105 protein-coding genes, 1 pseudogene and 1 riboswitch (2 of these 107 running past the window's edge) are annotated in these 112,313 nt (G+C 72.9%); of the genes and pseudogenes, 51 read left to right on the top strand and 55 right to left on the bottom strand.

The annotated features are described in order from the left end of the window. The 5 genes from SVTN_RS29915 to SVTN_RS29895 all read right to left on the bottom strand — a co-directional run. Positions 1-713, bottom strand: the 5' portion of a protein-coding gene (locus SVTN_RS29915) for an ABC transporter ATP-binding protein (protein WP_052499370.1). 127 nt of this gene lie to the left of the window's left edge; only the first 713 of its 840 coding nucleotides appear in the window; the start codon lies at positions 711-713; its stop codon lies off the left edge, out of view. Beyond that, positions 710-1,747, bottom strand: coding sequence for a FecCD family ABC transporter permease (locus tag SVTN_RS29910; RefSeq protein ID WP_425429061.1), 1,038 nt, complete (start codon positions 1,745-1,747; stop codon positions 710-712). The genes SVTN_RS29915 and SVTN_RS29910 overlap by 4 nt, the downstream gene beginning before the upstream one ends. Before the next feature lie 11 nt (positions 1,748-1,758). Then, positions 1,759-2,805, bottom strand: a complete 1,047-nt coding sequence (locus SVTN_RS29905; protein WP_041131892.1) for an ABC transporter substrate-binding protein — start codon at positions 2,803-2,805, stop codon at positions 1,759-1,761. An 80-nt stretch (positions 2,806-2,885) separates the two neighbouring features. Further along, positions 2,886-3,063, bottom strand: a riboswitch (cobalamin riboswitch). A gap of 146 nt (positions 3,064-3,209) precedes the next feature. Further along, positions 3,210-3,416, bottom strand: coding sequence for a cold-shock protein (locus SVTN_RS29900; RefSeq protein ID WP_052499368.1), 207 nt, complete (start codon positions 3,414-3,416; stop codon positions 3,210-3,212). A 189-nt stretch (positions 3,417-3,605) separates the two neighbouring features. Further along, positions 3,606-4,226 (bottom strand): TetR/AcrR family transcriptional regulator, encoded by a 621-nt coding sequence (locus SVTN_RS29895; protein ID WP_041131891.1) that lies wholly within the window; start codon positions 4,224-4,226, stop codon positions 3,606-3,608. 88 nt (positions 4,227-4,314) lie between these two features. Between SVTN_RS29895 and SVTN_RS29890 the strand changes: the two genes are divergently transcribed. Beyond that, entirely contained in the window at positions 4,315-5,526 is a 1,212-nt protein-coding gene (locus SVTN_RS29890; protein ID WP_245727684.1) for an alkane 1-monooxygenase, read from the top strand. 116 nt (positions 5,527-5,642) lie between these two features. Continuing rightward, positions 5,643-6,266 (top strand): ScbR family autoregulator-binding transcription factor, encoded by a 624-nt coding sequence (locus SVTN_RS29885; RefSeq protein WP_041131890.1) that lies wholly within the window; start codon positions 5,643-5,645, stop codon positions 6,264-6,266. Here SVTN_RS29885 and SVTN_RS29880 read toward each other — a convergent pair. The 3 genes from SVTN_RS29880 to SVTN_RS29870 form a co-directional block, all read right to left on the bottom strand. Further along, the gene (locus tag SVTN_RS29880; RefSeq protein WP_041131889.1) at positions 6,254-7,018 is read right to left on the bottom strand and encodes an SDR family NAD(P)-dependent oxidoreductase; all 765 of its coding nucleotides are present in this window, start codon (positions 7,016-7,018) and stop codon (positions 6,254-6,256) included. The two genes, SVTN_RS29885 and SVTN_RS29880, sit on opposite strands and share 13 nt — an antisense overlap. Positions 7,019-7,094: 76 nt before the next feature. Further along, positions 7,095-8,033 carry an NAD-dependent epimerase/dehydratase family protein gene (locus tag SVTN_RS29875; protein WP_041131888.1) on the bottom strand — a complete coding sequence of 313 codons (939 nt, stop codon included), beginning with the start codon at positions 8,031-8,033 and terminating at the stop codon, positions 7,095-7,097. 19 nt (positions 8,034-8,052) lie between these two features. Beyond that, positions 8,053-9,003: a ScbA/BarX family gamma-butyrolactone biosynthesis protein gene (locus tag SVTN_RS29870; protein ID WP_041131887.1), complete on the bottom strand. Its 951-nt coding sequence runs from the start codon at positions 9,001-9,003 to the stop codon at positions 8,053-8,055. Positions 9,004-9,131: 128 nt separating this feature from the next. Between SVTN_RS29870 and SVTN_RS29865 the strand changes: the two genes are divergently transcribed. The 4 genes from SVTN_RS29865 to SVTN_RS29850 all read left to right on the top strand — a co-directional run bounded on the left by SVTN_RS29865 (position 9,132) and on the right by SVTN_RS29850 (position 12,894). Further along, positions 9,132-9,812, top strand: a complete 681-nt coding sequence (locus SVTN_RS29865; RefSeq protein ID WP_041131886.1) for a ScbR family autoregulator-binding transcription factor — start codon at positions 9,132-9,134, stop codon at positions 9,810-9,812. Positions 9,813-9,938: 126 nt separating this feature from the next. Continuing rightward, positions 9,939-11,090 (top strand): acyl-CoA dehydrogenase family protein, encoded by a 1,152-nt coding sequence (locus SVTN_RS29860; RefSeq protein ID WP_041131885.1) that lies wholly within the window; start codon positions 9,939-9,941, stop codon positions 11,088-11,090. Between the two features lie 28 nt (positions 11,091-11,118). Beyond that, positions 11,119-11,904: an electron transfer flavoprotein subunit beta/FixA family protein gene (locus SVTN_RS29855; RefSeq protein WP_041131884.1), complete on the top strand. Its 786-nt coding sequence runs from the start codon at positions 11,119-11,121 to the stop codon at positions 11,902-11,904. Positions 11,905-11,937: 33 nt separating this feature from the next. Further along, complete coding sequence (locus SVTN_RS29850) at positions 11,938-12,894, top strand: electron transfer flavoprotein subunit alpha/FixB family protein (RefSeq protein ID WP_041131883.1); 957 nt, start codon at positions 11,938-11,940, stop codon at positions 12,892-12,894. Between the two features lie 63 nt (positions 12,895-12,957). Here the strand turns inward: SVTN_RS29850 and SVTN_RS29845 are convergent, their stop codons facing one another. From SVTN_RS29845 to SVTN_RS29835, 3 genes are all read right to left on the bottom strand, one after another. Beyond that, complete coding sequence (locus SVTN_RS29845) at positions 12,958-13,341, bottom strand: zinc ribbon domain-containing protein (RefSeq protein ID WP_041131882.1); 384 nt, start codon at positions 13,339-13,341, stop codon at positions 12,958-12,960. Positions 13,342-13,472: 131 nt separating this feature from the next. Next, entirely contained in the window at positions 13,473-14,180 is a 708-nt protein-coding gene (locus tag SVTN_RS29840) for a TetR/AcrR family transcriptional regulator (protein ID WP_041131881.1), read from the bottom strand. Positions 14,181-14,268: 88 nt separating this feature from the next. Continuing rightward, positions 14,269-15,030, bottom strand: coding sequence for an SDR family NAD(P)-dependent oxidoreductase (locus SVTN_RS29835; RefSeq protein WP_041131880.1), 762 nt, complete (start codon positions 15,028-15,030; stop codon positions 14,269-14,271). A gap of 205 nt (positions 15,031-15,235) precedes the next feature. Between SVTN_RS29835 and SVTN_RS29830 the strand changes: the two genes are divergently transcribed. Then, complete coding sequence (locus SVTN_RS29830; RefSeq protein ID WP_041131879.1) at positions 15,236-15,847, top strand: TetR/AcrR family transcriptional regulator; 612 nt, start codon at positions 15,236-15,238, stop codon at positions 15,845-15,847. A gap of 7 nt (positions 15,848-15,854) precedes the next feature. Here SVTN_RS29830 and cynS read toward each other — a convergent pair whose 3' ends face one another. Together cynS and SVTN_RS29820 are read right to left on the bottom strand one after the other, a co-directional pair. Then, a complete protein-coding gene (gene cynS / locus SVTN_RS29825) occupies positions 15,855-16,325 on the bottom strand; it encodes a cyanase (RefSeq protein ID WP_041131878.1) in 471 nt (156 codons plus the stop codon). 37 nt (positions 16,326-16,362) lie between these two features. Continuing rightward, complete coding sequence (locus SVTN_RS29820) at positions 16,363-16,962, bottom strand: carbonic anhydrase (RefSeq protein WP_041131877.1); 600 nt, start codon at positions 16,960-16,962, stop codon at positions 16,363-16,365. An 83-nt stretch (positions 16,963-17,045) separates the two neighbouring features. On the opposite strand from SVTN_RS29820, the gene cynR reads away from it, so the two are divergent. The 3 genes from cynR (at position 17,046) to SVTN_RS29805 (ending at position 19,333) form a co-directional block, all read left to right on the top strand. After that, positions 17,046-17,954, top strand: a complete 909-nt coding sequence (gene cynR / locus SVTN_RS29815) for a transcriptional regulator CynR (RefSeq protein WP_041131876.1) — start codon at positions 17,046-17,048, stop codon at positions 17,952-17,954. 152 nt (positions 17,955-18,106) lie between these two features. Beyond that, positions 18,107-18,673 carry a GlcG/HbpS family heme-binding protein gene (locus tag SVTN_RS29810; protein ID WP_041134370.1) on the top strand — a complete coding sequence of 189 codons (567 nt, stop codon included), beginning with the start codon at positions 18,107-18,109 and terminating at the stop codon, positions 18,671-18,673. A 36-nt stretch (positions 18,674-18,709) separates the two neighbouring features. Beyond that, a complete protein-coding gene (locus tag SVTN_RS29805) occupies positions 18,710-19,333 on the top strand; it encodes an ankyrin repeat domain-containing protein (protein WP_041131875.1) in 624 nt (207 codons plus the stop codon). Here the strand turns inward: SVTN_RS29805 and SVTN_RS29800 are convergent. Next, positions 19,304-19,906 (bottom strand): CGNR zinc finger domain-containing protein, encoded by a 603-nt coding sequence (locus SVTN_RS29800; protein WP_041131874.1) that lies wholly within the window; start codon positions 19,904-19,906, stop codon positions 19,304-19,306. The two genes, SVTN_RS29805 and SVTN_RS29800, sit on opposite strands and share 30 nt — an antisense overlap. 38 nt (positions 19,907-19,944) lie before the next feature. Here SVTN_RS29800 and SVTN_RS29795 point away from each other — a divergent pair, with 38 nt between their 5' ends. Further along, positions 19,945-21,228 carry an MFS transporter gene (locus SVTN_RS29795; protein ID WP_052499367.1) on the top strand — a complete coding sequence of 428 codons (1,284 nt, stop codon included), beginning with the start codon at positions 19,945-19,947 and terminating at the stop codon, positions 21,226-21,228. A 44-nt stretch (positions 21,229-21,272) separates the two neighbouring features. On the opposite strand, the gene SVTN_RS29790 is transcribed toward SVTN_RS29795, so the two are convergent. Continuing rightward, on the bottom strand, positions 21,273-22,424 hold the full coding sequence (locus SVTN_RS29790; protein WP_041131873.1) for an acyl-CoA dehydrogenase family protein: 1,152 nt from the start codon (positions 22,422-22,424) through the stop codon (positions 21,273-21,275). A gap of 115 nt (positions 22,425-22,539) precedes the next feature. On the opposite strand from SVTN_RS29790, the gene SVTN_RS29785 reads away from it, so the two are divergent. The 3 genes from SVTN_RS29785 (at position 22,540) to SVTN_RS29775 (ending at position 24,239) form a co-directional block, all read left to right on the top strand. After that, complete coding sequence (locus SVTN_RS29785) at positions 22,540-23,142, top strand: TetR/AcrR family transcriptional regulator (protein WP_078908550.1); 603 nt, start codon at positions 22,540-22,542, stop codon at positions 23,140-23,142. Positions 23,143-23,370: 228 nt separating this feature from the next. After that, positions 23,371-24,006 (top strand): TNT domain-containing protein, encoded by a 636-nt coding sequence (locus SVTN_RS29780; protein WP_041134367.1) that lies wholly within the window; start codon positions 23,371-23,373, stop codon positions 24,004-24,006. Then, positions 24,003-24,239, top strand: a complete 237-nt coding sequence (locus SVTN_RS29775; RefSeq protein ID WP_041131872.1) for a hypothetical protein — start codon at positions 24,003-24,005, stop codon at positions 24,237-24,239. The genes SVTN_RS29780 and SVTN_RS29775 overlap by 4 nt, the downstream gene beginning before the upstream one ends. Here the strand turns inward: SVTN_RS29775 and SVTN_RS41170 are convergent. From SVTN_RS41170 to SVTN_RS29745, 6 genes are all read right to left on the bottom strand, one after another. Continuing rightward, a complete protein-coding gene (locus SVTN_RS41170; protein ID WP_052499366.1) occupies positions 24,236-26,578 on the bottom strand; it encodes a bifunctional serine/threonine protein kinase/MFS transporter in 2,343 nt (780 codons plus the stop codon). The genes SVTN_RS29775 and SVTN_RS41170 overlap by 4 nt on opposite strands. A 45-nt stretch (positions 26,579-26,623) precedes the next feature. Beyond that, positions 26,624-27,760, bottom strand: a complete 1,137-nt coding sequence (locus tag SVTN_RS29765) for an XdhC family protein (RefSeq protein ID WP_041131871.1) — start codon at positions 27,758-27,760, stop codon at positions 26,624-26,626. Positions 27,761-27,801: 41 nt separating this feature from the next. Next, positions 27,802-29,274, bottom strand: a complete 1,473-nt coding sequence (locus tag SVTN_RS29760) for an NCS2 family permease (RefSeq protein WP_041131870.1) — start codon at positions 29,272-29,274, stop codon at positions 27,802-27,804. A gap of 232 nt (positions 29,275-29,506) precedes the next feature. Next, positions 29,507-31,900 (bottom strand): xanthine dehydrogenase family protein molybdopterin-binding subunit, encoded by a 2,394-nt coding sequence (locus SVTN_RS29755; protein WP_041131869.1) that lies wholly within the window; start codon positions 31,898-31,900, stop codon positions 29,507-29,509. 2 nt (positions 31,901-31,902) lie between these two features. Continuing rightward, entirely contained in the window at positions 31,903-32,496 is a 594-nt protein-coding gene (locus SVTN_RS29750; RefSeq protein WP_041131868.1) for a (2Fe-2S)-binding protein, read from the bottom strand. A gap of 2 nt (positions 32,497-32,498) precedes the next feature. Then, the gene (locus tag SVTN_RS29745; protein WP_041131867.1) at positions 32,499-33,389 is read right to left on the bottom strand and encodes an FAD binding domain-containing protein; all 891 of its coding nucleotides are present in this window, start codon (positions 33,387-33,389) and stop codon (positions 32,499-32,501) included. A 307-nt stretch (positions 33,390-33,696) separates the two neighbouring features. Here SVTN_RS29745 and SVTN_RS29740 point away from each other — a divergent pair, with 307 nt between their 5' ends. Further along, entirely contained in the window at positions 33,697-35,391 is a 1,695-nt protein-coding gene (locus tag SVTN_RS29740) for a PucR family transcriptional regulator (RefSeq protein WP_041131866.1), read from the top strand. A 339-nt stretch (positions 35,392-35,730) separates the two neighbouring features. Then, entirely contained in the window at positions 35,731-36,519 is a 789-nt protein-coding gene (locus tag SVTN_RS29735) for a hypothetical protein (RefSeq protein WP_041131865.1), read from the top strand. Positions 36,520-36,534: 15 nt separating this feature from the next. Here the strand turns inward: SVTN_RS29735 and SVTN_RS29730 are convergent, their stop codons facing one another. Together SVTN_RS29730 and SVTN_RS29725 are read right to left on the bottom strand one after the other, a co-directional pair. Then, entirely contained in the window at positions 36,535-38,187 is a 1,653-nt protein-coding gene (locus tag SVTN_RS29730) for a hypothetical protein (RefSeq protein ID WP_041131864.1), read from the bottom strand. A 124-nt stretch (positions 38,188-38,311) separates the two neighbouring features. Then, positions 38,312-39,103 carry a GntR family transcriptional regulator gene (locus SVTN_RS29725; protein WP_041131863.1) on the bottom strand — a complete coding sequence of 264 codons (792 nt, stop codon included), beginning with the start codon at positions 39,101-39,103 and terminating at the stop codon, positions 38,312-38,314. A 193-nt stretch (positions 39,104-39,296) separates the two neighbouring features. On the opposite strand from SVTN_RS29725, the gene SVTN_RS29720 reads away from it, so the two are divergent. Continuing rightward, the gene (locus tag SVTN_RS29720; protein WP_041131862.1) at positions 39,297-40,163 is read left to right on the top strand and encodes a (2Fe-2S)-binding protein; all 867 of its coding nucleotides are present in this window, start codon (positions 39,297-39,299) and stop codon (positions 40,161-40,163) included. A 204-nt stretch (positions 40,164-40,367) separates the two neighbouring features. Then, the gene (locus SVTN_RS29715) at positions 40,368-41,480 is read left to right on the top strand and encodes a DUF2637 domain-containing protein (RefSeq protein ID WP_041131861.1); all 1,113 of its coding nucleotides are present in this window, start codon (positions 40,368-40,370) and stop codon (positions 41,478-41,480) included. Positions 41,481-41,539: 59 nt separating this feature from the next. Here the strand turns inward: SVTN_RS29715 and SVTN_RS29710 are convergent, their stop codons facing one another. From SVTN_RS29710 to SVTN_RS46640, 3 genes are read right to left on the bottom strand one after another with little or no spacing between them, the layout of a single operon-like run. Then, positions 41,540-41,989 (bottom strand): ATP-binding protein, encoded by a 450-nt coding sequence (locus tag SVTN_RS29710; RefSeq protein ID WP_063782290.1) that lies wholly within the window; start codon positions 41,987-41,989, stop codon positions 41,540-41,542. A gap of 42 nt (positions 41,990-42,031) precedes the next feature. Beyond that, positions 42,032-43,774 (bottom strand): pyruvate dehydrogenase, encoded by a 1,743-nt coding sequence (locus SVTN_RS29705; protein ID WP_041131860.1) that lies wholly within the window; start codon positions 43,772-43,774, stop codon positions 42,032-42,034. Positions 43,775-43,801: 27 nt separating this feature from the next. Further along, on the bottom strand, positions 43,802-44,845 hold the full coding sequence (locus tag SVTN_RS46640) for a protein phosphatase 2C domain-containing protein (RefSeq protein ID WP_425429021.1): 1,044 nt from the start codon (positions 44,843-44,845) through the stop codon (positions 43,802-43,804). A gap of 124 nt (positions 44,846-44,969) precedes the next feature. Here SVTN_RS46640 and SVTN_RS46635 point away from each other — a divergent pair, with 124 nt between their 5' ends. Next, entirely contained in the window at positions 44,970-45,623 is a 654-nt protein-coding gene (locus SVTN_RS46635) for a hypothetical protein (protein ID WP_041131858.1), read from the top strand. 158 nt (positions 45,624-45,781) lie between these two features. Here the strand turns inward: SVTN_RS46635 and SVTN_RS29690 are convergent, their stop codons facing one another. Continuing rightward, a complete protein-coding gene (locus SVTN_RS29690; RefSeq protein WP_041131857.1) occupies positions 45,782-49,543 on the bottom strand; it encodes a S8 family peptidase in 3,762 nt (1,253 codons plus the stop codon). 232 nt (positions 49,544-49,775) lie between these two features. On the opposite strand from SVTN_RS29690, the gene SVTN_RS29685 reads away from it, so the two are divergent. The 4 genes from SVTN_RS29685 (at position 49,776) to SVTN_RS29670 (ending at position 52,357) form a co-directional block, all read left to right on the top strand. Continuing rightward, positions 49,776-50,759, top strand: a complete 984-nt coding sequence (locus SVTN_RS29685; RefSeq protein WP_041131856.1) for a helix-turn-helix transcriptional regulator — start codon at positions 49,776-49,778, stop codon at positions 50,757-50,759. Between the two features lie 74 nt (positions 50,760-50,833). Next, on the top strand, positions 50,834-51,268 hold the full coding sequence (locus SVTN_RS29680; RefSeq protein WP_041131855.1) for a hypothetical protein: 435 nt from the start codon (positions 50,834-50,836) through the stop codon (positions 51,266-51,268). Between the two features lie 72 nt (positions 51,269-51,340). Beyond that, positions 51,341-51,823, top strand: coding sequence for a DUF456 domain-containing protein (locus tag SVTN_RS29675; RefSeq protein ID WP_041131854.1), 483 nt, complete (start codon positions 51,341-51,343; stop codon positions 51,821-51,823). Positions 51,824-51,949: 126 nt separating this feature from the next. After that, entirely contained in the window at positions 51,950-52,357 is a 408-nt protein-coding gene (locus SVTN_RS29670) for a PPOX class F420-dependent oxidoreductase (protein ID WP_041131853.1), read from the top strand. Here the strand turns inward: SVTN_RS29670 and SVTN_RS29665 are convergent. After that, on the bottom strand, positions 52,327-53,799 hold the full coding sequence (locus SVTN_RS29665) for a DNA-3-methyladenine glycosylase 2 family protein (RefSeq protein ID WP_245727682.1): 1,473 nt from the start codon (positions 53,797-53,799) through the stop codon (positions 52,327-52,329). The two genes, SVTN_RS29670 and SVTN_RS29665, sit on opposite strands and share 31 nt — an antisense overlap. A 77-nt stretch (positions 53,800-53,876) precedes the next feature. Then, on the bottom strand, positions 53,877-54,992 hold the full coding sequence (rsgA, locus tag SVTN_RS29660; protein ID WP_041131852.1) for a ribosome small subunit-dependent GTPase A: 1,116 nt from the start codon (positions 54,990-54,992) through the stop codon (positions 53,877-53,879). 383 nt (positions 54,993-55,375) lie between these two features. On the opposite strand from rsgA, the pseudogene SVTN_RS46425 reads away from it, so the two are divergent. Continuing rightward, positions 55,376-55,540 (top strand): annotated as a pseudogene (locus SVTN_RS46425) (hypothetical protein); the annotation flags it as partial. A 49-nt stretch (positions 55,541-55,589) separates the two neighbouring features. On the opposite strand, the gene SVTN_RS29650 reads toward SVTN_RS46425, so the two are convergent. Next, positions 55,590-56,807, bottom strand: a complete 1,218-nt coding sequence (locus SVTN_RS29650) for an MFS transporter (RefSeq protein ID WP_078908548.1) — start codon at positions 56,805-56,807, stop codon at positions 55,590-55,592. A gap of 131 nt (positions 56,808-56,938) precedes the next feature. Between SVTN_RS29650 and SVTN_RS29645 the strand changes: the two genes are divergently transcribed. Together SVTN_RS29645 and SVTN_RS43335 are read left to right on the top strand one after the other, a co-directional pair. Continuing rightward, a complete protein-coding gene (locus SVTN_RS29645; protein ID WP_052499364.1) occupies positions 56,939-57,298 on the top strand; it encodes an ArsR/SmtB family transcription factor in 360 nt (119 codons plus the stop codon). 11 nt (positions 57,299-57,309) lie between these two features. Then, the gene (locus tag SVTN_RS43335; protein WP_245727680.1) at positions 57,310-57,510 is read left to right on the top strand and encodes a hypothetical protein; all 201 of its coding nucleotides are present in this window, start codon (positions 57,310-57,312) and stop codon (positions 57,508-57,510) included. On the opposite strand, the gene SVTN_RS29640 is transcribed toward SVTN_RS43335, so the two are convergent. Then, entirely contained in the window at positions 57,497-58,540 is a 1,044-nt protein-coding gene (locus SVTN_RS29640) for a hypothetical protein (protein ID WP_063782289.1), read from the bottom strand. The genes SVTN_RS43335 and SVTN_RS29640 overlap by 14 nt on opposite strands. 148 nt (positions 58,541-58,688) lie before the next feature. On the opposite strand from SVTN_RS29640, the gene SVTN_RS29635 reads away from it, so the two are divergent. Beyond that, positions 58,689-62,459 (top strand): S8 family peptidase, encoded by a 3,771-nt coding sequence (locus tag SVTN_RS29635; protein WP_041131850.1) that lies wholly within the window; start codon positions 58,689-58,691, stop codon positions 62,457-62,459. 122 nt (positions 62,460-62,581) lie between these two features. Next, on the top strand, positions 62,582-63,028 hold the full coding sequence (locus SVTN_RS29630) for a VOC family protein (RefSeq protein WP_041131849.1): 447 nt from the start codon (positions 62,582-62,584) through the stop codon (positions 63,026-63,028). On the opposite strand, the gene SVTN_RS29625 is transcribed toward SVTN_RS29630, so the two are convergent. Together SVTN_RS29625 and SVTN_RS29620 are read right to left on the bottom strand one after the other, a co-directional pair. Continuing rightward, positions 62,956-63,702: a helix-turn-helix domain-containing protein gene (locus SVTN_RS29625; protein WP_041131848.1), complete on the bottom strand. Its 747-nt coding sequence runs from the start codon at positions 63,700-63,702 to the stop codon at positions 62,956-62,958. The genes SVTN_RS29630 and SVTN_RS29625 overlap by 73 nt on opposite strands. A gap of 28 nt (positions 63,703-63,730) precedes the next feature. Next, entirely contained in the window at positions 63,731-64,855 is a 1,125-nt protein-coding gene (locus tag SVTN_RS29620; RefSeq protein WP_078908547.1) for a YihY/virulence factor BrkB family protein, read from the bottom strand. A gap of 17 nt (positions 64,856-64,872) precedes the next feature. Between SVTN_RS29620 and SVTN_RS29615 the strand changes: the two genes are divergently transcribed. Both SVTN_RS29615 and SVTN_RS29610 read left to right on the top strand, forming a co-directional pair. Beyond that, entirely contained in the window at positions 64,873-66,510 is a 1,638-nt protein-coding gene (locus SVTN_RS29615) for an acyl-CoA dehydrogenase family protein (protein WP_041131847.1), read from the top strand. Positions 66,511-66,794: 284 nt separating this feature from the next. Next, on the top strand, positions 66,795-68,087 hold the full coding sequence (locus tag SVTN_RS29610) for a helix-turn-helix domain-containing protein (protein WP_041131846.1): 1,293 nt from the start codon (positions 66,795-66,797) through the stop codon (positions 68,085-68,087). A gap of 10 nt (positions 68,088-68,097) precedes the next feature. Here the strand turns inward: SVTN_RS29610 and SVTN_RS29605 are convergent, their stop codons facing one another. Then, positions 68,098-69,195: a hypothetical protein gene (locus tag SVTN_RS29605; protein WP_041131845.1), complete on the bottom strand. Its 1,098-nt coding sequence runs from the start codon at positions 69,193-69,195 to the stop codon at positions 68,098-68,100. Positions 69,196-69,418: 223 nt separating this feature from the next. Between SVTN_RS29605 and SVTN_RS29600 the strand changes: the two genes are divergently transcribed. The 12 genes from SVTN_RS29600 to SVTN_RS29545 all read left to right on the top strand — a co-directional run bounded on the left by SVTN_RS29600 (position 69,419) and on the right by SVTN_RS29545 (position 79,548). Further along, positions 69,419-69,988: a GNAT family N-acetyltransferase gene (locus tag SVTN_RS29600; protein ID WP_041131844.1), complete on the top strand. Its 570-nt coding sequence runs from the start codon at positions 69,419-69,421 to the stop codon at positions 69,986-69,988. Between the two features lie 143 nt (positions 69,989-70,131). Next, on the top strand, positions 70,132-70,215 hold the full coding sequence (locus SVTN_RS46420; protein ID WP_342669711.1) for a putative leader peptide: 84 nt from the start codon (positions 70,132-70,134) through the stop codon (positions 70,213-70,215). Between the two features lie 136 nt (positions 70,216-70,351). Next, positions 70,352-72,049 carry a nitrite/sulfite reductase gene (locus SVTN_RS29595; protein WP_041131843.1) on the top strand — a complete coding sequence of 566 codons (1,698 nt, stop codon included), beginning with the start codon at positions 70,352-70,354 and terminating at the stop codon, positions 72,047-72,049. After that, complete coding sequence (locus SVTN_RS29590; protein WP_041131842.1) at positions 72,046-72,225, top strand: hypothetical protein; 180 nt, start codon at positions 72,046-72,048, stop codon at positions 72,223-72,225. Before SVTN_RS29595 ends, SVTN_RS29590 begins: the two co-directional genes overlap by 4 nt. Further along, complete coding sequence (locus SVTN_RS29585; RefSeq protein ID WP_041131841.1) at positions 72,222-72,929, top strand: phosphoadenylyl-sulfate reductase; 708 nt, start codon at positions 72,222-72,224, stop codon at positions 72,927-72,929. The genes SVTN_RS29590 and SVTN_RS29585 overlap by 4 nt, the downstream gene beginning before the upstream one ends. Then, positions 72,911-73,492, top strand: a complete 582-nt coding sequence (cysC, locus tag SVTN_RS29580; RefSeq protein ID WP_373412843.1) for an adenylyl-sulfate kinase — start codon at positions 72,911-72,913, stop codon at positions 73,490-73,492. Before SVTN_RS29585 ends, cysC begins: the two co-directional genes overlap by 19 nt. Further along, positions 73,489-74,424: a sulfate adenylyltransferase subunit CysD gene (gene cysD / locus SVTN_RS29575; RefSeq protein ID WP_041131839.1), complete on the top strand. Its 936-nt coding sequence runs from the start codon at positions 73,489-73,491 to the stop codon at positions 74,422-74,424. Before cysC ends, cysD begins: the two co-directional genes overlap by 4 nt. After that, the gene (locus tag SVTN_RS29570; protein WP_041131838.1) at positions 74,425-75,768 is read left to right on the top strand and encodes a sulfate adenylyltransferase subunit 1; all 1,344 of its coding nucleotides are present in this window, start codon (positions 74,425-74,427) and stop codon (positions 75,766-75,768) included. Positions 75,769-75,984: 216 nt separating this feature from the next. Then, complete coding sequence (locus SVTN_RS29560; protein ID WP_041131836.1) at positions 75,985-77,103, top strand: aliphatic sulfonate ABC transporter substrate-binding protein; 1,119 nt, start codon at positions 75,985-75,987, stop codon at positions 77,101-77,103. Between the two features lie 33 nt (positions 77,104-77,136). Continuing rightward, entirely contained in the window at positions 77,137-77,931 is a 795-nt protein-coding gene (locus SVTN_RS29555) for an ABC transporter ATP-binding protein (RefSeq protein ID WP_041131835.1), read from the top strand. After that, entirely contained in the window at positions 77,918-78,802 is an 885-nt protein-coding gene (locus SVTN_RS29550) for an ABC transporter permease (RefSeq protein ID WP_041131834.1), read from the top strand. The genes SVTN_RS29555 and SVTN_RS29550 overlap by 14 nt, the downstream gene beginning before the upstream one ends. Positions 78,803-78,804: 2 nt before the next feature. Beyond that, a complete protein-coding gene (locus tag SVTN_RS29545) occupies positions 78,805-79,548 on the top strand; it encodes a sirohydrochlorin chelatase (RefSeq protein ID WP_041131833.1) in 744 nt (247 codons plus the stop codon). Here the strand turns inward: SVTN_RS29545 and SVTN_RS29540 are convergent. The 6 genes from SVTN_RS29540 to SVTN_RS29515 all read right to left on the bottom strand — a co-directional run bounded on the left by SVTN_RS29540 (position 79,545) and on the right by SVTN_RS29515 (position 84,682). Next, entirely contained in the window at positions 79,545-80,117 is a 573-nt protein-coding gene (locus tag SVTN_RS29540; protein ID WP_041131832.1) for a TIGR03086 family metal-binding protein, read from the bottom strand. The genes SVTN_RS29545 and SVTN_RS29540 overlap by 4 nt on opposite strands. Before the next feature lie 96 nt (positions 80,118-80,213). Further along, on the bottom strand, positions 80,214-80,840 hold the full coding sequence (locus SVTN_RS29535; RefSeq protein WP_041131831.1) for a mycothiol-dependent nitroreductase Rv2466c family protein: 627 nt from the start codon (positions 80,838-80,840) through the stop codon (positions 80,214-80,216). A gap of 74 nt (positions 80,841-80,914) precedes the next feature. Beyond that, positions 80,915-81,469 (bottom strand): DUF1697 domain-containing protein, encoded by a 555-nt coding sequence (locus SVTN_RS29530; RefSeq protein ID WP_041131830.1) that lies wholly within the window; start codon positions 81,467-81,469, stop codon positions 80,915-80,917. A gap of 140 nt (positions 81,470-81,609) precedes the next feature. Then, complete coding sequence (locus SVTN_RS29525) at positions 81,610-82,902, bottom strand: ABC transporter substrate-binding protein (RefSeq protein WP_041131829.1); 1,293 nt, start codon at positions 82,900-82,902, stop codon at positions 81,610-81,612. Next, positions 82,899-83,741: a carbohydrate ABC transporter permease gene (locus tag SVTN_RS29520; protein WP_041131828.1), complete on the bottom strand. Its 843-nt coding sequence runs from the start codon at positions 83,739-83,741 to the stop codon at positions 82,899-82,901. Before SVTN_RS29520 ends, SVTN_RS29525 begins: the two co-directional genes overlap by 4 nt. Next, positions 83,738-84,682, bottom strand: a complete 945-nt coding sequence (locus SVTN_RS29515; RefSeq protein WP_041131827.1) for a carbohydrate ABC transporter permease — start codon at positions 84,680-84,682, stop codon at positions 83,738-83,740. Before SVTN_RS29515 ends, SVTN_RS29520 begins: the two co-directional genes overlap by 4 nt. A gap of 228 nt (positions 84,683-84,910) precedes the next feature. Between SVTN_RS29515 and SVTN_RS29510 the strand changes: the two genes are divergently transcribed. From SVTN_RS29510 to SVTN_RS29500, 3 genes are all read left to right on the top strand, one after another. After that, positions 84,911-85,768: a phosphotransferase enzyme family protein gene (locus SVTN_RS29510; protein WP_041131826.1), complete on the top strand. Its 858-nt coding sequence runs from the start codon at positions 84,911-84,913 to the stop codon at positions 85,766-85,768. Between the two features lie 46 nt (positions 85,769-85,814). Next, a complete protein-coding gene (locus SVTN_RS29505) occupies positions 85,815-86,645 on the top strand; it encodes an alpha/beta fold hydrolase (protein WP_041131825.1) in 831 nt (276 codons plus the stop codon). Positions 86,646-86,941: 296 nt separating this feature from the next. Next, positions 86,942-88,786 carry a CocE/NonD family hydrolase C-terminal non-catalytic domain-containing protein gene (locus SVTN_RS29500; RefSeq protein ID WP_041134359.1) on the top strand — a complete coding sequence of 615 codons (1,845 nt, stop codon included), beginning with the start codon at positions 86,942-86,944 and terminating at the stop codon, positions 88,784-88,786. Between the two features lie 15 nt (positions 88,787-88,801). Here the strand turns inward: SVTN_RS29500 and SVTN_RS29495 are convergent, their stop codons facing one another. The 4 genes from SVTN_RS29495 to SVTN_RS29480 form a co-directional block, all read right to left on the bottom strand. Then, positions 88,802-89,527, bottom strand: a complete 726-nt coding sequence (locus SVTN_RS29495; RefSeq protein WP_041131824.1) for a 3'-5' exonuclease — start codon at positions 89,525-89,527, stop codon at positions 88,802-88,804. Positions 89,528-89,614: 87 nt separating this feature from the next. Continuing rightward, positions 89,615-90,937 carry an SAV2148 family HEPN domain-containing protein gene (locus SVTN_RS29490; protein WP_041131823.1) on the bottom strand — a complete coding sequence of 441 codons (1,323 nt, stop codon included), beginning with the start codon at positions 90,935-90,937 and terminating at the stop codon, positions 89,615-89,617. Between the two features lie 121 nt (positions 90,938-91,058). Next, positions 91,059-92,390 carry a copper amine oxidase gene (locus tag SVTN_RS29485; RefSeq protein ID WP_041131822.1) on the bottom strand — a complete coding sequence of 444 codons (1,332 nt, stop codon included), beginning with the start codon at positions 92,388-92,390 and terminating at the stop codon, positions 91,059-91,061. A gap of 55 nt (positions 92,391-92,445) precedes the next feature. Continuing rightward, the gene (locus SVTN_RS29480) at positions 92,446-93,306 is read right to left on the bottom strand and encodes a hypothetical protein (RefSeq protein ID WP_041131821.1); all 861 of its coding nucleotides are present in this window, start codon (positions 93,304-93,306) and stop codon (positions 92,446-92,448) included. Between the two features lie 138 nt (positions 93,307-93,444). Between SVTN_RS29480 and glgX the strand changes: the two genes are divergently transcribed. Then, entirely contained in the window at positions 93,445-95,565 is a 2,121-nt protein-coding gene (gene glgX, locus SVTN_RS29475) for a glycogen debranching protein GlgX (RefSeq protein WP_041131820.1), read from the top strand. Here glgX and SVTN_RS29470 read toward each other — a convergent pair. Beyond that, entirely contained in the window at positions 95,534-96,784 is a 1,251-nt protein-coding gene (locus tag SVTN_RS29470; protein WP_041134358.1) for an MFS transporter, read from the bottom strand. The genes glgX and SVTN_RS29470 overlap by 32 nt on opposite strands. Before the next feature lie 99 nt (positions 96,785-96,883). On the opposite strand from SVTN_RS29470, the gene treY reads away from it, so the two are divergent. Together treY and SVTN_RS29460 are read left to right on the top strand one after the other, a co-directional pair. Further along, positions 96,884-99,202 carry a malto-oligosyltrehalose synthase gene (gene treY / locus SVTN_RS29465; protein WP_041134357.1) on the top strand — a complete coding sequence of 773 codons (2,319 nt, stop codon included), beginning with the start codon at positions 96,884-96,886 and terminating at the stop codon, positions 99,200-99,202. A 57-nt stretch (positions 99,203-99,259) separates the two neighbouring features. Beyond that, the gene (locus SVTN_RS29460) at positions 99,260-99,823 is read left to right on the top strand and encodes a hypothetical protein (RefSeq protein ID WP_052499361.1); all 564 of its coding nucleotides are present in this window, start codon (positions 99,260-99,262) and stop codon (positions 99,821-99,823) included. Here SVTN_RS29460 and SVTN_RS29455 read toward each other — a convergent pair. From SVTN_RS29455 to SVTN_RS29445, 3 genes are all read right to left on the bottom strand, one after another. Then, on the bottom strand, positions 99,801-100,289 hold the full coding sequence (locus SVTN_RS29455; protein ID WP_245727678.1) for a hypothetical protein: 489 nt from the start codon (positions 100,287-100,289) through the stop codon (positions 99,801-99,803). The two genes, SVTN_RS29460 and SVTN_RS29455, sit on opposite strands and share 23 nt — an antisense overlap. 87 nt (positions 100,290-100,376) lie before the next feature. Further along, on the bottom strand, positions 100,377-101,393 hold the full coding sequence (locus SVTN_RS29450; RefSeq protein WP_052499360.1) for a cytochrome P450: 1,017 nt from the start codon (positions 101,391-101,393) through the stop codon (positions 100,377-100,379). 292 nt (positions 101,394-101,685) lie between these two features. Beyond that, complete coding sequence (locus tag SVTN_RS29445) at positions 101,686-102,234, bottom strand: FHA domain-containing protein (RefSeq protein ID WP_041131818.1); 549 nt, start codon at positions 102,232-102,234, stop codon at positions 101,686-101,688. Positions 102,235-102,370: 136 nt separating this feature from the next. Here SVTN_RS29445 and SVTN_RS29440 point away from each other — a divergent pair, with 136 nt between their 5' ends. Both SVTN_RS29440 and treZ read left to right on the top strand, forming a co-directional pair. Beyond that, entirely contained in the window at positions 102,371-103,372 is a 1,002-nt protein-coding gene (locus tag SVTN_RS29440; RefSeq protein ID WP_052499359.1) for a GNAT family N-acetyltransferase, read from the top strand. A 52-nt stretch (positions 103,373-103,424) separates the two neighbouring features. Beyond that, positions 103,425-105,176 (top strand): malto-oligosyltrehalose trehalohydrolase, encoded by a 1,752-nt coding sequence (treZ, locus tag SVTN_RS29435; RefSeq protein WP_041131817.1) that lies wholly within the window; start codon positions 103,425-103,427, stop codon positions 105,174-105,176. Between the two features lie 12 nt (positions 105,177-105,188). On the opposite strand, the gene SVTN_RS29430 is transcribed toward treZ, so the two are convergent. From SVTN_RS29430 to SVTN_RS29415, 4 genes are all read right to left on the bottom strand, one after another. Continuing rightward, on the bottom strand, positions 105,189-106,316 hold the full coding sequence (locus SVTN_RS29430) for an aminopeptidase P family protein (protein WP_041131816.1): 1,128 nt from the start codon (positions 106,314-106,316) through the stop codon (positions 105,189-105,191). Between the two features lie 103 nt (positions 106,317-106,419). Further along, the gene (locus tag SVTN_RS29425) at positions 106,420-107,379 is read right to left on the bottom strand and encodes a DUF1444 domain-containing protein (RefSeq protein WP_041131815.1); all 960 of its coding nucleotides are present in this window, start codon (positions 107,377-107,379) and stop codon (positions 106,420-106,422) included. Positions 107,380-107,428: 49 nt separating this feature from the next. Then, complete coding sequence (locus tag SVTN_RS29420; RefSeq protein WP_041131814.1) at positions 107,429-108,310, bottom strand: LysR family transcriptional regulator; 882 nt, start codon at positions 108,308-108,310, stop codon at positions 107,429-107,431. Positions 108,311-108,317: 7 nt separating this feature from the next. Beyond that, on the bottom strand, positions 108,318-108,842 hold the full coding sequence (locus tag SVTN_RS29415) for a tetratricopeptide repeat protein (protein WP_041131813.1): 525 nt from the start codon (positions 108,840-108,842) through the stop codon (positions 108,318-108,320). 96 nt (positions 108,843-108,938) lie between these two features. On the opposite strand from SVTN_RS29415, the gene SVTN_RS29410 reads away from it, so the two are divergent. Then, positions 108,939-109,703, top strand: coding sequence for a CTP synthase C-terminal region-related (seleno)protein (locus SVTN_RS29410; protein WP_167352216.1), 765 nt, complete (start codon positions 108,939-108,941; stop codon positions 109,701-109,703). A 67-nt stretch (positions 109,704-109,770) separates the two neighbouring features. Here SVTN_RS29410 and SVTN_RS29405 read toward each other — a convergent pair whose 3' ends face one another. From SVTN_RS29405 to SVTN_RS41160, 3 genes are all read right to left on the bottom strand, one after another. After that, positions 109,771-110,049 carry a hypothetical protein gene (locus SVTN_RS29405; protein ID WP_041131811.1) on the bottom strand — a complete coding sequence of 93 codons (279 nt, stop codon included), beginning with the start codon at positions 110,047-110,049 and terminating at the stop codon, positions 109,771-109,773. 159 nt (positions 110,050-110,208) lie between these two features. Continuing rightward, a complete protein-coding gene (locus SVTN_RS29400; protein ID WP_245727676.1) occupies positions 110,209-110,727 on the bottom strand; it encodes a YcxB family protein in 519 nt (172 codons plus the stop codon). A gap of 73 nt (positions 110,728-110,800) precedes the next feature. Continuing rightward, positions 110,801-112,313: the 3' portion of a phospholipase D-like domain-containing protein gene (locus SVTN_RS41160; protein ID WP_159026507.1), read on the bottom strand. Its footprint extends 851 nt past the window's final position; 1,513 of the gene's 2,364 nt are visible here — the last part of the coding sequence; its start codon lies off the right edge, out of view — the gene reads right to left on this strand; the stop codon is at positions 110,801-110,803.

Raw genomic sequence — 112,313 nt, 5'->3', positions numbered from 1 at the left:
ACCTCGCCCGGTGGGCCGCTCGCCACCACCCGGCCCCGGGCGAGGACCACGAGCCGGTCGCAGTACATCGCCGCGAGGTTGAGGTCGTGCAGGGCGACGACGGCGGTGAGGCGGAGGTCGGCGACGAGGGCGAGGAGGTCGAGCTGGTGCTGGATGTCGAGGTGGTTGGTGGGTTCGTCGAGGAGGAGTTCGCGCGGTTCCTGGGCGAGGGCGCGGGCGATCTGGACGCGCTGGCGTTCGCCGCCGGAGAGGGTGCGCCAGGGCTGTCGGGCGCGGTCGGTGAGCCCGGTCCGTTCGAGGGCGGTGCGGACGGCGGTCTCGTCCGCCGCCGTGGGCGGCGTCCAGGCCCTGCGGTGCGGGATGCGGCCGAGGCGTACGACGTCGGCGACGGTCAGGTCGGTCTGCGTGTCGGTCTGCTGCTCGACCGTGGCGAGGCGCCGGGCGACGGAGCGGCGGCCCAGCTCGGCGAGCGGGTCGCCGTCGAGGGTGACGACGCCGGAGTCGGGGGCGAGGACGCCGGCGAGGAGGCGCAGGAGGGTGGACTTGCCCGAGCCGTTGGGTCCGAGCAGCCCGGTGACGGTGCCGGGGGCGAGGGCGATGCTGACCCCGTCGAGGACGAGGGTGCCGCCGGCCGTGCGCGAGACCCGCTCGGCACGGAGTCCGGCGCCGCGCTCGGCACGGGGCCCGGCGTCGGCGGAGGCGGTCTCGGTCATCGCGTGCTCCTGGTGCGGTACAGGACGAGGACGAAGGCCGGTACGCCGATCAGCGAGGTCACCACTCCCACCGGCACCTCCTGCGGGTCGAGGACCGTGCGGGCGAGCGTGTCGGCCCAGACGAGGAACACCGCTCCGGCCAGGGCGGTGACCGGCAGCAGGCGGGCGTGCCCGGGGCCGGCGAGGGCGCGGGCGGCGTGCGGCAGGACGAGGCCGACGAAGCCGATCGCGCCGGCGGCGGAGACCAGGGCGGCCGTCAGGAGGGCGGTGACGCACAGCAGGACGAGCCGGGTCCGCGCGACGGCGACGCCGAGCGAGGCGGCGGCCTCCTCGCCGAAGGCGAAGGCGTCCAGGGTCCGCGCGTGCCCGCCGCAGATCAGCAGGGCCACCGCGAGGACGGCGAGGCACACCCACACATCGTTCCAGCCGGCCCCGGCGAGCGAGCCGAGCAGCCAGAAGAGCACGCCCCGGGTGGTCTCGGCGTCGGCGGCGGTCATCACGACGAAGGAGGTGAGCGCGGAGAAGAGCTGCATCGCGGCGACGCCCGCGAGCACGACCCGGTCCGTCGAGCCGCCGAGGGTGTGGCTGAGCAGCAGGACGAGCGCGAAGGAGACCACCGCCCCCAGGAACGCCCCGCCGGTGACGGAGAGGAGGCCGCCGCCGACGCCGAGGACGACGACGGCGACCGCGCCGGTCGAGGCGCCGGAGGAGACGCCGAGGACGAAGGGGTCGGCGAGCGGGTTGCGCAGGAGGGACTGCATCACCGCCCCGCAGAGGGCGAGTCCGGCGCCGCAGACGGCGGCGAGGAGGGTACGGGGCAGCCGCAGGTCCCAGACGATCCCGTCGCGGATCGGCGAGAGTTCCGAGGCGCCGCCGCCGAGGTGCGCGGCGACGACGGATCCGACCTCGCCGACTCCGATGTCGGCCGGGCCGATGGTGATGGCCACGGCCACGGACAGGGCGAGCAGGACGAGTCCGGCCGCCGCCCACAGGAGCGCCGTGGCGCGTACCGGCCGGGCCGGCCGGATTGTCAGGAGGGGCGTGCTCACTTCGCGAGACCGTACGTGCGGAGCGCCGCCGCCACCTTCTCGATGCCCTCGACGGTGCGGATCGTGGGGTTCAGCGCCTGGCCGCTGAGCAGGACGTACCGCTTGTGCTTCACGGCCGTCATGTTCCGGGTGACGGGGTCGGACTCCAGGAACTCGATCTTCTTGGCGGCGCTCTCGGCGGACTGCGCGCGGCGGGTCAGATCGCCGAGCACGAGGACGTCGGGATCGCGGTCGGCGACGGTCTCCCAGTTGATCTGGGGCCATTCCTCGCGGGTGTCGTCGAAGACGTTCTTCGCGCCGAGCGCGTTCGTGACGATCCCCGGCGCTCCGCAACAGCCCGCCATGTAGGGCGATTTGGCGTCGGAGTACCAGTAGAGGACGGTGGCGTCGGTGAAGTCGGCCGCCGCCGTGGCCTTCGCCACCCGGGCCTTGAGCCCGGCGACGAGCTTCTCGCCCCGCTCGGGGACCGCGAACACCCGGGCCAGGTCGCGGATCTCGCCGTAGACCGTCTCCATGGTGAGGGGGCGGGTGCGGACGCCGTCGCCGTCGCCGCTGTTGTCCTTGCCGACGCAGTCGCTCGGCGAGAGGTACGTGGGGACGCCGAGCTGCTCGAAGCGCTCGCGGGGCGCCACCCCGCCCTTGCCGAGGGTGTACGCGAACGAGGCGGCCGCGAAGTCGGGTTCGGCGTCGAGGACCTTCTCGAAGGAGGGGTAGCGGTCGGCGAGGCGCGGGACCTTCGCGTTCTCCTTCTCAAGTCCCTTGAGCACCGGGTCCGTCCAGGTGGCGGTGCCCACCATGCGGTCGGCGAGGCCGAGGGAGAGCATGATCTCCGCCGCCCCCTGGTCGAGGGCGACGGCCCGGCGCGGGGCGCGGTCGACGCGGACCGGCCGTCCGCAGTCGTCGGCGAGGGTGACGGGGTAGCCGCGCTCCGGGGCGTCCTTCGCCGAAGCTCCGGAGGGCCCGCAGCCGGTCACCGCCGCGGTGAGGAGCAGGACGCCGGCCAGGGCGGGCACGGCGGAGCGGACGGGGTGTGCGAGCGGCACGGGGACTTCCTCTGCGTCCACGGCTCATGCGCGGAGCCTGTCGTACGGTGCTCCCCGGACGGCAGCGTGCCGCCGGGGCCGCCAGCAGGTCTTCGGACTCGGGGTCAGCCGGACGGAGCGCCTTCCCGGGCCCGTCGTGCCGCCCAGTGGCCGATGCTCCGCCCGTCGCCCTCACCGCTGCGCGTCAGTTCCGGTCTCGCACCGGATTCCCTGACCCGTGCACGTACCCGTTCAGGTGCGTACAAAGGTGCGACTGGCCTCGGCACAGTACCACCGGCCGGCGGTCGCACCCCGGGAGCCCGGCCGGTCCCCACCCGCAGGCCGCCGGTCCGTATCCGCGGGCCGTCGGCCCTTGCCCGCGGGCCGCCGGGCCGCGCCCCCGCGCCCCCGCGCCCCGGACGGTGTCAGAAGCGCAGCTCCTTGGCCTCGAAGCGGCCCTCGCCGAGGACCAGGACGAAGGAGACCTGCTGCCCCTCGGAGACCGTCCGCCCCTTGCCCTCGATGTCCTCGGCGCTGAAGTACACCTGCTCCTCGGAGCCCACGGGGACGACGAAGCCGTACCCGCCGAGACGGTTGAAGGACTGCACGAACCCGATGCTTCTGCCTTCCACGGCGGCCTCCTCGTCGGCTCGGGCGACGCGGTCGAGGGTGTCCGCGCCTCAGGGGACATGTACCCCGCCCGCTCGCCCTTCGCCACCGCCGTCGTCCGGGAGAACCACCGCCGTCGTCCGGGAGAACCACCCCGGATGATCTCGTACAATATTCAACAGAGGCCCGCTGCCGGAGATCCCCCGTGTCCGTCAGCGGGCCTCACCGCGTCCGTCGGGCCGGACGCCGCCCGGGTACGCGATCCGCGCCGTGATCCTGGCGATGCGCCGCGCCGACTCCTCCGGCGAGGCCACCGGCTGGACGATGTGGCTGACGGTGAGCCGCACGATCGTCTCGACGGCGAGCCCCCGGGACTCCTCGTCGACGTCGGGCCAGGCCTCGATCGCGTACGCGTCGAGCATCGCCATCGCCGTGCCGAAGACCGGCTCCGGGCGGGTGGTGAGGTAGGCGAGGAGGTCGTCCTCGCCGCCGCGCGCCGCGAGCAGGACGCTCTTGATGAGGGGGTTGTCCACGGCCTGCTGGAGCGTGTAGCCGACGCCCGCGACGGCCGCCGCCTCCAACTCGCCCCGGTGGGCGTCGAGTTCACGCTGTATTCCGAGCAGGAAGCCCTCCAGCTCGCGCTGGATCAGGGCGTTGCCGATGGCCTCCTTCGAGCCGAACTCGTTGTAGAGCGTCTGGCGGCTGATGCCGGCGGCCCGCGCGATGGCGGCCATGCGCAGCACGCCCCAGCCGTCGGCGGCGACGAGCCGGTAGGCGGCGTCGAGCACCTGCTCGCGCAGGAGGGACCGAACACTCTCGCGGAAACGTGTCATCGTGCCCCCACTTTATCCACGGGGCACTGTCCAAAGCATTGACGCTCCCCTGGGAATCCGTCTATGAACTGGACAGTAGGCATGCAAAGTGTCCACCCGCCGTGTCCACCTCCCCGAGGAGCCGGTCTTGGCCCTGCACAGCGACTCCCCCGACGCCCCCGCCACCTGGCGCGACCCCAAGCGCTGGCTCTGGCTGTTCGGCCTGCTCATCCCGGCCTTCCCCTTCCTCTCCTGGGGACTGGTGAACGCCACCGGGCTCCGCCTCTTCTGGTGGACCGGGATCCTCGTCCTGTACGTGATCTTCCCGGTCGTCGACCACCTCATAGGCAAGGACTCCGCCAACCCGCCGGACAGCGCCATCGCGCACCTGGAGCAGGACCGCTACTACCGGTGGTGCACCTACCTCTACCTCCCCGTCCAGTACGCCGGTCTCGTCCTCGGCTGCTGGCTGATCACCCGGGGCGACCTCGCCCTCGTCGACCGGATCGGGCTGACGTTCACCCTCGGCGGGGTCGCCGGCATCGCCATCAACACCGCCCACGAGCTGGGGCACAAGACGGAGGCCCTGGAGCGCAGGCTCTCCCGGATCGCGCTCGCCCAGACCTGGTACGGCCACTTCTACGTCGAGCACAACCACGGCCACCACATCCGCGTCGCCACCCCCGAGGACCCGGCGAGCGCCCGGCTCGGCGAGAGCTTCTGGCGCTTCCTGCCCCGGACCGTCCTCGGCAGCCTCACCTCGGCCTGGCGCCTGGAGAAGCGCAGGCTGGGCCGCCGGGGCCGGTCGGTGTGGAGCCCGCGCAACACGGTCCTCGGCTCCTGGGCGCTGTCGTTCGTGCTCTTCGCGGGGCTCGCGCTCGCCTTCGGCCCGGGGGTCCTGCCGTACCTCGCGATCCAGGCGGTCTTCGGCTTCTGCCTGCTCGAAGTCATCAACTACACCGAGCACTACGGCCTCAAGCGGGAGCGCACCGCGAGCGGCCGGTACGAGCGCTGCGCCCCGCGCCACAGCTGGAACAGCGACAACGTCGCCTCGAACGTCTTCCTCTACCACCTCCAGCGGCACAGCGACCACCACGCGAACCCCACCCGGCGCTACCAGTCGCTGCGCCACTTCGACGAGGCCCCCGAGATGCCGACGGGGTACGCGGGGATGATCGTCCTCGCGTACGTGCCCCCGCTCTGGCGCCGCGTCATGGATCCCCGGGTCGTCGCCCACTACGACGGGGACGTGACCCGCGCGAACCTCCAGCCGTCCCGCCGGACCCGCCTGCTCGCCCGGTACGGGACGACGACCGGCTGACCGTTTCCCCCCAAGGGATGGTTTACCCCTCGAAGCGCCCTGGAGCCCCACCAAAAGCTCGTACAATACCGATCAGTCGGTTTGATGTCGTCGAGTGGGTGCTGCTGGAGCCATTGGTGACCAAACAAGAGCGGGCCGCGCGGACCCGCGACGCGCTGATCAGGTCGGCGGCCAGGGAGTTCGAGCAGCACGGATACGCCCTGGCCACGCTGTCCGCGATCAGCGCGGGAGCGGGCGTGAGCCCCGGCGCGCTCCACTTCCACTTCGAGAACAAGGAGGCGGTCGCCGACGCCGTCGAGTGCGAGGCCTCCACCGTCCTGCGCCGCACCGCCCGGATCGTGTACGCACACCGGTCGAACGCCCTGCAGAACCTCGCCGACACCTCGCACGCGCTCGCCCGCCTGCTCCGCGACGACGTCGTCGTCCGCGCCGGTTTCCGTCTCAGCTGCGCCAACGACACCGGTACGGAGCTCAATCTGCGCCAGGAGTGGCAGAGCTGTGTGCAGCAGCGGCTCGCGGAAGCCGCCGACGAGGGCCTGCTCGCCGCCGGCACCGGGCGCCAACAGGACCTCGCCCGTACGATCGTGGCCGCGACGATCGGCCTGGAGGCCCTCTGCCGGGACAACGGCGAATGGCTGTCCCCCAAGACCGTCACGGGACTGTGGCGCACGCTGCTGCCGATGCTGGCGGGCCCCGAGTCGCTCGCCGGACTCGAACCCGCGGGAAGTCAGAGCTTGTAGCCGCCCGACACGTCCACGCAGTGACCCGTGATCCAGCGCGCGTCCTCGGAGACGAGGAAGGCGACCACGTCCGCGACGTCGGCCGGCGTCCCGAGCCGGTTGAGGGCCGAGTGGGCCGCGAGGGCGGCGGCCTCCTCCGGCGTCGTGCGGCGATGCGCGTTCATGTCCGTCGCGACATAGCCGGGGGCCACGGCGTTCACCGTGATCCCCCGGGGCGCCAGCTCCTTGGCGAGGGTCGGGGTCATCGTGTCGACGGCCCCCTTGGTCATCACGTAGGTGACGGACTCGGGGAAGGCGCGCTTCGTCGCCGCCGAGGAGACGTTGACGATCCTGCCTCCGTCGCGCAGGCGGTCCAGACCCCGCTGGATGAGGAAGAGCGGGGCCCTGACGTTGATCGCGAAGAGCCGGTCGAAGGTCTCGGTGGTCAGCTCGTGGAGCCGGCCCGAGCCGCTCGCCGCCGCGTTGTTGACGAGGATGTCGAAATCCGGACCGGCGCCCTGCTCGGCGAGACCCGCGTCCAGGGCGGCGTAGAACGTGTCCACGGCGTCCGGCGCCTCCAGGTCCGCGCGGAACGCGAAGGCCCTTCCGCCCGCCTCCTCGATGGTCTTCACCGTCTCGCGGGCGGCCGCCTCTCCGGTGCCGTGGTGCACGGCCACCAGGGCGCCGTCCCCGGCCAGCCGCTCGGCGATGCCTCTTCCGATGCCGCGGCTCGCCCCGGTGACGATCGCGGTCCTTCCGGCCAGCGCGGACATGTCGGCCGTGCCTTCTTTCTGTCTGTACGGGGACGGTCCTCGCTGTACCGAGACCGTTCTCGGGGACGGTTCTTCGTCAGGAGTGGTCGAGGAGGCCCCGGTACCAGGGCATGTGGTCCGCGATCGTCGCGGCGAAACCCCGCCCCGGGTCGCAGCCCCACTCCCGCCACGGGCGGTCGTCCTCGAACCAGTGGTCGCTGGCGAGCATCGCCAGGTGGTGCTGGGCGAACGGGACGTCCGCGAGCAGTGCGCGGGCCTCGGCGATGTCCACCGCGGGTCCCCGGACCCCGGACCGGTCGGCGAGGAGCGCCTCGCCGGCCGCGAGCAGCTCCGCCACCGGCACCGGCTCCGGGTGGTTGACGTAGCAGGGGCCCGCCTGCGTCTTCGGGGAGAGCGCCGCGCCGAGCAGGGCCCGCGCCAGGCTGTCCACGTCGATCAGCGAATGCAGCGAGGAGCCCCCGTCGAGCGGTCCCGGCAGGGCCGCGAGCAGCCGGACGAAGCCCGGTATCAACTGCCGGTCGCCCGTGCCGTACACGAGGTGGGGCCGCAGGACGGTCCCGCCCGCGTCGAGGACGTACCGCTCCCCCGCCGCCCGGGTGCGGCTGGTCACCGAGCCCGGGGCGAGCGGCAGGGTGCCGGGGGCCGCCGCCCGGAAGGGGCCGCGGCCGTGGACGGAGGCGGTGCTCAGGGAGACGATCCGGGTCACTCCGGCGCGTACGGCCGCGTCGACGAGGGCCCGGGCGCCCTCGTCGTTGACCGCGTGCGCCACGTCCTCGTCCGCGCCGATCGCCGAGGCGCAGTGGACGAGTACGTCCATGCCCTCGCAGGCGCGGCGCAGCGAGTCGGGGTCGCGGAGGTCGCCCGGGGCGACCTCGACGCCCGGGCCCGCCGGCGGGGCGAGCGGGCGGCGGGCGAGGAGCCGTACGTGCGCCGGCTCCGGCGCGGCCGCGGCGGTCGCCGCCACCCGGCCGCCGATGAATCCGGTCGCGCCGGTGATGAGGATGCGTGGGCCCATGGTTCCGTTCCGGTCCGGTTCAGCCCGTCAGGCGGGTGCCGAGGCCGGCTCCGGCCACCGCCAGGGCCCGGGACGGGGAGGTGAGCGTGCTGAGGAAGACGGGCTCGCCGTCCTGCAGGCCGGTGACCCGGACGGTGGTCGCCTCGGGGTCGTGGCCGGGCAGGATCTCGGTCTCGATCCAGCAGGGGCTGTCGAGTTCGACGTACCGCGAGAAGGAGATGGCCATGTCGGTGGGCAGGTAGGCCCTGCCTCCGAGGGCCGCCGTCACCGCCTGCCGGGCGGCTTCGAGGAGCACCATGCCGGGCACGTGGTCGTTCGGGCGCCGGAAGAGGGTGGGGTGGGCGGTGTTGACGCGCAGCCGCCACTGGCCGGGACGGGTCCCCGGGGCGAGGACGACGTCCTTGCTGTGCTCGCGGCCGACGAGTTCCGGTGCCACGCCCGGTATCAGCGGGACGGGCCGGTCGAGTGCGGCCATCCGCTCGCCCCGGATCCTGCGGTAGGCGAGGGCGGAGGTGCAGCGGGCCAGGGTGCCGCCGGTGGCGAGGTGCCGGCCGTCGCGGGTGAGCACCATGGTCGTGCGCAGGTTCCGCAGGCTGCCGCGGCGGCTGTCGAGATCGGAGCAGATGACGTCGACGGTGACGTCGGAGGAGAGGCCGCTGACGGCGAGCGCCTCGGCGTCGGCCGTGTAGTGGAGGCCCCACATGACGAACTGATCCTCGACGGGTACCCCGAATTCGGCGTGAGCGACGAGCATGGTGGTCTGGCGTATCGTCTCGGCCACCAGTACGGGGTCGTGGCGGTCCCCTGCCACCGGAGAGAAGAAGGGATGTGCGGCAGGCCAGTGCGCGGAGACGGAGAACCGGTTCTCCGTCAGCTGGGTCCAGCCCGTGGGGATGATGTCCGCGGGATCCGCTCGGTGCACGAACTCCCCGGGGACGCACGCCGTCGCTCCTCGAAGGTTCTGATCCATGGATCCCCCTAGCATCCCCGCGCCCCTGGGCGGCGTGTCCGCCCGACTTAGAATACGTACAGCGCGGTTTTCTTTTCAATGCTTCACGTCACACGACGGGCACAGACAGCGACACAGCGGGAGGCGCCTTGGCGCAGCAAGCGCGTGCAATCAAGACCCGGCAGGCGATCCTGCAATCGGCCGCGGCCGTCTTCGCCGAGCGGGGCTACGAGCGCACGACCATCGGAGAGATCCTGGTGCGCGCCGGGGTGACCAAGGGGGCTCTGTACTTCCACTTTGCTTCCAAGGAAGACCTCGCCCTCGGCGTGCTCGACGCGCAGATGCTCGACGTGCCGCTGACACCGCAGGCGATCAAGCTCCAGGAGCTCGCGGACCAGGCCTTCCTGCTCGCCCACCGGCTGCAGCGCGACGCCCTCGTGCGGGCGAGCGTCGCCCTGGCCCTGGACAGCGGTGCCACCGGCGTCGACCGGGTCGCCCCGTTCCAGGCCTGGATCGACCAGGTCTCGGAGATCCTGATGGTCGCGAAGGCGCAGGGCGAGCTGCTCGTCCACGTCAATGTGACGGACACGGCCTCGCTCTTCTCGGGCGCCTTCTCCGGAGTCCAGGCGATGTCCCAGATCCTGTGCGACCGCAACGATCTGATCCATCGCGTCGCGGTCCTTCTCCAGCACTTCATGCCGAGCATCTGTGCGCCGGCCCTGCTGACCGGACTCCACCTGACCGAGGATTACGCGAAGGAGCTCGGCGCGGAATACGAGGCGAACCGGCGCCGCAGGGACGAGATGAACTCCGCGGAAACTCCCCATTAAGAAAACCGACCGCACGGTACTCGGAGCGCCCCGACGCAGAACAGCGTCGGGGCGCTCTGGCGTCATGGCACTGAGTGTGTTTTGCTGAGGGTACTCAGTGCCACAAGCGTCTAGGGGAGCTCCATCATGGGTAAGGACTTCGACCTGTATCGGCCCTCGGAGGAGCACGACATGCTCCGGGAGTCGGTGCGTGCCCTCGCGGAGGCGAAGATCGCCCCGTTCGCGACGGCGGTGGACGAGGAGGCCAGGTTCCCCCAGGAGGCCCTGGACGCGCTGGTCGCCAACGACCTGCACGCCGTGCACGTCCCCGAGAGCTACGGCGGCGCCGGCGCCGACGCCCTGGCCACCGTCATCGTCATCGAGGAGGTCGCCCGCGTCTGCGTCAGCTCCTCGCTGATCCCGGCCGTCAACAAGCTCGGCTCCCTCCCGGTGATCCTGTCCGGCTCCGAGGAACTGAAGAAGAAGTACCTCGGCCCGCTGGCCAAGGGCGACGCGATGTTCTCCTACTGCCTCTCCGAGCCCGACGCGGGCTCGGACGCGGCCGGCATGAAGACCCGCGCGGTCCGCGACGGCGACTCCTGGGTCCTCAACGGCGTCAAGCGCTGGATCACCAACGCCGGCGTCTCGGAGTACTACACGGTGATGGCCGTCACCGACCCCGACAAGCGCTCCAAGGGCATCAGCGCCTTCGTGGTGGAGAAGTCCGATGCGGGCGTGTCGTTCGGCGCCCCGGAGAAGAAGCTGGGCATCAAGGGCTCCCCGACCCGCGAGGTCTACCTCGACAACGTCCGCATCCCCGCCGACCGCATGATCGGCGCAGAGGGCACCGGCTTCGCCACCGCCATGAAGACCCTCGACCACACCCGCATCACCATCGCCGCCCAGGCCCTGGGCGTGGCCCAGGGCGCCCTGGACTACGCCAAGGGCTACGTGAAGGAGCGCAAGCAGTTCGGCAAGCCGATCGCCGACTTCCAGGGCGTGCAGTTCATGCTCGCCGACATGGCCATGAAGCTGGAGGCCGCCCGCCAGCTCACCTACGCGGCCGCGGCGAAGTCCGAGCGGGTCGACGGCGATCTGACCTTCTTCGGTGCGGCGGCCAAGTGCTTCGCCTCCGACGTGGCGATGGAGGTCACCACCGACGCCGTGCAGCTGCTGGGCGGCTACGGCTACACCCGTGACTACCCGCTCGAGCGCATGATGCGCGACGCCAAGATCACCCAGATCTACGAGGGCACCAACCAGGTCCAGCGCATCGTCATGGCCCGCAACCTCCCGTAACCACCAGCCTCTCGAAAGGAGACAGGCCGTGACCCTGAAGATCGCTGTCTGTGTGAAGTACGTCCCCGACGCGACCGGCGACCGCGGTTTCGCCGACGACCTGACGACCGACCGCGAGGCCGTCGACGGGCTGCTCTCGGAGCTCGACGAGTACGCGGTGGAGCAGGCCCTGCGCATCTCGGAGGAGTCCGACGACGCCGAGGTCACCGTCGTGACCGTCGGCCCGGACGACGCCAAGGACGCGCTGCGCAAGGCGCTGTCGATGGGCGCCGACAAGGCCGTCCACGTCAACGACGAGGACATCCACGGCTCCGACGTCATCGCCACCTCCGCGATCCTGGCCAAGGCCCTGGAGAAGACCGGCTTCGACCTGGTCGTCTGCGGCATGGCCTCGACCGACGGCACGATGGGCGTCCTGCCCGCGCTGCTCGCCGAGCGCCTGAGCCTCCCGCAGGTCACCCTGCTGTCGGAGCTCTCCGTCGAGGACGGTCTCGTGAAGGGCCGCCGCGACGGCGACGCCGCGACCGAGCACCTGGAGGCCCCGCTGCCGGCCGTCGTCTCGGTCACCGACCAGTCCGGCGAGGCCCGTTACCCCTCCTTCAAGGGGATCATGGCCGCCAAGAAGAAGCCGGTCCAGGAGCTGGACCTGGACGACCTGGACATCGACGCCGACGAGGTCGGCCTCGCCGGCTCCTGGACCCTGGTCGACTCGGCGGCCGCCCGCCCGGCCCGTACGCAGGGCACGATCGTCACGGACGAGGGCGACGGCGGCAAGCAGCTCGCCGCGTTCCTCGCCACCCAGAAGTTCATCTGACCCACCGTCACCCCACCTCAGGAGCAAGGAATCATGGCTGAGATCCTGGTTCTCGTGGACCACGCCGACGGTGCGGTCCGCAAGCCGGCCCTCGAACTGCTGACCCTGGCCCGCCGCATCGGCGAGCCCACGGCGGTCGTCCTCGGCGCCGGCGAAGCCGCCGCCTCGATCGCCGCCACGGCCGGCGAGTACGGCGCGGCCACCGTGTACGTCGCGGACGGCGCCGAGTTCGCCGAGCAGCTCGTCGTCCCGAAGGTCGACGCGCTCACCCAGATCGCGAAGGACAAGGGGGTGGCCGCCGTCCTGGTGACCTCCTCCGGCGAGGGCAAGGAGATCGCGGCCCGCGTCGCGCTCCGCCTCGGCTCCGGTCTGATCACCGACGCGGTGGAGCTGGAGGCCGGCGAGAACGGCCCGGTCGCCACCCAGTCCGTCTTCGCCGCCTCGTACCAGGTGAAGTCGACGGTCTCGCACGGCGTCCCGGTCATCACCGTCAAGCCGAACTCCGCCGCCCCGGAGGCCGCCCCGGCCGCCGGCGCGGTCGAGAACGTCACGGTCGCCTTCACCGGCAACGCCGCCAAGGTCGTCTCGCGCACCCCGCGCGTCTCCACCGGCCGCCCCGAGCTGACCGAGTCCGCGATCGTGGTCTCCGGCGGCCGTGGTGTCGGCGCGGCCGAGGGCTTCGCGGTCGTCGAGAAGCTGGCCGACTCGCTCGGCGCGGCCGTCGGCGCCTCCCGCGCCGCCGTGGACGCCGGCTGGTACCCGCACTCCAACCAGGTCGGCCAGACCGGCAAGCAGGTCTCGCCGCAGCTGTACGTGGCGGCGGGCATCTCCGGCGCGATCCAGCACCGGGCCGGCATGCAGACCTCGAAGACGATCGTCGCGGTCAACAAGGACCCCGAGGCCCCGATCTTCGACCTCGTCGACTACGGCGTCGTCGGCGACCTCTTCGAGGTGCTGCCGCAGCTGACGGACGAGATCGGCGCGCGCTGACCTCACACGACAGAAGGGGGCGGGTGGCACTCTGTGCCACCCGCCCCCTTCTCGTGCTCGCGCTCAGTACCAGCCGTCGAGCGGGACCTCCTCGCAGAGCCGGACGACCGGCCTGCGCCCGGAGACCGCGGTCCCGGAGACCTTGACCCGGACCCCGGGACGCACCGCGTGCGGCGGTCCGTCGACGCGGCAGCGGACCACGAAGCCCTCCGTCATGTGGACCGGCCAGAGGTCGGCATCGGCGGCGGCGACCCCGCGACGTACGGATATCACGCCCTCGCCGTCGCTGAGTTCGGGCGCCAGGTCGGTCGACCCGCAGGTCGGACAGAGCAGGCGCTGGAACGTGGTGGTGTGGCACCAGCGGCAGCGCTGGAAGTACAGCTCGGAGTCGGGGGCCGAATCCTCGGCCTGGACGGCGGTCCCGCTCCTCAGTCCCGTGTGGAACACGATGCCTTCTCCTTGCACTCGGCGGCTCGACCGTGCATGGAGCAAAGATATGGCACTGAGTGCCATCAAATAAAGACCTCAGTTCCCCCAATTCGAGATACTGAGAACCCTGTGACCTTTCGGTGATCCCCTCAGCCCTCGCCGAGGCTCGACTCCACCTCGCGCACCACGCGCCACATGGGGGTGGACCGCTTGGTGATCACCACGACGACGTCCTCGTTCTCCTCGGCCGGCGCCTCCGCGGCCTGCCCGCCGCCCCAGGTGGTGCGCACGAACTCCAGGGCCCCGTCGACCTCGGCCAGCGGGTCGCCCTCGCCGCCCGAGCGCAGCCAGTGCCGCAGGGCGTGGTTGTGGGCGGCGACCACGGCCGCCGCGACGACGTTGGCGCGCAGGGTGCCGTCCCTGCGGTCGGCCCAGCGGGTGCGCAGATAGTCGCCGAGGGTCTTCTCGTACCGCCAGACCACCGACAGCTCGTACGTGCGCAGCCCGGTCACCTCGCGGGTGAGCCGGTAGCGCTGCACGGAGAAGGTGGGGTTCTCGGCGTACATCCGCATGACGAGGCGGGCCGCGTCGCAGACCCGGACGACCGGGTCGTCGGAGTCGGCGCTCGCGGCGAGGAAGCGGGTCATGTCGGCGAGGCACTGCTCGTGGTCGGGGAAGACCACGTCCTCCTTCGACGGGAAGTACCGGAAGAAGGACCGCCGGCCGACGCCCGCGAGCGTGACGATGTCGTCGACGGTGGTCTGCTCGTAGCCCCGCTCCAGGAAGAGCTGGAAGGCCGCGGCGATGAGGGAGTCCCGCATCGCGGGCTTCGTGGAGTTCGTCGACGCTGTTCCCATGGCCCGAACCTAACACCCGTACGAGCCCCGCGTGGAACTCGGTGCCGGAAGATTCCGGCACCGAGTGCTCTCACGGGGGTACGGAGGTTCAGCGAGCCGCCATCCGCAGGGCGCCGTCCATGCGGATCGTCTCGCCGTTGAGGTAGTCGTGCTCGGCGATCATCGTCACGAGCCGGGCGTACTCCTCCGGGCGCGCGAGGCGCTGCGGGAAGGTGACGCTCGCGGCGAGACCGGCCCGGACGTCCTCACCGAACCCGGCCATCATCGGGGTGTCGACGATGCCGGGGGCGATGGTGACGACCCGGATGCCGAACTGCGCCAGGTCGCGCGCGGCGGTGACGGTCATCCCGGCGACGCCCGCCTTGGAGGCGGCGTACGCGATCTGGCCGACCTGGCCCTCGAAGGCGGCGATGGAGGCGGTGTTGACGACGAGGCCGCGCTGTCCGTGCTCGTCGGGCTCGTGGCGGGCGATGGCCTCGGCGGCGAGCCGCATCACGTTGAAGGTGCCGAGCAGGTTGACGTTGAGCACCGTACGGAACAGGTCGAGGTCGTGCGGTCCCTTGCGACCCAGGATGCGGGCGGAGGGGGCGATGCCGGCGCAGTTCACGGCGAGCCGCAGCTCGGCGCCGTCGGCGTCGATCACGGCGAGCGCCTCGCGGACCTGGTCCTCGTCGGTGACGTCGGCGGCGAGCAGCCGGACGCCCTCGGGCAGCGGCCCGGCGGCGGCCACGGCCTTGTCCAGGTCCAGGCCGTAGACGGTGGCGCCACGGGCGGCGAGCGCGGCGGCGGTGGCGGCGCCGAGGCCGGAAGCGGCGCCGGTGACGAGAGCGGCGGAGCCGGCGATGTCCATGGAACTCCTCGTTCGTGTCGTGCGGGTGCGACCCTGCCGCCGGGTTGGCCGCCGGATCGGGCGCGTGCCCGCGTCAGGACCGCGCGGTCCGCGCGATCTGCGCCGCCCACCATAGAACCGCGTGCGGCGCCGCCGGAAGCGGAGGCCGAGCGCGGACGTGGGGAGCAGAGGGAGGAAGTAGTCGACCGGTCGTACACTCTCGGCCATGGGGCGAACGAGTGACGCGCGCGAGCGCATCCTGACCGCCGCGAGGACGCTGATGCTGTCGCGCGGCTACTCCGCCCTGGGCGTGGCCGAGATCTGCGCGGCGGCTGGTGTGCCGAAGGGCAGCTTCTACTACTTCTTCGCGTCGAAGGAGGAGCTCGCCCTCGCCGTCGTCGAGGAGCACTGGGCCGGGCAGCGCGCCGAGTGGACGCGCGCGCTCGCCGGGGACGTGCCTCCCCTCCGGCGGCTGCGACGCCTGTACGAGTCCACGGAGGCCGAGCTGCGGGCCGGCCGGGAGAGCTGCGGCACGGTCACGGGCTGTCTCCTGGGGAACCTGGCCCTGGAGCTGAGCACCCGTACGGAGAGCGTCCGCGAGCGGCTGCGGGAGATCTTCGACGAGCAGGTGGCCCTGGTCGCGGAGACCGTCGCCGAGGCCCGCGCGCGCGGCGAGGTCACGGTCGCCGACACCGGCGCGGCCGCGCGGGCCCTGGTCGCCCAGCTGGAGGGCCGGGTCCTCTTCGCCAAGCTGTACGACGACCCGGGCCGCCTCGACGCGCTGTGGGCCGATTCCCTGGCCCTCCTCGGTGCCGAGGAGAGTCAGGGAGCCGTCTGAGCTTCCGTCAGAAGGGCTTGGTCGGCAGGTACTTGCCGTCCAGGGTGATGACGGCGCGCTCGCCGCCCTCGGGGTCGGCGACCTTCTTCACGTCCAGCTTGAAGTTGATCGCGGAGATGATCCCGTCGCCGAACTGCTCGTGGACGAGCTCCTTGAGCGTGGTGCCGTACACCTGGAGCATCTCATAGAAGCGGTAGATGGTCGGGTCGGTGGGGACGGCGCCGTCGAGGGAGCCGCGGGTGGGGATCGTCTGCAGCAGGCGGACCGCGTCCTCGTCGAGGCCGAGGAGCTCGGCGACGGCGCGGGCGGACTCCGCCGGCAGGGCGTGCTGGCCGAGGACGGCGGCGGTGGTGAAGGCGACGGAGAGGCCGACGGCGTCCGCGATCTGCTGCCAGCTCAGGTCCTCGCGGATCTTGGCGTCGACGGCGGCGATCGCGAGGGCGCGGCGGGCGGTGGGGTCGAACTGGGCGTGCACCATGAGAGGTACGTCCTTTCTGAAGGAAATTCGGGGGGGATCAGGCGGCGAGTACGGGGCTCGCCGTGGCGGGGAGCTCCTCGACGGTGCCGTCGGCGATGTCGAAGACCCAGCCGTGCAGCCGTACTTCGCCCGCGGCCAGGGCGCGGGCCGCCGAGGGGTGGGTGGCCAGGTTGGCCAGCTGCGCGGCGACGTTCTCCCGGACCAGGGCGGCCACGTCGACCGTCCCGCCGCCGATGGCGGCGCGGGCGAGGGAGGCGTCGGCGTGCCGCAGCCAGGCGGCGACGGCGGGCGCGGTGCTCAGGTCGTGGCCCTCGGCGAGCGCGGTCATCGCGCCGCAGGCGGAGTGCCCGCAGACGACGATGTCCCGTACTCCCAGGACGGTGACGGCGTACTCGACGGCGGCGGTGACTCCGTCGGTGCCCGGGGTGTGGGCGGGAACGAGGTTCCCGGCGGTACGGATGACGAAGAGCTCACCCGGATCGGTCTGGGTGATCAGCTCCGGTACGACGCGGGCGTCCGAGCAGCCGATGAACAGCGTGCCGGGCCGGTGGGCGGTGGCCAGGCGGGCGAAGAGGCCGGCCTTGGCAGGGAAGACCTCCCGCTGGAAGCGGGCGATTCCCTCGGCGAAGTGAGGCATGTCCCCACCGTGCACGACCCACACCTATAGCGTCCAAGACTTGCTGTCGATCCCAGTTATAGATGCGATCTATAGTCAGCCGTATGCAGCCGGAACTCCGCCATCTCCGCTATCTGCTCGCCGTCGCCGAGCACGCCAACTTCACCCGCGCGGCCGAAGAGCTCCGGATCGCCCAGCCCACGCTGTCCCAGCAGGTCAAACAACTGGAGAAGGCCCTCGGAGCGCAGCTCCTGGACCGCTCCGGCCGCACCGTGCGCCTCACCGACGCCGGGGAGACGTACGCGCGCTATGCCCGGCGCGCCCTGCGGGACCTGGCGGCGGGCGAGCGGGCGGTGCTCGACGTGCACGACCTGTCCCGCGGCCACCTCCGGCTCGCGGTCACCCCCACCTTCACCGCGTACCTCACCGGCCCCCTGGTCGCCGGCTTCCACTCCCGCCATCCGGGCATCAGCGTGGAGGTGCGGGAGCTGCCGCAGGACCGCATCGAGGCCGAACTCCTCGCCGACCGGCTCGACCTCGGCATCGCCTTCCACGGCGAGCACCTCCCGGGCGTCGAGGCGACGGAGCTGTTCACCGAGACCCTCGGCCTCGTCGTGGGCCCCGACCATCCCTTCGCGGACCGGACGGAGCCGGTACGGGCCGAGGAGCTGAACGACCATCAGCTGGCCCTCCTCAGCCGGGACTTCGCCACCCGCCTGCACATCGACGCGTACGTCACCGAGCACCGCGTCCGGCCGGTGATCGCGGTGGAGGCCAACTCGGTGACGGCGCTCACCGAGATCGTCCGGCGCACCGCGCTGGCCACCGTCCTGCCCGACGCCGTCACCCGGGACCATCCCCGGCTGAGCCCGGTGCCGCTCTCCCCCGCGCTGCCGTCCCGTGCCGTCGCCCTGCTGCGGCGCGCGGCCGGCTACCGGAGCGCGGCGGCGGGGGCGTTCACCGAACTCGCGGCGTCGTGGGAGAGGGAGGAACGGGGTCAACCGATCGGATGACCCCGGGGTCCACCGCCCGGGGAGCCGGGTGCAGCCGGGACGACGACGGGCGGCGGCAGGGTACGGCACCAGGATGGGAAGCAGAACGGGCCACGGCTTCCCGACGGCCCCCGCGGTTCCCCGAGTTCACTGGAGCAGATCCCATGAAGCACGTGAAGAAGGCCTCCTCGCGCACCCGTGTCGTGACCGGTGGCGCGATCGTCGCCGCCCTCGCCCTCGGCGGCTTCGGGGCCTACTCCGCGAGCGCCACCGGCGAGGACACGGCGGCCGCGCCGACCGCCGCCACCGCCAAAGCGGACGCCAAGAACAAGAACACGACCCGTTCCACGCACCTGACGATCGAGACCGCGTCGAAGGCCGCCCGGGCGACCCTCGACGCCGCCGAGAAGGAGAACCAGCGGGTGTCCGTCGCGGTCGTCGACCGCAACGGCAACACCATCGTCACCCTGCGCGGCGACGGCGCCGGCCCGCAGTCCTACGAGTCCGCCGAGCGCAAGGCCTTCACGGCCGTCTCCTGGAACGCCCCGACCTCCGTCCTCGCCGGCCGCCTGGCCAACGCGCCGACCCTGAAGGACATCCCCGGCACCCTGTTCCTCGCCGGTGGTGCCCCCGTCACCGCCAAGGGCGCCCCGATCGCGGGCATCGGCGTCGCCGGCGCCCCCTCGGGCGACCTCGACGAGAAGTTCGCCCAGGCCGGCGTGGCCGCCCTCGGCAGGTAAGCCCCAGGGCAGGCGCCCGCGTACGAGGAACCCGCCATGAACGCGCTCGACCACACCCTCCTGGCGGCCGCCGCGCACGGTGACGCCGTCGCCGTCCGCGCGGCCCTCGACGCGGGCGCCCGCGTCGACGTCCGCGACCGGCACCGCCGCACCCCGCTGCTGCGGGCCGCGCTCCGCGACCACGTCCCCGCCGCGCGGGAGCTCCTCGCCGCGGGCGCCGACCCGAACGCGCAGGACGACCGGTCCGACAGCCCCTGGCTGGTCACCGGCGTCACGGGCAGCGTCGCCATGATGCGGACCCTGCTCCCGGCGGGCCCGGACCTGCAGCTGACCAACCGCTACGGCGGCACCGCGCTGATCCCCGCCGCCGAGCGCGGCCACGTGCCGTACGTCCGGGCCGTGCTCCACGAGACCGCGATCGACGTCGACCACGTCAACCGGCTCGGCTGGACCGCGCTCCTGGAGGCCGTGATCCTCGGCGACGGAGGCAGCGCCCACCAGAAGGTCGTCGCCCTGCTCCTCGCATCGGGCGCCGATCCCGAACTCCCCGACCCCTACGGCCGCACGGCCCTCCACCACGCCGAACGCCACGGCCTCACGGAGATCGCCGCCCTGCTCGGAGCGGCGGCCTCACGCAGGCCCCTGCGCGGCGTCGCCTGAGCCCCCGGCGGAGTGCCGGCCCCGGTGCGCCGCGACCCGCTCGCGGGTGGCGCAGCGCCGGGAGCAGTAACGGCGCTCCGGCCCGCTGCCCTGCGCGACGAAGACGTTCCGGCAGCTGCCCGAGGCGCAGGTCCTGCCGGGCGGGCGCTGGAGGTCCCAGAGGAGGACGGCGAGCGCCATGCAGGAGGAGGCGAGCAGCCACTCGGCCCAGGGCGCGTCGTCGTCCCGGTCGATGTGCGCGTGCCAGGGCGTGGTGCCGCCGTGCGAGGTCAGCCGAAGCGGGCCGGTGTGCTCCCGCAGGAGCCGGTTGAGGACGAGGGCGGCCTCGTCGGCGGTCGCGGCGGCGAAGACCTGCCGCAGGAGGGCGGCGGCGACGCGCATCTCGTCGACCTCGTCGGGCCCGAGCTCGATGGGTCCTGCTTCCCCGTACTCCAGGAGCACGGAGGCCACGTGGCCCGGGTCGGGCCGGTCGTCGGCGAGCACGTTGAGGAGGGCGGCGGTGCGGCGGGCTGTGGTCAGGACGGAGTGACGGGTGGACCAGTCGGCATCGGACACCTCCGGAATGTAACGCATCTTGCGAAGTTTTGAGTTACCTCCGTACGGTCCTGCGGATGCGGACCCACACGTATCTGACCGGGGCGCTGCTGGCCCGTATCGGGGACGAGGCGGCCGGACCGGCGCTGCTCCTGGCCGGTTTCGCGCTCGCCGGGTCAACGGCGGAGGCGTCGGCACTGCTCGCGGCCGTCAGCGTCTCCGCCGCGCTCGGCGGACCGGTGCTCGGCGCGTTCCTCGACGGGGTGGCGCGCCCAGGCCGTCTGCTCGCCGCAGCGCTCGTCCTGTACGCGACGGGCCTGACGCTCGTACTGATCGGGCTCGGCCGCCTGCCGTTCGCCGTCACGGTGGCGACGGCGTTCCTCACGGGCCTCGTGGGTCCGGCCCTCTCGGGAGGCTGGTCGGCCCAGCTGCCCCGGGTGGCGGGCCCGGAGCGCCTCCCCCGGGCGAACGCGCTCGACTCGCTGACCTTCACCGCGGCGGCCCTGGCGGGCCCGGCGCTGGCGGGCGGGGCGGCGGAGGGCCTGGGCGCACCGACGGCGGTGGTACTGGCGGCGGCCTTCGTCGCCGCGGCGGCCCCGGCGGCGTGGGCCGTCCCGCGTCGGGCCGCCCGACCGGATGAGCCACACGCCCCGCAGGCCCGGAAGGCACGTGCCGGCCGAGCCCAGGAGCCACGGGCCTCGCGCGCCCGGGCCCCTCAGGCCGCGCGCGTGCCGTTCACGACCGCCCCGTCCCGTCGTGTCCCGGGGCCCTCGCGCGTCGGCCGCGTGCTCGTCGCCGGCACCCGGGCCGTCCTCCGGAACCGGAGCCTGGCCCGGGCGACCCGTACCTCCGTCGTCTCCTGCACCGCCCAGGGCATGCTGACCGCCTGCGTCCCGCTCCTCGGCACCCAGGTCCTCGGCGGAGCCGGTCGAGGCGCGGTCCTGCTCTCCTGCGCGGCGGTCTCCGCCCTCGCGGCCAACGCCCTGCTCGCCCGCTTCCCGCTCCCCCTCTCCCCCGACGCGCTCGTACGGGCCGGGGCCCTGGCCCAGTCCGTCGCCCCCGCGCTCGCCCTGACGGGCAGCCCGGCAGCCCTCGTGACCGGCTTCCTCGTCTCAGGACTCGGTGAAGGACCCCAGCTGACCGCCCTGTTCGCGGTGCGGCACCGGGAGTCCCCCGACCATCTGCGCGGTCAGATCTTCACCACCGGCGCGAGCCTCAAGATCACCGGCTTCGCCCTGGGCGCCGCGGCCGCAGGTCCCCTGGCGGCCTGGTCGCTCCCGGCCGCCCTGACGGCGGCGACGGCCACGGCGCTGCTCGCCGCGGCACCACCACGACACGCGTCCGCCCCCGGCGCTCCGTAGCTGCCGGGGGCGGAGGGAACCTCGGGTCAGGAGGGAACCTCGGGTCAGGCGGGCCGGGCGAGCCCCCGGCTGATGACGAGCCGCTGGATCTGGTTCGTGCCTTCGAAGATCTGCATGATCTTCGCCTCGCGCATGTACCGCTCGACCGGGAAGTCCCGCGTGTAGCCGTAGCCGCCGAAGACCTGGACGGCGTCCGTGGTGACCCTCATGGCCGTGTCCGTGGCGATGAGCTTCGCCGCGCTGGCCTGGCGGCTGAAGGGGCGGCCGAGGTCGCGGCGGCGGGCCGCGTCCAGATAGGTGGCGCGGGCCGCGTCGACGGCGGCGGCCATGTCGGCGAGGAGGAAGCCGAGGCCCTGGTGGTCGACGATCCTGCGGCCGAAGGTGGTGCGCTCGTTGGCGTACACGACGGCGGCGTCGAGCGCGGCCTGGGCGAGGCCCGTCGCGCAGGCGGCGATGCCGAGGCGGCCGCTGTCGAGGGCGCTGAAGGCGATCTGGAGGCCCTGGCCCTCGTCCCCGATGCGCCGGTCCTCCTCGATGAGGGCGCCGTCCCAGTACGCGGCCGTCGTCGGGACGGCCTGGAGGCCCATCTTGCGCTCGGGCGCGCCGAACGAGAGCCCTTCGGTGGCGCCGGGGGCGAGGAAGCAGGAGATGCCGTGGCCGCCGGGTGCGGTGCGGGCGAAGAGGGCGTAGAAGTCGGCCTTGCCGCCGTGGGTGATCCAGGCCTTGGTGCCGGTGACGCGGTAGCCGCTGCCGTCGTCCTGGCGCTCGGCCTTGCAGGTGAGGGCGGCGGCGTCGGAGCCGGCCTGCGGCTCGGAGAGGCTGTAGCCGCCGATGGCCCGGCCCTCCAGCATCGCGGGCAGCCAGCGTTCCTTCTGCCCGTCGGTGCCGAAGGTGTGGAGGGGGTGGCAGGCGAGGGTGTGGACGCTGGTGGCGACGGCGACGGCGGCCCAGCGCGCGGCGAGCTCCTCCAGGACCTGGAGGTAGACCTCGTAGGGCTGGCCTCCGCCGCCGTACTCCTCGGGGTACGGGAGGCCGAGGAGTCCGGCCTCGCCGAGGGTGGCGAAGAGCCCTTCGGGATAGGCCTCGGCGGCCTCGTGCTCGTCCACCCGCGGAGAGAGTTCCTTGTCGGCGATCTCCCGGGTGAGGGCGATGAGGTCCGCTGCCTCGGGGGTGGGAAGCAGGCGGTCGACATCCATGGCGACTCCAGCGGCGCGCAAAGTGGTACTGGGGGAGGTACTGCAGTACCGGTTAGCGTAGCGCAGAAGGGTGCTGCCGTAACCCCCCGAAACGGCGGCCTGGAATACTGGCGGAGTGATCGAGACCTCCGCCGACGCCCCCAAGCTGACGGGCCGCGGAGCGGCACGCCGCTCCGCCCTGTTCGAGGAGCTCGTCGCCCTGCTCGTCGGCGAGGGCTTCGCCCGGCTGACGCTCGACGACCTCGCCGCGCGGCTGCGCTGCTCGAAGCGGACCCTGTACGGCCTGGCCGGCAGCAAGGAGCAGCTGGTCCGGGCGGCGGTCGTGCACTTCTTCCGGCGCGCCACGGCCCGGGTCGAGGCGGTCCTCGCCGCCGCGACGGATCCGGCCGAGCGGCTCGCCGCCTATCTGCGGGCGGTTTCGGCCGAGCTGGCCCCCGTCTCGCCGCAGTTCTTCGACGACGTGGCGGCCTTCGAGCCGGCGGCGGAGGTGTACGAGCGCAACACGCGCGCGGCGGCGGGCCGGGTGCAGCAGCTCATCGAGGAGGGCGTGCGGGCCGGGGTGTTCCGCGAGGTGCACGTGACCTTCGCGGCCGACGTCATCTCCTCGGTGATGGTCCGCATCCAGCGGCGCCAGGTGGCCGCGGCGACCGGTCTGGCCGACGCCGAGGCGTACGACCAGCTGGCCGAACTGCTGCTCAGCGGCCTCCGAAAGGCCTGACCGGAAGGCCTGACCGGAAGCCCTGGCGGAAGGCCCGACCGAAAGGCCCGCCCGAAAGGTCCGACCGGACCCGACGAACACACATGGCCGGTTTCCGCCCGCGTTCGATCACTCTGAGCACGTGATCCACTACCGTGTGCGGCGCCACTGACCACCCACCCCACCTCAGGGAGCCTCCGCGTGGAGCGCAGCCGTACCGTCCTCAGGATCCGTGCAGTCCTCGCCGCCATGGGCGTCACCGCCGCCCTCGCCGCGGCCCCCGCGGCGCAGGCCGCCCCCGCCGAGAAGCCCGTCGCCGCTCCCCCGGCGCCCTGCACCGGGGAGTTCGAGGGCGACAAGCGGCTCGGCCCGAAGTTCCTGCCGAAGAAGTGGCAGGAGCCGGTGGGCCCGCTCCTCAACCACTACCACCGGACCGGGCAGCTCTCGTCCGCCGACTTCCTCAAGAAGTACTGGGAGGGCCCGGCGGACACCGGCAGCTGGAAGTACCCGCCGAACGACGGCTTCGGCGAGGTCAACGGCACCGTCGACAAGGCGCCCGAGCTCCTGGAGGAGGGCGAGCGCCTGGACCGCTTCGGCTCGGAGTACGGCTCCTACCTGGCCCCGGCCGGCGACGCCTACGCCAAGCGGGCGCTTCCCCCGCAGAACCTCAACACCCGTGACGCGGCCTTCCCCTGCGACTACCACCTGTACGAGGTGACGAAGAGCTTCGTCGTCTGGGAGGGCTCCATCGCGCCCTGGTTCGAGCAGCCGGGCGGCGGCCGCCAGATCAAGCTGGACCCGGCGTTCCTGAACCCGGGCGACGGCCAGCGCCTCAACGTGAAGTGGCTGCTCGACAACGGCTACCTGGTGCGCGTCCCCGCGTGACCGACCGTCAATCGCTGGAACGGGCACTCCGGGAGGCCGGGGTGCCCGCCGCGTACTACTGGATCGAGGGCGTCCACGAACCGGCGCCCACCCCGCCGGACTTCGTCTATCTGCGGAGGGGTGCCGACGGCTGGGAGACCGGGGTGTACGAGCGGGGCGCGTACGAGCCGGTCGCCACGCACGACACGGAGGCGGCGGCCTGCGCCCACCTCCGGGGCCTGCTGGGCGTCTAGGCCGTCGCCCTGGTCGTCACCATCAGGCCCGCGACGAGCCCCGCGAGCAGCAGGACGACGATCGCCCACCAGGGCGGCCCGCCGTAGCCGATGGCGGCTGCCGCGCCGAAGTCCGTGCCCAGCGTCTGGGCCGTGACGACCGCGGCGGCCGCCGCTCCCGTGTGCCGGCCGAGGCCGGCGGCAACCACCGTGGCGAAGAGCGGCATGAAGGCCAGGCCGGCCCCGAGACCCGCGAGGACCGTGGCCGGGAGCAGCACCGCGTATCCGGCGCCGTTCTCGATCCCGACGATGGTCAGGGCCACGCCGAGCGGGGTGAGTACCAGGCCCGCCACGACGAGGACGCGGGGCGCGACGCCCCGGCGCAGCAGGCGCGGGGCGACCTGGACGGCGGCGACGGCGAGTGCGGCGACCATGGGCAGCAGGGCGAGACCGGCCTGGGACGGGGAGTACCCGAGGTCCCACGTCAGGATCGACGCCAGGGGCGGCAGCAGGGCGAGGATGCCGACGCCGGCGAGGAGCATGGCGAGGAGGCCGCCGAGCCTGTTGCGGTCCTTGAGGACGTACGGGGGCAGCAGCGGGTTCGTCGCGGCGCTCTGCCGTCCCAGGAAGGCCCCGAGCAGGGCCGTGCCTCCGATGAGCAGGCCCATGGCCAGGGGGGTGCCCCAGCCGTGCGTCGCCTTGGTGGAGCCGTACAGGAGCAGGGCGATCGCGAAGGTGCCGAGCAGGACTCCGGGCAGGTCGAAGCGGGTGCCGGTGCGGTCCGGGCGGTCGTGCGGCAGGGCGCGCGTCCCAGCCAGGGCGATCAGGGCGAGGAGGGCGGCGACGCCCAGGACCGGGCCCCAGTTCAACCCCGCGAGCTGGAGCGCGACGACGGGCGCGCCGATGCCGGCCGTGGTGTAGACGCCGAAGGCCCTGGCCCGTGCCTTCGGTTCGGGGAAGGCGGTGGCCACCAGGGTCAGCGCCGCCGCCGTCACCAGGGCGCCGAAGCCGCCCTGGAGGACGCGGGCCGTGATCAGCGCGGCGGGGGTGGGGGCGATCGCGGAGGCCGAGCCTCCCAGCACACAGGCCGCCGCGAGGCCCGACAGGCCGACGACCAGCGTCCGCCTGCCACCCAGCCGGTCGGCGAGGTGCCCGCCGAGCAGCAGGAAGGCCGCGAAGGGGACGGCGAAGGAGTACAGCTCCGGGCTCTCCCGGTCGAGGCCGAAGGGGTCCTGCGTCACCGCCCCGAGCAGCACCGCCAGTTGAGCGAACACGATCACCGCCAGGCCCCGGCCGCGGCCGGTCGACGGGGCGGGGACCTCGTGGGCCGGAGCCGTCGGGGTGTAGGCGGGTGCCGGTACGTGCGTGGGTGCCGAGTCGCGGGGCGCCGTCTCCGTCACGGGCTGAGCGGCCGGTCGCACCACGGGCCGATCAGCCGGCGCCTCCGCGCGCGCCGCCGGTACGTAGTCCAGCAACTGCGCCGCGTGTCGCCCCAGTTGGACCAGGACCTCACCCGGCAGCCAGACCCCGCCGGCGTCCCCCTCGGTGAGGGCGGCGATCCGCTCGGGCGTGGGCCGCGCGGCCGGGTCCTTCTCCAGGCAGGCGCGGACGAGGCCGAGCAGTGATTCCGGTACGCCCGTGAGGTCGGGTTCCTCCTCGGCGACCCGGAAGAGGTGGGCGTTCAGACCGGTGTCGGTGGCGCCGAAGAGGAGGCGGCCGGTGGCGGCGTACACGAGGACGGCACCCAGGCAGAACACATCGCTGGCCGGGGTGAGTTCGAGGCCGCGGACCTGCTCCGGGGACATGAAGCCGGGCGAGCCGATCAGCATGCCGGTGCGGGTGTGCAGGCTGTCCCCGGCCAGGCTGTCCATGGCGCGGGCGATGCCGAAGTCGATGACGCGGGGCCCGTCCACCGTGACCAGGACGTTGGACGGTTTGAGGTCGCGGTGGATCAGGCCGGCGTCGTGCACGACCCGCAGCGCGAGGGCGAGGCGGTTGGCGAGGACGCGGACGGAGTGCTCGGGCAGCGGGCCGAAGTCCCGGGCGACGACGGTGGTCAGGTCGGGCCCGGCGATGTACTGGGTGGCGACCCAGGGCACCGCGACGCCGGTGTCGGTGTCCGCGTCGAGGACGTCCGCGGTCCAGCTGCCGCCCACTCTTCGGGCGGCCGCCACCTCGCGGGCGAAGCGTCTGCGGAACTCCGGCTGGGAGGCGTACTCGGACTGGACGACCTTGACGGCGACCGTACGGCCGACGTCGTCGCGACCGAGGTAGACGAGGCCCATGCCGCCCGCCCCGAGTCGGGCGATGAGACGGTACGGGCCCACGTGTGTCGGGTCTTCGGCGGTGAGCTGGTCCACGTCGAGAATCTATCCGCCGGCGCGGGTGCGGTCCGGGGAACGGAGCTATGCGACCGAACCTATGCGTCCGTCCGGTTCGCGCGGTCCGTCGTGGTGGATCGGGGTGTGGGCGCCGGTGAGGGAGACGCCGCTGCCGCCGCGGCGGTTGGCGACGATCTCCGCGCCGATCGACAGGGCGGTCTCCTCGGGGGTGCGCGCGCCGAGGTCGAGGCCTATCGGGGAGCGCAGGCGGGCGAGTTCGAGTTCGGTGACGCCGACCTCGCGGAGGCGCTCGTTGCGGTCCTCGTGGGTGCGGCGGGAGCCCATCGCGCCGATGTAGGCGACGGGAAGCTTCAGGGCGGCCCGGAGGAGGGGGACGTCGAACTTGGCGTCGTGCGTGAGGACGCAGAGCACGGTCCGGCCGTCGACCTCCGTCGACGCCAGGTAGCGGTGGGGCCAGTCGACGACGATCTCGTCGGCCTCGGGGAAGCGGGCCGGCGTCGCGAAGATCGGCCGGGCGTCGCAGACGGTGACGTGGTAGCCGAGGAACTTGCCGACCCGGACGAGGGCGGAGGCGAAGTCTATGGCGCCGAAGACGATCATGCGGGGGGCGGGGACGGAGGACTCGACGATGAGGGTCAGCGGCTGTCCGCAGCGGCTGCCGTCCTCGCCGATCTCCACGGTGCCGGTGCGGCCCGCGTCGAGCATCGCGAGGGCTTCGGCGGCCGCGGTGCGGTCCAGCTCGGGGTGGCCGCCGAGCTTCCCCTCGTACGAGCCGTCGGGGCGGACGAGGAGGGCCTGGCCCATCAGCTCGTCGGGGCCCGAGACGATCCGGGCCAGGGCTGCCGCCTCCCCGGTGGCGGCGGCCGCGAGCGCGGCGGGGAAGACCCCGCCGCGCACCGGGGTGACGAGGATGTCGATGATGCCGCCGCAGGTCAGGCCGACCGCGAAGGCGTCCTCGTCGCTGTAGCCGAAGCGCTCGACGACGGTCCTGCCGTCTTCGAGGGCCTGGACGCACAGGTCGTAGACCGCGCCCTCCACACACCCGCCGGAGACCGATCCGATCGCCGTGCCGTCGCTGTCGACGGCGAGTGCGGCTCCCGGCTGCCGGGGCGCGCTGCCGCCGACCGCCACCACGGTGGCGACGGCGAACGTGCGTCCCTGCTCGACCCACCGGTGCAGCTCTTCGGCGATGTCCAGCATGTCGGTCTCCTTGGGTGTGTACGGAGGGTGATTGTCGGGTGTCAGCTGACGCCCAGCCAACCCTCGATCGGGTGGAGGGCGAAGAACACGACGAAGATCGCGGTCAGGGCCCACATGAACGCACCGACCTCGCGCGCCTTGCCCTGCGCCACCTTGATGACGGTGTAGGCGATGACGCCGGCCGCGACACCCGGGGTGATGCTGTAGGTGAAGGGCATCAGGACGACGGTCAGGAAGACCGGGATCGCGACGGAGCTGTCGCCCCAGTTCACGTGCTTGGCGTTCATCATCATCATCGCGCCGATGACGACCAGGGCGGCGGAGCCGACCTCACGGGGCACGATCTGGGTGATCGGCGTGAAGAAGAGGCAGGCCGCGAAGAAGAGGCCGGTGACGGTCGAGGAGAGGCCGGTACGGGCGCCCTCACCGACGCCGGTGGCGGACTCGACGAACACGGTCTGGCCGGAGGCGCCGGAGACGCCGCCGATCGCGCCGCCCGCGCCGTCGATGAACAGCGCCTTGGAGAGGCCGGGCATGCGGCCCTTGTCGTCGGCGAGGTTGGCCTCGGTGCCGACGCCGATGATGGTGGCCATCGCGTCGAAGAAGCCGGCGAGGACCAGGGTGAAGACGATGACGCCGATGGTGATGAAGCCGACGTCGCCCCAGCCGCCGAAGGAGACGTCGCCGAAGAGCGAGAAGTCCGGGCTGGAGACCGCGCTGCCCTTGAGCTCGGGAGCGCCGTTCGCCCAGGAGCCCGGGCCCTTGGCCGGGATGTCCGCGACCGCGTTGACGATCAGGGAGACGATGGTGCCGGCGACGATGCCGATGAGGATCGCGCCCGGAACCTTGCGGGCCTGGAGGGCGAAGATCGCGAGCAGGGTGACCGCGAAGATCAGGACCGGCCAGCCGACGAGCTCGCCGCCGGCGCCGAGGGTGATGGGCGGGCCGAACTGCGGTCCCGCGCCCACGAAGCCGGCCTTGTTGAAGCCGATCAGCGCGATGAAGAGGCCGATGCCGATGGTGATGCCGTGCTTGAGCGGCAGCGGGATCGCGTTCATGATCATCTCGCGGAGACCGGTGACCACCAGGAGGCAGATCACCAGACCGTAGACGACGCACATGCCCATGGCCTGGGGCCAGGTCATCTTGGGCACGACCTGGGTCGCGAGCACACCGGAGACGCTGAGACCGGCCGCGAGGACGAGCGGGACCTTGCCGACGAAGCCCATCAGCAGGGTGGTCACCGCCGCCGCGAAGGCGGTCGCCGTGATGACGGCGGAGGTGGCGAGGACGTGCTTGTCGACGTCCGGGCCGCCGAGGAGGATCGGGTTGAGCAGGAGAATGTACGCCATCGCCATGAAGGTGGTGACGCCGCCGCGGATCTCCGTCGCGACGGTGGATCCTCTCTCCGAGATGTGAAAGTACCGGTCGAGCCAAGAACGTCCGGCGGGGGTGCGCGAGCCGGAGCCCGCGTCTTCCGCGGTGGTCTTGGGCTCCACAGACGACTGGGTCATGGGGCCTACTCCCAAGGTTCAAAGGGGCACCCGCATCAGACTTCGAAGCTCTGACGTGAAGCTGCGGGATTTGGGATATTGCGTTGGCTGCACGACCCGGGGGACGGCCCGAGACGAACGGGTTACTGCGGTACTACGGGGGTGGTGCGGGTACTCCGTCGAGGGAGTGCTCCGGGCGGTGCGGGCGGTGGAAGTGTGACGTTCCTGGGAGGCACGCACCGCCCGGAGAGTCCTACAGGGTGCCGGTGAGCGCCTCGGGGCGGACCGGCGTCTTGTTGAGCTCCAGGCCCGTCGCCGCCCGGATCGCCGCGAGGACGGCCGGGGTGGACGACAGGGTCGGGGCCTCGCCGATGCCCCGGACGCCGTACGGCGCGTTGGGGTCGGCCAGCTCGAGGTAGTCGACCGGGATGGTCGGCGTGTCGAGGATCGTCGGGATCAGGTAGTCCGTGAAGGAGGGGTTGCGCACCTTCGCGGTCTTCGGGTCGACGATGATCTCCTCCATCACCGCGACGCCCAGGCCCTGGGTGGTGCCACCCTGGATCTGGCCGACCACGGAGAGCGGGTTGACCGCCTTGCCGACGTCCTGCGCGCAGGCCAGCTCGATGACCTTGACGAGGCCGAGCTCGGTGTCCACCTCGACGACCGCGCGGTGCGCGGCGAAGGCGTACTGGACGTGGCCGTCGCCCTGGCCGGTGACGAGGTCGAAGGCCTGGGTGGGGCGGTGCCGCCACTCCTCCTCGATCTCGACGACCTGGTCCTCCAGGACGTCCGCGATGGAGGCGAGGGCCTCGCCGCCGTCGGTGACGACCTTGCCGCCCTCCAGGAGGAGTTCGGCGTTGGCCCAGGCCGGGTGGTACGAGCCGAACTTGCGCCGGCCGATCTCCAGGACCTTCTCGCGGACGAGCTCGCAGGAGTTCTTGATGGCGCCGCCGGTCATGTACGTCTGGCGGCCCGCGGAGGTCGAACCGGCCGAGCCAACCTGCGTGTCCGCGGGGTGGATGGTGACCTGCTGGACACCGAGCTCGGTGCGGGCGATCTGCGCGTGGATCGTGACGCCGCCCTGGCCGACCTCCGCCGCGGCGGTGTGGACCGTGGCGACGGCCTCGCCGTTGATGACCTCGATGCGGATCTTGGCGGTCGAGTAGTCGTCGAAGCCCTCGGAGAAGCCGACGTTCTTGATGCCGACGGCGTAGCCGACGCCCCGGACGACGCCCTCGCCGTGCGAGGTGTTGGACAGGCCGCCCGGCAGCGCGCGGACGTCCGCGCCCTCGCCGGCGGTCTCCCACTGGCGCTCCGGCGGCAGCGGGCGGGCCTTGACCCGGCGAAGCAGCTCGGCGACCGGGGCCGGCGAGTCCACGACCTGGCCGGTCGGCATGATCGTGCCCTGCTCCATGGCGTTGAGCTGGCGCAGCTCCACCGGGTCCATGCCCAGCTTGGCCGCGAGCTTGTCCATCTGGGCCTCGTAGGCGAAGCAGGCCTGGACCGCGCCGAAGCCGCGCATGGCGCCGCAGGGCGGGTTGTTGGTGTAGAGGCCGATCGCCTCGATCTCCACGTCCTCGACGACGTAGGGGCCGATCGAGAGGGAGGAGGCGTTGCCGACGACCGAGGCCGTGGACGAGGCGTACGCGCCGCCGTCGAGCACGATCTTGCACTTCACGTGCGTGAGCTTGCCGTCCTTGGTGGCGCCGTGCTCGTAGTAGAGCTTCGCCGGGTGCCGGTGGACGTGCCCGAAGAAGGACTCGTACCGGTTGTAGACCATCTTGACCGGCTTGCCGGTGCGCAGGGCGAGGACGGAGGCGAGGATCTGCATGGAGATGTCCTCGCGGCCGCCGAAGGCGCCGCCGACACCGGCCATGGTCATCCGGACCTTCTCCTCGGGCAGGCCGAGGCAGGGGGCGATCTGCTTGAGGTCCGAGTGCAGCCACTGGGTGGCGACGTACAGGTCGACGCCGCCGTCCTCGGCCGGGACCGCGAGGCCGGACTCGGGGCCGAGGAAGGCCTGGTCCTGCATGCCGAAGGTGTACTCGCCCTTGACGATCACGTCGGCGCGCTTGGCGGCCTCGGCGGCGTTGCCGCGGATGATCGGCTGGCGGTGCACGATGTTGGGGTGCGGGACGTGACCGGAGTGGTGGTCGTCGCGGTTCTCGTGGACCAGGATCGCGTCCGGGGCGAGGGCGGAGGCCTCGTCCGTGATGAGCGGGAGCTCCCGGTACTCGATCTTGATCTTGGCGGCGGCGCGGCGGGCGGTCTCCGGGTGGTCGGCGGCCACGAGGGCGACCGGCTCACCGTGGTGACGGACCTTGCCGTAGGCGAGGACCGGGGTGTCCTGGAACTCCATGCCGTAGTTCTTCGCGGCCGGCAGGTCCTCGTGGGTCAGCACGGCGTAGACGCCGTCCATCGTGAGGGCCTCGGAGGTGTCGATGGACACGATCTCGGCGTGCGCGACGGTGGAGCGCAGGATCTGGCCCCACAGCATGTCCTCGTGCCACATGTCCGAGGAGTAGGCGAACTCGCCGGTGACCTTGAGGGTGCCGTCGGGGCGGAGCGTGGACTCGCCGATGCCGCCCTTGACGTGGTTCTGGGTGACGTCGGTGGGCGTGCCCACCGGAAGTGTGTTCTGAGCCATCGTCAGACCGCCTCTCCCTGACGCTCCTGGCGAGCGGCCGCGAGGCGGACCGCGTCGAGGATCTTCTCGTAACCGGTGCAGCGGCAGAGGTTGCCGGAGAGCGCCTCGCGGATGTCCGCGTCCGTCGGGGACGGGTTGCGCTCCAGCATCTCGTCGGCCGCGACGAGCAGACCGGGGGTGCAGAAACCGCACTGGACGGCGCCGGCGTCGATGAACGCCTGCTGGATCGGGGAGAGTTCGACACCCTCGCCGGTCTGCGAGTCCTGGGGCTTGGCCTCCCAGCGCTTGGCCTCGTCGATCGAGGTGCCGCAGGCGCCGCTCGCGCAGCCGCCGTGCTCCTCGCGCTGCTTGGCGTACTCCGCCAGGCCCTCGACGGTGACGACCTCGCGGCCCTCGACCTGACCGGCGGCGACCAGACACGAACAGACCGGCACGCCGTCGAGACGGACGGTGCAGGAACCGCACTCGCCCTGCTCGCACGCGTTCTTGGAGCCGGGCAGACCCAGGCGCTCACGCAGAACGTAGAGGAGGGACTCGCCCTCCCAGACGTCGTCGGCTTCCTGCGGACGACCGTTGACCGTGAAATTCACGCGCATGGTTATGCAGCTCCCTCAAGCGTGCGGCCGGCGCCGCGGTACTGCTCCCAGGTCCAGCCGAGCTGGCGGCGAGCCATGATGCCGACGGCGTGGCGCCGGTACTTGGCGGTGCCTCGGACGTCGTCGATCGGGTTGGCGGCGGCCGAGCACAGGTCGGCGAACTGCTTCGCGATCGAGGGGGTGATGATCTTGCCGTTGTCCCAGAAGCCGCCCTCTTCCAGAGCCGCGTTCAGGAAGGCCTCGGCCTCCTTGGCGCGGATCGGGGTCGGCGCGGCGGAGCCGATGCCGGTGCGTACGGTCCGGGTCTCCGGGTGCAGGGCCAGGCCGAAGGCGCAGACGGCGATGACCATCGCGTTGCGGGTGCCGACCTTGGAGTACTGCTGGGGGCCGTCCGCCTTCTTGATGTGGACGGTCTTGATGAGCTCGTCGGGCTGGAGCGCGTTGCGCTTCACGCCGGTGTAGAACTCGTCGATCGGGATGAAGCGGTTGCCGCGCACCGACTCGACCTCGACCTCGGCGCCCGCGGCGAGCAGGGCCGGGTGGGCGTCGCCGGCGGGCGACGCGGTGCCGAGGTTGCCGCCGACGCCGCCGCGGTTGCGGATCTGCGGGGAGGCGACCGTGTGCGATGCCAGTGCCAGACCCGGGAGCTCTGCGCGCAGGTTCTCCATGATCTGCGTGTACGGAACGGAGGCGCCGAGGCGGACGTTCTCCTCGCCGACCTCCCACTCGCGCAGCAGCTCGATACGGTTCAGGTCCAGGAGGTACTCGGGGCGTCGGTGGTCGAAGTTGATCTCGACCATGACGTCGGTACCACCGGCGATGGGCACGGCCGTGGGGTGCTCGGCCTTGGCGGCGAGCGCCTCCTCCCAGCTGGCGGGGCGAAGGAAGTCCATGGTGGCTCTCTTCTAGTGATTCTGGTGATCGGGGGTCGAGCTAGTGGGTCCGGGGGGACGGCCGGCCCTCGACATCGTGTTCATGTGCTGTTCACGCGGTGTGTGGCCTAGTACACAAGCCACGATCGCCCGGGTGCAGTCACCGAAAACATGAAGGAGTTGGCTGGTGCCCGTCGTCGTCTTGTAGATTCGAACGAAAGGCGGGGAACGGAAACCTCGCTGTTTTCCCCTGGAAACGGTGGCACCACCCCACCGTCGACAACGCGACACTTCCACCATCACCGAACGAAGGAACGGCGGCGACACGATGCGGCTGCGCGCACTGCTGGAGAACGACGCGCTCGGGCTGCGCCTGCTCGGCGGCGAGGACGAGCTGGACCGGACCGTCCGAGGCGTGATGACGACGGACCTCAAGGACCCCAGCCGGTACCTGTCCGGCGGCGAGCTGGTGCTGACCGGCCTCGCCTGGCGGACGGAGCCGGCCGACTCCGAGCCCTTCGTCCGCATCCTGGCCTCGGCCGGCGTGGCCGCCCTGGCCGCGGGCGAGGCCGAGCTCGGCCCCGTCCCCGACGATCTCGTAGAGGCGTGTTTGCGCCACCGGCTCCCGCTGTTCGCAGTGAACGAGTCCGTTGCGTTCGCGACGATCACCGAGCACGTTGTTCGACAGGTCTCCGGCGAGCGGGCCGGCGACCTGGCCGCCGTCGTCGACCGGCACCGGCGGCTCATGACCTCGGGACCGGCGGGCGGCGGCCCCGAGGTCGTCCTCGACCTCCTCGGCTCCGACCTGGACCTGCGGGCCTGGGTCCTCTCCCCCACCGGCCGCCAGATCGCGGGCGCGGGAGAGCCCCTGGACGCCGGGCTCGCCGCCACGCTGGCCGGTGAGCACCTGGCCGCCACCCGGACCGGCCGGCGCGGCCCGCACCGGCTGAGCGTCGCCGGATCCACGTACTCGCTCTTCCCGATCCGCAACACCGGCCGGGGCGCCGCGCCCGCCTCCCGGGACGTGCGCGAGACGGTCCTGTCGGACTGGCTGCTCGCCGTCGAGGCGGACGCCGGGGAGTGGCCCGCCGCCCGGCTCGACCTGCTCCAGGGCGTCACCCAGCTGATCGCCGTCGAGCGGGACCGGCGCGACGCGGCCCGCACGGTACGGCGCCGGCTCGCCCAGGAGGTCCTTGAGCTGGTGCAGACGGGCGCCGCGCCCGCCGAGATCGCCGCCCGGCTGCGGGTCGCCGCCCCGGTGCTGCTGCCCGGGCTCGGCACGGCCCCGCACTGGCAGGTCGTCGTCGCCCGCGTGGAGTGGGAGCAGGAGGCCGGTCAGGCCCCCGTGGACAGCGGGCCGGTCGCGCAGGCGCTCCTGGAGGAGATCCTCGTCGACCCGGCGACCGTCGGCGCCGAGTCGGCCGACCGGATCGCGGTCGCGCACAGCGGCGACGAGGCGATCGCCCTGGTCCCGCTGGCCACGGGCCCGCTGCCGGAGAGCGAGGACGAGGGCCCGGCCCCCGCCCTCGGCCTGCACGCGGACGCGCTGCTCACCGCCGTACGGGCGCCGCTCTCCTCGGGTCTCGACGGCGACGGGCGCCTCACGCTGGGCGTCAGCGCGGCCGTGGCGTCGGCGGAGGGCCTGCGCGGGGCCCTGGAGGAGGCCCGGCACGCCCGCCGGGTGGCCGCCGCCCGCCCGGGCCGGGTCTGCGCCGCCGGGCACCACGAGCTGGCCTCGCACGTGCTGCTGCTGCCGTTCGTCCCGGACGACGTCCGGCGCGCCTTCACGGCCCGGCTGCTCGACCCGCTGCGCGACTACGACCGCCGCCACCGGGCGGAGCTCATCCCGACCCTGGAGGCGTTCCTCGACTGCGACGGCTCCTGGACCCGCTGTGCGACCCGCCTCCACCTGCACGTGAACACGCTGCGCTACCGGGTGGGCCGGATCGAGCAGCTCACCGGCCGTGACCTCTCCCGCCTGGAGGACAAGCTCGACTTCTTCCTCGCGCTGCGGATGAGCTGACGCCGTTCGGGTGAACCGAACCGGAAGCACCAGGGCCCGACGGGGTCCCGATGATTCACTCCTTCGGGCGAGTCCGGAGGTGTGGCGAACGGGACCGCGGCGGGCCCTCGGCGTGGGGCCCCGCGGGCCGATTCCGGGCCTGATCACCGCCGTGATCACGGGCCGATCGGCGATCCGCCGATCCGTCGGACCGGGTCGGGGCGGGGGTCTTCACCCCACCGCGAGTTTGTGAAATTTTTCACCCGACCCCTTGGCCGGGTACTGCCGTTCGTGCTGAGATGCCGTCCTACTCAACAGCTCGATGGCGCGCTCGGGGAGGGCAATGTGGCGGATACCGCCATGTCTGGTTCCGAATCAAGGGGTGGCGAAGATCCGTCCCTCGCCTACGGCAAGGAGACACCGGTGGAGACCGCCATATGGCGGCTCCGCTCCCGAGGTTGCTGGACGGACGCGGCCGCGCTGCTCGCGCCGCACGCGAACGAACCGGCGGCCGCACTGGAACGGGCGGCGCTGCTCATCGAGCGCTGCCTCTACACCGAGAAGGGCTGGGCCGACGCCGAGGAGGCGCTCCGGGCGGCCGAGGCGGTGGCCGGCACCGACGAGGAACGCGGGGCCGCGGCCTGCGAACGCGGCTATCTCGCGTACGCCTCCACGCTGTTGGGCGTACGCGACCGGGCCGACGAGGCCCGGATGGCGCTGGGCCGGGCGGCGGCCCTGATCGGCCCCTCCGCCGGCGGGCGGCCGCTCCTGGACTTCCGGCGCGGGCTCATCGCCCAGAATCTCGGCGACTCCCCGCAGGCGGCCCGCGCCGCGTACCGCAGGGCGCACGCCGGGGCGACCGCCCAGGGGGACTCGCTGCTGCTCTCCTTCACCTGGCGGCACCTCGCCGGACTCGCCCTGCGCGAAGGGGAGTTGGCGGAGGCGCGGCACGGTTTCGCGGAGTCCCTGCGGATCCGCGAGGAGCTGGGCTACCTGGTGGGTACGGCCCCGGCGCTCACGGCCCTGGCGACCACGGAGACCGAACCGGAGGCGGGCCGGCTGCGCGCCGAGGCGCGGCGCCTCTTCCAGCTGCTCGGCGGGGTGCCGACCTGGCTGTCGGCCCAGTTGACACCCCGGGCCGCCACCTGACGTCACGTCACGCGGTCAGCTCCTCGGCACGAGGCACACCAGGCTCTCGTCGGTGCCGACGAGGAGGGAGCCGGCGCCGGTGACGGCGACCGCGCGGACCGGAGGGCCCGGGCGGAAGGAGAGCGTCGGGCCGCCCTCGGGACGGAGGAGTTCGACGAGGCCGTCGGCCCAGGCCGCGGCGACCAGCGGCCCGTGCGGGGTCTCGGTCGCGTGCAGGGAGACGACCGGCGAGGGGCGTTCGGCGAGGGGTTCGGGGTGCGCGTCGCGGCCCGGGGTCCAGAGCCGGACGCTCCCGTCGGCGCCGCCGGAGCAGACGAACGGGGTCTCGGACTCGACCGCGGCGACGGCCGTGACCCGGCCGCTGTGCGAGGCCGACTGGTGAAGGCCCGTCAGGCCGAAGGCGTGGACGGAGCCGAGACGGTCCCCCACCACCACCGAGCCGGCGATCGCCGCGAGGGCCGTGCCCGGGTGGCGGGCCAGGGTCGCCGAGACCGCCTCGGTGAGCCGTTCCAGGTACGGGGGCCGGGGCGCCGTTCCCCGTACGGAGTGCAGCCGGCCCCGGTCGTCCAGGAGCAGCACCGTGCCGTCGGGCGCGGGCGCGAGGGCGGTGATCCGGCCGGGGACACTGTGCGCGAGGCGCCCGACGGGACTCGCGTCGGCCTCGTGGAGGAGCCGTACGGTGCCGGTGGGGTCGCCGACGAGGAGGGTGCCCTCCAGGGGGCCGCCCGCCGCGCCGAGCACGGTGACCGGGCCGGGCCAGGGCGGGTTGAGGTCGCCGCGGTGGCGGGCCCACCGGACCCGCCAGGGGGCGCCCTCCGCGAGTTCGGCGAGCGCGGGGCGGAGCCGGGGGTCGGCGCCGTCGCCGAGCGCGGCGAGGAGGACCAACGCCCGTTCCGCCGGGGCCTGTTGACGGCAGAGCGACTGTCCGGCGCGCATCCAGGCGGTCCGGAGTCCGCCGTGTTCGTCGGCGGTGCCCTCGCCGGGCCGGGCGGACGGTTCGGGCCCGTCGAGGGTGCCGGGCACCCCGGCGAGCGCGGCGCCGGTGACGTACGCCGTGGTGACGAGCAGCGGGTCGGCCGCACAGACGGCCACCGGGTCGGAGAGGTCCGGCAGCGGCGGGGCGGGCTCCGCCACGGCGCCGTCGGCGGTCTCCGGTTCGCCGTCGAGGTCGACGACGGTGACCCGGCGTTCGGCGCGCAGCACGGCGGGGGCCGGGGTGTCGCTCCGGGCCTCGACCACGAGCCGGATCCTTCCGACGCCGGCGAGCTCCGCGATGAGCCGGGTGAGCGCGGCGGGTTCGGCGGCGGCGTGGAGGTCCGTGAGGAGGAGGACGGCCCGGCCGGCGGGCCGCGCCTCGCTGGTGGCGAGGGCGTGGACGAGGTCGCCGGGCGACCGGGCGACGACGCCGAGGCGGTCGGCGAGGGTCCAGGCCGCGCCGAGCGCGCTCTGCCCGGCGAGCGGGACGAGCGTCCGGGCGGTGCGCCGGCGGGAGCGGCCGGAGCGCGGGCCGTACGCGGCGAGCCAGCGGAGGAGGGCCGTCTTGCCGCTGCCGGGGGCGCCGGTGACGAGGCAGAGCCGGGGCGCCTCGGGGTCGGTGAGCCAGCCGAGCAGGGCGGTGGCCTCGGCTTCCGTACCGTCCCATGCCGGGGACGGGATCGCGGACGGCATGGGACACCTCACGGGTGACGCGGTGCGGGCTGCTGACGTCTTCGACCTTAGTCGTACCGGACGCTCAGTACTCCGATCCGGCGAAGTGCTCTCGTACCGAGGCCGGGACGACCGCCGGCGCCCCCTAGTACTCGGAGCCGGCGAAGTGCTCTCGTACCAGGGTCTGGACGACCGCCAGGTCCTGGGCGATCAGGGCGTCGAGCAGGGCGGTGTGCTCGGCCGCGTCGGCGACGAGGACGCCGTGGCTGAGGGCGGGGGCGCTGATCAGGGGCCACTGGGAGCGGCGGTGGAGGTCGTCGGCGACGGCGAGGAGCTGTTCGTTCCCGGCGAGGGAGAGGACGGCCCGGTGGAAGGCCCGGTCGGTCTCGGCGTAGTGGGCGCGGTCGCCGCGGGCGGCGGCGGCCGCGGTGGCCTCGGCGAGCGGCCGGAGTTCCGCCCAGCGGGCGGCGGGGACGGTACGGGCGAGCCGGAGCATGACGGGGACCTCGATGAGCGCGCGGACCTCGGCGAGCTCGGCGAGCTCGCGGGGGGTGCGCTCGGTGACGCGGAAGCCGCGGTTGGGCACGACCTCGACGGCCCCCTCGACGGCGAGGCGCTGCATGGCCTCGCGGACGGGGGTGGCGGAGACGCCGAAGCGCTCGGCGAGGGCGGGGGCGGAGTACACCTCGCCGGGGCGGAGCTCGCCGCCGACGAGGGCGGTGCGGAGGGCTTCGAGGATCTGGCCGCGGACGGAGTGCCGTTGCACGGTGCGGGGGCGGGGGGCCGCCGGTTCGCCGTGGGTGTGCTCGCCGCGGGCCGCTTCCGTACCGCGCGCCTGTTCCGGTACCCGTACGGCCCCGCCGAGGGAGCCCGCGGCGTCGCCGAAGGGCGGGGACGGCCTCTCCGTCGTCCGCTCGCGCGCTGCGCCCTGCTCCACCCGGGTCCTCCTGCGGCTTCGTGCCGGGCCCGGCTCGCGTCGTCCGGGTCCCCTGTGCACCATAGGCGAACGGACCGACATCCGGGGCATACGGGCTGCCTCGCAGGTGGGAGGGGTTCGCCGGTGGTGAGAGGCCACCCCGAATCGGGTAAGGTAAGGCTAACCTTCCAGTGCTCGCGATTCGGTGGTCCGCATGACCGTCCCCGCCCTGTTGCCCGCCCTCCCCGCCTCGCCCGTCGCGGCCTCCTACGCCCGGCTCGCCGAGGTCTTCCCCGGCCTCCGGATAGAGGAAACCGCCCGGGGCGAGCGGCTGCCGGACGGCGCGGGCTGGGTCGGCGCGGACGCGCTCGCGGCCGGCGGACCCGCCCTCGACGCCTTCCTCGCCTGGGACGACGCGCAGGTGCTGCGGGACTACGGCACCCGGGCCCGCCCCGACGTCGTCGCCGGTTTCGGACTGCACCGGTACGTCTGGCCGGCCTGCCTCCTCGTCACCGTCCCGTGGTTCCTGGACCGCCGGGTGCCCCGGCTACCCGTCCGGAACGTGGCCTTCCAGCGCGCGCTCGGCCGCCTGGCGGTCCGGGTGGAGGAGTTCGCCTGCCTGCCGGACGACCCCGCGGCCGCCCTGCCCGGCGCCCGGGTCGTCGTCGGCGAGGAGGCGCTGCGGGCCGAGGTGCGCGCCTCGCTCGCCGAGCACTTCGCGGCCGTGCTCGACGGCTTCGGACCCCGGATGCGGCGCGGCCGCCGAGCCCTGTGGGGGATGGCCACGGACGAGATCGTCGAGGGCCTCTGGTACGTCGCGGCCCTGCTCGGCGAGGAGCCGCGGGCGAGGGAGGAACTCGAACTCCTCCTGCCGGGCACCCCCAAGCCGTACGAGCCGTACGCGGGCGGGGCGGGCTTCCGCGAGCTGGCCGGTGCCGAGGAGCCGGACGGGACTCCGCGCGCCACCCGCGACCGGGCCGCCTGCTGCTTCTTCTACACGCTGCGCCCCGAGGACACCTGCCTCACCTGCCCGCGCACCTGCGACGCCGAGCGCGTCCGCCGGCTGACCGCGACCGCCTGAGGCTCCCGAGGGATTACGCCACCCTTCCGGGTGGCGTAAATCGAACTCAAATCCCCTTCCTTGTATGCGCGTTCGACCAGATCGCACCTATTCGTATGCCCCGCGCCCCCGATGGCGTGCTCTTGCCCGGAAACCCCTTGAGCGCCCCGCGGGGTCGGTCAGTATGGGCCGCTGAACGCCCTACTGCGATGCAAGGGACACCGCATGAGACTGACCGACATATCGCTGGACTGGCTGCTTCCGGGTGGCGTGATGGTGGCCGGAGTCCTGACGGCGGTGGCGGTGCTCGCGCGCGGGAAGCGCGCCGGTGACCAGGCCGCGGCCGACGACTCCTGGGAACGCAGCGAGGAGCGCCGCAGACGCAAGGAGGCCGTCTACGGCTTCGCCTCGTACGGGCTGCTCTTCCTCTGCGCGGCCGTCGCGGCGGCGCTCTCCTTCCACGGCCTCGTGGGCTTCGGCCGGCAGAACCTCAACCTCGCCGGGGGCTGGGAGTACCTCGTCCCCTTCGGCCTCGACGGCGCCGCCATGTTCTGCTCGGTGCTCGCGGTCCGCGAGGCCAGCCACGGCGACGCGGCCCTCGGCTCGCGCCTGCTCGTCTGGCTGTTCGCGGGCGCGGCGGCCTGGTTCAACTGGGTGCACGCACCGCGCGGCATGGGCCACGACGGGGCTCCGCACTTCTTCGCGGGCATGTCCCTCTCGGCGGCGGTCCTCTTCGACCGGGCGCTGAAGCAGACCCGCAGGGCGGCGCTGCGCGAGCAGGGCCTGGTGCCCCGCCCGCTGCCGCAGATCCGCATCGTGCGGTGGCTGAGGGCACCCCGGGAGACCTTCGCGGCCTGGTCGCTGATGCTCCTGGAGGGCGTACGGACCCTGGACGAGGCGGTCGACGAGGTGCGCGAGGACCGGCGGGAGAAGGAGCAGAACCGGCTCCGCCGGCGCGACCAGGTCAAGCTGGACCGGGCGAGGCTCAAGGCGATCAACCGTCAGCACCGTGCCTTCGGGCTCGGCCGCGGCGGTGGGCGCCAGGTGGAGATGGCGGCGCTCAACGCCTCGGCCGGTGCGAATCCCGGCCCGGGTGCGGGCGGCGGTTCGGGCTCCGCGACGGCCGCCGTGCAGGCCGCCGTCGCGGAGCCCGCCATAGCGGACCCCGGACAGCTGCCGCTTCGACCCCGGCCCTCCCTGCAAGCCGTGAGGGGCGACGAACCCCGGCCCGGTGAGTCCCGGACGGTGGACCTCACCGCCGAGGACGACACCCAGGCGCTGCCGCGTCTCGACTCCCTGGAGCGCAAGCTCAAGGATCTGGAGCAGCAGTTCGGCTGAGGCATCACCATCGGCATCGGCATCGGCATCGGCATCAAGGAAATCCGGCGGGGCCGCCCTCAGGCGCCCCCGCCGTTCAGTTCGAACCACACCACCTTGCCCACCCCGTGCTCCTCGACTCCCCAGGAGTCGGCGAGGGCCTGGACGAGGACGAGCCCCCGGCCGTGCGTACCGTCGTCGGCGGGCGGTACGGGCGGCCGTTTGAGTCCGGGAACGAAGTCACGGACCTCGACCCTCAGCTGTTCGGGGACGACCGTCGCGGTCACGACGGCCCCGTGCTCGGTGTGCACCAGGGCGTTGGTCACCAGTTCGCTGGTGAGCAGTTCGGCCACGTCGGAGGCGCCCGGTCCGCCCCACTTCCGCAGCAGTTCACGCAGGGCATGTCGCACCTCCGGCACCGCGGTGAGATCCGCGCATCCCACCTTTCTGAGCAGTTGAGTCGGCTGTCGTGCCTCCCCGGCCATATCCCCCACCCACAGGTCGCGTCGAACAGGCTCACGGGGATGCATGCCCCGTGTCACCGTCCGCATTCATGAGGTGATGGCGGAGGGTCAGGGTCTGGGCACGTTGCGCAGGTTGGAGCGGGCCATCTGGAGCATGCGGCCCACTCCCCCGTCCAGGACGATCTTGCTGGCGGAGAGCGCGAAGCCGGTCACCATGTCGGCGCTGATCTTCGGCGGGATGGAGAGCGCGTTGGGGTCGGTGACGACGTCGACCAGGGCCGGGCCCTTGTGCTTGAAGGCGTCCTTGAGCGCGCCGACGAGGTGCTTGGGCTTCTCGACCCGGACGCCGTAGGCCCCGGCGGCGCGGGCGATGGCGGCGAAGTCCGGGTTCTTGTTCGTCGTCCCGTACGAGGGGAGTCCGGCGACCAGCATCTCCAGCTCGACCATGGACAGGGAGGAGTTGTTGAAGACGATCACCTTCACGGGCAGGTCGTACTGGACGAGGGTCAGGAAGTCGCCCATCAGCATCGAGAAGCCGCCGTCGCCGGAGAGCGAGACGACCTGGCGGTTCCGGTCGGTGAACTGGGCGCCGATCGCCTGCGGCAGGGCGTTCGCCATGGAGCCGTGGCTGAACGAACCGATGATCCTGCGCTGCCCGTTGGGCGAGAGGTAGCGGGCCGCCCAGACGTTGCACATGCCGGTGTCGACGGTGAAGACGGCGTCGTCGGCGGCGAGTTCGTCGATGACGGAGGCGACGTACTCGGGGTGGATCGGGACGTGCTTCTCGACCTTGCGGGTGTACGCCTTGACGACGCCCTCCAGCGCGTCGGCGTGCTTCTTCAGTATCTTGTCGAGGAAGCGGCGGTCGGCCTTGTCGCGGACGCGCGGGATCACACAGCGCAGGGTCTCCCGGACGTCCCCCCAGACGGCCAGGTCGAGCCGGGAGCGGCGGCCGAGGTGCTCGGGCCGGACGTCCACCTGCACGATCTTCACGTCGTCGGGCAGGAAGGCGTTGTACGGGAAGTCGGTGCCGAGCAGGATCAGCAGGTCGCACTCGTGGGTGGCCTCGTAGGCGGCGCCGTACCCGAGCAGACCGCTCATGCCGACGTCGTACGGATTGTCGTACTGGATCCACTCCTTGCCGCGCAGGGCGTGGCCGACCGGCGACTTGATCCGCTCGGCGAACTGCATCACCTCGGCGTGCGCCCCCGCCGTACCGCTGCCGCAGAACAGCGTCACCCGGTCGGCGTCGTCGATCATCCGGACGAGGGCGTCGATCTCGGCGTCCCCCGGGCGGACGGTGGGCCGGGTGGTGACGAGCGCGGTCTCCGCCGTCTTCTCCGGGGCCGGCTGGGAGGCGATGTCGCCGGGCAGCGAGACGACGCTGACGCCGCGGCCGCCGACGGCGTGCTGGATCGCCGTGTGGAGCAGCCGGGGCATCTGCTTCGGGTTGGAGATGAGTTCGCTGTAGTGGCTGCATTCGCGGAACAGCTGGTCGGGGTGGGTCTCCTGGAAGTAGGAGAGGCCGATCTCGCTGGACGGGATGTGCGAGGCGAGCGCGAGGACCGGGGCCATGGAGCGGTGGGCGTCGTACAGGCCGTTGATGAGGTGGAGGTTGCCGGGCCCGCAGGAGCCGGCGCAGGCGGCGAGGCTGCCGGTGATCTGGGCCTCGGCGCCCGCGGCGAAGGCGGCGGTCTCCTCGTGCCGCACCTGGATCCAGTCGATCGCGCGGGTACGGCGGATCGCGTCGACGACCGGGTTGAGGCTGTCCCCGACCACTCCGTACAGGCGCCGGACGCCCGCGCGGACGAGGATGTCGACGAACTGTTCCGCCACGTTCTGTTTGGCCATGGCTCCATCAACACACGGCCCGGCGGGTTACGCCTCCCAGACGGCCACCCCCGTACGGTCGTCGGCGTAACCCGTCACCCTCAGCTGGGTGTCGGCGAGGAAGGCGGCGAGGCCGGGCGGCTCGGCGCCGGCCCAGCGGGCGGCGAGCTCGCGGGCGAGGGCCGGTTCGCCGCGCATCGGCTCGGCGAGTCCGGGCGAGGCGAGGAGCAGGGTGTCACCGGCACGGGCCACGGAGGCGCGGAAACGGAAGGGCTCGACGGGGGCCGGTACGGGCTCCTCGATGAGCGGACCGGGGGCGGTGGTGATGCCGAGGTCCATGGTGAGCCGGTCGCCCTCCTCGGACGCCTCGGGAACGGCGGTCGGGGATCCGAAGCCGACGACGGCGGCGCCGGTGACGGCGGCCGGTTCGGGCAGGAGCGGTTCGAGGTCCTGCCAGGAGCCGTCGCGGAGCCGGAAGAGACCGCCGCCGCCGATGCCGAAGAAGACCCGGGTGCGGCACTCGGGGTCGGCGGGGACGAGGAGGCAGCGGAGGGTCGCGGTGTACTCGTCGGGGGCGAGGCCCCGTTCGGCCGCGCGGGTCCGGAGCTTGCCGTAGGTCCGATCGGTGAGCCGGTGCAGTCCGGACTTGAGGTCGCCGCGGCGGCCGGACCTGATGTCCTCGGAGAGCCGGGCGTGGCTGCGGCAGACGGCCTCGGCGATCCAGTGGCAGGCGTCGGCGGCGGCGAGGTGGGCGTCCTCGGCGGCGCGGGATCCCGCGGCGACGGCGACGAGGACGAGCGCGGTCTCGTCGTGCCCGAAGCGGGCGGTGAGCAGGGCGTCGCGGCGGGGTTCGCCCCGGTAGCGGGCGGAGTCGCCGCGTACGGAGGCGGCGCGCAGGGTGCAGGTGCCGTAGCGGGCGCCGTCGAGGACGGTGTCGGCGACCAGTTCACCGAGCTCGCCGGGACGGGCGACGGGCAGTGCGGTGGGCTCGGCCTCGTACGTGGGCGGCCGGCTGCCGACGAACCCGGTCCGCGGCCGGGGCACGGCCACGGTGAGCTCGGGGTCGGGCGCCGGCTCCTGGGGCAGGGGCACCTGGACGGTGGGCGTCTCGACGGGCGGGGCGACCGGGGGCGGAGGCGCCGGAAACGTCCGAGGCCCACTCCCCTCGGGCACCTCCCAGGGCGCGGGCCCGGCGACCTGCCGGGACGCGGGGCGAATGGGCCCGGAACTCGGCGCGGGGGCCGCGGGCGGCGTGGACGGCGTAGGCCGGGGACCCGGCGTGGACGGCTCGGCGGCCGCGGGCCGTGTGGGCTGCGGACCGGGCACGGCAGCCACGGGCGGCTCCGGCGGCACGGGGGCCGCGACGGGCGTGGACGGTTCGGCGGGCACGGACGGCGTGGGCCGGGGCCCCGGCGTGGACGGGGCCGGGGCCGCGCTCGGCGCGGCGGCCGGAGCGGGCGGCTCGGCGGCCGCGGGCGGCGTGGACGGCGCACCAGGTGCGGCAGCCGCAGGCGGCTCCGGCGGGGCGGGCGGTGTTACGGCCGCGGGCCGCGGGGGCGGCGGGCTCGGCGCGGGTGGTGCCGGGGGCGGCGGCGGGCTGCTCGGTGCGGCGGCCTCCGGGGGCGCCGACGGGGGGCGTGGCGCGCTCGTCGGCGGCGTCAGCGGCAGGTTGCCCGGTGTGGCGGCCACGGGGGGCGGCGGTGTCGGTCGCTCGCCCGGTGCCGCGGGCGCGCCCGGCGGAGCGGGCGCCGGCCCCGGGGCCTCGTTCGGCCGGGGCGGCGTCGGCACCGCGCGGGGTGTCGTGTCGAAGTGGTCGTCGAGCGTGTCACCCGAGACCGTCGGGGCCGTGTCCGGCGCCGACTCGTCGTAGAGCTTGTCCCACCAGTTGTCCCCCTGCTGAGTCATGCCCTTATTGTCCACCGCGTACGGCGCCCGAAAACGGGACATCAGGAAAACCGTTGCTGCAAATGGGTGGTCCGCCGGGCGACCCCACCCCCCACGGGAAGGACGCCCGGCGGACCGGCGTGATCAGCGCACGTCGTAGGCGCGGACCACGGTCTGGGTGACGGAGTTGCCGTTGGCGTCCGTCAGTTCGACCTTCAGGGTGACCTGCTTGCCGGTCGCGCCCGCGTGGTTCACGGTCGCGGTCCAGCCGTCGCCCTGCTGAGAGACCTGCGCTTCGGTCCAGGTCGTGCCCCCGTCGTAGGAGTACGAGAGCTTCGCCGAGGTGAGCGCTGCGGGGGTGTAGCCCGCGTGACCCGTCGCGGTGAGGCCGATGTGCTGGCCGTCGGTCGCGGCGAGGGTCTTGAGTCCGTCCTCCGGAAGGTCGTACCGGGGGAAGAGAATCGGGATGCCCTGAGAATAGACGCTCTCGTCAAGCTTGGAGGTGAATTTCCACACCGAGTTGACGGAAAGAGAGCGGGCCCAGACCCTGTTGCCGATCTTCATCGTGTTCTGTTCGAGCGTGTACGTCCCGGCTTCGGCCGGTACTTCGAACACTCCGGACGGCCAGCTGCTCTCGCCGAGGAGCTCGCCGTCGCGGCTCAGGCGCAGGTTCCCGATGTCGCCGAAGGAGCCGGGCTCGGCGTAGTGGGTGCGGTCGCCCCACATGGCGTTCGCGAAGCCGATGAGGTTGCCCTGGCGTTCGGCGACGAGGACCGGCTTTCCGGTGGTGTCGCGCGGCGCGGTGGGGGCGATGACCCCGTCGTACCACTTCTCGGTGCGCCGCTCGCCGGGGGTGTACGTGCGGCGGGCGCCCATCATGATCTCCCCGAAGGGGAAGCTGCTGTTGACCATCTGCTGCCAGGCGGTGTCACCGGCGGAGTAGTACTCGGTGCGGGTGCCGGGCGCGGGGACGGTTTCGAGCGAGCCGAAGGAGATGCCGACGCCGTTGGGGCGGTAGGCGGCCGGGAAGTCCGTGAAGTCGGTGGTGATGCCGGCCGAGCCGTAGGTCGAGTCCGTCCGGCCCAGCTGGGCGTCGCGGACCCGGTACTCCTTCTCGTCGCGGATCGCGCCCGTCTCGGGGAAGGCGAGGTTGTAGAGGTACGGGCTCTTCGCGGTGGCCTTCCAGGCGAGGGTGACCTCGCCGGCGGCCAGCTTGCCGAGGAGCGCGGTGGCCTCCGTGGACGGGAGGGAGACGACGGGGAGGCCGATGCCGGTGAAGCCACCGCTCGGGTACCAGCGGCCGGCGGCCGAGTGGTACGCGACGACGGCGACGGCGCCGGCGGCCTTGGCGTTGCGGGCGACGGTGATCGCGCTGGTGGAGTCGTCCGGGAACCGGACGAGGGCGATGCGGCCCTGGACCCCGGCCGCCTTCAGCTCCGCCGCGGTGCCTGTTCCGGCGTCGACGAGGCGGGCGGAGCCGGTGCCGTCGAGGTTGTCGGAGCCGAGGGAGCCGGTCAGCGGGTGCAGGGTCAGGCCGTCGGTGGTGGCAAGGGAGGTGATCTGCGGGGCCGCGGCCCGCCAGTAGCTGCCGAACTCGAAGTCGCCCTCGTCGGCCTTGCCATCGACCGAGGCGTAGTAGCCGCGGAGGGTGCGCGGTCCGGTGGCGGTTCCGGCGTGCAGCCAGAAGTCGTCCCAGGAGCGGGCGAACGCGAGGGTGGCGCCGCGGAGTTCGGAGGACCGGTCGGTCTTGACCGACAGTTCGTGGGCCTTGCGGGCGTCGAGGACGACGGTGGTGTCCTTCTTGATCTCGACCTGTGGGCGGCCGAGGTAGCTGAGCGAGTCGTTCAGCGTGGCGCCCTCGCCCTCGTCGGGCGTGGTGACGAAGGAGGAGAGGAAGTAGCTGCCGGGGCGCAGGCGGTAGACCTGGTCGGCGGCGCCGTCGTTGAAGCGGCGCTCGCCGCTGGCGGTGTCGGTGCCGATGACGTCGAGGGAGGAGGCGCCGGAGGCGGGGTTGCCCTGACGGTCGATCAGCTTGACGCGCAGGGTGACCGTCTCGGGCTCCACGTACAGGGAGAACGGGGTGGAGACGTGGATGCCGCTGGGGCCGGTGGCGAGGACGCGGCCGGTGACGTCGCCGTACTGGGCGGGCTCCAGGCGGGCGTCGGGGTTCAGGGCGAGCGGGACCTTGACGGTGGCGCCTGCGGGGACGGTGACGGTGCGCTTGCCGAGGCGGGCGACGGTCGACCGGATGGCGGAGCCGTCGTTGCCGGTGATCTTCTCGACGGCCAGGTCGAGGGTGACCGGCCGGTCGCCGGTGTTGGTGTACGGGACGGAGACGGTGGTGCGGTCGGTCTTGTCCTGGGGCCAGTTGTAGGTGCCGCCCTGGACGGCGGGGGTGCTCAGGACGGTCTGGTCGATGGCGGCCTTGACGTCGAGGCGGCCGCCGCCGACCTCGCGGACGTCGCCGGGGACCTCGCTGTCGGCGGAGGCGACGAGCGCGGCCTTGATCTGCTGGGCGGTCCAGTCGGGGTGGCGTTGCTTGACGAGGGCGGCGGCGCCCGCGACGTGCGGGGTGGCCATCGACGTACCGGACATGGACTGATACGCGTACACCCCGCGTCCGCCGGCGGCGGCGGCGGAGATGCCGACGCCGGGGGCGGCGATCTCGGGCTTGAGGGTGTGGTTCACGATCGTCGGGCCGCGGCTGGAGAACCAGGCGGTGGAGTCGTCGCGGTCGACGGCGCCGACGGTGAGGACGCTGGGCGCGCAGCCGGGCGAGGAGACGGTGTTGTGCGTGGGGCCGGAGTTGCCGGCGGCGATGACGAACAAGGTGTCCGTGGACCGGGCGAGTTGCTCGGTGGCGGTGCTCATGGGGTCGGTGCAGTCGGTGGGTACGGGGCTGCCGAGGCTCATGGAGACGACGTCGGCGCCCTGCGCGACGGCCCATTCCATGCCCGCGATGATCCAGGAGGTGGCGCCGGATCCGGAGTCGTTGAGGACCTTGCCGTTGAGGAGGTCCGTGCCGGGGGCGACGCCCTTCTTCTTTCCGTCGCTCGCGGCGCCGGAGCCGCCGACGGTGGAGATGGTGTGGGTGCCGTGGCCCTGGTGGTCGCCGGTGGTGTCGGAGTCGGTGAAGTTCTCCGAGGCGACGATCCGGCCCTTCAGATCGGGGTGTTCGGCGTCGGCGCCGGTGTCCAGGACGGCGACCTTGGTGCCCTTGCCGTCGTAACCGGCGGCCCACGCCTCGGGGGCGTGGATCTGCTTCGTCGACTGCTCCAGGGTGGCCTGGACCTTGCGGTCCAGCCAGAGCTTCTTCAGGCCGGAGGCGGAGCGGGCGTTCGGGGCGCTGATCTCCGCCCAGAAGGTGGCGGCCTGCTTCTTCTCCGTCTTGAGCGCGACGCCGTCGACGGCCTTGAGGACCTGGCCGCGCCTGGCGCCGCGCGGGGCGGCGGGGACGGAGCGGGCGAGGTCGGAGCCGTAGACCGCGATCAGGGGCAGCGTGGCGGTGGCGGCGTCGTCGTAGCCCTGGCGGATCAGGCCCGTGACGTTGAAGAGCTCCTCGTCGACGCGTCCGGCGGCGAGCGCGGTGGTGGCGTCCTCGGGGTAGACGTACAGGTCCTTGCCGGAGCGGCGGGTCTGGACCAGGGGGACGGTCCCGTCCTCGCGGGGCAGGGCCGTGGCCGCCGGGTTGCCCTCGGCGTCCCGGGTGACCAGGACGCGGTCGCCGGTGACCAGGGTCACCGTGGCGCTCTTGGCTCCGGCGCGGGCCGAGGCCTCGCTGCCGACCAGCGGTCGCTTGCCGGCCGTGCCGTCCTGAGACTCATTCGCCATGGACGGCGCGACCGCGGTGACGGCCAGGACGGCGGCGGTCGCCGCCCCCAGGGCCGTACGCGAAATCGGACGCATCGCTCTCCCCATCTGAATCCGGAAAAAGGGCACAAGGCGCCCCTTGCCGGAGGCTGTTGGTGCTGCGGTGGCGCCACATTGGCAGAGGTGAGGGCGGTACAGGGATGATGGGAGAGGCGGGAATACGCCGTGGCCGTTTCCCGCCAGGTCACCAACGGAACGAATGCCTCCGGTGAACGTCCCCGAAAGATCCGGGACGCCCGCCGGAGGTACGGCGAGGGGTGGGGCATCCATGCTGGGAGCGATAGGACTCGACGAGCGCCAGGAGTCCGCGTACCGCGCCCTGGTCGCGCTGGGCGCGGCCGAGGTCACCGATCTCGCGCACCGGCTCGCCCTGCCCGAGCAGGACACCGAGCGGGCGCTGCGCCGCCTGGAGTCGCAGGGGCTCGCCGCCCAGTCCTCGGCCCGCGCCGGCCGGTGGGTCGCGGCGCCGCCCGGGGTCGCGCTCGGCGCGCTGCTCACCCAGCAGCGCCACGAGCTGGAGCAGGCGGAGCTGGCGGCCGCGCTGCTCGCCGAGGAGTACCGGGCGGAGGCCGAGGAGGCGGCCGTGCACGACCTGGTGGAGGTGGTGACCGGGGCGAGCGCGGTGACGCATCGTTTCCTCCAGCTCCAGCTGGGCGCCCAGGAGGAGGTCTGCGCCCTGGTGACGGGCAAGCCGCTCGTGGTCTCCGGCCTGGAGAACGACGCGGAGGAGCAGGCGGCCGGGCGCGGGGTCCGCTACCGGGTGGTGATCGAGCGCGAGGTGCTCACCCTCCCGACCGGGCTGCTCGAACTGTCCGCGGCGCTCAGCCGCGAGGAGAAGATCAGGGTCGCGGACCGGGTCCCCACGAAGCTGGTCGTCGCCGACCGGTCCCTGGCCATGGTGCCGCTGACCGGGCGGGGCGCCGAGCCCGCGGCGATCGTCGTGCACGCGAGCGGGCTCCTCGAATCGCTCATGGGCCTGTTCGAGTCGGTGTGGCGGGAGGCGCTGCCGCTGCGGCTCGGGGCGGGCGCGCAGATCACCGAGGACGAGGCGCCGGGCCCGGACGCGATGGACCTGGAGATCCTGTCGCTGCTGCTCGCCGGGATGACGGACGCGAGCGTGGCGAAGCAGCTGGACCTGGGGCTGCGGACGGTGCAGCGGCGGGTGAAGGGGCTGATGGAGCTCACCGGGGTGACGACCCGGCTGCAGCTGGGCTGGCACGCGTACGAGAAGGGCTGGGTGGCCCGCGGGTGAGGTCGGGGCGTGTGGGAATGTGAGCGACTGATTCCGCTTGCAGCACCCTCGATCCCCCTGGAGTACCGCCCCCCATGAACAGACGACGTCGTCGCGCCCTGCTGGCCACCGTGACTCCGATGCTGGAGCCCGGGGAGCGGATCGAGGTGACGTGCGTCGTCGGCCTGAACACGGTCTCCGTGAGCCGGACCGCCGCGTTCGGCGTGGCGTCGGCCGTCCTCAGCGGTGGCTCGATGGCCGTGATACCGACGCCGGTCCCGATGTACCTGGCGATGACCGACCGGCGGCTCTTCGTCTTCCGGGCGGATCCGGTGTTCGCGAAGCCGGTCGCCCACACCATGACGATCCCGCGCGCCGGCCTGTTCCGCTCGGCGATCAAGGAACGGATCCTGAACTCCTCGATCATCCTCTCCTCGCCGAAGACCGAGTTCGCCGTGAAGCTCATCTTTCCGCTGATCAGCCGCAAGGAGCGCAATCTCGTGGTCGCCGCCCTGCCCCTGGCGGCCTGACCTCCCCTGCCGCGTACCCCGTCCGCCCCGCGCGACCTGCGGGAATCCACGCCGTCGTGCACGCTGGGCAGCGTGGGTGTGTGGCAGCTCCTGATGATCGCGACGGTGATGCTGCTCGGTCTGTTCGGGGTCCTTGCGCCCGGCGTGCCGGGGACGTGGCTGGTGTGGGCGGCGATGCTCTGGTGGTCGCTGCACGAGCGGACGGACCTCGCCTGGATCCTGCTCGCCTCCTCGACCGGCCTGCTGCTCCTCACCCAGGTGATCGTCTGGCAGCTGCCGCCGCGCCGCTTCCGGGGCGTGGGCATCACCCGGCGCATGGTGACGTACGCGGGGGTGGGCGCCGTCCTGGGCTTCGTCCTGGTGCCGGTGGTGGGCGCGATCCCCGGCTTCGTCGGCGGGATCTACCTCTCGGAGCGCCTCCGCCTGGGCGGCCACGGCCAGGCGAGGGCGGCGACCCGGGCCGTGATGCGGGCGGCCGGCACGAGCGTGCTGGTCGAGCTCTTCTCCTGCCTGCTGATCGTGGGCGCGTGGGCGGGGGCGGTGATCTGGGGCTAGGACCGGGGTGGCGGTGATCCGGGACTAGGACCGGGATGGCGGTGATCCGGGGCTAGGACGGAGGTCCGAGCCGGGACCCGCCCCAGGGCCGATCCGCCGGGGGCTGGGCCGCGCGATGCTGGGCCCATGAGGGATTTCGAGGGCTTCAGCGAGGCCGAGCGCGCCTATCTCACGGAAGGGCGGAAGCTCGGCCGGATGGCGACCGTGGACCCGTCCGGGCAGCCGCAGGCCAACCCGGTGGGCTACTTCCCGCAGGAGGACGGCACGGTCCTGGTGGGCGGGGCCCGCATGGGCCGGACGAAGAAGTGGCGGAACCTGCGGCAGAACCCGAAGGTGGCGCTGGTCGTCGACGACCTCGCGAGCGTCCGCCCCTGGCGGGTGCGGGGCGTCGAGATCCGCGGCGAGGCGGAACTCCTGGTGGGCCCGCACGAGCTGGGCCCGTACTTCAGCGAGGAGGTCATCCGGATCCATCCGCGCCGGATCCACAGCTGGGGCCTGGAGGACTACACCGCCGAAGGGACCGGAGCGGAGTAGCCGGCCGCGTGGGCCGGAGCGGAGTAGCGGGCCCTGTGAGCCGGGTCGAGGTAGCGGGCCGCGTGGGCGGGGTCGAGGTAGCGGGCCGCGTGGGCGGGGTCGAGGTAGCGGGCCGCGTAGGAGCGCCACGGTCGCCACTCCTCCGTCTCCCGCCCGTCCACCAGGGCGACGTCCGGGTCGCCGAGGGCCCGCATCCGGATCAGCGCGGCGGCCCCGGCGGTCACACCGGGGACGGCGAGCAGGGCGCGCTCGGCCTCGTCGCGGTCGGCGCCGGGGTCGAGGCGTACGGCTCCGTCGGCGAGGGCGCGGGCCAGCGGCCCCGCGACGGGGTGGCCGGTCAGGGCGGCGGGCTCCGGGAAGACATGGGTGAGGGTGCCGCAGGCGGTGGCCAGCGGGGTGCCGTGGAGCTCGACGACCTGGGCCGACTCCTCGGCGCCGAGGACCGTCCGCAGCGCGAACTCCTCGGGCTCGGCCGTGCCCGGGGAGCGCACGCCCGGCCGGGCGGCCACCTCGGCGGCGAGCCCGGGGGCCGCCCCGAGGCGCTCGGCGACCGCGTACGGGTCGGCGTCGAGGTCGAAGAGGCGCCGCAGCCGGTGCACGGCGGTGGTCAGGTCGCGCAGCTCGGTGAGGTGGATGCGGGCCTCGAGCCAGCGCCCGCCGGACCGCTCGTCGACGGAGACGACGCCGGTGCCGTACGGGAGGCGGAGCGTACGCCGGTAGGTGCGGGTGCCGGGGGCGCCGACGACCTCCTCCACCCGGGGGACGGCCTCGGCGGCGAGCAGGTCGAAGACCTCGCCGGCCGCGTACGGTCCCCGGTGGGCGAGCCGCAGCGGCACTCCGGCGGCGAGCGCGGTACGGGCTCCGGCGCCGCTGCCCGCCTCGGCGCGCAGGGCGGTGGGGGTGCGGGCGTAGACGGCGCGCATCGTCTCGTTGAACTGGCGGACGCTGGCGAAGCCGGCCGCGAAGGCGATCTCGGTGACGGGCAGTCCCGTGGTCTGGAGCAGCAGCCGCGCGGTGTGCGCCCGCTGGGCGCGGGCGAGCGCGACGGGTCCGGCGCCCAGTTCGGCGGTGAGCTGGCGCTGCACCTGGCGGGTGCTGTAGCCGAGCCGCCCGGCGAGCCCGGGGACGCCCTCGCGGTCGACGACGCCGTCGCCGATCATCCGCATGGCGCGCCCGACGACGTCGGCCCGTACGTTCCACTCGGCGGAGCCGGGCACGGCGTCGGGCCGGCAGCGGCGGCAGGCGCGAAAGCCGTGCCCTTGGGCGGCGGCGGCCGTCGGGTAGAAGGAGACGTTCTGCCGCTTGGGGGTGACGGCGGGGCAGCTGGGTCGGCAGTAGATGCCGGTGGTGCGGACGGCGAAGAAGAACTCTCCGTCGAACCGGGCGTCCCTGCTGCTGACCGCCTCGTAGCGGGTGTCGTCGCGGGTGTCGTCGTCCCTCATGGCTCCCAGTGTGCGGGAGCCGCCCCGCCCCGGCTCGCGGTTTTCGGACACCGCGATCGGGGCGGGGCGGACAGGCCCTAGCCGAGCCGGCCCTGGCGCTTGAACTCCATCTGGGCCCGGCCGCCCGCGCCCATGCGCTTCCACTCCTTGAGCATCTCGGAGCGCACCCGGGCGTCGGTCTTGGCGACGATCCGCCGGTTCTCGCGGATCAGCTTGCGATAGCTCTCCAGGCGGCGCACGGGCAGCGAGCCCTCCTCGATCGCCGCCCTCACCGCGCAGCCCGGCTCGGACTCGTGGGCGCAGTCGTGGAAGCGGCAGTCCCCGGCGAGCTCCTCGATCTCGGAGAAGACCTGTCCGACACCGGCCTCGGCGTCCCAGAGTCCGACGCCGCGCAGTCCGGGGGTGTCGATGAGGACTCCCCCGCCGGGCAGGACGAACAGGTTGCGGGTGGTCGTCGTGTGGCGGCCCTTGCCGTCGACGTCCCGGGCGGCCTGGACGTCCATGACGTCCTCGCCGACCAGCGCGTTGGCGAGGGTCGACTTGCCGGCACCGGAGACGCCGAGCAGCACGGTCGTGCCCCCCGCGACGGTCGCGGCGAGCACGTCGAGCCCCTCTCCGGTGGTGGAGCTGACGGGCAGCACCTGCACGCCGGGCGCGACCGTCTCCACGTCCTCGACGAGGTAGGAGAGCCCGACGGGGTCGGGCACGAGGTCGGCCTTGCTGAGGACGACGGTCGGCTGGGCGCCGGACTCCCAGGCCAGGGCGAGGAAGCGTTCGATCCGGCCGAGGTCGAGCTCGACGGCGAGCGAGACCGTGATGACGGCGTGGTCGACGTTGGCCGCGAGGATCTGCCCCTCGGACCGCTTGGAGGAGGTGGAGCGCGCGAAGGCGGTACGACGCGGCAGACACGCGCGTACGTACCGGGGATCGGCGCCCTCGGGGTCGACGGCGGCCCAGTCGCCGGTGCAGACGACCCGCAGCGGATCGTGCGGGGTCACGAACGCCGTGTCGGCGCGGACGACACCCTCAGGGGTCGCCACGTCGCACTGACCTCGGTCGACCCGGATGACCCGACCCGGGATCAGTCCCTGGGCGGCGTACGGCGCGAAGGCGGCGGCCCAGCCGGAGTCCCAGCCGTGGGCGTCGAGCAGCGAGGAAGAGGAGGAGGAGACGGAAGAAAGCGGGAAAGACAAGGGGGACCCTTCGAAGGGTGGCCCCGGCGGCGCGCTCCGAGCGCGCGGAAGTCGAGTGGGTGTCAGCCGGAGACCACGGGGGTGGGAACGATGAACTCCTGAATGCGGGCAGAGCCCGTCACCGTGACAGTCATCAATGTCCTCACCTCCTGCTTCTTCTCGACGAACCGACACCACTCTCCTTCGGGAGCGGATACGCGACACCCTAGCCCCGCCCCAGGACACGGCACCACCGTTTTAAAGGGGCATCCCGGCCGCGAGCGGCCAGGGCTCCATCAAGCTCCTCCGAGGCACGCCTCCAAGGCCGCACCCCTTGACCTGATGGCGCCTCAGGCCTCGCGTTCGCGGGGCGGCTTTCAGTCGTCCGTGTCGCCGACGATGCCGTGGCGGTAGGCCCAGGCGGCGAGTTCGGCTCGGTTGCGGAGGTCGCGTTTGAGCTGGGCGGCGGCCAGGTGCTTTTTGACGGTGTGTGCCGTACGGACCCGCACGTCCGCGATCACGACCTGCTGCCGCACCGCGAGCGGGTCGTGCCCGGTCACGAGGACGTCGGCGAGGTCGTGGCCACGGGCAGTGACGTCACCGGCCCCAAGGCCGGGCTCAGGGCCGTGGCGCCGTCGGCGACTGGGCCGTGGAGGCTCGGGGGTGCGGTGCCCGGGCAGCGGGTGCGACGGCGTCGTCCGCGCGCTGACGCCCGTCGGCGGCCGCGGTGGCGGTGGCGACCAGGGTCAGGACGGTGGCGGCCAGCGGGAACCAGCGCTCGCCGAGTACCGCGATCGCCGCGCTGCCCGCCACCCCGCCCGCGGCCATGCCCAGGTAGAGGGCGCTGCTGTTGAGCGAGATCAGCAGCGGTGCGCTCGCCGGGTTCAGCGAGGCCAGGCGGTGCGGCAGTGCCACTGACACCGCCCAGCCCGCCAGGGGGGTCGCCACCGCGTAGATCAGCGCGCCGGGCATGCTGCGCCCGAGCCAGGGCAGGGCGGTGAAGGCGAGGGCGGCCACGGTGGAGCCGCCCAGCAGCACCCGTCGCACCCCGATGCGGTCCACCAGGCGGCCGCCCAGCCAACTGCCCGCCACCGACGCCAGTCCCGAGGCCAACAGCACCAGGCTCAGCCGGCCCGCGTCGCCGCCGGTGGCGACGCGGACGGCGGTGGCCAGGTAGATGTAGACGCACTGGAAGGCGAGGAAGAACGTGAACGTCGTGCCTGCGGCGCCCAGAACCCTCCGCTCGCGCAGCGGGGCCAGGCGTGCCCGCAGTCCGGGAGCCGCGGCCGGGGACGGGAGGTCACGCAGCAGCAGCGTGAGACCCGCGAGCGCGGCCACGCCCAGGAAGGTGACCAGCCACATCGTCATCCGCCAGTCGGCGTGTCCCACCCAGGTGCCCAGTGGCACGCCGAGCGCGGTGGCCACCGTCATCCCGCCGAGCACGGTGGCCAGCGCCCGGCCACGCCGCTCGGGTGCGACCAAAGTGGTGGCCGCCGCGTTGGCGGTGGGCGTGTAGAGCGCGGCTCCGGCCGCTGCCAGCACCCGGGTGGCCAGCAGGGCGCTGAAGTTCGGGGCGAGCGCACTGAGCGCGTTGGCCGCGCTGAACACCGCGAGCGCGGTCAGCAGCAGCCGACGCCGTGGCCAGCGGGCGGTGAGCGTGGCCAGTACCGGGGCCAGGAGTGCGTAGCCGAGTGCGAAGACGGTGACCAGTTGGCCCGCGGCGTTGACCGAGACCCCGAGGTCGGCGGAGATCGGGCCGAGGATGCCGGCGATGACCATCGAGTCGGTGCCTATGGCGAAGGAGCCGAGAGCGAGTAGGAGCAGGCGTACTGGCACGGGAAGGTCCCCCCGGGTGCGATGGCAGATTGTTTGATGAGCATGCAACAGTTTGAACTTCGTCAAACGATACGGATGGGTGGATGATTGTCAAACAAACGTTGCGGACTCCGACCCGAAGGACCGGCGCCATGCCCGAAGACGAGCGGCTTCCCCAGCCGACCACCGCAGACATCGACCTCGTCACGGTGCTGCAGGCCCTCGGCGACCCGGTCCGCATGCGACTGTTCGCCGGCTACGCCGACGGCCGCGAGCACTCCTGCGACCCCCGCCACCTCGGTCTGGAGCACCTCCACAAGTCGACCGTCTCGCACCACATGCGCGTCATGCGCGAAGCCGGCCTCACGACCACCCGCGTAGCCGGCCGCAACCGCTACGTCAGCCTGCGTCGCGACGACCTCGACACCCGCTTCCCCGGCCTCCTGGACGCCCTGCTGGCCTCCGCCCCGCCGTCCACCCCCGGGCCGCGCGACGCACCCCAGGACTCGTGAGGCGGACGGCGATGCGTACGCCGGTGGGGGTGGGCGCGATGCGCATGGTCGCCCGCAACGACGTCGCACACCTCGCGGCGCTCGTGGAACCCGTCGACGCGGCCGCGCTCGGCATCGACATCAGCGCGTCACGTCCACCGGCCGACCTCGCCGACGTCCACCGCCTCGGCGAAGCCGGCCGGATCCGCGGCGAGGTCCTCATCGTTCCCTGAGTCCGGGCGGCCGGACCCGGGTGCCGGGCTCCGCGCCCTGGGCGGCTTCCGGGGGCGGGCCGGTGATCCAGCCGAGTTCGTAGGCGTACCAGCCCAGTTGGATCCTGGTGGTGCCGCCCGCCAGGTCCATCATCCCCTTCACCCGCCGCTTCACGGTGCGCAGGCCCATCCGCAGCTGTTTGGCGATGCTCGCATCGGTCATGCCGAGCAGCAGCAGAGCGAGGATCCGAAGGTCGGTCGCGTCGGGTCCTGCGGGTTCGTTCTCGATCAACTCCCCGCCGCTGCCGAGCCGGAGCGGCAACGCCTTCCGCCACACCCGCTCGAACAGGCCCATCAGCAGGTCGAGGATCCCGCTCGCGTGGACCACCAGAGCCTCGGGTTCGGAGCCGTGGCCGCTGAGCGGCACCATCGCGAGGGTGCGGTCGGCCACGACCAGCTTGGTCGGGACCACGTCGACCAGCCGGACCTCCTGCCGGCGCCCGAGCCCCACGGCCAGTTCGCTGCGCTGGCCCGGCAGCGCCAGGGCCTCACGCTCGAGCACCACGCGGTACGCGACTCCGCGGGCCACGGCCGCGTCCTCGACCGGGTTCTCCAGCGGGGCGACGGCGACCGGCGTGCCGGTGACCAGGACGCACAGCTCCTCCACCGCGCCCATCTGCAACTGGAGAAAGCGGTGCGAGACCGCGCTCGCTCCCGTCACCACCTCCACCAGGTCGTGCACCGCGGACTCCGCCACCTCGGAGCGGTAGGCGTCCGCAAGCAGCGCGGCCGTCCGTTCGGCGTCGTCGAGGACCCGCCGCTGCCGGGTGAGCAGCGCGCCCAGGGCGGCCCCGGGCGGAGCCGGTATCCAGTGCCCCGGGCGAGGCCGTACGGCAAGGCCCTGCTCCTCCAGGCGACGGAGCGCGGTGGCCACGGCGGTCTCGCCGAGCGCGAGGCGGCGCGCGAGACCGGCCTGGTCGGTGCCACCGAGCCGGACGAGGCCGCGGTAGGCCGCCTCCTGCGTGTCGTCGAGTCCAAGCGCTCCGAGCATTCCGGCTCCCCTTTCCGGAGGGTGTCCTTCCACCACCTCCGTGGCGGGAAACGGCCGCGGCACCTTCCCGCCCGCGGCCGCCGTTCCGCACCGCCCGTCTCCTTTGCCAAGGTGTCGCCACCGCACCAGCAACGACCAAGGGAGAACGATGCGCCCGATATCGCGTACGGCCCTGGGGGCGGCGACCGCCGCCGTCCTGGCCGTCACCGCGCTGACGCCGTCCGTGGCCGCCCAACCGGGGCCCGGCGCCGCCGGCGACAGACCGCTCGTCGGCACGCAGGCGGCCCCACAGCGCACGGGCAGGCCCGTGACGGTCACCCTCGTCACCGGCGACCGGGTCCTGGTGACCACGGACGCCTCCGGTCGCTCCTCCGCGGCGGCGCTGCCGCGCGAGGACGGCAGCGTCCCGCTCCTGGAGACCCGTCAGGTCGGCCAGGACCTGTACGTCTACCCCGAGGACGCCACCACCGCGCTCGCCGCCGGACGCGTCGACGAGGAACTCTTCAACGTCACGGGCCTGATCCGCCAGGGCTACGACGACGCCGCCACCACGGCCCTTCCGCTGATCGCCGTCTACGACTCCGCCGTCGACGTCGCCCGCTCCGTCCCGGCCTCCCCGCGCGGCGCGAAGCGCGGCCAGGTCCTCAAGGCCGCCCACGGCGTGGCGCTGAAGGCCGACAAGAAGAACGCCTCCGCCTTCTGGGCCGACGTCACCTCCCGCCGCTCCCGTTCCGGCGCCGACGTCCGGAAGCTCTGGCTGGACCGCAAGGTCGAGGCCACCCTGGAGCAGTCGACCGCGCAGGTGCATGCCCCCGAGGCGTGGGCCGCCGGTTACGACGGCAAGGGCACCAAGGTCGCCGTCCTGGACACCGGCGCCGACGCCGAACACCCCGATCTGAAGGGCCGGATCGTCGCCTCGGAGAACTTCACCGACTCCGACACCACCGGCGACCACCAGGGCCACGGCACCCACACCATCTCCACCGTCGGCGGCTCCGGCGCCGCGAGCGACGGAAAGAAGAAGGGCGTCGCCCCCGGCACGGACCTCCTCAACGGCAAGGTCCTCAACGACTCCGGATCCGGCGCCACCTCCTGGATCATCGCGGGCATGGAATGGGCCGTCGCGCAGGGCGCCGACGTCGTCTCCATGAGCCTCGGCAGCCCCGTACCCACCGACTGCACCGACCCGATGAGCACCGCCACCGAGGAACTCGCCCAGAACAAGGGCACGTTGTTCGTCATCGCCGCCGGCAACTCCGGCCCCACGCACAACACCGTCTCCTCGCCCGGCTGCGCGCCCAGCGTCCTCACCGTCGGCGCCGTCGACCGCGACGACTCCACCGCCTGGTTCTCCAGCCGCGGCCCGACGATCGTGAACCACACCCTCAAGCCCGAGATCGCCGCCCCCGGCGTCGGCATCTCCGCCGCCGCCGCCGGCGGACGCGGGGTGTACGCGTATCAGTCCATGTCCGGTACGTCGATGGCCACCCCGCACGTCGCGGGCGCCGCCGCCCTCGTCAAGCAACGCCACCCCGACTGGACCGCCCAGCAGATCAAGGCCGCACTCGTCGCCTCCGCCCACAGCGAGGTCCCCGGCGACGCCCGCGAGGTCGGCGGCGGCCGCCTCGACGTCAAGGCCGCCATCGACCAGACCATCCTGAGCACCCCCACCGTCCAGGGCGGCACCTACAACTGGCCCCAGGACAAAACCGACCGCACCACCGTCTCCATCCCGTACACCAACACCTCCGACGCGCCGGTCACCCTCGACCTGGCCGTCGAGAAGATCACCGGCAACGACGGCTCCGCCATCAAGTCCCCGATCGCCCGCCTCGGCAAGCGCACCGTCACCGTCCCCGCAGGCGCCACCGTCAAGGTCCCGCTCGCCCTCGACCCCGACGCCCGCCTGGAGCCCGCCCAGTACGGCGACGTCACCGGCCGCGTCCTCGCCACCGGCCCCGGCGGCATCCACGTCTCCACCCCGTTCTCGCTGTACGTGGAGCCCGAGACGGTCACCCTGCGCGTCAAGTTGATCGACCGTCAGGGCAACCCCGCCTCCGGCGCCTCCTCCCTCGACGTCATCGGCACCGACACCGCCAGCGGCGAGCGCCGCTTCAACGACGGCGCCGCCGACCAGGTCTACCGCCTGCGCCCCGGCAGCTACTTCCTCTCCTCCTTCGTCACCACGCCCGACGAGGGCGAGGGCGCCACGCTGAACGACTCGCTCAGCTACCTCGGCCGCCCGCAGGTCGAGATCAAGAAGGACACCACCGTCGTCCTCGACGCCCGCCAGGCCCACAGGCTGTCGATCCGCACCGACCGCCCCACCGAGGTACGCAGCGCGACGCTGTCCTTCGCACGCCACTGGGACGACACCTGGACGCACGCCGGAACCCTCTCCGGCGGCCGTACCGTCCGCGGCTACTACGCCTCCGTCGAGGGCGAGGCGAGCGACGGGGACTTCGAGTTCGCCGGCTACTGGCGGGCAGCGGCGCCGATGATCTCCGAGTTCGCCGTCGTCGGGGGCGAGGCGCTGCACCCCGTCACCGCCTCGACGGGTTCGGCCAACCTCGACGGGGCGGGCGAGACGCCGCTCGTCGACGCCAGGTCCGGCACGGCGGCGGAGCTCGCGGCCGCCGGTGTCCAGGGCAGGATCGCCCTGGTCCGGATCGCGGACGACCAGACGTCCGTCAACACGCAGGCCCGTGACGCCAAGGCCGCCGGCGCCAAGGCCGTCCTCGCCTACCACTCCGCCCCCGGCCGCTGGCTCCCCGCGATCAACACCACCACCACCGGCTTCCCGGTCCTCGCCGTCGAGTCCGCCGAGGCCGAGGTGCTCCTCGACCGGCTGGCGGCCGGCCCGGTCACGATCCGCTGGAAGGCCACCGCGAAGAGCCCGTACGTGTACACCCTCGCCTTCCCCCACCGCGGTGAGATCGACGAGGAGCGGACGTACCGCGTCGACGACGACCGCCTCGGCCGGAGCCGGTCGACGTTCCACTCGATGGGCGTCGCCGCCGACTTCGTCGACTTCGCGCTGGCGGGCCGGCCGGACGGTCGGCAGGTGCTGCTGCCCTTCGAGAGCGTCGCGGTGCCCGGCACCCGGACCGAGCTCTACACCCCCGGCGACACCACCTGGCAGCGCTACCTCTCCAGCAGCTTCCCCTGGGGCGAGTTCATGGTCGCCGCACCGCGCGCGTACGCGGTGGGAGAGCAGCGCGACGACCCCTGGTACGACGGCGTGGTCTCCCCGCGCGCCCCGATCGACGCCGCCGGAAAGCCGATGCTCGCCGCCGAACGCCAGGGCGACCTGATCGGCTTCGCCGCCGCGATGTGGGGCGACGGCACCCACCACGCGGAAGCCGGCTCGTTCGGGGACATCGGCAACCTCCGCCTGCGCCAGGACGGGAAGCAGATCGGCGAGTCCATGTACCCGTACGGGGTCTTCGACGTCCCTGCCGAGGAGGGCGCGTACGAACTGGAGCAGTTCGTCGAGAAGTTCGGCGCGCCGGCCAAGGTCTGGCAGCGGTCGACCTCGATCGACACGATCTGGCGGTTCCGCTCCGCGCGGGACGAGAACGTCTACTCCCAGGCCGTCCCGCTCCTCTTCCCCCGCTACGGGCTGCCCGAGGACGGCGCCAAGACCCTCGCCGCGGAAGCGGGCCAGAAGATCACCCTGACCGCGACCGGCCACGGCGGCTACACGCCCGCCGCCCTCGTCTCCGCCGCCCTGTCGTACTCGTACGACGGCGGTACGACCTGGACCGAGGCCCCGGTCGCCCGGCACGACGGCACGTGGACCGCGACCGTGGACCACTCGGCCGCCTCCGGCAGGCAGGTCACCCTGCGGGCCGAGCTGACCGACGCGAACGGCAACTCCGTCCGCCAGACGGTCACCCGCGCCTACGACGTGCGCTGACCGTCCCCCGGCCCCGCCGGACGTCCCCCGCGACGGGTGGACGCCCGGCGGGGCCTCACGTGTCCGGGCCCGCGTCCGATTCGTACAAGACGACCCGAGCGCGCCCCGCCTAGCGTGCGGGCATGGACACCACACCCCGCACCACTCCTCGTGTCGCCCCCCGTGTCACCCCCCGTTTCGACCTCGTCGGTCTCGTCGTCTCCGACATGGCCGCCTCGCTCGCCTTCTACCGGCGCCTCGGTCTGGACGTCCCGGCCGGGGCCGAGTCCGCCCCGCACGTGGAGGCGGCGCTGCCCGGCGGGCTGCGGATCGCCTGGGACACGGAGGACGTCGTCCGCTCCTTCGATCCCGGCTGGACGCGGCCCGCGGGCGGCAACCGGGTCGAGCTGGCCTTCCGCTGCGGGTCGCCGACGGAGGTGGACGCGGTGTACGAGGAGCTGGTCGCCGCCGGACACCGCGGGCATCTGAAGCCCTGGGACGCCGTGTGGGGGCAGCGCTACGCCGTGGTCCTCGACCCTGACGGCAGCGGGGTCTCGCTCTTCGCGGACGCCCCGACCGAGCGCGCGTAGGCGCTCAGGGTGGTCCCCGCCAGGGCCCGGGTCTCGCGGGCGAGGTGGGCCTGGTCGGCGCAGCCCGCGCGCAGGGCGGCCTCCGCGTACGGCACCCCGGCCCGGACGAGGGCGAGGGCGCGCTGGAGGCGCAGGACGCGGGCGAGGGTCTTGGGCCCGTAGCCGAAGGCGTCGAGGGAGCGCCGGTGCAGCTGCCGGGCGCCGAGTCCGACCGCCTCGGCCGTCTCGGCGACCGCCCGGCCCGCCGCGAGGCGCGCCACGACGGCCCGGAGCAGCGGATCGGGGGCGGGGGCGTCGGCGGCCCGGCGCAGGACGAGCTGCTCCAGGGCTGCGGCCGGGTCGGGGGCGTCCGTGATCCGCTCGCCGAGCCGCCGCGCCTCCGCCTCGCCCCACAGCGCGCCGAGGGCGACCCGCCGGTCGCGGAGCTCGTGGGCCGGGACGCCGAGGAAGCCGGGTGCGTCGCCGGGGGCGAAGCGGATGCCCGCGTACCGTGCGGCGAACTCGCCGGGCACGTACGCACGCGTGTCGGGTCCGGCGACGAGGAGGCTCCCGTCGGCCCAGATCAGGTCCATGCAGCCGTCGGGCAGCACAGGCCGTTCCGCCGTGGGGCCGGCGGCGGCGGTCCGGGTCCACAGCACGGCTCCGTCGAGCAGGGCGGGGCGCTCCTCGTACACCCTCCGAGGGTATGCCTCCGCCGGAGGGTCAGTCCTTCTCCCAGCCCGAGTGGAGGCGGGACTTCACGTCGTCCGGGGGGAGGAACTTGGACCAGCGCTCGGGGAACTCGGACGGCATGTCCGGGTCGTCCTCGTCGACGTCGTCCGCCTCGGCGCGCACGCGGGCGACGAGCTCGGCGGCCTGGGCGGCGCGGGCCCGTTCGTTGGCCTCGCGGGCCGCGGCGGTGGCGACGGAGGGCCAGACGCGGTCGATGGCGGCGTTCACGGCGGCGCCGACGAGGACCGCGAAGGCCGAGATGCCGATCCAGAGGAGGACGGCGATGGGGGCGGCGAGGGAGCCGTAGATGGTGGGGCCCTCGACCTGGCTGGTCAGGTAGATCCGCAGCAGGAAGCTGCCGAGGACCCACATCCCGAGCGCGATGAGGGCGCCGGGGATGTCCTCGATCCACGGCGATCTGACGGGCACGGACACGTGGTAGAGCGTGGTGAGGAAGGCGATGGAGAGCAGGATGACGGTCGGCCAGTAGAGGACGGCGACGACCTCGGTGCCCCAGGGGACGAGTTCGACGATCCGGTCGGGGCCGACGACCGCGAGGGGCAGCACGACCGCTCCGATGAGCAGCGCGATGATGTAGAGGAGCAGGGCGAGGAGCCGGGTCTTGACGATGCCGCGGCGCCCGTCGAGTCCGTACATGACGGTGATGGTGTCGATGAAGACGTTCACCGCGCGGGAGCCCGACCAGAGGGCGATGGCGAAGCCGAGGGAGATCAGCTCGGGCCGTTTGCCCTGGGTGATGTCGTCGAGGAGGGGTTCGGCGATCTCGTGGACGCCCCGGTCGGAGAGGACCGTGCCGGCCGCGTGGAGGATGTTCTCCCGGATGCTGGCGACGGTGTCGGTGTTGGTCCAGTCGTCGGCGTAGCCGAGGACGGCGATCAGGCCGAGCAGCAGGGGTGGCAGGGACAGCAGCGTGAAGAACGCGGCCTCGGCGGCGAGGCCGAGGATCCGGTACTCGATGCACGAGTTGACGGTGTCCTTGAGGAGCAGCCAGACCATCTTCCGCTTCGAGACGTTGCGGTAGAGGACGCGCGCGCGATGGAGCCTGCTCCAGGGCCGACGCTCGGGCCGTTCGGGTGTTTCTCTTGCTGCCTGCACCTGCTTACCGTATCGGCATGGCAGCGAGCACCCACACCGTGACCAACCAGGCCCCGCCCCTGGTGGGATATGACGTCTTCACGAGCGACCGGGCGCTGGCGGAGGCGGTCGAGCGGCACCTCGCGCCGGAGCTCCTCGCGGAGGTCCGCGAGGAGCTGAGTCTGCTCGGCCGGGCGTGCGGGTCGGTGCAGGTACGGGAGTGGGGCGAGCAGGCGAACGGGAACCCGCCCCGGCTGCGGACCCACGACCGGTACGGGCAGCGGATCGACGAGGTGGAGTTCCATCCGGCCTGGCACCGGCTCCTCGGGCGGTCCGTGTCGGCCGGGCTCACGCACGCGTGGGGCCGACCGGGTGGTCATGTGCGGCGGGCCGCCGGATTCCTGGTGGCCTCGCAGCCGGAGGCGGGGCACGGCTGTCCGCTGTCGATGACGCACGCGGCGGTGCCCGCGCTGCGCGCCGAGCCGGAGCTCGCGGCGGTCTGGGAGCCGGCGGCCCTCTCGCACGTGTACGAGCGGGAGCTGCGTCCGGTCGCGGAGAAGCCGGGGGCGCTGCTCGGCATGGCGATGACGGAGAAGCAGGGCGGCAGCGACGTCCGGGCGAACACGACGGAGGCCCGCCCGCTCGCGGCGGACGGGGAGTACGTCCTGACGGGGCACAAGTGGTTCTGTTCGGCGCCGATGTCGGACGCCTTCCTGGTCCTCGCGCAGGCTCCGGCGGGTCTCACCTGCTTCCTGGTGCCCCGGGTGCTCGCGGACGGCTCGCGCAACGCGTTCGCGATCCAGCGGCTCAAGGACAAGCTGGGCAACCGGTCGAACGCCTCCGCGGAGGTGGAGTTCGACGGGACGACCTGGGCCCGCCGCGTCGGCGATGAGGGGCGCGGGATCCGGACGATCATGGGGATGGTGGCGGCGACGCGCCTCGACTGCGTGCTCGGTTCGGCGGCGCTGATGCGGCAGGCGGTGGCGCAGGCCGTGCACCACGCCTCGTACCGCTCGGCCTTCGGCGGCCTGCTCGTCGAGAAGCCCCTGATGCGGAACGTCCTGGCCGATCTCGCCCTGGAGTCGGAGGCGGCGACGGTACTGGGGATGCGGCTGGCGGCGGCCTACGACGCGGGGACTCCGGAGGAGTCGGCACTGCTCCGCATCGCCGTTCCGGCGGCGAAGTACTGGGTGACCAAGCGGTGCGTGCCGGTGGTGGCGGAGGCGCTCGAGTGCCTGGGCGGCAACGGGTACGTGGAGGAGTCGGGGATGCCCCGGCTGCTGCGGGAGTCGCCGCTCAACTCCGTCTGGGAGGGCTCGGGGAACGTGCAGGCGCTCGACGTGGTGCGGGCGCTGCGGACGGAGCCCGCCGCGCTGGACGCGCTGCTCCGCGAGGTCGGGGCGGCGCGGGGCGCGGACCACCGGCTCGACCGGGCGATCAGAGGTGTGCTCGTCGAACTGGCGGACCTGGAGGGGATCGAGGCGCGGGCGCGGCGGCTCGCGGAGCGGCTCGCGCTCGTGCTCCAGGGGGCGCTGCTCGTGCGGTGGGCTCCGCCGGAGGTGGCGGACGCGTTCTGCGCGGCACGGCTCGGCGGGGACGGGGGCGGGGCGTTCGGGACGCTCCCGCACACGCTCGACCTGCGGGCGCTCGTGGAGCGGGCGCGGGTCGAGGTCTGAGCCCGACGAGCTGTACCGCGCGTACCAGGGGTGGACCTGAGGGGTGTCTCTTCAGGCCGGTACGCGCGGAAAAGCGGGGGGTGGTGCTGCGCCGACACGGCACCACCCGCCGCTCGCACCAGACTCACTCAGGGGGGCGGTCGATCGCCAGAGTTGCAAAGGGTTGCAGGATTACCCGAACCGGGCTCGTCGGGTGGTCCCGGACGGCACGATGGGCACCGACACTCCGGACATCTGCCCTGTGCAGAACCGATACAGCACCCCCGGGTGGCTGGGAGAGACCGATGAACAACACGCAGCTCGACATGAAGCGGCTCGCCTCCATGGACGCCGCCCAGGCCACCCGGCTGCTGCACCGGGTGCGCGAGGAGACCCTGGCCGGCCGGCGGCCGCCGATCGCGCCCCGCCCGGTGATCGACGCGTCCTGGCAGCGGATGGCCCGCCTCGGTCTCGACCCCGACCAGGACACGAGCAGCGTGCTGCTCCGGCGCGACGAGCTGGAGGAGCGGCGCAGGACCACGCTCCTCTCCGAGGTCATGCAGACGCTGAGCGGCGGGCTCGCCGGCATCGCCGACGCCTCCCTCCAGATCATGGTGGTCACCGACGAGCACGGCCGGGTGCTGTGGCGCCAGGGGAACCTCGCCGTGCTGCGGCAGGCGCACAGCATCTGCCTGGAGGAGGGCGCGGCCTGGAGCGAGCACGCCACCGGGACGAACGCGGTCGGCACGGCGCTCGCCATGGGCCGGGCGGTGCAGGTGCACTCCGCCGAGCACTACGTGCAGTCGCTGCACAACTGGACCTGCGCCGCCGCGCCCGTGCACGACCCGCGCGACCAGCGGCTCCTGGGGATCCTGGACGTGAGCGGTCCCGCGTCCAGCTTCCATCCGGCGATGCTGGCCCTGGTCGGCTCGGTGGCGCAGCTCGCCGAGGCGGAGATGCGGGAGCGGCACCGCCGGTCGATCGAGCGGCTGCGGGCGGTGGCCGCGCCGATCCTGTGCCGGGTGGGCGGCCGGGCCGTCGCGGTGGACGCCCACGGCTGGACGGCGGCGGTGACGGGGCTCGCGCCGGTGGACCGGATCCCGCTGCCCAAGTCGTTCCGGGCGGGTCGGGTCTGGCTGCCCTCGCTCGGGGTGTGCGCGGTGGAGCCGCTGCCGGGCGGCTGGCTGCTGCGGGTCGAGGAGGAGAACCGGCCCGAGGAGCCGGGCTCGGAGGCGGCGAGCCGGGTGGTCCTGGACCTGAGCCGGCCGCGTCGCTGGACGGTGGCCGTCTCGGGGGTGGCGGGCAGCTGGCAGCAGGAGCTCAGCCCCCGGCACGCGGAGCTCCTCTACGTCCTGGCGCTGCACCGCGACGGGCGGACGGCGGCGGAGCTGGCGGAGGACGTGTTCGGGGACCGTACGAGGACGGTGACCGTACGGGCCGAGATGTCCCGGGTGCGGCGGAACCTGGCGGGGGTCCTGGCGCACCGCCCGTACCGCTTCCGGGAGGAGGTCGCGGTGGAGGTCCTGCGCCCGGAGCGCCCGGGAGACCTGCTGCCCCACTCCACCGCCCCCGCCGTCCGCGCCGCGACCCCCGCCTGACCGGCAGGCCTCAGGAGGCGAGCTTCTGGAAGAGGGTGCCGATCTCGGCCTGGGTCGCGACCAGCGGCAGGGTGTCGAAGTACAGCTCCCACTCCCCGCCGGGGCCGAAGCGCTCCACGATCCCGAAGGGGACGCCGGTGCGGATCTTCTCGCCGTCGTGCACGGAGACGGTGCCGTGCCACTCCACATAGGTGGTGGTCTCGCCGACGGCGACCTGGCCCGCCTTGAGGTCGAGGTCGGCGGTGGCGAAGAGGCGCTGCAGGTAGGCGCGCTTGCCGGCCTCGGAGGCGAGCGGGGCGGCGAGTCCCGGTCCGTTGAGCCGGGCGCCCCGGGTGCGGGCGAGGAGGGCGTCGACGTCCCCGGCGTTCCAGGCGGCGAGACGCTCCGGGACCTCTTCGGCCCGGGCCCGGAAGCCGGCCTGGACGGGGAGGCCTGTCTGGTCGGGGAGGCCGGCCTGGGATCGCTCGCCGTCCCCGGGCGTTCCCGCGTCCGTGATGCCCGCGAACAGCGGCGCGGGCGCCACCCCCGGCAGGGTGTCGCGGAAGAGGACCGCCCGGTCGTAGTAGCGGCGGGCCTGGAGGGTGCGGCCCTCGTCGCCGAGGACGTTCCGCGCGATCTGCGGATAGGCGACGGTGTGGCCCTTGAGGGTGACCTCGTTCCACTGCCCGAACATCACGGTGCTGCCGTCGGCGACCACGTCCGTGCCCCGGTAGGTGAGGCTGGGCGCGAGGCCCAGGGAGCCGGTGATGGAGGTGCCGATCGCGGTGCGGCCGCGCTGCGCGGCGCTCCCCGCCTCCCAGAGCGTGGCCTCGGGGTCGAAGATGTCGAGGTAGGCACGGACCCGGGGGTGGGCGAGATCGCCGTACGCGGGCGGCGTACCGGTCGGCATCTCACCGAAGGTGATCTGCCTCTCCATGAAGGCGCAGGCATTGGGGGTGATGCGGCCCTCCAGCCGCTCGACCTTCTCCCGCGCCGCCGGGCAGTCGCCCCGCGCGATCGTGGCCGCCCCGCCCGGCAGCGCCTCAGCCGTCGTCACGGTGACCGCCGCTCCCGCGACGATCGCCGTCGCCATCGCGATGCCCGCCAGACCACGCCGACCCGTACCCATGTCGTACCCCTCATGTCGTCGATCACCGGGTGCGGCCGTGTGCCGTCCCGGTGCGCTCACCCTGCCGGGAGGGCGGTGCGGGGGTCGATTACCTCTGAGGTCATGCGCCTCGGCGGACGGGCTCCGGGACGCCCGGAGACACCATCTGTCCGCATGGCGGACAGGCTGTCCGCCGGTACCGAACAGGGTGGGAATCCGGCGCTCCGCATGATGCGATGACCCCATGAGCATCACTCTCACCACCTGGTCCCTCGAACAGACCTCGCCGTCCGATCTCCGCCCCTCCCCCGCTCCGGAGGGCGACGACATCACGATCGCGCGCGCCGAGGTGCCCTCGCCGGAGTACAGCCGCTTCCTCTATACGGCGGTCGGCGGCGACATCCGCTGGAACGACCGTCTGCCGCTCTCGTACAAGCAGTGGCAGGAGATCGTCGAGAAGCCGGGGGCCGAGATCTGGGTGGCGTACGACCGGGGGACGCCGGCCGGATACGTGGAGCTCGACCCGCAGCCCGAGGGCGTCGTCGAGATCGTCTACTTCGGCCTGATCCCCGCCTTCCGCGGCCGCCGGATCGGCGGGCACCTCCTCTCCTTCGGAACGGCGCGCGCCTGGGACCTGGCCGAGCGCTGGCCGGACCGGGAGCCCACGAAGCGCGTCTGGCTGCACACCTGCTCGCTCGACGGCCCGCACGCGATGGCCAATTACGAGCGGCGCGGCTTCCGGCTCTTCGACACCAAGGTGGAGGAGGTCGAGGAGTCGGAGACCCCCGGCCCCTGGCCCGGCGCCCACGCCTGAGGCACGCGCCGACCGTACGAAAGGGGCCCCGACGGGGCCCCTTTCGCGTGACCCACGACACAGCATCTCACTGACCGAGACATCTATGTCCGAATGCTGGACGATGCTGGACTGCGTCCAAACTCCCGTGACACGCTTCCGTCATGTCTGGAACTGGAATTGCCTTGGTGAGTCGGCGGCACGTCGACCTCGGCCGCATGTCCAGCGCCGTCTGTCCGGCGCGCTGAGAGAACCAGCACCGCCGCGATTTCTTTCAAGCCCGACTCTGCCCCATCCTGCTGCGCACTGACGCGCCACCCTCTGACCTGAGCGTGAGTGTGCAGGTCAGAGCCGCCCTCTCGCAGTCCCGAAGGACGAAACGCCATGGCCGCCACCCCGGAAAACCCCACTCCCGCCGCCGCCCGCCGCAAGGCCGGGCGCCACCGTGGCGAGGGTCAGTGGGCCGTGGGGCACTTCACCCCCCTGAACGGCAATGAGCAGTTCAAGAAGGACGACGACGGTCTCAATGTGCGGACACGTATTGAGACGGTCTACTCGAAGCGCGGCTTCGACTCCATCGACCCCAACGACCTGCGCGGACGCATGCGCTGGTGGGGCCTCTACACCCAGCGCAAGCAGGGTCTGGACGGCACCAAGACGGGCGTCCTGGAGCCGGAGGAGCTGGACGACGAGTACTTCATGCTCCGCGTCCGCATCGACGGCGGCCGGCTGACCACCGAACAGCTCCGCGTCATCGGCGAGATCTCCGAGGAGTTCGCCCGCGGCACCGCCGACATCACGGACCGGCAGAACGTCCAGTACCACTGGATCCGCATCGAGGACGTCCCCGAGATCTGGAACCGCCTGGAGGCGGTCGGCCTGTCCACCACCGAGGCCTGCGGCGACACCCCGCGCGTCATCCTCGGCTCCCCCGTGGCCGGCATCGCCGCCGACGAGATCATCGACGGCACCCCCGCCATCGAGGAGATCTACCGGCGCATCGTCGGCAACAAGGACTTCTCCAACCTGCCCCGGAAGTTCAAGTCCGCGGTCTCCGGCTCGCCGCTGCTCGACGTGGCGCACGAGATCAACGACATCGCCTTCGTCGGCGTGGAGCACCCGGAGCACGGCCCCGGTTTCGACGTCTGGGTCGGCGGCGGTCTGTCCACCAACCCGAAGCTCGGCGTCCGCCTCGGCACCTGGGTCTCCCTCGACGAGGTCCCGGACGTCTACGAGGGCGTCATCTCGATCTTCCGCGACTACGGCTACCGCCGGCTGCGCAACCGCGCCCGGCTGAAGTTCCTCGTCGCCGACTGGGGCCCGGAGAAGTTCCGCCAGGTCCTGGAGGACGAGTACCTGAAGCGCAAGCTGACGGACGGCCCCGCCCCCTCGGAGCCCGCCGGCCGCTGGCGCGACCACGTGGGCGTCCACAAGCAGAAGGACGGCAAGTTCTACGTCGGCTTCGCGCCGCGCGTCGGCCGGGTCGACGGCGCCACCCTGACGAAGATCGCCGCGGTCGCCGAGGCGCACGGCTCCGGCCGGGTCCGCACCACCGCCGAGCAGAAGATGCTCGTCCTCGACATCGAGGAGGCGCAGGTCGAGTCGGTCGTCTCCGCCCTGGAGGCGCTGGACCTGCGGGTCACCCCCTCGCCGTTCCGGCGCGGCACGATGGCCTGCACCGGCATCGAGTTCTGCAAGCTCGCGATCGTCGAGACGAAGGGCCGCGGCTCCTCGCTCATCGACGAGCTGGAGCGCCGGATCCCGGAGTTCGACGAGCCGCTGACGATCAACATCAACGGCTGCCCGAACGCCTGCGCCCGCATCCAGGTGGCGGACATCGGTCTCAAGGGCCAGCTGGTCCTGGACGACGAGGGCAACCGCGTCGAGGGCTACCAGGTGCACCTGGGCGGCGCGCTCGGCCTCGAGGCCGGCTTCGGCCGCAAGGTCCGCGGCCTCAAGGTCACGGCTGCCGAGCTCCCGGACTACGTGGAGCGGGTCCTCAAGCGCTTCCAGGCGGAGCGCGAGACCGGCGAGCGCTTCGCGACCTGGGCGGCCCGCGCCTCCGAGGAGGCGCTGTCGTGAGCGAGCGCGCAGCCCCCTTCTTCTGCCCCTACTGCGGGGACGAGGACCTGCGTCCCAACGAGCAGGGTCACGGCGCCTGGGAATGCGCCGCGTGCAGTCGAGCCTTCCAGCTGAAGTTCCTGGGGCTCCTCGCCCCGGCGACTTCGGGCAACACCACTGGAAGGGAAGACATATGACGGTCACTCAGGATACGACCGCGGCCGACCTCAAGGCACTCGCCGAGCAGGCCGGCCGCGATCTGGAGGACGCCTCCGCGCTGGAGATCCTCCGCTGGGCCGTGGACACCTTCGGTGACCGCTTCTGCGTCACCTCCTCCATGGAGGACGCGGTCGTCGCCCACCTCGCCTCCCGGGTCAAGCCCGGCGTGGACGTCGTCTTCCTCGACACGGGCTACCACTTCGAGGAGACCATCGGCACCCGCGACGCCGTGGACGCCGTCATGGACGTCAACGTCATCACCCTGACCCCGCGTCAGACGGTGGCCGAGCAGGACGCCGAGTACGGTCCGAAGCTCCACGACCGCGACCCCGACCTGTGCTGCGCGCTGCGCAAGGTCAAGCCGCTGGAGGAGGGCCTCACCGCGTACGGCGCGTGGGCCACCGGCCTGCGCCGCGACGAGTCCCCGACCCGGGCGAACACCCCGGTCGTCGGCTGGGACGAGAAGCGGCAGAAGGTCAAGGTCTCCCCCATCGCCCGCTGGACGCAGGACGACGTCGACGCGTACGTCACGGAGCACGGCGTCCTCACCAACCCGCTCCTCATGGACGGGTACGCCTCCGTCGGCTGCGCCCCCTGCACCCGCCGCGTCCTGGAGGGCGAGGACGCCCGCGCCGGACGCTGGGCGGGCCGCGCCAAGACCGAATGCGGGCTGCACGGATGACGGACACTCAGACACCCCAGGAGAACCACGTGACCGGTGCCACCATCTGGCTCACCGGCCTGCCGAGCGCCGGAAAGACCACCATCGCGTACGAGCTGGCCGGCCGCCTCCGCGACGAGGGCCACCCCGTCGAGATCCTCGACGGCGACGAGATCCGCGAGTTCCTCTCCGCGGGCCTCGGCTTCAGCCGCGAGGACCGGCACACCAACGTGCAGCGGATCGGCTTCGTCGCCGAGCTGCTCGCCTCGCACGGCGTGAAGGTCCTGGTCCCGGTCATCGCCCCGTACGACGACAGCCGCGAGGCGGTCCGCAAGCGCCACGAGGCCGAGGGCACCGCCTTCGTCCAGGTGCACGTGGCCACCCCCGTGGAGGTCTGCTCCGTCCGCGACGTGAAGGGCCTCTACGCCAAGCAGGCCGCGGGCGAGATCTCCGGCCTCACCGGCGTCGACGACCCGTACGAGGCGCCCGAGAACCCCGATCTGCGGATCGAGTCCCAGAACCAGACCGTGCAGGAGTCCGCGGCGCAGCTCCACGCGCTGCTCACCGAGAGGGGTCTGCTGTGACCACCGTCGTCCACACTCACGACACCACGGACAGTCCGTTCGCGCTGTCGCACCTCGACTCCCTGGAGTCCGAGGCCGTCCACATCTTCCGTGAGGTGGCGGGCGAGTTCGAGCGGCCGGTGATCCTCTTCTCCGGCGGCAAGGACTCCATCGTCATGCTGCACCTGGCGCTGAAGGCCTTCGCCCCCGCGCCGATCCCCTTCACGCTGCTCCACGTCGACACCGGGCACAACTTCCCCGAGGTCATCGAGTACCGCGACCGCGTCGTCGCCCAGCACGGGCTGCGGCTGCACGTGGCCTCCGTGCAGGAGTACATCGACGCCGGCAAGCTCCGCGAGCGCCCCGACGGCACCCGCAACCCGCTGCAGACCGTCCCGCTGACCGAGGCGATCCAGCAGCACCGCTTCGACGCCGTCTTCGGCGGCGGTCGCCGCGACGAGGAGAAGGCCCGCGCCAAGGAGCGGGTGTTCTCGCTGCGCGACGAGTTCTCGCAGTGGGACCCGCGCCGCCAGCGCCCCGAGCTGTGGCAGCTCTACAACGGCCGGCACGCCCCCGGCGAGCACGTCCGCGTCTTCCCGCTGTCCAACTGGACCGAGCTGGACGTCTGGCAGTACATCCAGCGCGAGAAGATCGAGCTCCCCGAGATCTACTTCGCCCACGAGCGCGAGGTGTTCGCCCGCAGCGGCATGTGGCTGACGGCCGGCGAATGGGGCGGCCCGAAGGAGTCGGAGACGGTCGAGAAGCGGCTGATCCGCTACCGCACCGTCGGCGACATGTCCTGCACCGGCGCCGTCGACTCCGACGCCACCACGCTGGACGCCGTCATCGCCGAGATCGCCGCCTCCCGGCTCACCGAGCGGGGCGCCACCCGGGCCGACGACAAGCTGTCCGAGGCCGCGATGGAAGACCGCAAGCGCGAAGGGTACTTCTAAATGAGCACGTCCACCGAGCAGCTGTCCGACCAGCTGGCGGCCACCACCCTGCTGCGTTTCGCCACCGCCGGGTCCGTCGACGACGGCAAGTCCACCCTGGTGGGCCGGCTCCTGCACGACTCCAAGTCGGTCCTCGCCGACCAGCTGGAGGCCGTGGAGCACGCCTCGCGCTCCCGCGGCCAGGAGGCGCCCGACCTGGCGCTCCTCACCGACGGTCTGCGGGCCGAGCGCGAGCAGGGCATCACGATCGACGTGGCCTACCGCTACTTCGCGACCCCGCGCCGCCGGTTCATCCTCGCCGACACCCCCGGGCACGTGCAGTACACCCGGAACATGGTCACCGGCGCCTCCACCGCCGAGCTGGCCGTGGTCCTCGTCGACGCCCGCAACGGCGTCGTCGAGCAGACCCGCCGGCACGCGGCCGTCGCCGCGCTGCTCCGCGTCCCGCACGTGGTCCTCGCCGTGAACAAGATGGACCTGGTCGAGTACCAGGAGTCCGTCTTCGCCGCGATCGCCGAGGAGTTCACGACGTACGCCTCCGAGCTCGGCGTCCCGGAGATCACCGCGATCCCGATCTCGGCGCTCGCCGGCGACAACGTCGTGGAGCCGTCCGCGAACATGGACTGGTACGGCGGCCCGACGGTCCTGGAGCACCTGGAGACCGTCCCGGTCAGCCACGACCTGACGGCCTGCCACGCCCGCTTCCCCGTGCAGTACGTGATCCGCCCGCAGACCGCCGAGCACCCCGACTACCGGGGCTACGCCGGTCAGATCGCCGCCGGTGCCTTCCGGGTCGGCGAGGAGATCACCGTCCTGCCGTCGGGGAAGAAGTCGACGATCACCGCCATCGACGCGCTGGGCGAGTCCGTGGACATCGCCTGGGCCCCGCAGTCGGTGACGATCCGGCTCGCCGACGACATCGACATCTCGCGCGGCGACCTGCTCGCGCCGAGCGGCGACGCCCCGGCCACCAGCCAGGACGTCGAGGCGACGGTCTGCCACGTGGCGGACCAGCCGCTCGCCGTCGGCCAGCGGGTCCTGCTCAAGCACACCACGCGCACGGTCAAGGCGATCGTCAAGGACATCCCCTCGCGGCTGACCCTCGACGACCTGTCCCAGCACCCGAACCCCGGGCAGCTGGTCGCCAACGACATCGGCCGCGTCGTGGTCCGTACCGCCGAGCCGCTCGCGCTCGACGCGTACGCCGACTCCCGCCGTACGGGATCGTTCCTGCTGATCGACCCCGCGGACGGCACCACGCTCGCGGCCGGCATGGCGGGCGAGTCCTTCGCCACGGCCAAGGCCGTCGCCGCGGTCGACGAGGAAGAAGGGTGGGATTTCTGAGATGAGACGGGACGTCTACGCCACCTTCGCGAAGGAGGGCGGCCGGGTCGGCTCCGGCGCCCTCGGTGCGGGCATGGGAGGTGTCGCGCGATGTGCGTGCTGACCTCTGTGCGCCGCATGAGCGGTGCGACACGGCTCCACCCGCTCCACCCGCTCCACCCCGAAAGACATAGACGCAGACTTCGCTGAGAAGTCGAACCGAGGGGAACACCACCCGTGCCTGCCACCACCCGTACCACCCTGCGCCGCGGCCTGGCCGCCGCCGCCGCCCTGCCGCTGCTGATCGGCGCGCTCGCCTCCTGCGGCTACGGCTCCGAGGCCAAGAACGACGACGACGCCACGAAGAAGGTGGCCGCCGAGGGCAAGAAGCTCTCCGCCGACACCGTACGGCTCGGGTACTTCCCCAACCTCACGCACGCCACCGCGCTCGTCGGTGACCAGGAGGGCATCCTCCAGAAGGAGCTGGGCGGCACCAAGCTGGTCCCCACCACCTTCAACGCGGGCCCGTCCGAGATCGAGGCGCTGAACGCCGGCTCGATCGACATCGGCTTCATCGGCCCCTCGCCGTCCATCAACGGCTACGTCAAGACCAAGGGCACCAACCTCCGCATCGTCGGCGGCGCCGCCTCCGGTGGCGTGAAGCTCGTGGTGAACCCGGCGAAGATCAAGACCCTGGACGACCTCAAGGGCAAGAAGATCGCCACCCCGCAGCTCGGCAACACCCAGGACGTGGCCTTCCTCAACTGGATCTCCGAGAAGGGCTGGAAGGTCGACGCCCAGAGCGGCAAGGGCGACGTCTCCGTGGTCCGCACGGACAACAAGGTCACCCCGAACGCCTACTCCTCCGGTGCCATCGACGGCGCCTGGGTGCCCGAGCCGACCGCGTCGAAGCTGGTCAGCGAGGGCGCGAAGGTGCTGCTCAACGAGTCCGACCTGTGGCCGGACAAGAAGTTCGTCATCACGAACATCATCGTGTCGCAGAAGTTCCTGACCGCGCACCCGGACGTCGTCGAGGCGTTCCTGCGCGGCTCGGTGAAGACCAACGAGTGGATCAACGCCAACCAGGACAAGGCGAAGGCCTCGGCCAACGCCAAGCTGAAGGCCCTCTCGGGCAAGGCGCTGGGCGCGAAGGTGATCGACGCCGCGTGGCCGTCCATCCAGTTCACCAACGACCCGCTGGCGTCCACCCTGCAGACCCAGGCCGACCACGCGGTGAAGGCCGGTCTCCTGAAGCAGCCCGAGCTCTCCGGGATCTACGACCTGAAGCCGCTCAACAAGGTCCTGAAGGCCGCGGGTCAGCCCGAGGTCTCCGACGCCGGTCTCGGCGCGAAGTAACAGCCCGCAGCTGAAACCCAGGAGGTGACGACCATGGCCACGACCACGACGCTCGCCAAGGCCGAGGACCGTGCGGCGGTGACCCATGCCGCCCGCATCGAGCACGTCTCCAAGTCCTTCGGCGGACCCGCCGGCGGGCAGCTCGTCCTCGACGACATCTCGCTCGATGTCGCCCCCGGCGAGTTCGTCACCCTCCTGGGCGCTTCGGGCTGCGGCAAGTCCACGCTGCTCAACCTGGTTGCCGGGCTCGACCGGCCGTCCGCGGGGTCCATCGAGACCCCCGGCGGCCGGCCGGCCCTGATGTTCCAGGAGCACGCCCTCTTCCCGTGGCTCACCGCGGGCAAGAACATCGAACTCGCCCTGCGGCTGCGCGGGGTGCCCAAGGCCGAGCGGCGCGAGGAGGCCGAGCGGCTGCTCGACCTCGTCCGGCTCGGCGGCTCGTACGACAAGCGGGTCCACGAGCTGTCCGGCGGCATGCGGCAGCGGGTCGCGCTGGCCCGCGCGCTCGCCCAGGACAGCGACCTGCTCCTGATGGACGAGCCGTTCGCCGCGCTCGACGCCATCACCCGGGACGTGCTGCACGACGAGCTGACCCGGATCTGGCGGGAGACGAAACTGTCGGTGCTCTTCGTCACCCACAACGTGCGCGAGGCCGTGCGGCTGGCCGAGCGCGTCGTCCTCCTCTCGTCCCGGCCCGGCCGGATCGCGCACGAGTGGAGCATCGACATCCCGCAGCCGCGCCGCATCGAGGACTCCGCCGTCGCGGAGCTGTCCCTCGAGATCACCGAGCACCTGCGTGGGGAGATCCGCCGCCATGGCCAGCACTGACATCAGCCCGAACACCGACGACCTCGCCGGCCTCGAAGCGGGCCTGGACGCCCTCGACACCGTGAACGTCTCGCGGCTCCCGGTCCGCCAGGTGCTGGTCAAGAAGGTGCTGCCGCCGGTCGTCGCCGTCGTGCTCGTCCTGGTGGTCTGGCAGCTGCTCGTCACCCTGAAGGTGACGGACGACTACAAGCTGCCCGCCCCGTCCGCGGTCTGGGACAGCCTGACCACGATGTGGCGGGAGGGCACGCTCCTCCAGGTCCTCTGGACCAGCATCTCCCGGGCCCTCTTCGGCTTCCTCCTGGCGCTCGCCATCGGCACCCCGCTGGGTCTGCTCGTCTCCCGCGTGAAGTTCGTGCGCGCGGCGATCGGCCCGGTCCTCGCGGGCCTCCAGTCGCTGCCCTCGGTGGCCTGGGTCGCCCCGGCCGTCCTGTGGCTCGGCCTCAACGACAGCATGATGTACGCGGTGATCCTGCTCGGCGCCGTCCCCTCGATCGCCAACGGCCTCGTCGCCGGCGTCGACCAGGTCCCGCCGCTCTTCCTGCGGGCGGGCCAGACGCTCGGCGCGACGGGCCTCAAGGGCGCCTGGCACATCGTGATGCCGGCCGCGCTCCCCGGCTACCTGGCCGGCCTCAAGCAGGGCTGGGCGTTCTCCTGGCGCTCGCTGATGGCCGCGGAGATCATCGCCTCCTCGCCGGACCTGGGCCTCGGCCTCGGCCAGCTCCTGGAGAACGGCCGCAACAACATCGACATGGCCGGGATCTTCCTGGCGATCATCCTGATCCTGATCGTCGGCATCGCCATCGACCTGCTCATCTTCAGCCCGCTGGAGCGCGCGGTCCTGCGCCGCCGCGGCCTGCTCACGAAGGCCTGACCATGAACCGCCCTGTCCTCCTCGTGATCGCCCACGGCAGCCGCGACCCGCGGCACGCGGCGACCGTCCAGGCGCTGGTGCGCCGGGCCGGTGCGCTGCGGCCGGGGCTGCGCGTGGAGACGGCGTTCCTGGACTTCAACCTGCCGTCGGTGCCGGGAGTGCTCGACCGGCTCGCGGCGGACGGGGTACGGGAGGTCGTGGCCCTGCCGCTCCTCCTCACCCGGGCCTTCCACGCGAAGGCCGACATCCCCGCCGTACTGCGCCAGGCTCCCCCGTCCCTGCGCATCCGCCAGGCGGAGGTCCTCGGCCCCTCGCCGCTGCTGATCGCGGCGGTGGAGCGGCGGTTGTACGAAGCGGGCCTCACGCCCGCCGACAAGCCCACGACCGGGGTCGTCCTGGCCTCGGCGGGCTCCACAGACCCGGAGGCGATCGCGGTGATCGCAGAAACGGCGCGGGAGCTGCGGCGCACCGGTTGGTGCTCCGTGCGACCCGCGTTCGCCTCCGCATCCCTCCCCCGCACGGAGGACGCGGTCCGCACCCTGCGCACGGACCCGGGCGTCCACCGGGTGGCCGTCGCCCCGTACGTCATCGCCCCGGGCCGCCTCCCGGACCGCATCGCGACGGGCGCGGCCGGGGCCGATGTCCTCGCGGACGTCCTGGGCCCCTCGCCGGAGCTGGCCGCGCTGCTCGTGGAGCGGTACGAGTCGGCCGTACGCGCCCCCGAGCGCGCGGCGGTCGCGGGTTAGTTCCCGGGCTCGCGGCCGCTCAGGGCGAGGGCGCGGGTGAAGGGGTCCGAGGTCTCGGACACCGCGCCGGGCTCGGCGAAACCCTCGTACCGGCGGTACATGTCGGCGTACCGCTCGACGACGCCGAGCAGGTAGGCGCCCGTCTCCTCGGGCACGCCGTACTCCTCCCCCGTGGAGCGGGCCAGGTCCCAGCCGTGCAGGGCGAGTTCCAGGGCCAGCATGGCGGCGATCTCGGTGGCCGGCATGGCGCTGCCGACCATGTCGACCTCCCCCTCCCAGGCCTCCGGCTTCTCCCAGGCGGCCAGGGCCCGGTCGAGCTGGGCCGCGTACGCCTCGGCCCAGTCGTCCTCGGCGGTGAAGTCCCGCTTGGTGGTCTCCTCGGGGAGTTCGGTGCGCAGGGCGCGGTGTTCGAGGCCGTGGGCGGAGTAGAGGACCAGGTGGTTGGCGAGTTCGCGGACCGTCCAGTCGGCGCAGACCGAGGGGGTGCCGAGCTGTTCGGCGGTGACGGCACGGGCGACACGGCTCGCCTCGGCGGCGCAGACGGTGAGGTGCGTGTGGATCTCGTTCATGCCGTCGACGGTACGGAACGTCCCGGCACCCGGTCTTGAACTTTCGCGACAGGGGCCCGGCTAGGGCCTGTCCGACCCTGATCCGCCGGACAGGCCCTAGCTGAAGTCGAGGCCGCCCGTGCGGGTGCGCTTGAGTTCGAAGAGGTCCGGGTGCGAGGCGAGGACGCGGAAGCTGTCGAAGAGTTCGGCGGCCTTCTCGCCGCGCGGGATCGCCCGCAGGACCGGGCCGAACCAGACGGTGCCGTCGACGTGGATCGTGGGGGTGCCGACGTACCCCTCGGCCTCGGGGTCCTTGCCGGCGTCGTGGCTGCGGCGGACGGCCTCGTCGTAGGCCGGGTCGTGGGCGGCGGCGGCCAGTTCCGGCGGGAGGCCGAGCTCGTTGAGGGACTCCGCGACGACCGCGTCGAAGTCCTTCTGCTTCTTCTCGTGGATGCGGGTGCCGTACGCGGTGTAGAGCGGGCGCAGGATCTCCTCGCCGTGCTGTTCGGCGGCGGCCGCCGCCACCCGGACCGGGCCGATGGAGGCGTCGACGAGCTCGCGGTACCAGTCGGGCAGTTCGTTGCCCTCGTTGTGGAAGTACAGGCTCATGACCTTGAAGCGGAGGTCGATGTCCCGGTGGGCCTCGACCTCGAGCATCCAGCGGGAGGTGATCCAGGCGAAGGGGCAGGCGGGGTCGAAGTAGAAGTCGACGGTGGGGCGGGGCGTGGTCTCGTTGCTCGTCATGTCGTTGAATCTAGTCGGGAGTTGGCCCGTGATCACGGGCCATTCCCCGCCCTCTCGACTGGGCCACTTCGGGGTCAGTTCCCCTGCGTCATCTCGACGAGCTTGACCACCGTGTTCCAGTTCCGGCCGGTGGCGACCAGGCCCTTCACGACGGACGGGCGGGAGACCGCTTCGCCGAGCTTGGAATTCCCGAGGCCTTCGGGGGTGTAGAGGTAGAGCACGCGGTCGCCGAGGGCGAAGTCCTCGGGGAGGAAGGTCTCGCGGTCGATCGAGGCGAAGCGCTCGGGGTCGGCGGCCTCCGAGTAGTAGATGGCGTGGAGCTGCTTGCCCTCCAGTTCGGCGGCCGGGAAGGGGCAGGCGTCGGCGACGGCGGCGAGGTAGTCGCCGTCGCGGACGAGGCAGTCGACGCGGAAGCCGAAACGCTCCTCGATCGCGTCTTCGAGCGCGGCCCTGAGCTCGTCCTCGCCGGCGCCGGAGTCGGTGGTGAAGACGGCGTTCCCGCTCTGGAGGTAGGTGCGGACGTCCGTGTGCCCGAGTCCTTCGAGGAGGGTCCGGAGTTCCGCCATGGGGACCTTGCGGCGCCCGCTCACGTTGATGCCCCTGAGCAGGGCCGCGTACGTCTTCGTCATGGGCTCAATCTATGCGGCCACCGCGCCGCGTGGGGGGCGGCACGGTGGCTGGTCCGAACCCTGGCCGATCGACGGGATCCCGGAGAAGACCCTTCACCCATCTGTGACTTATTCAAGAATGTTTCGTAATGACGAATCCGTCATCTGCGCTGATAGCGGGCGAGGACCCGGTTGCCGTCCTCGACCAGGCGCCGGCACAGCTCCGTGCCGTCGATGGCGCCGCTGTAGTACTCCTGGAACGCCGGGGTCGCCACCTTGTCCTTCCACTCCGGGTAGCCGCGCACCGACTGCGCGGGCGCCGGACGCAGGTGTTCGGCCACCGCCGCCCCGGTCGCCCAGCCGTCCCGCGCGGTGTGCAGGGAGGGGTCGGCGAGCGCGGCGGTGCCGGTGGGCAGCATCCAGTCGCCGCGCGCGAGCCGCACCATGTTCGCCGGGCGGAGGAAGAAGTCGAGGAACTCGGCCGCCTCCTTCTTGTGAGGGCTGTCCTCGGCGATCGACAGGGTCTGCGGGGAGACGCCCTGGGCCGTTCCCCCGCTGCCGACGGGCGCGGGCAGCACCGTCCACTCGAAGCCCTCGGGCGCCTGCTGGACGATCTGCTGCCGGTAGGCGAAGCCCAGCGGGACCATGGCGTACTTGCCGGCGAAGAAGCCGGGGAGGGTGTCGGAGCCGCCGCTGCCGAGCGTGGTGCGCGGGGCGGTCCGGTCGGTGGCGACCTGGTCGTGGACGGTGCCGGGGACGATGCCGTCGGCCTCGGTGAAGTCGACGGTCACCCGGCCGTCCGGGCCCCGGTAGAAGAGCCGGCCGCCGGCCGAGACGCCGAGGTTGAGGCTGACGGAGACGGGTTCCTTGAGGGGCCAGGCGACCGCGTACCGGCCGGGCCCCATGGTCCGGGTGAGGTCCTGGGCGATCTGCCGGAACTCGGTCCAGGTCCAGGGTTTCGCCGGGGTGGGGACGCGGACGCCGGAGGATTCCAGGATCCTGCGGTTGGCGATGAGGACGCGGGGCTCCTGGAGGAACGGCACGCCGTAGACGCCCTCGCCGAAGGTGGTCGTCTCCCAGCTGCGGGCGGGGATGTCGGCGCGCAGCCGTTCGGGCAGCAGCGGGCGGAGGTCGGCGAGGTGGCCGCCGTAGGCGAAGTCGGCCAGGTCGTCGGAGGCGTCGTGGATGATGTCGGGCGCCTCGCCGCCTTCGAAGGAGGTGAGGAGCTGGTCGTGGACGGAGTCCCAGCTGCCCTGGACGTACTCGACCTGGACGCCGGGGTGGGCGGCGTTCCACTCCTTCACGAGCTGCCGGTTGGCGTCGACGGACTCCTTCTGCCAGGCGAGGGACTGGAAGCGGAGCCGTACGACACCGTCGTCGGGGCCGTCGTCGGACGCGGTGCAACCGGTCAGGAGCAGGGTGAGAAGGGCGATCAGGGCGAGGAGCCGTCTCATGACTTCACCGCCCCGGCGAGCGTCCCGCCCGTGATCCGTCTCTGGAGGACACCGAAGACGACGAGGGACGGCAGGGTCGCGAGGAAGGCCGCGGCGGCCAGCGGGCCGAGGTCGGCGACGCCCTCGGCGCCGAGGAAGTGGGTGAGGACGACCGGCAGGGTCTGCTTCTCGGGGGTCTTGAGCAGGACGAGCGCGAAGAAGAACTCGTTCCAGGCGGTGACGAAGGCGAAGAGCGCGGTGGCGACGATGCCGGGGGCGAGCAGCGGGGCGGTGACCGAGACGAGGGTACGGATCCGGCCGGCGCCGTCGACGGCCGCGGCCTCCTCCAACTCGGCCGGGACGGCCCTGACGTACCCCATGAGCATCCAGAGGGCGAAGGGCAGCGACCACACCACGTAGACCAGGACGAGGCCGGCGACGCTGTTGATCAGGTGCAGGTTCTTGAGGACGAGGAAGAGCGGGATGATCACGAGGACGAAGGGGAAGGCCTGGCTGATCACCACCCAGCCGGTGGCGGCCGTGGTGAGCCGGCCCCGGTGGCGGGCCGTCACATAGGCGAGCGGGGTCGCGACGGCCACCGCGATCACGGCGGCGGAGACGGCTGCGAGCAGGCTGTTCGCGGCGGCCCTGAGCAGGGGCTGTTCGTCGAAGGCCTGCCGGAAGTTGTCGAGGGTGGGGTCCTTCGGGATCCAGGTGGGGTGGAGCGAGGCCAGTTCGGGTGCGGGCTTGAAGGCGGTGGAGACCAGCCAGAGCAAGGGGAAGGCGAGGAAGACCAGGTACGCGAGGAGGGCCAGGTACTGCCCTGCCCGTGCGGGCCCGCTCGTCCGGAGGGCGCTCACCGGTCCTGGTCCCCTTTCAGGCGGCGTACGAGGGAGAGGGCGATGAGCACCGAGACGACGGCGACCATCACGCAGCCCATTGCGGCGGCGTAGCCGAACTGCCCGTACCGGAAGGCCTCTTCGTAGGCGAAGAGCATGGGGAGCCGGGTGCGGCCGCCCGGTCCGCCGTTGGTCAGGACGTAGACCAGGGCGAAGGAGTTGAAGTTCCAGATGAGGTTGAGGGCGGTGATGGCGAGGGCCACCGGCCGGAGCGCGGGCCAGGTGACGGCGCGGAAGCGGCGCCAGGCGCCGGCGCCGTCGAGGGCGGCGGCCTCGTGGAGTTCGCGCGGGGTGTTCTGGAGTCCGGCGAGCAGGGCGACGGTGGTCTGCGGCATGCCGGCCCAGACGCCGACGACGATGACGGCGGGGAGGGCGGTGGCGAGCCCGGAGAGCCAGTCGTGGCCCTCGCCGAGGCCGAGGTTCCGGAGGGTCTCGTTGAGGATGCCGGCGTCGGGGTTGTAGACGAGCCGCCACATGATGCCCACGACGACCTCGGGCATCGCCCAGGGGACGATGGCGAGGGCCCTGGCCAGCCAGCGGAAGCGGAGGTTCTGGTCGAGCAGGAGGGCGAGGCCGAGGGCGAGCAGGAACTGGGGGATCGTCACCCCGACGGCCCAGACCGCGCCGATGCGGAACGACTCCCAGAAGAGGGTGTCGTGCAGCAGGTCCTGGAAGTTGAGGGTGCCGACCCAGCGGGTGGCCTGGGTGCGGCCGGACTGGGCGTCGGTGAAGGCGAGCGCGATGCCGTAGAGGAGCGGGCCGACGCTGAGGACGAGGATCGGCAGGAGCGCCGGGAGCACCAGGAACCAGGCGCCGAGGTCGGGGCCGCGCGGCCGGGCCCCGGGGGCGGCGCGCGGGGTGCGCGCGCGGCCGGGCCGCTCGGCCGTGGTCACCGAGCTCATCGAGGGACCTCCGGCCGCTTCGTCGCGGCCACCACGCTCATCGAGGGACCCCCGGTCGCCTCGTCGCGGCCACCGAGCTCACGATCCGACCCCCGTCCACACCGCTGCTGCCGCCGTCCGGAATCCCGCCATGGTGCTGACGGACCGTCGGCCCGTCAAGGCGACGGGCGCGGTGAGCTGCGGGGATGGGAGACTTTGGCGCAAACACAGCGGGCAAGGGAGAGGTCGATGGACGAGGCGCGGGCACGGGAGATCCTGGGCGGGGCAGGGCTGCCGGTCGCGGGCGCGCGGCTGCTCACCCTGGGCGAGAACGCGGTCTTCACGGTGGGCGAGCTGGTGGTGAAGGTCGGCCGGGACGCGGAGCTGTTCGAGCGGGCCGAGCGGGAGCTCGCGCTGGCGTCCTGGCTGGAATCGGCCGGGGTCCCGGCGGTCCGGGCCGCCGAGGAGAAGCCGCGCCTGGTGGACGGGCTTCCGGTCACCGTCTGGCACCGGCTGCCCGACGCGGTCCGGCCGACCGAACCCCGCGATCTGGCCCCGCTGCTGCGGGCGGTGCACGCCCTGCCCGAGCCGACCGGGTTCACGCTCCCGCGCCGTGAGCTGCTCGGCGGGGTCGAGCGGTGGCTGCGGCTCGCGGGGGACGCGATCGACCCGGCGGACGCGGCGTTCCTGCGGGAGCGGCGCGATTCCTTCGCCCCGGCGGCGGCCGCGCTCACCCCGCACCTGACCCCGGGTCCGATCCACGGCGACGCCCTCCCCCGGAACGTCCACGTCGGCCCGGACGGCCCGGTCCTGGTGGACCTGGAGACCTTCTCCTCGGACCTGCGCGAGCACGACCTGGTGGTCCTCGCGCTCTCCCGGGACCGGTACGGCCTGGACCCGGCGGCGTACGAGGCCTTCACCGAGGCGTACGGCTGGGACGTCCGGGAGTGGGAGGGATGCGCGGTGCTGCGCGGGGCGCGGGAGACCGCGAGCTGCGCGTGGGTGGCGCAGCACGCCCCGACGAACCCGAAGGCGCTCGCCGAGTTCGAGCGGCGGGTGGCCTCGCTGCGGGACGGCGACCCCGAGGTGCGCTGGTACCCGTTCTGACATCATGGTTCCCGTCGAACCGGCGGGTAACGAACGGGGTGTTGAGATGCGTGTCGAACTGTCCGAGGTGACCCTCGACGTCGAGGTGAGCGGGGAGGGTCCGGCCGTGCTGCTGGTGCACGGCTTCCCCGACAGCCACCACCTGTGGCGGCACCAGGTCGCGGCGCTGAACGCGGCCGGTTTCCGGACGGTCGCTCCCACCCTGCGCGGATTCGGCGCCTCCGACCGTCCCGAGGGCGGCCCCGAGGCGTACCACCCGGGGAAGCACGTCGGCGATCTGGTCGAGCTCCTGGCGCGGCTCGACCTCGACCGGGTCCATCTGGTGGGCCACGACTGGGGTTCGGGCATCGCGCAGGGCCTGACGCAGTTCTTCCCGGACAAGGTGCGGAGCCTGAGCGTCCTGTCCGTGGGGCATCTGGCGTCGATCCGGTCGGCGGGCTGGGAGCAGAAGCAGCGCTCCTGGTACATGCTGCTGTTCCAGCTGGCCGGGGTGGCCGAGGACTGGCTGACGCGGGACGACTTCGCGAACCTGCGGGACATGCTGGGCGAGCACCCGGACGCGGAGGCCGTGATCGAGCAGCTGCGCGCGCCGGGCGCGCTGACGGCCGCCCTCGACATCTACCGCGCGGGCCTGCCGGCGGAGGTCCAGTTCGACCCCGAGGCGCCGGCGGTGCCGCTGCCGGAGTCGGTCCCGGTGATGGGCGTCTGGTCGACCGGAGACCGTTTCCTCACCGAGCGCTCGATGTCCGGGACGGGCGAGTACGTGTCGGGCTCCTGGCGCTACGAGCGGGTGGAGGACGCGGGCCACTGGCTGCAGCTCGACCAGCCGGAGAAGGTCAATGAGCTCCTGCTGTCCTTCCTCAAGGAGAACTCCTGAAGGGCCGGTTCCGGTCGATCGTCGCTGATCCCGGGTGACCGCTTCCGTCGGACGGTGGGCGAAAGGTGACCGTTTCCGTGGGCGGCGTCGGCAGGGGGCGAATTCAAACCCGCCTGGAGAGTGAGTCCGCCTCCGTGACGGGGAGCGGGGGCCGTGTCCGGTTTCCACGCCGACGTGCCTTCTGAGCTGGAACGATGCCGTCGTCTTCGCCCCGCGTGCCCTCAGGCAGGCGGGGCGAAGACGTCCCGGTACCCGGCGCCGGCCGGCTGGTCGGCCACAGTGAAGAGGACGGCTTCGTGAGCAACCCTCAGGACGACAACGAGATCAGCGCGGTAACCCCCGCCCAGGTGGCCCGGCTCGCCGAGCACGGCATCTACGCCTCCGCCACCGAGCTCGACCCGGACGCCGTCAATCTGGCCCTTGCGCTGGTCGCCACGCTGAAGGGCGAGGCGACCGGTGCTCTGCTGACCCCCGAGCTCCAGCAGCTGACGGAGCAGGTGCGGGCCAAGGCGTCCTTCGGCTTCCCGAGGATCGACTCGGACGGTGTGGAGCTGTCGGCCTTCACGATCAAGCTCCACGGCGACGAACCCCGCCCGGTGGTGATCGTGCCGGCGGGCTGGACGCCGTTCGGCTGGACCATCTTCGCGTACCTGTACCTGCAGCTGGCGCAGCGCGGCTACCACGTCCTCGCGTACACCCCGCGCGGCATCGGCCTGACGTACCCGCTGCTCGGCGGCGGCTACCGCGACGCCTTCTTCACGTCCGGCGGCACGATCGACGTCGCCGGACCGCTGGACTGGATGGACGGCTCCACGGTCATCGACCACGCGATGCAGTACTTCGCCCCGAACAAGATCGCCTTCCTCGGCGAGTCGTACGGTTCCGGCATCAGCCAGCTCGTCGCGGCGAAGGACCCGGCCGCCCGCGTCGAGGCGGTCGTCGCCTTCAGCACCTGGGGCAACCTCGCCACGAGCCTCTACGACAACGGCACCCGCCACCTGGCGGCCGTGGACGCCCTGGTGAACTTCACCGGCGGTCCCGAGGAGCGGAAGTTCGACCCCGCCACCCGGCAGCTCCTGGCGGACTTCAGGGCCGGACGGAACCTCGACACGGTGGTGGACTGGGGCACGGAGCGCGCGCCCGCCGAATACGCCGGCGACACCAACGCCCGGAACATCCCCACGTTCTTCTCCAACACCTGGCACGAGACGCTCTTCCCGGTCAACCAGGTCGTCGAGCACTTCGAGCGGCTGACCGTGCCCAAGCACCTGAACCTGTGGATCGGGGACCACGCCGCTCCCGAGGGCGCCGGGCTCTCCATCCCGTGGAGCGGGCCGAACCTGCCCGTCGAGGAGGCCTTCGCCTGGCTCGACCACCATGTGCTCGGCGCCTCGAACGGCGTGCCCGAGTGGCCCGCGGTCAACAACCAGGTCATGTTCACCTACCGGACCGCGACCGACCCGGAGACCGGCCAGAACGTCATCACCGAGCCCGCCGTCCGCGAGCCCAAGTCCTCCTGGTCGGAGGTCACCACCTCCACCGAGGAGTGGTATCTGACCTCCGTCGGCTCCGACAGCCGTGACGGCGGCCTCGCCGGGGCGGCGGAGACCGGCTGGAAGCGGGAGTTCACCGCGGGCGAGCTCACGGATGCCACCGCGGTCGACGCGATCATCGCCACCGGCCAGGCCGAGTGGAAGGGCAACCCGAAGACCTACGCCACGGACAAGTTCGACCGGCAGCACCTCGCCGTCTGGACCACGGCCCCTCTCGACGCCGCCACGAGCGGTGCGGCCCGTCGCATCCGGGGCGTCCCCGAGCTCACGCTCACCGTCCGCAGCACCGCCGAATCGACGACGCTCGTGGCCTACCTCTTCGACGTCGGCCCCGACGACACGGCCCGCATCATCACCCACGAGCCCCTCACCCTGGTCGACCTCACCCCCGGTGAGAACCGCACCACCACCTGGAAGCTCCAGGCCGCGGGCTACGACGTGGCCGCGGGCCACCGCCTCATGCTCGTGGTCAACAGCAAGGACAAGCTCTACTCCGACGCCCTCACGGACTCCGGCGCCGACAGCAGCACGACCACCGTCACGTCCGCCGACGGCGAGGCCGCCCGCCTGAAGCTGCCGCTCGGCTGATACGTCCGGGCGGGGTCAGACCGCCGCCGCGACCGCCTCGCGCAGGGGCCACGTGGAGTCGACGACCGCCTCCGCGTCGCCCTTGCGGCGCAGGAAGTCCTGGAAGTTCTCGGCCCAGGCGCGGTACCAGCCGATCTGGCGCTCGTGCAGCTCGGCCGGGTCGAGGGCGGCGACCTGGGGGTGCCGCTCGGCTATCGCGACGGCGACCCGGACGGCGGCGAGCGCGTCGGCGGCGGCCTCGTGGGCGGCTTCGAGGACCACGCCGTACTCCCCGCAGACCGCCCCCAGGGTCCGCTTGCCGCGCCGGTAGCGGTCGACGGCCCGGTCGATGGTGTACGGGTCGACGACCGGACCGATGGCGGTCCCGCCGAGCCGCTCCTCCAGGGACGGGAGCCCGTGGCGGCGCAGTTCGGCGGCGAGGAGCGTGAGGTCGAAGGAGGCGTTGTACGCGACGACCGGGATCCCGTCCTCCCAGTACGCGGCGAGGGTCCTCGCGATCTCGTCGGCGACCTCGCGGGCCGGCCGGCCCTCGGCGGCCGCGCGCTCGTTGCTGATGCCGTGGATCTCGGAGGCCTCCTCCGGGATGGGGACGCCCGGGTCGGCGAGCCAGTCCCGCCGCTGCCCGACCCGTCCCCCGCCGTCGACCTCGACGATCGAGGCCGTGACGATACGGGCCTCCAGCGGGTCGGTGCCGGTCGTCTCCAGGTCGAAGCCGACCAGCGTGTCGCCGTGCCAAGCCATCGGGTCCTCCTTACGTGATCTCCCCCGTGGTGTGACCACCCTCGCACGCACCACTGACAACGTCCCCCGCTGCCCCCCTGGGGCGGGTCAGGAGACGGGCCGGGAGTCGAGCCAGACCGATTCGAATTCTTCCCGGTACGTCTCGAAGAGTCCGTGATCCCCGTCACGGGACGACTGCCCGTGCCGGACGACGTTCCGCCCGCCGCCGCGCAGGACGAGGACGGGGGCCTCCATGCCCCGGGCCCGGCGCAAGTAGGACTGGACGACGCCGACCCCGTCCGGCCCGTCGCCGTCCACCAGGTAGGCGGTGAAGCGGGGGGTCTCGTCGAAGACGTGGATCTGGAAGGCGCCCGGGTCGCGGAGTTTCGAGCGGACCCGGCGCATGTGCAGGATGTTCATCTCGACCGAGCGGCTCAGCTCGCCCTTCTTCAGGCCGAGCTCGCGCTCGCGGCGCTTGACGGCGCTGCTCGCGGGGTTGAGGAAGAGGAGCCGGGTCCGGCAGCCGGACTCGGCGAGCCGGACCATGCGGCGGCCGGAGAAGTTCTGCACGAGCAGGTTCAGGCCTATGCCGGTGGCGTCGAGGCGGCGGGCCCCGCCGAAGAGGTCCTCGGCGGGCAGCTGCCGCTGGAGCCGGACCCGGTCGGGGTGGACGGAGACGACGTCCGCGTACCGGTCGCCGACGAGGTCCTCGACCGCGTCCACGGGCAGCCGGTCGGCGGACGGGACCCCGGCGCCGCCGCCGAGGATCTCCAGGATGCGGGCGGAGGCCCGCTCGGACTGGGCGAGGACGGTCAGCGAGAGCGCCCGGTTGCGGGAGACCACGTTGCGCGTGACCTCCAGCTCGTCGAGGGCGAGCTCGACCTCGCGCCGGTCGTCGAAGTAGGGCTCGAAGCACGGCCAGTGCTGCACCATCAGCTCGCGCAGCTGGGGCAGCGTGAGGAAGCTCAGGACGTTGTCGTCGGCCGGGTCGAGGAGGTAGCCCTTGCGCCGGGAGACCTCGCGGACGGCGACCGCCCGCTGGACCCACTCCTGGCCGGCCGGTCCGGCCGCGGCCACCACCCACTCCTCGCCGTGCACCGGTTCGTACACGGGTCGCAGGACGGCGGCGACCACGGCCCGCAGCCGCTGTTCGACGAGATTCAGCCAGATGTAGGCGCGACCGGCGCGCTGGGCCCGGGTGCGGACCTCGCTCCAGGCCTCGGCGCCCCAGTCGAGCTCCGCCCCGATCTCCACCGGCCGGCCGACCGTGACCGTGCCGGGCGGCACGACCGCGCCCGGCGGCAGGACCACACCCGGCGGTACGGCCGAACCCGGCGGCGCGGCCGCTCCGGGCGACGCCTCTGCCGGGTCGGCCGGGCCCCCCTCGTGACCCGCGTCACCTGGGGGCAGCTCCAGACCTCCCGAGCTCACCCGCGCACCGCCTTCTGCTCCCGGACACCCGTTCCGGCGGACAGGATGACCATGTGACAACGATCAAGGAAGGGTACTCCGCGAGCGGGAGGCGGTGCAGCAGGATCGTCAGGCTGCTTCCTCAACTCCCCAGATCGGGCTGCCCGTTCTGGGAGGCGAGATCGGTCGGAGTGAGCGGATTCATAGCGGTTACGTCCCTGGGCACGAGCTGGAAGCCCTGCCAGTGGACCGGCATCGGCTGCTGGTCCTCGTCCCGGGCGATGTGGTGGAACCCGATGTTGACCCACACGGACGGCTGAGTCAGGGTCTCGCCGTTGACCCACTTGTCCACGCTGTCACCGGCGCCGGCCGCGCAGTTGCCGATGTTGTTGCTCGCGAACTTCTCACAGGCACGGGCCTGGGTGAAGTAGACGCCGTGCTTGGTGAAGCCGCGGCCCGCGTGGGTTTCGGTGTGGCCGGGCACGATCTCGTACGAACGGGCGTGGCCGTCGGCGTTCTTGCCGGTGCCGCTGACCACCCGCCACCAGCGCATGTTCTTCGCGTCGCCGGCGAGTTCCTTGGTGACGGTCGTGCGCGTCGTCTTCACCTTGGGTCCGCCGCCGCCGGCCGGGGGCGCGGTGACGGTGGAGTCGAACTGCTCGATCCGGTCCTTGGTGGAGCCGTCCAGGCCGAAGTCGAGCTTCCAGAAGACGTTGTGGGCGTGGCTGGTGGCGTAGCCGCGGGCGCCCTTGCCGAGGGGCCAGCCGCGTCCGTCGGTGGCGTTGTAGTCGACGGGCGAGAGGCTGCCGGTGGCCCCGACGTTGGCGCCGATGGTGCCGTCGGCGGTGAAGCGCCACTCGGTGATGTACTCGTACCAGCCGACCTTGTTGACGGTGTAGACGAGCAGGTCCTTGGCCTGTGCCGCCCAGACCTTGGAGCCGTTGTCGCTGGCCATGCGGTAAGCGTGCCCGCGCGCCCGCGTGGTGGTGCACAGGCCCTTGACGTCGCCGACCTCGGCCACCTTGACGGTGGTGAGGGTGCCGCCGGGACACTCGGCCGGCTTGAGGTTCTGCAGGCCCCAGCCGAAGCCGGCGCCGGTGAGGTCGTCGTACTCGGCGCCGCCGTCGTCGTACGGCACGTGGATCTGGGCGAGGCGGGCGCTGTTGAGGACCTTGATGGGGGCGGCGGCGCCGGGCGGCTGGTAGGTGACCTTGTCGAGCGTGAGCCCGGCGTCGGTGTCGTAGCGCCAGCACATGCGCCAGGTGGTGCCGCCGTCGAGCTTCTGCGTGATGCGGTACGCGGCCGAGCAGTCGGGCGCGGGCGTGGTGGGCGACGCCGCGCGCGTCGCGGCCGTGGCGGCCGTGGCGCCGGTCGCGGGCCCGGCGGCGGCCGCGGCGGTGCCGAGCAGCACGGCGGCGGTCAGGACGGCGCCCCGCTTGCGGGTGCGCGGGTTCGTCCGGTGGGAATTGGACATGGGGACGTACTCCCTCGTACGTGTCGTGAAGGCTGTGGAGAGGCCGCGGCGGTGGTCAGCCGACGCGGGTGACGGTCCTCGCGGAGAGGTCGACGATCAGGTTCCGGGTGTCGATCCAGGCCCCGTTGAGGACCTTGGTGACGAGCCGGACGCACCGGTGCTCGCCGCAGCGGGCGAGCTGCGCGGGCACATGGGACTCGCGGTAGGTGCGGTAGACGTCGCCGTTGAACCACAGCTGTCCGGTGGAGGTGAGCTCCTTGCCGGTGGCGTCCTTGTAGTCCTCCTTGACGCCCTTGCCGAGCGGGCTCACGAGGATCAGCTCCAGGGCCTCCCGCAGCTCCTCGGGATGGGCGGAGGGCTGGACCCCGTGCTGGGCGCCGGACTTCTCGACCTTGCCGGTGTCGAGGTTGACGGTCTTCGTGATGAGCTCGTCCCGCCCGTAGTCGTAGAGGCGGACCTCGGCGCGGCGGGACGGGTCGCCCGGGACGGGGTCGGCGAGCCGGGTGCCGAGGCGCTGCGGGCCCCGGCCGCCGGTGACGTCCTGCTGGGCGGAGGCGGCGGGCGGGGTCAGCGCCAGCGACTCGGCCCGTGCGAGCTCGTCGTCGGTGAGCGGGTCGCTGCCGACGCCCTTCTTCCCCTCGGCCGCGGGCGGGACCACGGTGGCGGGCGGCGGCGCGGTGCCCGGTGCCTGCGCGCCCGTCTCCCCCTGCTGGGCGGCGCTGCCCGAGCCGCCCCCCGCCGTCGCGGCGGTCGCTCCGGCGGTTCCGCCGGCCCCCGCTGTTCCGACCGGTCCTGCGGCCCCGTTCGCTCCCGCCTGGGTCGGCAGGCTGATCGCGACGGCGACGGCGGTTCCCGTCACCGCCATGGCCGCTCCGGCCACCACCTTCCCCAGGTGGCGGCGCACTATTTCGTACACACTTCCCCCTCTTTCCCCCTCTTGGCCTGCGGTCACCCGGTAGGACGGGGCGAAGTCCTAGGAGGTTGCCCCTCTTTCGGGCAGGATCTGGCCGAAGAAGACCTACAAAACCCGGACAGAAGAGGAAGAGTCGTATCCATGCAGGTCTGGCCGGGACAGGCGTACCCCCTGGGCGCCACCTATGACGGAGCAGGAACCAACTTCGCGGTCTTCTCGGAGGCCGCCCACAGGATCGAGCTGTGTCTGCTGCACGACGACGGCTCGGAGACGGCGGTGGAGCTGCGCGAGACCGACGCGTTCGTGCGGCACGCCTATCTGCCGGGCGTGATGCCCGGTCAGCGGTACGGGTTCCGGGTGCACGGCCCGTACGCGCCGGAGCGCGGGCTGCGCTGCAACGCGGCGAAGCTGCTGCTCGACCCGTACGCGCGCGCGGTGTCGGGGCGGATCAAGTGGGGCGAGGCGGTGTACGGGTACCCCTTCGGGCGGCCCGACGCGCGCAACGACCTCGACTCGGGCCCGCACACGATGACCTCGGTCGTGGTCAACCCGTACTTCGACTGGGGCGACGACCGGCGCCCGCGCACCGAGTACCACCACACGGTGATCTACGAGGCCCATGTGAAGGGCCTGACGATGCTGCACCCGGACCTTCCGGAGGAGCTGCGCGGGACGTACGCGGGGCTCGCGCACCCGTCGGTCATCGGCCACCTGAAGGAACTGGGCGTCACCGCGCTCGAACTGATGCCCGTTCACCAGTTCGTGAACGACCACCGTCTGGTGGACGCGGGGCTCGCCAACTACTGGGGCTACAACACGATCGGCTTCTTCGCCCCGCACAACGCCTACGCGTCCTGGGGCGACCGGGGCCAGCAGGTCCTGGAGTTCAAGTCGGCGGTCCGGGCGCTGCACCAGGCGGGCATCGAGGTCATCCTCGACGTGGTCTACAACCACACCGCCGAGGGCAACCACCTGGGCCCGACGCTCTCCTTCCGGGGCCTGGACAACCCCTCGTACTACCGGCTCTCGAACGACCGCCGGTACTACACGGACACGACCGGCACCGGGAACTCGCTGCTCATGCGCTCCCCGCACGTGCTCCAGCTGATCATGGACTCGCTGCGGTACTGGGTGACCGAGATGCACGTGGACGGTTTCCGCTTCGACCTGGCGGCCACCCTGGCCCGCCAGTTCCACGAGGTGGACCGGCTGTCCTCGTTCTTCGACCTGGTGCAGCAGGACCCGGTGGTGAGCCAGGTGAAGCTGATCGCCGAGCCGTGGGACGTGGGCGAGGGCGGCTACCAGGTGGGGAACTTCCCGCCGCTGTGGACCGAGTGGAACGGCAAGTACCGGGACTGCGTGCGGGACCTGTGGCGGGGCGAGCCGCGCACGCTCGCCGAGTTCGCCTCCCGGCTGACCGGCTCCTCCGATCTGTACCAGGACGACGGGCGCCGGCCGCTCGCCTCGGTCAACTTCGTCACCTGCCACGACGGCTTCACCCTGCGCGACCTCGTCTCGTACAACGACAAGCACAACGAGGCGAACGGCGAGGGCAACCGGGACGGCGAGAGCTACAACCGCTCCTGGAACTGCGGGGTGGAGGGCGAGACCGAGGACGTCGGGATCGCCGAGCTGCGCGCCCGCCAGATGCGCAACTTCCTCGCCACGCTGATGCTCTCGCAGGGCGTGCCGATGCTCAGCCACGGCGACGAGTTCGGGCGGACGCAGGGCGGCAACAACAACGCGTACTGCCAGGACAACGAGGTGTCCTGGGTGCGGTGGCCGAAGGAGAACAGCGAGGCGGAGGGCACGCTGCTCCGCTTCACGCGGGCGATGGTCCGGCTGCGCCGTGACCATCCGGTCTTCCGGCGCCGCCGCTTCTTCCACGGCAGGCCGGTGGAGGGCACCCACGACGAGCTCACCGACATCGCCTGGTTCACGCCGGAGGGCGAGGAGATGACCTCCCGGGACTGGCAGGCGGCGCACGCCCAGGCGCTGACCGTCTTCCTCAACGGCAACGCCATCTCGGAGCCGGGCACGCAGGGCGAGCGGATCGCCGACGACTCCTTCCTGCTGATGTTCAACGCCTCGTCGAAGGAGCTGGAGTTCGCGGTCCCGGACAGCCACGGGCGCTGCTGGCGGATGGTGGTGGACACCTCGGACCCGGAGGGCATGCCGCCGCAGGAGGGTCCGGAGCTGGCGGCCGGCGAGCGGGTGACGCTCGCGCCGCTCAGCCTGACCGTTCTGCGCCGGCCGGCCTGAGCACGCGTACGGGGGCCTTGACCCGTACCGACCAGGAGAGGACCGCGCAGGCCACGGCCGCCCCCACCGCCACCGCGAAGGCGGCGGGGGCGCCCTCGCCCTCGGCGAGCCGGCCGGAGACGGCGAGGGCGAGGGCCTGGCCGCCCACGATCCCGCTGGTGAGGAAGGCCATCGACTCGGCGAGCCGGGCGGCCGGCACGGTCCGCTCGGTGAGCCCGAAGACGGTGATCAGGTGCGGGGCGTAGGCGGCGCCGAGGACGACGACGACCGCGTACAGCGCGCCCAGGGAGCCGACGAACAGCAGCGGTACGGAGAGGACGACGAGCCCGGCGGTCGCGGCCCGCCAGCGGGTCGTGAGCCCGATGCGGGCGGGCACGGCGGCCATGGAGAGGCCGACGGCGGCGCTCATGACGCCCATGGCGGCGTAGACGAGCCCGGCCTGGGCGGGGACGCCGAGCTCCTCGGTGAGGGCGGTGATCCCGGCCTGCGAGGCGCCGAACATGGCGCCCTGGAGGACCATCGTGACGCGCAGGGCGTACGCGGATCCCGGCAGCCTCGTCCGTTCGGCGGCACTCGTACGGGTGGAAGCGGCTCCCTCGCCGGTGGCCGCCGCCGGCGCTTCGGGGGCGGTCGCCCGGGCCGTCGGGTGGAGCGCGAAGGCGGTGCCGCAGACGGCGAGCAGCAGCGCCGCCAGGAGGAGCGCGGCGGCCGGGTGGGCGAGGGCGGCGGCGAGGCCGACGAGGGCCGGGCCGAGGACGAAGGAGACCTCGTCGAGGGTGCCCTCGAAGGAGAGCACCGCGCCGACGAGCCGGTCGTCCGCGCCCGACCGGCGGGCGAGGGCCACGGAGCGGGTCCTGGCGAGCGGCCCGACCTGCGGGACGGTGGCCCCGGCGAGCGCCCCGAGCGCCATGAGCGGGCCGGTCGGGGCGTCGGCGAGGGCGGCGAGGACCAGGGCGGTGACGGCGACCGCGTTGGCGAGGGAGGCCGCGAGGACGACGCCGCGCTGGCCGCGCCGGTCGGCGAGCCGGCCGATGACGGGCCCGGCGACGGTCTGTCCGGCGGCGAGCGCGCCGCCCGTGAGGCCGGCGGTGGCGAGCGAGCCGCTCGTCTCGGCGACCAGGAGCAGGCTGCCGAGCTGGCACATGGCGGTGGGCAGCCGGCCGAGGAACGAGACGACCGGCAGGGCCGGTCCGAGCAGGGACAGCGTGTCGCGATACATCCGGAGCATCACGCGAACGTAACGCGATGCACTCGAACGGGTGCATGGGGCGATGACACAGAAGCCCTCCGGCGGGGTACGTACGTTCGCATGACGCCCATTCCACCCACCGCGACCTACCGGCTGCAGCTCCAGCCGGAGTTCCCCTTCGCGGCCGCCGAGCGCGCCGTGCCGTATCTGGCCGGCCTCGGGGTCTCGCACCTGCACCTCTCGCCGGTCCTGGAGGCGGTGCCCGGCTCGACCCACGGCTACGACGTCACCGACCACCGGTCCGTACGGGCCGAACTGGGCGGCGAGGAGGGGCTGCGGGCGCTCGCGGCGACCGCGCGGGCGCACGGTCTCGGGCTCGTCGTGGACCTGGTGCCCAACCACATGGCGGCCTCCCCGCGCCACAACCACGCGCTGCGCGCCGTGCTCCGCGACGGCCCGGACTCGCCGTACGCCCGCTGGTTCGACATCGACTGGCGGGCCGGGGACGGCCGGGTGCTGCTGCCGGTGCTGCCCGCGCGGCTCCCGGAGGTACGGGACCGGTTCCGGGTCGCGGACGGCTCCCTGCACCTGGACGGCCAGGAGTTCCCGCTCCGTCCCGGCACCGAGGGGCTGCCGCTGGACGAGCTGCTCGACGCCCAGTGGTACCGGCTCGGCTGGTGGCGGCTCGCCCGCACCGAGCTCGGCTACCGCCGCTTCTTCACCGTCTCGGAGCTCATCGGGGTGCGGGTGGAGGACCCCGAGGTGTTCGCGGCGAGCCACGCGAAGATCGTGGAACTGGTCGCGGACGGGGTGATCGAGGGGCTGCGCATCGACCACCCGGACGGACTGGCCGACCCGCAGGGCTACTTGGAGGAGCTGGCGGCGGCGACCGGCGGGCGCTGCTGGACGGTCGTCGAGAAGATCCTCACGGGCGCGGAGACGCTGCCCGCCGCCTGGCCGGTCGCGGGCACCACCGGGTACGACGCCCTTCGACAGCTCGACGGGGTGTTCACCGACCCGATCGGCGCCGACGAACTCGCCGACGTCTACCGGGAGTTCGTCGGGAAGGCCGGGGACAGGGGCGGCCGCTGGGAGGCGACCGAGCGGCGCGCCGCGTACGAGGTGGTCACCCATGACCTGGCCGCCGAGACGGCCGCGCTGACCCGGATCGCCGGCCGGATCTGCGCCGCCGACCCCGCACTCCGGGACCACGCGCCCTGGGCACTGCGCACCGCGGTCCGGGAGCTCCTCGTCCGCGTCCCCGTCTACCGCCCCTACCGGACAGGCGGCGAGGAGGTGCTGACCCCGGAGGCGGCGCGCGGCGCGAAGGCGGCGTTCGCGGTGCCGGAGGAGGCGGCGGCGGTCGACCTCGTACGGGACCTGGCGCTCGGGGCACGGGGGGACGGGCCCGAACACCGGGCGTTCCGGGCGCGGTTCGCGCAGACCTCGTCCGCGCTGCGGGCCAAGTCCGTGGAGGACACCGCCTTCTACCGGTACACGCCGCTGCTCTCGGCGAACGAGGTCGGCGGGGACGCGGGCCGCCCGGCGGTGCCGGTGGAGGAATTCCACGCGTACTGCGAGCGGATCGCCCGGGACTGGCCGGCCACCGGCACGGTCCTCTCCACGCACGACACCAAGCGCAGCGCGGACGTCCGGGCCGGGATCGCGGTGCTCTCCCAGTGCCCGGAGGTGTGGGCGGAGCTCCTCGCGGAGGTCGCCGGGGTGCCCGCGCCCGACGCGCACGTGGCGTGGACGGCCTGGCAGACGGCCTTCGGCTTCGGCGTCCCGGACCCGGACCGGCTGGTTCCCGCGATCCTCAAGTCCGTACGGGAGGCGGGGCTGCGGACCAGCTGGACCGAGCCGGACGAGGAGTACGAGCGGGCGGTGGCCGAGTTCGCGGCGGCCGGGCCCGGCCGGATCCCGCTCCGGGCGGCCTCGGAGGCGGCCTTCGCCCTGGAGCCGCACATCCGGGCGCACGCGCTCGGCGCCGCGCTCGCACAGCTGACGATGCCGGGGGTGCCGGAGCTGTACCAGAACACGGAGCGGGAGTACCGGGCGCTCGTCGACCCGGACAACCGGGCGCCGTTCGCGGTCGGCCCGGAGGACGAGCGGACCGCCCTGGTCCGGGCGGCGCTGCGGCTGCGGCGGGCGCACCCGGAGGCCTTCGGTCCCGGCGGCACGTACGTCCCGCTGAGGGCGGAGGGCCCGGCGGCCGCGCACTGCCTGGCCTTCGCCCGCTCCGGCCGGGTGCTCACGGCCGTGACCCGGCTCTCCCTGCGGCTCGCCCAGGCGGGCGGCTGGCAGGACACCGAGCTGGTGCTGCCCGAGGGGCGCTGGGCCGACGCGCTCGACGGCGTACGGGAGTTCACGGGAGGACCGGCGACGGAGGTCAAGCTGGCGGAGCTGTTCGAGGAGCGGCCGGTGGCGTTGCTGACCCGGGTGGAGTGAACCGCGAAGCCCGGGTGGGATGAAGCTCGATGCCACGACCATGACAAGCTGACGATCATGACGAAAGATCAGACCGGGCGGATCATCGGTGCCGCGTTCGGACTCGTGTTCATCCAGGCCAACGCGGTCGCCCTGCCGACGGCGGTCGCCGTGCCGCTGCGCCTGCTGTCCCTCGCCGCGTTCCTCTGGGTGGCCGTCTTCGGGCGGCGCGGCGGCCAGGCACCGCCGGCCGCATCGGGTGAATCCGGCACCCGATTCGGCCGGCGCTACTGGTACGTGGTGGCGGCCGAGGCCGCCGGGCTCGCGGCCGGGCTCTTCGTGATCGCCCGAGTGCTGCACGCCCCGGAGGCGTCCGTGGGCTGGATCGCCTTCGTAGTCGGCGTGCACTTCTCCGGCCTCGCGGTCGCCTGGCGCAGGCCCGCGCTCCATGTGCTGGGAGCGTCGATCGCGGCCTGCGGCGCGGCGGGCCTGGTCCTGGCGGCGTTCGACGCCCCGGTCGTCGCGATCAGGACCGTCGCCGGAGTGCTCCCCGGCGTCCTCCTGCTCGCCTCGGTGCTGCGGCCGGGCCGTACGACCCCGGCCGCAGCGGCGTCCGAGGTCAGGAGCGGGACGCCCGCGTGACCACGCACTCGGTGTACTCGGAGGCGTCGCCGGTTCCGGGGTACCGAGCGGACACGTCGACGCCCTTGGAGGCGCCGGCGGCGACCGCGACGGCGGTCGTCGTCGCGGTGACGGGGACGACGCCGGCGCCCGTCTCGCCGGTGAACTTCATCGTGAAGCTGTAGTCGTAGTCGAAGGTGTTGTCGTTCTTCACGGTGATCCGGGCGACCAGGTTCTTGGTCGCCGGGTCGTACTTGCACGAGTCGATGGTCAGGTCGCGGATGGCCTTGTCGGCGCTGCCGGTGCTGCCGGAGACGGAGCCGCCGGCGCTGCTGCCCGAGGTGCCGTCGTGGTCGTCGCCGTGGTTGCTGCCGCTGTGGCTGCCGGAGCTGTGGCCGCCGCCGCAGCTGCCGCCGTGCGAGCCGCGGGCACCGGTCAGGGCGACGACCGCGATGCCGAAGACGGCGATGGCGCGGACATGACGCATATTCATATGTGAATCCCCGTGGAAAGTGGTGGTTCGAGCGTCCGGTTGACGGGCGCACGTCACCCTAGCAGCGCCGAAGGGGGTCGCTCAGCCGCCCGGCCGGACGATGAGACTGCGGGGAGCGCGGGTGATGAGGCCCGTTGACATGGGGCGGAAGCCGTCGGCGAGACGCAGCCGGGGCATCGCCGTGAACAGCGCGCGCAGGGCGTACTCCGCTTCGAGACCGGCGAGGAGGACCGCCGGGCAGAAGCCGGGACCGTAGGTGAGCTGGCCCGGGTCGTTGCGAAAGGGATCGAAACGGTCCGGCTCGCGGAAGCGTTCCGGGTCGCGCCCCGCCGAGCCGACGAGCAGCGCGACGGACGCGCCCGCCGGGATGATCCCGCCGCTCACCGGCACCTCGGCGGCGGTGCGGCGCACGGCGATCTGCACGGGCGGGTCCCGGCGCAGAGACTCGGTCCAGGCGCGTGCGACGAGACCGGCGGGCGCGTCGCGGAGGGCGGCGACCTGGTCGGGGTCGTCCAGGACGTTGCCGAGGAAGGAGGCGAGCGCCTTCTCCCGTACGGCGATCTGGCCGCCGCACTCCCCCGCGAGCGCGCCCGCCGCCCGGCCCCGTACGAGCCGCATCATGTCGCGGTAGGGCACGCCGACGGCCGCGGCGACGGTGCCGGCGGGCAGCCAGTGGCAGAAGTCGGCGACCAGGTCGGCCTGGGGTCGCTCGGCGATCCGGCGGGCCAGGACGTAGGCCGTTCGTTCGGTGACCGCGCGCAGGGCCTCGACGTCGACGTCGACGTGGGCCCGCGCGCACGGCGGGTCGCCGGGCCGGTGCCCGTGCGTGAAGCGCTCGTCGGTGAGGGCGGCGGCCACGTCCGCGTACCGGCTGAGGACCCAGGCCCGCAGCAGCGGGTCGTACGTGAGCGGGAACTCCTCGCGCAGGGTCCGGTGGATCCTGTGCGGGTCGCGGGAGGCGCCGGGGTCGAGGGGGCTGGGCGCGACGGTCCGCCCGCCGGGCGGGACGGGTCCGGCGGCGGCCGGATCGGCGAGGGTCCGTACGCGACCGGGGACGGGGTGCTCCGTGGCGGCGGTCGGCGGCGGCGCCGGTGCCATCGACGGCAGTCGTGTCCAGGGGTCCCCGGAAGACAGCGGTCGCGTCCGGGGGTCCCCGGAAGACAGCGGTCGCGTCCGGGGGTCCCCGGAAGACGGCAGTCGCGTCCGGGGGTCCTCGGAAGGCAGGCCGTTCTCCGTGCCCCGCTTCGGCTCGTCGCTCATCGCGCCCCCTGTCGATCGGCGGTGGGTGCCGCGGCCGGAGATCGTGGCGCGCGTCTGCCCAGCCCATCATCACGCGGGCCCCACCGCCCGCCGCATACCGCCGAACGGGTGAACGTCCACGTCGTGCGATTCAGTTCTGCGACAGCCGGAACGACATCTGGCCGAAGCCGACCACGTCCCCCGGCCGCACCGCCACGGCGCCGGTGACCCGCCGCCCGTTGACGGTCGTGCCGTTCGTCGAGCCGAGGTCGCGCAGCACCCACGTCCCGCCCTGCAGCGAGAGCTCGGCGTGCAGCCGGGAGGCCGTCTCGTGGCTGAGCCGCAGCCCGTTGACCGGGTCGCGCCCGATCCGCAGCGGGTACGGGCCGGGGTGCGGCAGGAGCAGCTTCGGCAGCCGCTCCGCGGTCCAGGCCCGCCCGATCCGTGCCGTGAACGCGGACATCTTCTCGACCGCGCCGACCACCCGCCGGGTCCAGGTGCCCTCGGTCCTCAGGTCGGCGGTGAGCAGGGCGAGTTCGTCGGGCCGGCGGGCCTGGAGCGCGCGCTCCATCCGGAAGAGGAAGGTGTCGTGCGAGAGGCGGCCCTGAGCGGCGCCCTCACGGAGCAGCCCCAGCGCGCGGTCCCGCTCGGCGTCGGTCAGCCGAGGGGAGTTCGCCGGAAGCTCGAAAGGGGTCGTCACATCCGAGATTGTCGGCCCGTCGGGCCCGAAGTGTCCAGAAGGACCCCGGACCTGGGAAAACCCTGTACCGGTCGCGGCGGGACCGCTGTTACGGTCTGCCGTCCTCATCACAGAGATCCCCAGGGGGAAACACGACGTGACCACGTCTCCTTCACCGTCCGCTTCGTCGTCCGCCACCGACCTCGTCATCCGCCCGCTCGCCGGGCCCGAGGAACTCGACCTGTTCCTCCGCCTCACCTACTCGCTCGACCACGAGCTCGCCGACGACCTCGCCACCGGCCGCCGCCTCCCCGCCTGGATGTGGGTGGCGCTCGACGGCGACCGACTGCTCGGCCGGCTCGCCTGGTGGACCCACGCCGCGGGCGCCGAGCCGCAGGCGCTCGACTTCTTCGACCTCGCACCCGACCTGGACGCGGACGAGCGCGCCGAGGTCGGTCTGCGGCTCCTGGAGACGGCGACGGCCGCGGTGGTCCCGGCGGGTGCGCGGCGCCCCGAGTTCGGGCGGTTCCTGCCGGCGGACTGGCGCGAGGTCCCGGAGACCAGGGCCCTCCTGGAGGGCCTGTTCGCCGTCCTGGAGCGCACGGGCGCCCGCCCGCTGGTCGAGCGGCTGCGTCTGGAGTGGCGGCCCGGCACCCCCGTACCGGAGCCGAAGGGCCGCCTGGAGTTCCGTCCCGTGCGGGACCGGGAGGACCTGCTCGCGCTGATGACGCCGGTGCTGGAGGGCACGCTCGACGCGCACGGGCAGGCCGATCTGGCCTCGGGCCTGTCGGCGCGGGAGGCGGCCGAGCTGCACTACGACGAGGAGCTCGCGCACTACTCCTCGCCGCGCGAGTGGTGGCGGATCGCCCGGCTGCCGGAGAGCGGCGAGCCGGTCGGCTTCGTCATCCCGGCGCGGAACAACTACCACCACACCATCGCGTACATCGGTGTGCTGCCCGCCCACCGCGGGCAGGGGTACATCGACGACATCCTGGCGGAGGGGACCCGGATCCTGGCCGCCGTCGACGTGCCCCGGATCCGGGCGGCGACGGACCTGGGGAACGTGCCGATGGCGGCGTCCTTCGCCCGCGCGGGCTACGTGGCGTTCGAGCACGCGATCAACTACGTGTGGGACGCGCCGGGCGCGTCGGGGTCCTGACTGCCAGGATGGTCGCGCTGACCATTGGCTGACCGTCGACGAGGGGATTCCCGTGCTCTTCGAGGTGTGGGCGCCGAGCGCCCGTGACCGGGTGACGCTGGAGCTGAACGGCTCCGTCCATCCCCTGGACCGGGACGCCGAACGGGACGGCTGGTGGTCGGGCGTGGTGCCCGCCGGGGACGGCGACCGGTACGGCTTCTCGCTCGACGGCGGGCACGTGCTGCCCGACCCGCGCTCGCGCCGGCTCCCCGACGGGCCCGACGGCCTGAGCGCGGTCGTCGACCACTCGGCGTACGCCTGGCGCCACGAGTCCCCGCGGCTGCGGCTGCGCGGCGCCGTCCTGTACGAGCTGCACGTCGGCACCTTCACCCCGGAGGGCACGCTCGACGCGGCGGCCGCGCGCCTCGGGGAGCTCGCGGGCCTCGGCATCACCCATGTGGAGCTGATGCCGCTGTGCCCGTTCCCCGGGGTGCGGGGCTGGGGGTACGACGGGGTGGCACCGTGGGCGGTCCACGAGCCGTACGGCGGTCCCGAGGCGCTGAAGCGGTTCACGGACACGGCGCACGGGCTCGGCATGGGCGTGGTCCTCGACGTGGTGTACAACCACCTGGGCCCGTCCGGCAACCATCTGCCGTCCTTCGGCCCGTACTTCACGGAGACCCACCACACGCCGTGGGGTGCGGCGGTGAACCTGGACGCGCCGGGTTCGGACGAGGTGCGGGCGTACTTCCTGGGGAGCGCGCTCGCCTGGCTGCGGGACTACCGGATCGACGGGCTGCGGCTCGACGCGGTGCACGCCCTGGCCGACACGCGGGCGCTGACCTTCCTGGAGGAACTGTCCGCCGCCGTGGACGAGTTGGCGAAGGAGCAGGGCCGCCAGCACTTCCTGATCGCCGAGTCCGACCTCGCCGACCCGCGCACGACCACCCCGCGCACGCTCGGCGGCCTCGGCGTGCACGCCCAGTGGAACGACGACTTCCACCACGCCCTTCACGCCGCCCTGACGGGCGAATCGCAGGGCTACTACGGCGACTTCGCGCGCGCTCCGATGGCGGCGCTCGCGAAGACGCTCACCCGCGTCTTCTTCCACGACGGCACGTACTCGTCCTTCCGCGGCCGCCACCACGGGCGTCCGGTGGACCGGGAGCGCACCCCCGCCCACCGCTTCCTGGGGTACGCCCAGACGCACGACCAGATCGGCAACCGGGCGCTCGGCGACCGCCTTTCGGCCTCGCTCTCCCCCGGTCTGCTCGCCTGCGCGGCGACGCTCGTCCTCACCGGTCCCTCGGTGCCGATGCTGTTCATGGGCGAGGAGTGGGGGGCGAGCACGCCGTGGATGTACTTCACCGACCACACCGACCCGGAGCTCGCGGAGGCCGTACGGCGGGGCCGCAAGCGGGAGTTCGCGGCGCACGGCTGGTCCGAGGACGAGGTCCCCGACCCCCAGGAGCCGGCCACCCGCGACCGCTCGGTCCTGGACCGCACGGAACGCGAGCGGGACCCGCACAAGCGGCTCCTCGCCTGGCACCGCCAGCTGATCGCGCTGCGCCGCACCCTGCCGGACCTGACGGACCCGGACCTGGCGGGCGTGAAGGTGGCCTTCGACGAGGAGGCCCGCTGGCTGGTCTTCCGGCGCGGGGACCTGCGGGTGGCCGTGAACCTGGGCAAGGAGCCGACGGTGATCCCGCTCGGCTCCAACGGCCGCGACCGGGTCCTGGCCTCCTGGGACCCGGTCGCGGCCCCGGCGGCGGACGGCCTCCTCAGCCTCCCCGGCGAGTCGGCGATCGTCCTGACGGACGGCTGAACCGCCCGACCGCTACTCGACGATCGCCATCTCGTGCGGGGTGTTGTTGAAGCGGCGGCCCCCGCCGTCCTCCGTGGCCGTGACGATGTCCTCGATGCGGACGCCGAAGCGGCCCGGGAGGTAGACGCCGGGTTCGATGGAGAAGCACATGCCGGGGACGATGGGGAGTTCCTCGCCCTCGATCATGTAGGGCGGTTCGTGGGTGGTGACGCCGATGCCGTGGCCGGTGCGGTGGATGAAGTACTCGCCGTAGCCGGCGTCCGTGATGACCTTGCGGGCCGCCCGGTCGACCTCCTGGCAGGCGACCCCGGGGCGTACCGCCTCGAAGCCGGCCTGCTGGGCCTCGCGGACGAGGTCGTGGACGCGGCGCTCCTCGTCGGTGGGCTCGCCGACGTGGACGGTGCGGGTGGTGTCGGAGCCGTAACCGTGCTTGAGGCCGCCGAAGTCGAGGACGACCATGTCGCCGCGCTCGATGACCCGGTCGCCGGCCTCGTGGTGCGGGTTGGCGCCGTTGGGCCCGGAGCCGACGACGGTGAAGTCGACCTGCGAGTGGCCGAACTCCATGAGGAGCCGGGCGAGGTCGGCGGCGACGTCGGTCTCCTTGCGGCCGGCGAAGCGGACCTTGAGGATCTCGCCGTACGCCTGGTCGGCGGCGGCCCCGGCGGCCGCGATCCGGGCCAGCTCGTGCGCGTCCTTGACGCCCCGGAGCATCGGCAGGGCCTCGGTGAGGGAGACGTACGAGGTGCCGGGCAGGGCCTGCTGAAGGCCCAGGAGGTGCATGGCCCAGGCGTTGTCGCTGACGCCGAAGCGGCCGTCGACGTCGAGGAGTGGGGCGGTGACGGCGTACGGGTCCTTGCCGTCGGTCCAGTCGCGCAGGGTGAGCGCGGCGGCCCCGGCGGCCTTCTCGGCGTCGGGCGCCTCCAGGGTCGGGACGACGAGGACCGGTTCCCGGCCCGCGGCGAGGACGAGGACGGTGAGCCGCTCGGTGATCGCGGTCGGCTGGTAGCCGGTGAGGTAGACCAGGTCGGGTCCGGGGGCGACGAGGACGCCCGCGAGTCCGGCTTCGGCGGCGGATTCGGCGGCGCGGGCCATCCGGGCCCGGTAGTCGTCCGCGGTGAAGGGCACGACCTGTTCCGACATGGTGGCTTCTCCTCGACGTCTTCGTCTGCGTCCGGTGCGACGTACAGCATCCTGCCGGGCGGTGGCGCGCGCCGCGACCGGATGCCGGAGGGCCGTGTCCGGGTCAGCGGCGGTCGGGGCCCTGGGCGATGAGCCGTTCCAGGAGCTCGTGGAAGTCGTCGCCGACGACGATCCGCAGCTCGCCGCACTCCTCGTCGTGCTCGCTGAGCTGGGTGAGGGTGCCGCCGCGCCACCAGAAGACGTACGGGCTGATGGCGCCCGGCACGTCCTCGTACCCGGAGGCGGCGAAGGAGGCCATCGCGCCGAGGGCCGGGATGATCGAGGTGTCCCGGATGGGGTGGAAGGCGAGCTGGTGCCGGAAGGGCAGGGCGACGAGGGCGCCGTGCTCGCCGAGCGGGACGCCGGTGACGCGCTGGACGACGCCGTCGAGGTCGAGGACGCGGCTGGCGGTGTAGAAGGAGTCGCCGAGGATGACCTCGAAGCACATGCCGTCGGCGTCGCGGACGGTCTCGTGCTCCTCGACGGGCAGCCCGCGCAGGTTGCGCAGGGCCCGGTCGCGGAGCTGCGCGTGGTCCCCGAGCCGTTCGAGTGCCTCGTCGGTGAGCATCATGACGCTCTCCGGCAGGTCGAGGGCGAGGACCTCGTAGAGCCCGGGGGCGACGGTCCTGGCGTAGCCGAAGGCGCCGGCGTCGATGCCGTCGCCGCTGACGACCCGGGGGTAGAGCTGGGCGCGGATCTGCTCGGGCGGCAGGGTGTCGAGCGCGGAGGGCCCGTCCATGGCGCGGACGACGAGGCCGATGTGGCGTTCGATCATGCCGGGCCAGACGCGGGGGCCGCGCCGGTCCTGGTGGCAGACGGCGGCGAGGTTGCCGAGGCCGAAGCGGCGGCCCTTGTCGTCGACGACGTGGTCGGCGTAGACGGTGACCTCCAGGCCGAGTTCGGCGAAGGTCTCGCGGACCCGGCCGCGGAAGAGCGCGGCCTCCCGCTGGGAGAAGTACGCGAACTCGGGGTCCCTCGGTGCGTCGTCGCCGTCCCGCCTGGGTCCTCGTCGCAGCCACCTCACACCCGTCCGCCTTCCGTCGCCGTTGCGCACAGGGTAGCGACTGCGGGTGTCAGCCCTTGAGCCGTCGGGCGAACCCGGCCACCGGACCGGTCGGTTCGCGGCCCGTGCCCGCCGGGAGGAGGAGCTCGACGCGGTGGACGAGGCGGGGCGCGACCAGGGGGACGGCGGCCGCACCGGGGACGCCCGCGGCCGCGGGCAGCGGCAGCAGGGCGAGGCCGTGCCCGGCGGCGGCGAGGGCGGCGAGGGTGCGGGTGTCGGTGCCCTCGTAGCGCAGGGCGTCGCGGAAGCCGCGCCCGGCGGGCCCGCCGTGGACGGCCCGCAGCCGGTCGAGGGGGATGCCGGCGTCGGGCGCGTCCAGCCAGCGGGCGTCGACGAGGTCGTCGAGGCGGACGCCGGGGCGTCCGGCGAGCGGATGGTGGGCGGGCAGGACGACGGCGAGGGGTTCCTCGGCGACGCCGGTCGCGGCGAGCGGGGCGATGTCGGTGAGCCGCAGCGGGTCGCTGGGGGCGGCGATGCCGTCGACGAGCCCGGCGTCGGCCTCGCCGGTGGCGACGGCGACGGGCACCCGCTCGCGGGACAGTCCGCGCAGGGTGACGCCGGTGGCGGGCAGGGCGGCGAGGGTACGGGGGGTGAGGGCGAGCGGGGAGGCGGCGACGTCCAGGGTCGCGCGGGGTGCGGCGGCGAACCGGTCGAGGTCGGCGCGGGCCGCGTCGAGGCGGAGCAGCAGCGCCCCGGCGTGTTCGAGGAGCCGTTCCCCGGCCGGGGTGGGGGCGACGGGCCGCCGGGTGAGCAGGGGCATCCCGAGGTCGGTCTCCAGGGCGGCGATGTGCTGGGAGACGGCGGACTGGGTGTAGCCGAGGTCGCGGGCGGCCTCGGAGAAGGAGGCGAGCCGGGCGACGGTGACGTACGTGCGGAGGAGGTGCGGGTCCATGCGGCGGTCAGGACCCGAAGGGGGTCTTCAGGAGGTCCTTGGCGTAGTACGCGAGGGAGCGGTTGTAGCGGGGCAGCAGGGGCGCGAGGGCGCCGAGGGCGAGGGAGGCGGCCTCGCGGTCGCGGCCGGTGTCGGCGAGGGCGAGGGCGAGGAAGGCGTCGACGGCGCCGGAGAGGGCCTGCTCGTCGGCGTCGAGCCGGTCGGCGGGGATGGCCCGCTCGGCGGTGAGGAGTTCGACGCTGCGGTCGGGGCGGCCGAGGTTGCGCAGGCTGCTGGCGAGCTGGATGACGGCCCGGCGGCGGCGCAGTCCGGTGAGGCCGAGGCCGAGGGCGCGCTCGTAGAAGACGACGGCCTGCTCGGGCATGCCGGTGGAGTCGTGGGCGGCGCCCTGCTCGAAGACGGCGGCGGGCTCGTCCTCGGGCAGCTCGGCGGCGAGGGCGGCGACGCGGGCGCGGAAGTCGGCGGGCTCCAGGTCGTCGAGGCGCGCCCAGAGCGCGGTGACGCGGGACTCCCAGTCGTGATCGTTCGTCATGTGGCCACCCTAGCGGGGCGGGCATAAGCGTCCGTGATGGAAGGTGCAGGAATCATCGTTGGACGTGAACGAGGACCGCGGCCCAGCATGACAACCATGAACTCACCGACGCACACCCCCCGGATCGCCCTGGTCGGCGACCGCTCCCCGCACGTCCGCTCCCACGTCCGCATCCCGCTCCTCCTGGACGCCCTCGCCGAACGCGACGGCCTCGCCCTCGACGCGTACTGGATCCCGACGGGCGACGCGGAGGCCCCGGGCGCGGTGAAGGGCTTCGACGCGGTGTGGGTGACGCCGGGCAGCCCGTACGCGAGCGAGGCGGGAGCGCTCGCGGCGATCCGCACGGCCCGCGAGGACGGCATCCCGTTCCTCGGTACCTGCGCCGGCTTCCAGCACGCCCTGATCGAGTACGCGCGGGACGTCTGCGGCCTGGAGCGGGCGGCGCACGCCGAGAACGACCCTTCGGCGGACCCGGACGACCTGCTGATCTCGCCGCTCGCCTGCTCGCTCGTGGGTCACGAGGGGGTCGTACGGGTCACTCGCGGCTCGCTCGCGGAGAAGGCGCTCGGCGCGGAGCGGACGATGGAGCGGTACCACTGCGACTACGGCTTCGACACCCGCCACCTGGACACCCTCCGGGCCCACGGCCTCCGCTTCACGGGCGCGGACGAGGAGGGCGGGATCCGCGTCGCCGAACTCCCCTCGCACCCCTTCTTCCTGGCGACCCTCTTCCAGCCGGAACTGGCGGGCGACGGCACCGTCCCGCACCCGCTGATCCGGGCGCTCGCGGTGGCGGCGACGGAGCACGCGGGCGGGACGCCCGCATCGGCGTCGGCGTACGCGGGGGCCGGGGCCCGCTAGGAAGGACGACCGCCGGTGCGCCCGTCCCGCGCACCGGCGGTGTCTCCGCCGCTCCGGGCGGGGGAGGTCAGTGCGTCGAGACCTGGAAGCAGGCCACGTCGTACTGGGAGACGGAGTGGGGGTTGACGGAGTTCTGGGGCTGTTCGCCCGCGTAGTGGGTGCCGGAGACGCCGTCGGGGTTGAAGGCGGAACCGGGGGCGGTCCGGGACTGGCCGGGGCGGACGGGCTGCTCTTCGCAGGACTGGTTGGGCTGGCCGGCGAAGGCGGGGGCCGCCGAGACGCCCGCGGCGCCCGCCAGAAGGACGGCGGAGCCCACCGCGAGGGCTGCGCGCTTCAGGGGATTCATGATCGCTCCTCCTTTCACGGAGTGCTCGGGCATCCGACTCAGGGGGTCCTGTTCACAGGGGTTCCTGTTCAGGGGTACGTGCGCCACGGGGGAATGGATTGCCCGTCGGGCGGGTGCGCTCCGCCCGGGCGGCCAGGACGGCCCAGCGGCCATGCGGGCTCAGAGCCGGGGCAGCTGTCGGCCCACCAGCGCCCGCAGCCGCTCCGCTTCCTCCGGGGAGCGCAGCCCCCGCAGCGGCAGCACCTCCACGAGGAGGATGTTCGGGTCGCGGCTGAGCAGCACCAGGTGGTCACGGGTCTCGCGGTAGCCGCGGAAGACCGACCAGCGCTGGAGGAGCGTCACGTGCGCGGTCTCGGCCGTGATCCCCGGCTCGCCCACGGAGGTGCGGTACTCGCCCTGCCACTCGACCGTGCGCAGCGCGTGATGGGCCTGGAGGCGGGGCATCGCCCAGACCACGACGGCGCAGAAGACGATCAGCACGAACGACACCGCGGAGGTCCGCCCCCTGGTCAGCGTCAGCAGGGCACCCGCCCCGAACAGCGCCGTGAGGCCCCAGCGGACCAGGTGGAGACGGCGCACGCGTTCGCGTACGAGGACGCCGGCGAGGATGTCGGCCCGCGTGGGCCGGTAGGCGAGCTCGACCATGTCCTGCGTCGCGTCCTGGGTTCCGCCGCTCATGACCATGACAGGGGAGCATAGTGTCGGCTTCCGGGTGCCCCGACCGCATGGCCGGGGCACCCGCCCGTCAGGACTACGGGAGCTGGATCGAGTCCGGCGAGAACGTCGTGCCGTACCAGCCGCGGAACGGCGCGGAGAACTTGCCGTCCGCCTGCGTGCCGAAGATGTGCACGGCCATCGGCACCGGGTCCGGTGCGGTGACGCTGTACTTATACAGGGAGGCGATGTCGTCGCGCCCGTCACCGTCGAAGTCGCCACTGGTCAGCTTCATGCTCTTGGCGGAACCCCAGTTGTACTCCTTCCACGAGCCGACGGGAGCGTTGAACCAGCCGTCCGTCCGTGTGGTGAAGGTGTGCAGGCCGACCGCGCCGTCCGCGTAGTCGTACAGGGCTCCGATGTCGTCACGGCCGTTGCCGTCGAAATCGCCGCTCACGATCGTCGTCCGGTCTCCCGACCCCCAGTAGTCGCCCGTCTGGTTCGTCACGTACCAGGAGCGGAAGGAGGCGTTGAAGGTGCCGTCGTCCTTCGCGGTGAAGGTGTGGAGGCCCAGACCGCCGTCGGCGTACGTGTACAGGGCGGCGATGTCGTCGCGGCTGTCGGAGTTGAACTTCCCGCTCACGATCTTCATCTGGCTCGTCTTGCCCCAGCCGACCAGGCTGTCGAAGGCGCGCTTCGGTCCCGTGAACGTGCCGTCCGGCTGCGCGAGGAACGTGTAGAACGACCACACGTCACCCGCACCCGCGCGGGTGTAGAGCGCGGCGACGTCGTCCCGGCCGTCGCCGTTGTAGTCGCCGCTGGTGAGGCGCATGCTGCTGTACCAGCCCCAGTCGGAGTTCGCGCTCCAGGACTTGACGCCGGTGGAGTAGCGGCCGTCGGGCTTGCCGAGGAACGTCTTGAACGAGAACGCGCTCTTGCCCTGGGCATCGAGGCCGTCGTCGTTCAGGGTGACGATGTCGAGCACCCCGTCGCCGTTGAAGTCACCCTTGACCGTCTTGTGGCCGCGCTCCGCGGCCGTGCTCTTGACCGGGGGGTGCTTGGGGTCGCGGAACGTGCCGAACGTGGTCGTCCCGAACGTGAACGGCTGGGCCGTCCTCGTGCCGTCCGCGTTGGCGGCGTACTCGTACAGGAACGGGATGTCCGTCAGGTTGTTCGCGGTCAGGTCGTGCTGCGTGCGCAGCAGGTCCCAGTTCGCCTTGAAGGCGTCGTAGATCCGCGGATCGGTGATGCGCAGCGACGACTCGTCGGCGGCTCCGACGGCCGGGTTGCTGAAGTTGTCGGAGCCGGTGTGCACCACGCGGTGCGCACCGAAAGCGTCGTCCCAGGACAGGAGAACGTACTTGGAGTGCAGTCCGCCCGACGCCCCGTTGAGCCGGTTCGACGTGACCGCCCACAGCTGGACGTCCCGGTCCGGATGCGCCGCGTCCGGCTCCAGGGCCCCCGCGAGCTCGGGGGTGCCGGCCGTCAGGATCCGGAACTTGCACCGCTTCCCGTTGGCGCCGACCTCGTCGACCTTGGTGCGGAGGGCGTTGTCGACCTCGGTGCGACCGCCCCACGAGGCCATCGCGATGTGGACCTCCGGGCCGGTG

It is taken from the genome of Streptomyces vietnamensis (genome assembly GCF_000830005.1).
Classification (GTDB): Bacteria; Actinomycetota; Actinomycetes; order Streptomycetales; family Streptomycetaceae; genus Streptomyces; species Streptomyces vietnamensis.
Note: the sequence above shows the minus strand (reverse complement) of the source record. Positions and strands in the feature narration are given on the sequence as shown.

Bases quoted from the DNA above. Each gene is read 5' to 3' on its own strand.
- cysC (WP_373412843.1), top strand. From the start codon at position 72,911: ATGCGGGCTGCACGGATGACGGACACTCAGACACCCCAGGAGAACCAC.
- SVTN_RS29595 (WP_041131843.1), top strand. From the start codon at position 70,352: ATGGCCGCCACCCCGGAAAACCCCACTCCCGCCGCCGCCCGCCGCAAG.
- SVTN_RS29860 (WP_041131885.1), top strand. From the start codon at position 9,939: ATGGGTAAGGACTTCGACCTGTATCGGCCCTCGGAGGAGCACGACATG.
- cynS (WP_041131878.1), bottom strand. From the start codon at position 16,325: ATGGTGCACGCCCAGTTCGACCCCACCGCCCGCCGCGCCCTCGCGATC.
- SVTN_RS29840 (WP_041131881.1), bottom strand. From the start codon at position 14,180: ATGGGAACAGCGTCGACGAACTCCACGAAGCCCGCGATGCGGGACTCC.
- SVTN_RS29645 (WP_052499364.1), top strand. From the start codon at position 56,939: ATGCCCGAAGACGAGCGGCTTCCCCAGCCGACCACCGCAGACATCGAC.
- SVTN_RS29535 (WP_041131831.1), bottom strand. From the start codon at position 80,840: ATGACGAGCAACGAGACCACGCCCCGCCCCACCGTCGACTTCTACTTC.
- SVTN_RS29835 (WP_041131880.1), bottom strand. From the start codon at position 15,030: ATGGACATCGCCGGCTCCGCCGCTCTCGTCACCGGCGCCGCTTCCGGC.
- SVTN_RS29685 (WP_041131856.1), top strand. From the start codon at position 49,776: ATGCTGGGAGCGATAGGACTCGACGAGCGCCAGGAGTCCGCGTACCGC.
- SVTN_RS29400 (WP_245727676.1), bottom strand. From the start codon at position 110,727: ATGAGCGGCGGAACCCAGGACGCGACGCAGGACATGGTCGAGCTCGCC.
- SVTN_RS29510 (WP_041131826.1), top strand. From the start codon at position 84,911: ATGGACGAGGCGCGGGCACGGGAGATCCTGGGCGGGGCAGGGCTGCCG.
- SVTN_RS29740 (WP_041131866.1), top strand. From the start codon at position 33,697: ATGCGGCTGCGCGCACTGCTGGAGAACGACGCGCTCGGGCTGCGCCTG.
- SVTN_RS29880 (WP_041131889.1), bottom strand. From the start codon at position 7,018: ATGTCCGCGCTGGCCGGAAGGACCGCGATCGTCACCGGGGCGAGCCGC.
- SVTN_RS29850 (WP_041131883.1), top strand. From the start codon at position 11,938: ATGGCTGAGATCCTGGTTCTCGTGGACCACGCCGACGGTGCGGTCCGC.
- SVTN_RS29765 (WP_041131871.1), bottom strand. From the start codon at position 27,760: ATGCTGGACATCGCCGAAGAGCTGCACCGGTGGGTCGAGCAGGGACGC.
- SVTN_RS29720 (WP_041131862.1), top strand. From the start codon at position 39,297: ATGACCGTCCCCGCCCTGTTGCCCGCCCTCCCCGCCTCGCCCGTCGCG.
- SVTN_RS29875 (WP_041131888.1), bottom strand. From the start codon at position 8,033: ATGGGCCCACGCATCCTCATCACCGGCGCGACCGGATTCATCGGCGGC.
- SVTN_RS29870 (WP_041131887.1), bottom strand. From the start codon at position 9,003: ATGGATCAGAACCTTCGAGGAGCGACGGCGTGCGTCCCCGGGGAGTTC.
- SVTN_RS29820 (WP_041131877.1), bottom strand. From the start codon at position 16,962: ATGCCTCACTTCGCCGAGGGAATCGCCCGCTTCCAGCGGGAGGTCTTC.
- SVTN_RS29715 (WP_041131861.1), top strand. From the start codon at position 40,368: ATGAGACTGACCGACATATCGCTGGACTGGCTGCTTCCGGGTGGCGTG.
- SVTN_RS29495 (WP_041131824.1), bottom strand. From the start codon at position 89,527: ATGGCTTGGCACGGCGACACGCTGGTCGGCTTCGACCTGGAGACGACC.
- SVTN_RS29420 (WP_041131814.1), bottom strand. From the start codon at position 108,310: ATGGACCCGCACCTCCTCCGCACGTACGTCACCGTCGCCCGGCTCGCC.
- SVTN_RS29600 (WP_041131844.1), top strand. From the start codon at position 69,419: ATGAGCATCACTCTCACCACCTGGTCCCTCGAACAGACCTCGCCGTCC.
- SVTN_RS29670 (WP_041131853.1), top strand. From the start codon at position 51,950: ATGAGGGATTTCGAGGGCTTCAGCGAGGCCGAGCGCGCCTATCTCACG.
- SVTN_RS29830 (WP_041131879.1), top strand. From the start codon at position 15,236: ATGGGGCGAACGAGTGACGCGCGCGAGCGCATCCTGACCGCCGCGAGG.
- SVTN_RS29430 (WP_041131816.1), bottom strand. From the start codon at position 106,316: ATGTCGGAACAGGTCGTGCCCTTCACCGCGGACGACTACCGGGCCCGG.
- SVTN_RS29585 (WP_041131841.1), top strand. From the start codon at position 72,222: ATGACGGTCACTCAGGATACGACCGCGGCCGACCTCAAGGCACTCGCC.
- cynR (WP_041131876.1), top strand. From the start codon at position 17,046: ATGCAGCCGGAACTCCGCCATCTCCGCTATCTGCTCGCCGTCGCCGAG.
- SVTN_RS29705 (WP_041131860.1), bottom strand. From the start codon at position 43,774: ATGGCCAAACAGAACGTGGCGGAACAGTTCGTCGACATCCTCGTCCGC.
- glgX (WP_041131820.1), top strand. From the start codon at position 93,445: ATGCAGGTCTGGCCGGGACAGGCGTACCCCCTGGGCGCCACCTATGAC.
- SVTN_RS29780 (WP_041134367.1), top strand. From the start codon at position 23,371: ATGGGCGTCACCGCCGCCCTCGCCGCGGCCCCCGCGGCGCAGGCCGCC.
- SVTN_RS29730 (WP_041131864.1), bottom strand. From the start codon at position 38,187: ATGCCGTCCGCGATCCCGTCCCCGGCATGGGACGGTACGGAAGCCGAG.
- SVTN_RS29745 (WP_041131867.1), bottom strand. From the start codon at position 33,389: ATGGACTTCCTTCGCCCCGCCAGCTGGGAGGAGGCGCTCGCCGCCAAG.
- SVTN_RS29530 (WP_041131830.1), bottom strand. From the start codon at position 81,469: ATGACGAAGACGTACGCGGCCCTGCTCAGGGGCATCAACGTGAGCGGG.
- SVTN_RS29460 (WP_052499361.1), top strand. From the start codon at position 99,260: ATGACGAAAGATCAGACCGGGCGGATCATCGGTGCCGCGTTCGGACTC.
- SVTN_RS29790 (WP_041131873.1), bottom strand. From the start codon at position 22,424: ATGGATGTCGACCGCCTGCTTCCCACCCCCGAGGCAGCGGACCTCATC.
- SVTN_RS29635 (WP_041131850.1), top strand. From the start codon at position 58,689: ATGCGCCCGATATCGCGTACGGCCCTGGGGGCGGCGACCGCCGCCGTC.
- SVTN_RS29405 (WP_041131811.1), bottom strand. From the start codon at position 110,049: ATGAATCCCCTGAAGCGCGCAGCCCTCGCGGTGGGCTCCGCCGTCCTT.
- SVTN_RS29680 (WP_041131855.1), top strand. From the start codon at position 50,834: ATGAACAGACGACGTCGTCGCGCCCTGCTGGCCACCGTGACTCCGATG.
- SVTN_RS29485 (WP_041131822.1), bottom strand. From the start codon at position 92,390: ATGTCCAATTCCCACCGGACGAACCCGCGCACCCGCAAGCGGGGCGCC.
- SVTN_RS29615 (WP_041131847.1), top strand. From the start codon at position 64,873: ATGGCAGCGAGCACCCACACCGTGACCAACCAGGCCCCGCCCCTGGTG.
- SVTN_RS29665 (WP_245727682.1), bottom strand. From the start codon at position 53,799: ATGAGGGACGACGACACCCGCGACGACACCCGCTACGAGGCGGTCAGC.
- SVTN_RS29470 (WP_041134358.1), bottom strand. From the start codon at position 96,784: ATGTATCGCGACACGCTGTCCCTGCTCGGACCGGCCCTGCCGGTCGTC.
- SVTN_RS29410 (WP_167352216.1), top strand. From the start codon at position 108,939: ATGAACTCACCGACGCACACCCCCCGGATCGCCCTGGTCGGCGACCGC.
- SVTN_RS46635 (WP_041131858.1), top strand. From the start codon at position 44,970: ATGGGCCCGGAACTCGGCGCGGGGGCCGCGGGCGGCGTGGACGGCGTA.
- SVTN_RS29735 (WP_041131865.1), top strand. From the start codon at position 35,731: ATGTCTGGTTCCGAATCAAGGGGTGGCGAAGATCCGTCCCTCGCCTAC.
- SVTN_RS29895 (WP_041131891.1), bottom strand. From the start codon at position 4,226: ATGACACGTTTCCGCGAGAGTGTTCGGTCCCTCCTGCGCGAGCAGGTG.
- SVTN_RS29800 (WP_041131874.1), bottom strand. From the start codon at position 19,906: ATGCGTTACATTCCGGAGGTGTCCGATGCCGACTGGTCCACCCGTCAC.
- SVTN_RS29630 (WP_041131849.1), top strand. From the start codon at position 62,582: ATGGACACCACACCCCGCACCACTCCTCGTGTCGCCCCCCGTGTCACC.
- SVTN_RS29805 (WP_041131875.1), top strand. From the start codon at position 18,710: ATGAACGCGCTCGACCACACCCTCCTGGCGGCCGCCGCGCACGGTGAC.
- SVTN_RS29570 (WP_041131838.1), top strand. From the start codon at position 74,425: ATGAGCACGTCCACCGAGCAGCTGTCCGACCAGCTGGCGGCCACCACC.
- SVTN_RS29750 (WP_041131868.1), bottom strand. From the start codon at position 32,496: ATGCGCGTGAATTTCACGGTCAACGGTCGTCCGCAGGAAGCCGACGAC.
- SVTN_RS46420 (WP_342669711.1), top strand. From the start codon at position 70,132: ATGTCTGGAACTGGAATTGCCTTGGTGAGTCGGCGGCACGTCGACCTC.
- SVTN_RS29525 (WP_041131829.1), bottom strand. From the start codon at position 82,902: ATGAGACGGCTCCTCGCCCTGATCGCCCTTCTCACCCTGCTCCTGACC.
- SVTN_RS29755 (WP_041131869.1), bottom strand. From the start codon at position 31,900: ATGGCTCAGAACACACTTCCGGTGGGCACGCCCACCGACGTCACCCAG.
- SVTN_RS29545 (WP_041131833.1), top strand. From the start codon at position 78,805: ATGAACCGCCCTGTCCTCCTCGTGATCGCCCACGGCAGCCGCGACCCG.
- SVTN_RS29540 (WP_041131832.1), bottom strand. From the start codon at position 80,117: ATGAACGAGATCCACACGCACCTCACCGTCTGCGCCGCCGAGGCGAGC.
- SVTN_RS29795 (WP_052499367.1), top strand. From the start codon at position 19,945: ATGCGGACCCACACGTATCTGACCGGGGCGCTGCTGGCCCGTATCGGG.
- SVTN_RS29505 (WP_041131825.1), top strand. From the start codon at position 85,815: ATGCGTGTCGAACTGTCCGAGGTGACCCTCGACGTCGAGGTGAGCGGG.
- SVTN_RS29455 (WP_245727678.1), bottom strand. From the start codon at position 100,289: ATGCGTCATGTCCGCGCCATCGCCGTCTTCGGCATCGCGGTCGTCGCC.
- SVTN_RS29605 (WP_041131845.1), bottom strand. From the start codon at position 69,195: ATGGGTACGGGTCGGCGTGGTCTGGCGGGCATCGCGATGGCGACGGCG.
- SVTN_RS29640 (WP_063782289.1), bottom strand. From the start codon at position 58,540: ATGCTCGGAGCGCTTGGACTCGACGACACGCAGGAGGCGGCCTACCGC.
- SVTN_RS29610 (WP_041131846.1), top strand. From the start codon at position 66,795: ATGAACAACACGCAGCTCGACATGAAGCGGCTCGCCTCCATGGACGCC.
- SVTN_RS29550 (WP_041131834.1), top strand. From the start codon at position 77,918: ATGGCCAGCACTGACATCAGCCCGAACACCGACGACCTCGCCGGCCTC.
- SVTN_RS29450 (WP_052499360.1), bottom strand. From the start codon at position 101,393: ATGGCACCGGCGCCGCCGCCGACCGCCGCCACGGAGCACCCCGTCCCC.
- SVTN_RS43335 (WP_245727680.1), top strand. From the start codon at position 57,310: ATGCGTACGCCGGTGGGGGTGGGCGCGATGCGCATGGTCGCCCGCAAC.
- SVTN_RS29690 (WP_041131857.1), bottom strand. From the start codon at position 49,543: ATGCGTCCGATTTCGCGTACGGCCCTGGGGGCGGCGACCGCCGCCGTC.
- SVTN_RS29515 (WP_041131827.1), bottom strand. From the start codon at position 84,682: ATGAGCTCGGTGACCACGGCCGAGCGGCCCGGCCGCGCGCGCACCCCG.
- SVTN_RS29555 (WP_041131835.1), top strand. From the start codon at position 77,137: ATGGCCACGACCACGACGCTCGCCAAGGCCGAGGACCGTGCGGCGGTG.
- SVTN_RS29415 (WP_041131813.1), bottom strand. From the start codon at position 108,842: ATGACGAACGATCACGACTGGGAGTCCCGCGTCACCGCGCTCTGGGCG.
- SVTN_RS29710 (WP_063782290.1), bottom strand. From the start codon at position 41,989: ATGCATCCCCGTGAGCCTGTTCGACGCGACCTGTGGGTGGGGGATATG.
- SVTN_RS29760 (WP_041131870.1), bottom strand. From the start codon at position 29,274: ATGACCCAGTCGTCTGTGGAGCCCAAGACCACCGCGGAAGACGCGGGC.